At 63.1% G+C, this 115,343-nt stretch carries 89 protein-coding genes, 6 tRNA genes, 3 rRNA genes and 3 pseudogenes (2 of these 101 running past the window's edge); 43 read left to right on the forward strand and 58 right to left on the reverse strand.

The window, feature by feature from the left end; translation table 11 throughout:
• On the forward strand, positions 1-1,648 hold the 3' portion of the coding sequence (locus FLM21_RS18025) for a peptidase domain-containing ABC transporter (RefSeq protein WP_148716907.1). Its footprint begins 509 nt before the window's first position; the window shows 1,648 of its 2,157 coding nt (coding positions 510-2,157); its start codon lies off the left edge, out of view; its stop codon occupies positions 1,646-1,648.
• Positions 1,649-1,687: 39 nt separating this feature from the next.
• On the opposite strand, the gene FLM21_RS18030 is transcribed toward FLM21_RS18025, so the two are convergent.
• The 4 genes from FLM21_RS18030 to FLM21_RS18040 all read right to left on the reverse strand — a co-directional run bounded on the left by FLM21_RS18030 (position 1,688) and on the right by FLM21_RS18040 (position 5,764).
• A complete protein-coding gene (locus FLM21_RS18030) occupies positions 1,688-2,968 on the reverse strand; it encodes an erythromycin esterase family protein (protein ID WP_187359978.1) in 1,281 nt (426 codons plus the stop codon).
• Positions 2,969-3,005: 37 nt separating this feature from the next.
• Positions 3,006-4,982, reverse strand: a complete 1,977-nt coding sequence (locus tag FLM21_RS20975; RefSeq protein ID WP_187359979.1) for a hypothetical protein — start codon at positions 4,980-4,982, stop codon at positions 3,006-3,008.
• 1 nt (position 4,983) lies between these two features.
• The gene (locus FLM21_RS18035; protein WP_148716909.1) at positions 4,984-5,433 is read right to left on the reverse strand and encodes a toxin-activating lysine-acyltransferase; all 450 of its coding nucleotides are present in this window, start codon (positions 5,431-5,433) and stop codon (positions 4,984-4,986) included.
• Positions 5,434-5,572: 139 nt separating this feature from the next.
• Positions 5,573-5,764, reverse strand: a complete 192-nt coding sequence (locus tag FLM21_RS18040) for a hypothetical protein (RefSeq protein WP_148716910.1) — start codon at positions 5,762-5,764, stop codon at positions 5,573-5,575.
• 510 nt (positions 5,765-6,274) lie between these two features.
• Here FLM21_RS18040 and FLM21_RS18045 point away from each other — a divergent pair.
• Positions 6,275-7,669 (forward strand): RtcB family protein, encoded by a 1,395-nt coding sequence (locus FLM21_RS18045; protein ID WP_148716911.1) that lies wholly within the window; start codon positions 6,275-6,277, stop codon positions 7,667-7,669.
• Between the two features lie 122 nt (positions 7,670-7,791).
• Here the strand turns inward: FLM21_RS18045 and ssb are convergent, their stop codons facing one another.
• Both ssb and FLM21_RS18055 read right to left on the reverse strand, forming a co-directional pair.
• Positions 7,792-8,292 (reverse strand): single-stranded DNA-binding protein, encoded by a 501-nt coding sequence (ssb, locus tag FLM21_RS18050; protein ID WP_148716912.1) that lies wholly within the window; start codon positions 8,290-8,292, stop codon positions 7,792-7,794.
• The gene (locus FLM21_RS18055) at positions 8,292-9,671 is read right to left on the reverse strand and encodes an MFS transporter (RefSeq protein ID WP_187359980.1); all 1,380 of its coding nucleotides are present in this window, start codon (positions 9,669-9,671) and stop codon (positions 8,292-8,294) included. The genes ssb and FLM21_RS18055 overlap by 1 nt, the downstream gene beginning before the upstream one ends.
• A gap of 206 nt (positions 9,672-9,877) precedes the next feature.
• Between FLM21_RS18055 and uvrA the strand changes: the two genes are divergently transcribed.
• The gene (gene uvrA / locus FLM21_RS18060; RefSeq protein WP_148716913.1) at positions 9,878-12,724 is read left to right on the forward strand and encodes an excinuclease ABC subunit UvrA; all 2,847 of its coding nucleotides are present in this window, start codon (positions 9,878-9,880) and stop codon (positions 12,722-12,724) included.
• Between the two features lie 314 nt (positions 12,725-13,038).
• The gene (locus FLM21_RS18065; protein ID WP_148716914.1) at positions 13,039-13,437 is read left to right on the forward strand and encodes a hypothetical protein; all 399 of its coding nucleotides are present in this window, start codon (positions 13,039-13,041) and stop codon (positions 13,435-13,437) included.
• 128 nt (positions 13,438-13,565) lie between these two features.
• On the opposite strand, the gene nth is transcribed toward FLM21_RS18065, so the two are convergent.
• The 11 genes from nth to folD form a co-directional block, all read right to left on the reverse strand.
• On the reverse strand, positions 13,566-14,216 hold the full coding sequence (nth, locus tag FLM21_RS18070; protein WP_148716915.1) for an endonuclease III: 651 nt from the start codon (positions 14,214-14,216) through the stop codon (positions 13,566-13,568).
• Positions 14,213-14,905: an electron transport complex subunit E gene (locus FLM21_RS18075; protein ID WP_148716916.1), complete on the reverse strand. Its 693-nt coding sequence runs from the start codon at positions 14,903-14,905 to the stop codon at positions 14,213-14,215. Before FLM21_RS18075 ends, nth begins: the two co-directional genes overlap by 4 nt.
• Positions 14,902-15,537 carry an electron transport complex subunit RsxG gene (gene rsxG / locus FLM21_RS18080; protein WP_148716917.1) on the reverse strand — a complete coding sequence of 212 codons (636 nt, stop codon included), beginning with the start codon at positions 15,535-15,537 and terminating at the stop codon, positions 14,902-14,904. The genes FLM21_RS18075 and rsxG overlap by 4 nt, the downstream gene beginning before the upstream one ends.
• The gene (locus tag FLM21_RS18085; RefSeq protein WP_148716918.1) at positions 15,534-16,556 is read right to left on the reverse strand and encodes an RnfABCDGE type electron transport complex subunit D; all 1,023 of its coding nucleotides are present in this window, start codon (positions 16,554-16,556) and stop codon (positions 15,534-15,536) included. The genes rsxG and FLM21_RS18085 overlap by 4 nt, the downstream gene beginning before the upstream one ends.
• Complete coding sequence (locus FLM21_RS18090) at positions 16,553-17,056, reverse strand: HAD domain-containing protein (protein ID WP_148716919.1); 504 nt, start codon at positions 17,054-17,056, stop codon at positions 16,553-16,555. The genes FLM21_RS18085 and FLM21_RS18090 overlap by 4 nt, the downstream gene beginning before the upstream one ends.
• Positions 17,049-17,576, reverse strand: coding sequence for an RBBP9/YdeN family alpha/beta hydrolase (locus FLM21_RS18095; RefSeq protein ID WP_148716920.1), 528 nt, complete (start codon positions 17,574-17,576; stop codon positions 17,049-17,051). Before FLM21_RS18095 ends, FLM21_RS18090 begins: the two co-directional genes overlap by 8 nt.
• Positions 17,573-19,561, reverse strand: a complete 1,989-nt coding sequence (rsxC, locus tag FLM21_RS18100) for an electron transport complex subunit RsxC (RefSeq protein ID WP_148716921.1) — start codon at positions 19,559-19,561, stop codon at positions 17,573-17,575. The genes FLM21_RS18095 and rsxC overlap by 4 nt, the downstream gene beginning before the upstream one ends.
• Complete coding sequence (gene rsxB, locus FLM21_RS18105; RefSeq protein WP_148716922.1) at positions 19,558-20,112, reverse strand: electron transport complex subunit RsxB; 555 nt, start codon at positions 20,110-20,112, stop codon at positions 19,558-19,560. The genes rsxC and rsxB overlap by 4 nt, the downstream gene beginning before the upstream one ends.
• Entirely contained in the window at positions 20,109-20,690 is a 582-nt protein-coding gene (gene rsxA, locus FLM21_RS18110; protein WP_222846722.1) for an electron transport complex subunit RsxA, read from the reverse strand. The genes rsxB and rsxA overlap by 4 nt, the downstream gene beginning before the upstream one ends.
• Before the next feature lie 91 nt (positions 20,691-20,781).
• Positions 20,782-21,807: a quinone-dependent dihydroorotate dehydrogenase gene (locus FLM21_RS18115; protein ID WP_148717600.1), complete on the reverse strand. Its 1,026-nt coding sequence runs from the start codon at positions 21,805-21,807 to the stop codon at positions 20,782-20,784.
• Positions 21,807-22,664 (reverse strand): bifunctional methylenetetrahydrofolate dehydrogenase/methenyltetrahydrofolate cyclohydrolase FolD, encoded by an 858-nt coding sequence (folD, locus tag FLM21_RS18120; protein ID WP_148716923.1) that lies wholly within the window; start codon positions 22,662-22,664, stop codon positions 21,807-21,809. The genes FLM21_RS18115 and folD overlap by 1 nt, the downstream gene beginning before the upstream one ends.
• Before the next feature lie 224 nt (positions 22,665-22,888).
• Between folD and FLM21_RS18125 the strand changes: the two genes are divergently transcribed.
• The 7 genes and pseudogenes from FLM21_RS18125 (at position 22,889) to FLM21_RS18150 (ending at position 25,654) form a co-directional block, all read left to right on the forward strand.
• Positions 22,889-22,965: transfer RNA gene (locus tag FLM21_RS18125), tRNA-Pro, on the forward strand.
• Between the two features lie 33 nt (positions 22,966-22,998).
• Positions 22,999-23,075, forward strand: a tRNA-Arg gene (locus FLM21_RS18130).
• Positions 23,076-23,134: 59 nt separating this feature from the next.
• Positions 23,135-23,210, forward strand: a tRNA-His gene (locus FLM21_RS18135).
• A 324-nt stretch (positions 23,211-23,534) separates the two neighbouring features.
• A pseudogene (gene istA / locus FLM21_RS18140) lies at positions 23,535-25,007 on the forward strand (IS21 family transposase).
• Positions 25,004-25,183 (forward strand): hypothetical protein, encoded by a 180-nt coding sequence (locus FLM21_RS18145; protein WP_148716924.1) that lies wholly within the window; start codon positions 25,004-25,006, stop codon positions 25,181-25,183. Before istA ends, FLM21_RS18145 begins: the two are co-directional and overlap by 4 nt.
• Positions 25,180-25,236: pseudogene (locus FLM21_RS21570) on the forward strand (hypothetical protein); the annotation flags it as partial. The gene FLM21_RS18145 and the pseudogene FLM21_RS21570, both read left to right, overlap by 4 nt.
• A gap of 70 nt (positions 25,237-25,306) precedes the next feature.
• On the forward strand, positions 25,307-25,654 hold the full coding sequence (locus tag FLM21_RS18150; protein ID WP_187359981.1) for an ATP-binding protein: 348 nt from the start codon (positions 25,307-25,309) through the stop codon (positions 25,652-25,654).
• Positions 25,655-25,667: 13 nt separating this feature from the next.
• Here the strand turns inward: FLM21_RS18150 and FLM21_RS18155 are convergent, their stop codons facing one another.
• From FLM21_RS18155 to FLM21_RS18195, 10 genes and pseudogenes are all read right to left on the reverse strand, one after another.
• Positions 25,668-26,699 (reverse strand): IS3 family transposase, encoded by a 1,032-nt coding sequence (locus FLM21_RS18155; RefSeq protein WP_246120753.1) that lies wholly within the window; start codon positions 26,697-26,699, stop codon positions 25,668-25,670.
• Positions 26,627-26,776, reverse strand: a pseudogene (locus FLM21_RS21430) (transposase); the annotation flags it as partial. The gene FLM21_RS18155 and the pseudogene FLM21_RS21430, both read right to left, overlap by 73 nt.
• A gap of 167 nt (positions 26,777-26,943) precedes the next feature.
• Positions 26,944-27,056: ribosomal RNA gene (gene rrf / locus FLM21_RS18160) — 5S ribosomal RNA — on the reverse strand.
• A 172-nt stretch (positions 27,057-27,228) separates the two neighbouring features.
• A 23S ribosomal RNA gene (locus FLM21_RS18165) occupies positions 27,229-30,118 on the reverse strand.
• A gap of 239 nt (positions 30,119-30,357) precedes the next feature.
• Positions 30,358-30,433: transfer RNA gene (locus tag FLM21_RS18170), tRNA-Ala, on the reverse strand.
• Positions 30,434-30,471: 38 nt separating this feature from the next.
• Positions 30,472-30,548: transfer RNA gene (locus FLM21_RS18175), tRNA-Ile, on the reverse strand.
• 173 nt (positions 30,549-30,721) lie between these two features.
• Positions 30,722-32,255, reverse strand: a 16S ribosomal RNA gene (locus FLM21_RS18180).
• Together the 16S, 23S and 5S rRNA genes with 2 tRNA genes alongside form the textbook arrangement of a ribosomal RNA operon.
• A 427-nt stretch (positions 32,256-32,682) precedes the next feature.
• Entirely contained in the window at positions 32,683-34,398 is a 1,716-nt protein-coding gene (locus tag FLM21_RS18185) for a PHA/PHB synthase family protein (RefSeq protein ID WP_148716926.1), read from the reverse strand.
• An 82-nt stretch (positions 34,399-34,480) separates the two neighbouring features.
• Positions 34,481-35,167, reverse strand: a complete 687-nt coding sequence (gene murU / locus FLM21_RS18190; protein ID WP_148716927.1) for an N-acetylmuramate alpha-1-phosphate uridylyltransferase MurU — start codon at positions 35,165-35,167, stop codon at positions 34,481-34,483.
• Positions 35,168-35,174: 7 nt separating this feature from the next.
• Entirely contained in the window at positions 35,175-36,206 is a 1,032-nt protein-coding gene (locus FLM21_RS18195; RefSeq protein WP_148716928.1) for an aminoglycoside phosphotransferase family protein, read from the reverse strand.
• Positions 36,207-36,259: 53 nt separating this feature from the next.
• Between FLM21_RS18195 and FLM21_RS18200 the strand changes: the two genes are divergently transcribed.
• The 9 genes from FLM21_RS18200 (at position 36,260) to FLM21_RS18240 (ending at position 45,660) form a co-directional block, all read left to right on the forward strand.
• A complete protein-coding gene (locus FLM21_RS18200; protein WP_148716929.1) occupies positions 36,260-38,407 on the forward strand; it encodes an LPS-assembly protein LptD in 2,148 nt (715 codons plus the stop codon).
• A 6-nt stretch (positions 38,408-38,413) separates the two neighbouring features.
• Positions 38,414-39,703, forward strand: coding sequence for a peptidylprolyl isomerase (locus FLM21_RS18205; protein WP_148716930.1), 1,290 nt, complete (start codon positions 38,414-38,416; stop codon positions 39,701-39,703).
• Positions 39,703-40,686 carry a 4-hydroxythreonine-4-phosphate dehydrogenase PdxA gene (gene pdxA, locus FLM21_RS18210; protein ID WP_148716931.1) on the forward strand — a complete coding sequence of 328 codons (984 nt, stop codon included), beginning with the start codon at positions 39,703-39,705 and terminating at the stop codon, positions 40,684-40,686. Before FLM21_RS18205 ends, pdxA begins: the two co-directional genes overlap by 1 nt.
• Positions 40,687-40,723: 37 nt before the next feature.
• Complete coding sequence (gene rsmA / locus FLM21_RS18215; protein WP_148716932.1) at positions 40,724-41,509, forward strand: 16S rRNA (adenine(1518)-N(6)/adenine(1519)-N(6))-dimethyltransferase RsmA; 786 nt, start codon at positions 40,724-40,726, stop codon at positions 41,507-41,509.
• Positions 41,510-41,588: 79 nt separating this feature from the next.
• Complete coding sequence (locus tag FLM21_RS18220; RefSeq protein WP_148716933.1) at positions 41,589-42,329, forward strand: amino acid ABC transporter ATP-binding protein; 741 nt, start codon at positions 41,589-41,591, stop codon at positions 42,327-42,329.
• 179 nt (positions 42,330-42,508) lie between these two features.
• Positions 42,509-43,405, forward strand: a complete 897-nt coding sequence (locus tag FLM21_RS18225; RefSeq protein WP_148716934.1) for a glutamate/aspartate ABC transporter substrate-binding protein — start codon at positions 42,509-42,511, stop codon at positions 43,403-43,405.
• A 118-nt stretch (positions 43,406-43,523) separates the two neighbouring features.
• Positions 43,524-44,270, forward strand: a complete 747-nt coding sequence (locus tag FLM21_RS18230) for an amino acid ABC transporter permease (RefSeq protein ID WP_148716935.1) — start codon at positions 43,524-43,526, stop codon at positions 44,268-44,270.
• Entirely contained in the window at positions 44,270-44,935 is a 666-nt protein-coding gene (locus FLM21_RS18235; RefSeq protein WP_148716936.1) for an amino acid ABC transporter permease, read from the forward strand. Before FLM21_RS18230 ends, FLM21_RS18235 begins: the two co-directional genes overlap by 1 nt.
• Positions 44,932-45,660: an amino acid ABC transporter ATP-binding protein gene (locus FLM21_RS18240; RefSeq protein ID WP_148716937.1), complete on the forward strand. Its 729-nt coding sequence runs from the start codon at positions 44,932-44,934 to the stop codon at positions 45,658-45,660. The genes FLM21_RS18235 and FLM21_RS18240 overlap by 4 nt, the downstream gene beginning before the upstream one ends.
• A 61-nt stretch (positions 45,661-45,721) precedes the next feature.
• On the opposite strand, the gene FLM21_RS18245 is transcribed toward FLM21_RS18240, so the two are convergent.
• The 5 genes from FLM21_RS18245 to FLM21_RS18265 all read right to left on the reverse strand — a co-directional run bounded on the left by FLM21_RS18245 (position 45,722) and on the right by FLM21_RS18265 (position 53,554).
• On the reverse strand, positions 45,722-48,334 hold the full coding sequence (locus FLM21_RS18245; protein WP_148716938.1) for a sensor domain-containing phosphodiesterase: 2,613 nt from the start codon (positions 48,332-48,334) through the stop codon (positions 45,722-45,724).
• A gap of 180 nt (positions 48,335-48,514) precedes the next feature.
• Positions 48,515-50,803: a type I DNA topoisomerase gene (topA, locus tag FLM21_RS18250; protein ID WP_148716939.1), complete on the reverse strand. Its 2,289-nt coding sequence runs from the start codon at positions 50,801-50,803 to the stop codon at positions 48,515-48,517.
• Positions 50,804-50,893: 90 nt separating this feature from the next.
• A complete protein-coding gene (locus FLM21_RS18255) occupies positions 50,894-51,349 on the reverse strand; it encodes a DUF494 family protein (RefSeq protein WP_187359982.1) in 456 nt (151 codons plus the stop codon).
• A gap of 49 nt (positions 51,350-51,398) precedes the next feature.
• Positions 51,399-52,496, reverse strand: coding sequence for a DNA-processing protein DprA (gene dprA, locus FLM21_RS18260; protein WP_148716941.1), 1,098 nt, complete (start codon positions 52,494-52,496; stop codon positions 51,399-51,401).
• Positions 52,493-53,554 carry a LysM peptidoglycan-binding domain-containing protein gene (locus tag FLM21_RS18265; RefSeq protein ID WP_148716942.1) on the reverse strand — a complete coding sequence of 354 codons (1,062 nt, stop codon included), beginning with the start codon at positions 53,552-53,554 and terminating at the stop codon, positions 52,493-52,495. The genes dprA and FLM21_RS18265 overlap by 4 nt, the downstream gene beginning before the upstream one ends.
• A gap of 150 nt (positions 53,555-53,704) precedes the next feature.
• Here FLM21_RS18265 and def point away from each other — a divergent pair, with 150 nt between their 5' ends.
• The 8 genes from def to FLM21_RS18305 are packed head-to-tail and all read left to right on the forward strand — an operon-like array spanning position 53,705 to position 63,456.
• Entirely contained in the window at positions 53,705-54,208 is a 504-nt protein-coding gene (gene def / locus FLM21_RS18270) for a peptide deformylase (RefSeq protein WP_148716943.1), read from the forward strand.
• Between the two features lie 44 nt (positions 54,209-54,252).
• Positions 54,253-55,176, forward strand: a complete 924-nt coding sequence (gene fmt / locus FLM21_RS18275) for a methionyl-tRNA formyltransferase (protein ID WP_148716944.1) — start codon at positions 54,253-54,255, stop codon at positions 55,174-55,176.
• A 60-nt stretch (positions 55,177-55,236) separates the two neighbouring features.
• Entirely contained in the window at positions 55,237-56,523 is a 1,287-nt protein-coding gene (gene rsmB / locus FLM21_RS18280) for a 16S rRNA (cytosine(967)-C(5))-methyltransferase RsmB (RefSeq protein ID WP_148716945.1), read from the forward strand.
• Positions 56,471-57,136, forward strand: coding sequence for a DUF4390 domain-containing protein (locus FLM21_RS18285; RefSeq protein ID WP_187359983.1), 666 nt, complete (start codon positions 56,471-56,473; stop codon positions 57,134-57,136). Before rsmB ends, FLM21_RS18285 begins: the two co-directional genes overlap by 53 nt.
• Positions 57,133-59,268 carry a sensor histidine kinase gene (locus FLM21_RS18290; protein WP_148716947.1) on the forward strand — a complete coding sequence of 712 codons (2,136 nt, stop codon included), beginning with the start codon at positions 57,133-57,135 and terminating at the stop codon, positions 59,266-59,268. The genes FLM21_RS18285 and FLM21_RS18290 overlap by 4 nt, the downstream gene beginning before the upstream one ends.
• Entirely contained in the window at positions 59,261-60,568 is a 1,308-nt protein-coding gene (locus FLM21_RS18295; protein WP_148717601.1) for a sigma-54-dependent transcriptional regulator, read from the forward strand. Before FLM21_RS18290 ends, FLM21_RS18295 begins: the two co-directional genes overlap by 8 nt.
• 12 nt (positions 60,569-60,580) lie before the next feature.
• The gene (gene trkA / locus FLM21_RS18300) at positions 60,581-61,957 is read left to right on the forward strand and encodes a Trk system potassium transporter TrkA (protein ID WP_148716948.1); all 1,377 of its coding nucleotides are present in this window, start codon (positions 60,581-60,583) and stop codon (positions 61,955-61,957) included.
• Positions 61,957-63,456 (forward strand): TrkH family potassium uptake protein, encoded by a 1,500-nt coding sequence (locus FLM21_RS18305; protein ID WP_187359984.1) that lies wholly within the window; start codon positions 61,957-61,959, stop codon positions 63,454-63,456. The genes trkA and FLM21_RS18305 overlap by 1 nt, the downstream gene beginning before the upstream one ends.
• Before the next feature lie 72 nt (positions 63,457-63,528).
• Here the strand turns inward: FLM21_RS18305 and FLM21_RS18310 are convergent, their stop codons facing one another.
• Complete coding sequence (locus FLM21_RS18310; protein WP_148716949.1) at positions 63,529-64,503, reverse strand: GGDEF domain-containing protein; 975 nt, start codon at positions 64,501-64,503, stop codon at positions 63,529-63,531.
• Positions 64,504-64,619: 116 nt separating this feature from the next.
• Here FLM21_RS18310 and mpl point away from each other — a divergent pair, with 116 nt between their 5' ends.
• A complete protein-coding gene (gene mpl, locus FLM21_RS18315) occupies positions 64,620-66,002 on the forward strand; it encodes a UDP-N-acetylmuramate:L-alanyl-gamma-D-glutamyl-meso-diaminopimelate ligase (RefSeq protein WP_222846873.1) in 1,383 nt (460 codons plus the stop codon).
• Between the two features lie 156 nt (positions 66,003-66,158).
• A complete protein-coding gene (locus FLM21_RS18320; protein WP_148716951.1) occupies positions 66,159-67,043 on the forward strand; it encodes a DUF2167 domain-containing protein in 885 nt (294 codons plus the stop codon).
• Between the two features lie 29 nt (positions 67,044-67,072).
• Here the strand turns inward: FLM21_RS18320 and murB are convergent, their stop codons facing one another.
• The 7 genes from murB to FLM21_RS18360 all read right to left on the reverse strand — a co-directional run bounded on the left by murB (position 67,073) and on the right by FLM21_RS18360 (position 81,092).
• Entirely contained in the window at positions 67,073-68,089 is a 1,017-nt protein-coding gene (gene murB / locus FLM21_RS18325; RefSeq protein ID WP_148716952.1) for a UDP-N-acetylmuramate dehydrogenase, read from the reverse strand.
• Between the two features lie 113 nt (positions 68,090-68,202).
• A complete protein-coding gene (locus FLM21_RS18330; protein ID WP_148716953.1) occupies positions 68,203-69,813 on the reverse strand; it encodes a chitinase in 1,611 nt (536 codons plus the stop codon).
• A 298-nt stretch (positions 69,814-70,111) separates the two neighbouring features.
• Positions 70,112-71,623, reverse strand: a complete 1,512-nt coding sequence (locus FLM21_RS18335) for a carbohydrate-binding protein (RefSeq protein ID WP_148716954.1) — start codon at positions 71,621-71,623, stop codon at positions 70,112-70,114.
• A 652-nt stretch (positions 71,624-72,275) separates the two neighbouring features.
• Positions 72,276-74,660 carry a carbohydrate-binding protein gene (locus tag FLM21_RS21610; RefSeq protein ID WP_308418774.1) on the reverse strand — a complete coding sequence of 795 codons (2,385 nt, stop codon included), beginning with the start codon at positions 74,658-74,660 and terminating at the stop codon, positions 72,276-72,278.
• Positions 74,661-74,778: 118 nt separating this feature from the next.
• Positions 74,779-76,428 carry a chitinase gene (locus tag FLM21_RS18350; RefSeq protein ID WP_148716955.1) on the reverse strand — a complete coding sequence of 550 codons (1,650 nt, stop codon included), beginning with the start codon at positions 76,426-76,428 and terminating at the stop codon, positions 74,779-74,781.
• Positions 76,429-76,523: 95 nt separating this feature from the next.
• Positions 76,524-79,031: a glycosyl hydrolase family 18 protein gene (locus FLM21_RS18355; protein WP_148716956.1), complete on the reverse strand. Its 2,508-nt coding sequence runs from the start codon at positions 79,029-79,031 to the stop codon at positions 76,524-76,526.
• Between the two features lie 177 nt (positions 79,032-79,208).
• The gene (locus FLM21_RS18360; RefSeq protein WP_148716957.1) at positions 79,209-81,092 is read right to left on the reverse strand and encodes a glycosyl hydrolase family 18 protein; all 1,884 of its coding nucleotides are present in this window, start codon (positions 81,090-81,092) and stop codon (positions 79,209-79,211) included.
• On the opposite strand from FLM21_RS18360, the gene FLM21_RS18365 reads away from it, so the two are divergent.
• Positions 81,075-81,554 (forward strand): hypothetical protein, encoded by a 480-nt coding sequence (locus tag FLM21_RS18365; RefSeq protein ID WP_148716958.1) that lies wholly within the window; start codon positions 81,075-81,077, stop codon positions 81,552-81,554. The genes FLM21_RS18360 and FLM21_RS18365 overlap by 18 nt on opposite strands.
• A 386-nt stretch (positions 81,555-81,940) precedes the next feature.
• On the opposite strand, the gene FLM21_RS18370 is transcribed toward FLM21_RS18365, so the two are convergent.
• The 3 genes from FLM21_RS18370 to ppc all read right to left on the reverse strand — a co-directional run bounded on the left by FLM21_RS18370 (position 81,941) and on the right by ppc (position 87,903).
• Positions 81,941-83,917, reverse strand: a complete 1,977-nt coding sequence (locus FLM21_RS18370) for a glycosyl hydrolase family 18 protein (protein WP_148716959.1) — start codon at positions 83,915-83,917, stop codon at positions 81,941-81,943.
• A 664-nt stretch (positions 83,918-84,581) separates the two neighbouring features.
• Positions 84,582-85,049, reverse strand: a complete 468-nt coding sequence (locus FLM21_RS18375) for a hypothetical protein (RefSeq protein ID WP_148716960.1) — start codon at positions 85,047-85,049, stop codon at positions 84,582-84,584.
• Positions 85,050-85,146: 97 nt separating this feature from the next.
• Positions 85,147-87,903, reverse strand: coding sequence for a phosphoenolpyruvate carboxylase (gene ppc / locus FLM21_RS18380; RefSeq protein ID WP_148716961.1), 2,757 nt, complete (start codon positions 87,901-87,903; stop codon positions 85,147-85,149).
• A gap of 99 nt (positions 87,904-88,002) precedes the next feature.
• Between ppc and FLM21_RS18385 the strand changes: the two genes are divergently transcribed.
• The gene (locus FLM21_RS18385; protein ID WP_187359985.1) at positions 88,003-88,845 is read left to right on the forward strand and encodes a PhzF family phenazine biosynthesis protein; all 843 of its coding nucleotides are present in this window, start codon (positions 88,003-88,005) and stop codon (positions 88,843-88,845) included.
• A 9-nt stretch (positions 88,846-88,854) separates the two neighbouring features.
• Here FLM21_RS18385 and FLM21_RS18390 read toward each other — a convergent pair whose 3' ends face one another.
• Genes FLM21_RS18390 through FLM21_RS18410 form a run of 5 tightly spaced genes read right to left on the reverse strand, consistent with a single transcriptional unit; the run spans position 88,855 to position 92,601 of the window.
• Entirely contained in the window at positions 88,855-89,388 is a 534-nt protein-coding gene (locus FLM21_RS18390) for a hypothetical protein (RefSeq protein ID WP_148716963.1), read from the reverse strand.
• Between the two features lie 4 nt (positions 89,389-89,392).
• Complete coding sequence (gene ubiB / locus FLM21_RS18395; protein ID WP_148716964.1) at positions 89,393-90,907, reverse strand: ubiquinone biosynthesis regulatory protein kinase UbiB; 1,515 nt, start codon at positions 90,905-90,907, stop codon at positions 89,393-89,395.
• Complete coding sequence (locus FLM21_RS18400; RefSeq protein ID WP_148716965.1) at positions 90,907-91,464, reverse strand: ubiquinone biosynthesis accessory factor UbiJ; 558 nt, start codon at positions 91,462-91,464, stop codon at positions 90,907-90,909. The genes ubiB and FLM21_RS18400 overlap by 1 nt, the downstream gene beginning before the upstream one ends.
• Positions 91,464-92,201, reverse strand: coding sequence for a bifunctional demethylmenaquinone methyltransferase/2-methoxy-6-polyprenyl-1,4-benzoquinol methylase UbiE (ubiE, locus tag FLM21_RS18405; protein ID WP_148716966.1), 738 nt, complete (start codon positions 92,199-92,201; stop codon positions 91,464-91,466). The genes FLM21_RS18400 and ubiE overlap by 1 nt, the downstream gene beginning before the upstream one ends.
• A 22-nt stretch (positions 92,202-92,223) precedes the next feature.
• Positions 92,224-92,601, reverse strand: a complete 378-nt coding sequence (locus FLM21_RS18410; protein ID WP_148716967.1) for a gamma-butyrobetaine hydroxylase family protein — start codon at positions 92,599-92,601, stop codon at positions 92,224-92,226.
• Between the two features lie 258 nt (positions 92,602-92,859).
• Here FLM21_RS18410 and phoB point away from each other — a divergent pair, with 258 nt between their 5' ends.
• From phoB to tal, 4 genes are all read left to right on the forward strand, one after another.
• Positions 92,860-93,546 (forward strand): phosphate regulon transcriptional regulator PhoB, encoded by a 687-nt coding sequence (gene phoB / locus FLM21_RS18415; protein ID WP_148716968.1) that lies wholly within the window; start codon positions 92,860-92,862, stop codon positions 93,544-93,546.
• A gap of 85 nt (positions 93,547-93,631) precedes the next feature.
• Positions 93,632-94,921, forward strand: a complete 1,290-nt coding sequence (phoR, locus tag FLM21_RS18420; protein ID WP_148716969.1) for a phosphate regulon sensor histidine kinase PhoR — start codon at positions 93,632-93,634, stop codon at positions 94,919-94,921.
• A gap of 94 nt (positions 94,922-95,015) precedes the next feature.
• Complete coding sequence (locus FLM21_RS18425; RefSeq protein ID WP_148716970.1) at positions 95,016-96,197, forward strand: hypothetical protein; 1,182 nt, start codon at positions 95,016-95,018, stop codon at positions 96,195-96,197.
• Between the two features lie 154 nt (positions 96,198-96,351).
• A complete protein-coding gene (gene tal / locus FLM21_RS18430) occupies positions 96,352-97,434 on the forward strand; it encodes a transaldolase (RefSeq protein ID WP_148716971.1) in 1,083 nt (360 codons plus the stop codon).
• Positions 97,435-97,509: 75 nt separating this feature from the next.
• Here the strand turns inward: tal and FLM21_RS18435 are convergent, their stop codons facing one another.
• From FLM21_RS18435 to FLM21_RS18445, 3 genes are all read right to left on the reverse strand, one after another.
• Entirely contained in the window at positions 97,510-99,993 is a 2,484-nt protein-coding gene (locus FLM21_RS18435; RefSeq protein ID WP_187359986.1) for a DUF1631 family protein, read from the reverse strand.
• A gap of 215 nt (positions 99,994-100,208) precedes the next feature.
• Entirely contained in the window at positions 100,209-102,248 is a 2,040-nt protein-coding gene (locus FLM21_RS18440) for a glycosyl hydrolase family 18 protein (RefSeq protein WP_148716973.1), read from the reverse strand.
• Between the two features lie 367 nt (positions 102,249-102,615).
• On the reverse strand, positions 102,616-103,785 hold the full coding sequence (locus FLM21_RS18445) for an AI-2E family transporter (protein ID WP_187359987.1): 1,170 nt from the start codon (positions 103,783-103,785) through the stop codon (positions 102,616-102,618).
• A gap of 201 nt (positions 103,786-103,986) precedes the next feature.
• Here FLM21_RS18445 and FLM21_RS18450 point away from each other — a divergent pair.
• Positions 103,987-104,062 (forward strand) — tRNA-Phe (locus FLM21_RS18450).
• 54 nt (positions 104,063-104,116) lie between these two features.
• Here FLM21_RS18450 and FLM21_RS18455 read toward each other — a convergent pair.
• Together FLM21_RS18455 and ilvD are read right to left on the reverse strand one after the other, a co-directional pair.
• Complete coding sequence (locus FLM21_RS18455) at positions 104,117-104,416, reverse strand: MGMT family protein (RefSeq protein ID WP_148716975.1); 300 nt, start codon at positions 104,414-104,416, stop codon at positions 104,117-104,119.
• Positions 104,417-104,516: 100 nt separating this feature from the next.
• On the reverse strand, positions 104,517-106,376 hold the full coding sequence (gene ilvD, locus FLM21_RS18460; protein ID WP_148716976.1) for a dihydroxy-acid dehydratase: 1,860 nt from the start codon (positions 106,374-106,376) through the stop codon (positions 104,517-104,519).
• Positions 106,377-106,463: 87 nt separating this feature from the next.
• On the opposite strand from ilvD, the gene lgt reads away from it, so the two are divergent.
• The 4 genes from lgt to FLM21_RS18480 all read left to right on the forward strand — a co-directional run bounded on the left by lgt (position 106,464) and on the right by FLM21_RS18480 (position 108,882).
• Positions 106,464-107,312 carry a prolipoprotein diacylglyceryl transferase gene (lgt, locus tag FLM21_RS18465; RefSeq protein ID WP_148716977.1) on the forward strand — a complete coding sequence of 283 codons (849 nt, stop codon included), beginning with the start codon at positions 106,464-106,466 and terminating at the stop codon, positions 107,310-107,312.
• Positions 107,313-107,363: 51 nt separating this feature from the next.
• Positions 107,364-108,125, forward strand: a complete 762-nt coding sequence (locus tag FLM21_RS18470) for a 3',5'-cyclic-nucleotide phosphodiesterase (RefSeq protein WP_148716978.1) — start codon at positions 107,364-107,366, stop codon at positions 108,123-108,125.
• Entirely contained in the window at positions 108,122-108,619 is a 498-nt protein-coding gene (locus FLM21_RS18475; RefSeq protein WP_148716979.1) for a DUF456 domain-containing protein, read from the forward strand. The genes FLM21_RS18470 and FLM21_RS18475 overlap by 4 nt, the downstream gene beginning before the upstream one ends.
• A gap of 68 nt (positions 108,620-108,687) precedes the next feature.
• On the forward strand, positions 108,688-108,882 hold the full coding sequence (locus tag FLM21_RS18480) for a hypothetical protein (protein ID WP_148716980.1): 195 nt from the start codon (positions 108,688-108,690) through the stop codon (positions 108,880-108,882).
• On the opposite strand, the gene corA is transcribed toward FLM21_RS18480, so the two are convergent.
• The 5 genes from corA to FLM21_RS18505 all read right to left on the reverse strand — a co-directional run bounded on the left by corA (position 108,841) and on the right by FLM21_RS18505 (position 113,734).
• Entirely contained in the window at positions 108,841-109,854 is a 1,014-nt protein-coding gene (gene corA / locus FLM21_RS18485; RefSeq protein ID WP_148716981.1) for a magnesium/cobalt transporter CorA, read from the reverse strand. The genes FLM21_RS18480 and corA overlap by 42 nt on opposite strands.
• Before the next feature lie 44 nt (positions 109,855-109,898).
• Entirely contained in the window at positions 109,899-111,371 is a 1,473-nt protein-coding gene (ppx, locus tag FLM21_RS18490) for an exopolyphosphatase (RefSeq protein WP_187359988.1), read from the reverse strand.
• 96 nt (positions 111,372-111,467) lie between these two features.
• On the reverse strand, positions 111,468-112,181 hold the full coding sequence (gene phoU / locus FLM21_RS18495; RefSeq protein WP_148716982.1) for a phosphate signaling complex protein PhoU: 714 nt from the start codon (positions 112,179-112,181) through the stop codon (positions 111,468-111,470).
• A 215-nt stretch (positions 112,182-112,396) separates the two neighbouring features.
• On the reverse strand, positions 112,397-113,053 hold the full coding sequence (rpiA, locus tag FLM21_RS18500) for a ribose-5-phosphate isomerase RpiA (protein ID WP_148716983.1): 657 nt from the start codon (positions 113,051-113,053) through the stop codon (positions 112,397-112,399).
• 75 nt (positions 113,054-113,128) lie between these two features.
• The gene (locus tag FLM21_RS18505; protein ID WP_148716984.1) at positions 113,129-113,734 is read right to left on the reverse strand and encodes a MarC family protein; all 606 of its coding nucleotides are present in this window, start codon (positions 113,732-113,734) and stop codon (positions 113,129-113,131) included.
• Between the two features lie 137 nt (positions 113,735-113,871).
• Here FLM21_RS18505 and FLM21_RS18510 point away from each other — a divergent pair, with 137 nt between their 5' ends.
• Both FLM21_RS18510 and FLM21_RS18515 read left to right on the forward strand, forming a co-directional pair.
• Positions 113,872-114,918 carry a tetratricopeptide repeat protein gene (locus FLM21_RS18510; protein WP_148716985.1) on the forward strand — a complete coding sequence of 349 codons (1,047 nt, stop codon included), beginning with the start codon at positions 113,872-113,874 and terminating at the stop codon, positions 114,916-114,918.
• 93 nt (positions 114,919-115,011) lie between these two features.
• Positions 115,012-115,343: the beginning of a tetratricopeptide repeat protein gene (locus FLM21_RS18515; protein ID WP_187359989.1), read on the forward strand. Its footprint extends 745 nt past the window's final position; 332 of the gene's 1,077 nt are visible here — the first part of the coding sequence; its start codon is at positions 115,012-115,014; its stop codon lies off the right edge, out of view.

The raw sequence follows: 115,343 nt of genomic DNA on the forward strand, positions 1-115,343 counted from the left end.
GCGCACCATCGTCAAGCTCTTGACGCTGGCCTTCGCACTGGAAGTGCTCAGCCTCGCCCTGCCCTTTCTCACGCAGTGGATCATCGATGGCGTGCTGTCCACCGGCGATTTGTCGCTGCTGACGCTGATCGGCATCGGCGGCATTGCCATCATCGCGCTGCAGCAATTGCTCAGTCTGGCCCGGGCCTGGTTTCTCATCTACATCAAGACCACCGTCAACCTGCAGTGGGTATCCAATGTGTTCACGCACATGGTGCGGCTGCCGGTCGAGTACTTCGAGCGCCGCCACTTGGGCGACATCGTTTCCCGCTTCGGCGCCATCCACCAGATTCAGGAAACGCTGAGCAGCAGCTTCATCGTCACCGTGCTCGATGGCGTGATGTCGTTCGCGCTGCTGGCCATGATGCTGCTCTACAGCCCCTTGCTGACCGCGCTGACCGTGGGGCTGGTGCTGGTCTACACGGTGCTGCGGCTGCTGTGGTATCGCCCGCTGCGCGAAGCCAGCGAAAAGATGGTGGTGAGCGCTGCCAAGCAGGACAGCCACTTTCTGGAAACGGTACGTGGCGTACGCTCGATCAAGCTGTTCACCCGCGAGAACGAACGCCGGGCCAACTGGCTCAATCTCTCGGTCGAGCAGATCAACTCCCTCGTTCATGTCAGCAAGCTCAACCTCGCCTTCGAGGCCATCAACGGCAGCCTGAACGGCCTGCACATGATCGCCATCCTGTGGGTCGGTGCCAGTCTGGCGCTGGATGGATACCTTTCCGCCGGCATGCTGGTCGCCTATGTCGCCTACAGCAACCAGTTCAGCGCGCACATCACCAGCCTTGTCAACAAGATGATCGAACTGAAGATGCTGGGCCTGCAGTGCGAGCGGCTGTCCGACATCGTGCTGACCGAACGCGAGGACATCGGCAACCCGGCCGATATCGATCTGGAACGGGTCAGCGCCGACATCGAGCTCGTCGATGTGAGCTATCGCTACGCCAGCACCGAGCGCGACATCCTGCAGCATTGCAGCCTGAAGCTGCGCGCCGGCGAATCGGTGGCGCTGACGGGGCCTTCCGGTTGTGGCAAGACCACGCTGCTGAAACTGGTGCTGGGCATCCTGCAGCCGCGCGAAGGCGAGATTCGCGTTGGCGGCACTCCCATCCACACGCTGGGCCTGACCAACCTGCGCAAGCTCGTCGCCACCGTGATGCAGGACGACCAGCTGTTCTCCGGCTCCATCGCCGAGAACATCGCCTTCTTCAGCAAGCAGGTCGACTGGGACTGGATCCACGAGTGCGCCCGCCGCGCCGGCATCCACGACCAGATCCTGCAGATGCCGATGGGCTACTACACGCTGGTCGGCGACATGGGCACCACGCTGTCGGGCGGGCAGAAGCAGCGCATCCTGCTGGCGCGCGCGCTCTACAAGAAGCCGCGCATCATCCTGCTGGACGAGGCTACCAGCCATCTCGACACCGAGAGCGAATACGTGGTCAATCAGGCCATTCGCGAGCTCAACATCACACGGCTCATCATCGCCCACCGCCCGGAAACCATCCGCATGGCCGAGCGGGTGGTCGAAATGCGCGAGGGGCGCATCGTTGCGCCCACCGAGCCCTCCCAGACCGCCGCAGCGGAAGAAGCGGTGACCGGCTGATCACGGCCCGCGATCGGGCCCGCTCCGCGCCGCGGCGCCTCACTCCGAGCGCAAGCGTACCGGTTCGATCTCGTCGAGGAAGAACACGCCGTCGACCCTCGGCGCATCGCCAGCGGCACGGCCCAGCATGTCTTCGCCGTAGGCACGATCATCGGCATAGTTGGCGGCGCGGATCGACAAGCGATTGCGCAGTTTCTCGTCGGCGCCGGGCTCACGCGCGATATTGCGCAAATCGAAGAAGCCGGCACGCGGGCCATGGGCGTGCCATACCGCCTCCCAGCTTCGCGTTGGTGGCGTGTGCAGCGGATAGGCCTGCCGGCTGTCGTAGTTCAGTGCCGCGCCGCCGTGCCCGGTCACCCAGGCGATGTAGACATCGTCGCCGTAGACCTGCTTGAGCAGGTCGCCCATGCTGTACTGGCGCATCGGCACGCAGCGCATGCTGTGCGCCCAGATCACGATGCGGCGACCAGGGTAGGCATGCTCGGCCAGCCAGAGCAGGTTCTCGGCCATTTGCCCATCCCGGCTGCACTGGCCCACCAGCTCCTGCTGGGCAGTGCGCAGGCTGCGCAGTTGCTGCAGCCAGAAACCATCCTGCAGGGTGGCGCCGGCCTCCAACGAGAGCCGCGCCAGCAGCTCGGCGTAGATCGCCTCGAACGCCGACAGTGCCGGTTGCAACGCCGCATCGAGCGGCTGCATCCGGATTGTGGCATCGGCCACGTGGAGGAAATCCGGCCAAGCTGCATGCGCCAGCAGCTCCGGCCAGCCGCGTTCCGCCAGGTAGGCCGCCAGCTCGGACAGCAGTGTGTCCTTGGCATGGCACCCCGCTTGCGGTACGTCGAAGGCGCCCAGTGCCAGAGGCCGTTCGGTATCGCGCGTGGCATCCACGTAGTCGAACAAGGCCTGGGTCTGCTCCGCCTGCGCGTAGATGTAGAACAACGCGCCGTCTACAGCCTGGGCCGCCGGCTCGCCCGCGGCGATGCACTGGCCAACCTTGCTGCCGTCGTACATGCCACTGCCCATCAGCAGCACATCGAAGCCATGCTCGCGATGCAGGTAGCGCACGAGGCGGCTCTTGAGCGCATAGGCATTGCCTTCGCCATGTGTCTGCGAGCCCAGCATCACGATGCGGGCATCGCCGACCGAGCGGCCGAATGCGGCCAGATCAGCGTCATCGGCTTGCATGTCCGTGCCGTGCAGTGCCGTCATCCTCGCTTGCAGCCATGGGCCGAATCCGGCGAGATCGAAATCGTCGCCGGCCTGCGCGATCTCGGGCAGCGCGGTTGGCAACGGCGGAGTCAATGTGGGGGCAAGCTGCGACATGGTGCGTTCTCGGGCAGTGGTAAGCGCAAACGAATAATCAGAGTTCAAGCGCAAAGGACGGCTGCGGCAGGCTGTCGTCGCCGGTATCGAGCTGGACCGCCACGACGCTGGCCGGATGGTGCGCCAATGGCAGCCACAGGCGGATCGCCTGGCCGGTGGTCGACGGCAGGGCCTCGGCATGCACGCCGACACCATCCAGCCGACAATCCGCCGCTGCGAGCCGGCTACCCGGCGCTGCGTCATGGACATCGACAAAGCAGCGCTCGGCACGGGCATCGTAGCCGCGCAGCACGGTGATGCGGCCGCCTGCCCATTGCCAATAGGCCACGATGGCACGCTCCAGATGCTCGGCGAAGAACCGACGCCCCTGCGACAGCAAGGCATCGACGTGCTCGCGCAGCATGGCCACGCCAGCAGGGCCGGCCTGGCGCGCGGCGCGTAGGGCCTCTTCCGATTGCTTCATCATCCGATCCCGGAACAGCACGGTCGGCGCCTTGTTGCGCAAGTCCGCGTTGAGCGCCACCAGCCGGCGGAATCGGTCGGGAGCCAAGCCGAGCGTGCCGGCCACCAGCGTGGCCAGATGCCGGTATTCGAGATAGACCCGCTTGAAGCGTTGCCGCAGCTGCGCATCGGGCAGCACCGACGCCATCTCTTCCCATTCATCATTCGCCGCCAGGCGCAGTACCGCGGGCAGATCGCAATCGCCCATCCGCTCCGGCACCGTATGCAGCGGCTGCCGCTTCATCGCGCCGGCGCGGGCGAGCTCGTATGCCACCTGGGCCAGGTGGTAAGTCGGCTCGAAATCCTGGATCGCTTCGATCACCGGCAGTGGAAAACCAGCCATGTGCAGCATGTATTTCTGCATATAGCCATCGAACTGCTCGGTGAAGGGCTGCTGCAAGCGGCCCTCGTCCACCTCCAGAATCCAGCCGGTGCTGCCCGCCACATACTTGCGGCCGTGGAACAGCATGCCATTCAACACATGCTGGTATTGCCAGTGGTCTTCCCAGAACGAAGGCAGACCACGGGCCACCAGGTAATTGCCGTAGCCGGAGAACGCGGTCATGGTGCCGAAATCAATATACTTGCCGGTGATCTCGATATTCGAGCTGGTGATGGCGCCATGCACCAGCCGGCGCGCCCGGGCTGCCGCATGCTGCCTGGCGTAGCGATGCGCCAACCGGGTCAGTACCGGCACCAGGCTCGCCTGGGTCAACGGGCCTTCCTCTCCGCCGGGCACGGCCAAATGGAGGCGCTCGTAAGCGCCGCGGACGCGTTCGACATCGTGCGGTAGCTCGAGACCATCCTGCGGCTTGTAGAACGGCACCCGCTCGTAATGGGCGGGGCGCAGATTCGGTTCGCGCACGATGATCGCCCCTTCCGGCGCGTCGCCGCTTTGGTTGCCGACGAGCCCGAAGTCGTACTTGGTCGACTTGCCGGTGGCAATGACCGCCAGGATGCGGACCCCGCCCAGTGGTAGTTCGGCGTGGGTGATCTCGCCCCAGATGGCTTCGCGTATCCCTTCCTCGACCGATGCACCACCGTGGGTGTGCCACTCGTCGCCATGCTTGGCAGCCAGCGGATTACGGCCGATGCCCTTGAGCTGGAAGTAGCCATTCAACCCGCAACGCACGCCGCCGCCATTGGCGCAGATGCGCCCATTGGTGCCATAGCGCTCGCCGACGAATTCGCGCTCCTCGTCGAGGAAATCCTCCGGCGCATCCATGCTGGAAGGCACCATGAAGCCGAAAGCATCCAGCAACTGCCGGTGCAGCTCGGCTTCGCTGCGTGGTGCGTCGATGCTCAGGTCGTGGATCAAGGCATGGTTGACCCACACCACGCGCGGCTTCGCCAGACGACGCGCCTTGAACCGCACGAATGCGGCAGTGGGCAGTTCCCGGTCGTAATAGATCGTGTTGTCCGCAGACACCACGTCATAAGTCTTGATTTGAGGGGCAATCGGCATGGTGGAGGCACCCTGATAGAGGACGGAAGCTGGCGTGGTGGCGTTCATGTCATGCCTCGCTACGGCGCCGACTACGCACCACTTTGCTCACTTGGCCTTCTGCCGTGTAGCGTATCCAGTTGATGCCTTCAGCTTGGGGCAGGCGCTGCCGCAGCTCGCGCCGGATGCGATGCATCTGCCCATCGAGCACCACGCAATCGAGCACCCAGGCAGTGCGGCTCTCGTTCCATTCCATCTCGTGTAGCCAGTGCTTGTTGTGCACGGCAAGCCGCTGCTCGACATCCGGCGCCAGCCAGGCCCAGATCACGTAGGCGCAGGGCCAGCCCCCTGGGCCGATGAAGACTTCGCACTGCTCGTGGTGCAGTGCGACGTCGAGAAATTCGGGAATCGCGTCCACCAGGGGGCGCGCTACGGCGCCGGCGCGGGTACGCAGAAAAGTGACATACCCCAGCGTCTGGCAGAAACGCGTTGCGTAATCGTTCAGTTTGGAATCGTCCATGCGGCGCTACACCTGAACCGGATCAGCCGGTATTGAAACGACAAGGCCGGCAGCCACGAGGGCCACCGGCACAGGTATCCTCACAAGCCCCCACGGCAAACGCCGGATCGGGGCAACGTGGGATCAGACGCTTACGAGCTTAGCGCTCGTAGTACCACGGCGGCTCGCTGCCCGGAGGCCACGGATAAGTCGGCGTCGGAGTAGGCGTCGGGGTCGGTGTAGGCGTCGGGGTAGGCGTCGGCGCGCCCGGATAGCCCGGGTATTCGCCGTACGGCGGCTCGTAGCCAGCACCAGCAACCTGGTTCAGCTCATTGAATTGCAACAAACGCATGGGACTTCCTTCCTTGTATGTAGTTAAGGTTGGACAACGCCTGCCAAGCTTCTCAACAGCCAAAGCAAAAACAGGCGTCAGCATCCTCACCCACCTACGTCAAAAATGACAACGATAAACTGCATGATGGCGCTGTCAAATTACGTCAACAACTAGGAACAATCTGACCTAGCCCGAGCATTTTTCCGTGCATTTTCAAGCACAAATCCTTGAGTCGAATTGGCTTTCCTGGCCCCAACACCCTGTCAGCCGAGCAGTATTTACAGGCCAGGATATGTTGCTGAAAAGAAACACGGGCAAGCACGCCGCAACACTTGCCTGCCTAGCCTTGCCGCTCATCGCCAGATTTCAGCCACGCCCACTGGTGCAAAAGCGATGCGACCAACGCTGCCGCATTGACGACGGCAGCGGCCATTGGTTAGGCTGCACATCCTCTCTGATGCTGCTGCAGATGAAGGCGCTCCTCCCGCCAAGTCGGGAGGCCACTCCGCGTCCATCGGAACAGCAGCAATGTCGCACCTCCCCCGTTTGCAAAAAGCCCTGAAAAAACAGGGCATCGCCGTCTCGTATCAGGACGGCATCTATCAACTGCGTAACCCACATGCCGAAGTCACGGTGCTGCTGCCCGCAAGCCTGCCGCTCGAGGAAAAGGCCGTCAGGCAGTTGCTCGAGTTCGCCGCGGTCAGGGTGCCGGGGCATGAAGGCCACGTCTGCAAAGCCTGCGCCACGCCGGATTTCCATCCTGGCAGCATCGCCCCGGTAGGCAGCATCGTCGCCACCTCGCCGGACATGGTCATTCCCGCCGCCATCGGCACCGACATCAACTGCGCGGTACGGCTGGTCCGCACCGGCCTCACCCTCGCCCAGCTCGAATCACGCAAGGCGGGTGTGACACGCAGGCTGACTCGGGCGCTGCTGGAAGACGGCCGCAACATCCCGGTGAAATCCGCAGCGTTCGCGGCCCTGTTCGACGTCGGCCCGCACGCCTGGATCGACCTGCTGCATCGGGATGGACTATGGGCAGAGGCCGACAAGGATCGCCTGCTGGCCGAGACCGCCCAGGCCATCGGCCTCGCCGCATTCGGCGGCCATTCGCGCTACGCGCCCGAAGCCTTGGTTGGCCACCGCGAAGTGATTCGCGATCCCGGCCTCGGCACCGTGGGCGCGGGCAATCATTTCGTCGAACTGCAGGTGGTGGAGGCTGTACTGGATCGCCATGCCGGCTATCAAGCGGGCCTGGCAGCAGGCGAAGTGGTGGTGATGATCCACAGCGGCTCGCGCGATGTGGGGTTTTATGTTGGCCAGCGCTGGATGGACAAGGCCCGGGCGGCCTGGCCTGCCGGGATCAAACACCCCGAGTCCGGCCTCTACGGCCTCGTCGGTGAACTCGCTGGCGAATACCTCGACGCCATGGGTGTCGCGGCGCGCTATGCCTGGGCCAACCGCGTCGTACTCGCCGAAATGGTTCGGTCCTGCCTGCGCGAGGAATTCCAGGAGGATCGATCCGCGCTGGTGGTCGATGTGCCGCACAACGTGGTGCTGCGCGAGGGCGGGCTCAACGTGCACCGCAAGGGCGCAACGCCCGCACACCATGGCGAACTCGCATTGATTCCCGGTTCGATGGGCGACTACTCCTATGTGGTCAGTGGGCTGGGCAACACCGAGTGGCTGTCCTCCTGCTCGCACGGCGCTGGCCGGGCCATCCGCCGGCAGGCACTGCGTGCGACCCGGCAAGGGCTGGGCCATGAATTGCCGTGGCATTGCGTCACACTGCGGGAGGAGCGGCGCGTCGAGGAGGCGCCGGTGGCCTACAAGCGCATCGGCCCGGTGATCGAGGCGCAGGAAGAAGCCGGGTTGATCACGCCAGTAGCACGTTTGAAGCCCTGGATGACCTTCAAGGCTTGAGCCCGGCACCACGGTGGCGATGATTTGAGTTTGCCGTTGGAGGCGCAGCCGTGCTCACACCACCAATAAAAAAGCGAAGCCTGGGGGGCTTCGCTTGTTTTGCCGGCCTGACAGCGGACCGCTCAGAACGGGATATCGTCCTCGAAATCGTCGAAGTTCTTCGGCGCGGCCGGACGAGGCGCCGGCGCGGCTTGCGGGCGGGCCGCCGGAGCCGGCGCGGGGCTGCTGTATTCCTGGTTGAAGTCGTCGCCGCCGCCGTAGCCACCGCCCTGCTGGCCACCACCGCCGCCACGACCGGACAGCATCTGCATCTGGTCAGCGACGATCTCGGTGGTGTAGCGGTCAGCGCCGGTCTGCTTGTCCTGCCACTTGCGGGTCTGGATACGGCCCTCGATATACACCGAGCTGCCCTTCTTCAGGTACTCACCGGCGATCTCGGCCAGGCGGTTGTACATGACGATGTTGTGCCACTCGGTCTTTTCCTGCTGCTGGCCCTGCTTGTCCTTGAAGCGCTCGGTGGTGGCGATGCTGAAGTTGCATACGGCACCGCCCGAGGGCAGGAAGCGGGTTTCCGGGTCGCGCCCGAGGTTGCCGATCAGCAGCACCTTGTTCAAAGAAGCCATCAGTGGGTCTCCGCAATCAGTTGTTGCGCGGCGGCTTCGTCCCAACCGGATTGCAGGACCTTGAGCAACGCCACGCGTTCGTCTATCAGTACGACGGCTTCTTTCACGCCGTCAATCTGCCCGAGTTTAGCAGACAGCACCCCCGGCTCGCCGGCCCAGTGTTCACCAATCGGAAACATCTGCGTGCGCACCGGCAGCGGCGGCTGCATGCCCAGCGACACCACCAGCCAGATCGCCATCAACCCGGCACACAGCAGGAACACCGGGGTGGCGCCGGCATGCTGGTACAGCCAGCCCGCCATGGCGGAGCCGGCGAACATGCTGGCCGATTGGCAGGTGTTGTACACCCCCATGGCGGTGCCGCGCGCAGCGACCGGCGCGATCTTGCTGATCAGGCTGGGCTGGGTGGCCTCGAGGATGTTGAAGGCGACGAAATAGAGCGCCAGCCAGCCAACGATGGCCGAGAGGCTGGGCAACCACAGCGCCATGCCGAGCTGGGCCACGCACATCAGCGCAATCGCCAGCACGAACACCTGCTTGAGCTTGTGCCGCTTTTCGCCAATGATCACCGCCGGCACCATCAGCACGAAGCCGACCAGCACCACCGGCAGATAGATCCACCAGTGGCGCGACAGCACCACGCCGCCGATTTGCGTCAACAGCAGCGGCATCACGGTGAACATCGCCATCTGCGCCGCATGCAGCGCAAATACGCCGTAGTTGAGTCGCAGCAGCTGCGGGTGGCGCAGCACCTGCGGCAGCCGGCCGGTATCGGCCTCGGCATCCGAATGATGACGCGACAGCGCCGGGGTGGGGATCACCCGCCACACGCCGATGATGGCGGCAACCGCCAGCACAGCCGTCAGCGCGAAGATGCCGGGCAAGCCGATCCATTCGGCGAGCGTGGGCGCCGCAACCAGCGAGACGGCGAAGGTAGTGGCGATGCTGCCGCCGATCATCGCCATCGCCTTGGTACGGTGCTCCTCGCGGGTCAGGTCCGCCAGCAGAGCGGTGATGGCCGCCGAGATCGCGCCGGCACCCTGCACCGCGCGGCCGACGATCATCCACACGATATGATCGGCCACCGCGCAGATGATGCTGCCAAGCGCAAACAACGCCAGGCCGATGTAGATCACCTTCTTGCGCCCGACCTTGTCGCTCCACATGCCCAACGGCAGTTGCAGCAGCGCCTGGGTCAGACCGTAGGCGCCGAATGCCAATCCGACCAGTACATGGCTCTCGCCGCCGGGCAGATGGCCGGCATACACGGCGAACACCGGCAGGATCAGGAACATGCCGAGCATGCGCAACGCGTAAAGACCGGCAAGGCCGGTGGCGGCGCGCAGCTCGACCGCGCTCAGGCGGGGCGTGGCAGACATGGGAAGGCGTATCTAAACAGCGAAAGCGCGATGTTACCGCAGCGCGCCGACCCACGCTCGCGCGATCCGGCGCGCAACCGGGCAAGCCGGGCCTGCAATAGAGCGGAACGGACGATGCGCCAGCCCCGACGAGTCCGGTATATTCAGGGGTTTGTTTTCCACCGCGCCGGCCCCATTTAGGGCCTATTGAGACGCCCCAGGCCGCCATGAGCTATCGCCAAATATCCACCGATACCCCCCTGATCCGCATCCGCGGCGCACGTACGCACAACCTCAAGAACGTGAGCCTCGACCTGCCCCGCGGCCAGTTGGTGGTCATCACCGGGTTGTCGGGCTCGGGCAAGAGCTCGCTGGCGTTCGATACGCTGTATGCCGAGGGCCAGCGCCGCTACGTGGAATCGTTGTCGGCCTATGCCCGGCAGTTCCTGCAACTGATGGAAAAGCCGGATGTCGACCTAATTGAGGGTCTGTCCCCGGCGATCTCGATCGAGCAGAAGGCCACCAGCCACAACCCGCGCTCCACCGTTGGCACCGTCACCGAGATTCACGACTACCTGCGGCTGCTGTTCGCCCGGGTCGGCCTGCCGTACTGCCCGGACCATGACCAACCGCTGGAAACGCAGACCGTCAGCCAGATGGTCGACCATGTACTGGCGCTGCCGGAAGAAACACGGCTGATGGTGCTGGCGCCGGTGGTGGTCGGCAAGAAGGGCGAAAACCTCGATCTCTTCGACGAGCTGCGCGCCCAGGGCTTCGTGCGGGTACGCATCGACGGCGAAGTGCATGAGATGGACGCGCTGCCCAAGCTCGACAAGAACAAGAAGCACACCATCGAGGTGGTGATCGACCGGCTGAAGACCCGGCCGGACCTGAAGCAGCGGCTGGCCGAATCGTTCGAGACCGCGCTGCGCCACGCCGATGGTCGCGCCATCGCGGTGGAAATGGATAGCGGCCAGGAACACTGGTTCTCGGCCAAGTTCGCCTGCCCAGTGTGCAGCTACAGCCTGCCTGAACTCGAGCCGCGCCTGTTTTCGTTCAACAACCCGATGGGTGCCTGCCCCAGCTGCGATGGCTTGGGCCAGATCACCTTCTTCGATCCGAAGCGTGTCGTTGCGCATCCGGCGCTGAGCCTCGCTGCCGGCGCGATCAAGGGCTGGGACAAGCGCAACCAGTTCTACTTCCAGATGCTGACGAGCCTGGCCGACCACTACGGCTTCGACGTGAACGCGCCGTGGGAAGAGCTGCCGGAGAAGATCCAGCAGATCGTGCTCTATGGCTCGGGCAAGGAAGACATCCGCTTCAACTACATGAGCGAGCGCGGCACCCGCTTCGAGCGCGCACATCCGTTCGAAGGCATCATCCCCAATCTGGAACGCCGCTACCGCGAAACCGATTCGGTGACGGTGCGCGAGGAGCTCGCCAAGTTCCAGAACAACCGCGCCTGCCCGTCCTGCGGCGGCTCGCGGCTGCGGCGCGAGGCGCGCCATGTGAAGGTGGGCGACGCCAACCTGCACACCATCAGCCAGATGGCATTGCGCGATACCGCGGCTTTCTTCGGCGCGCTGCAACTGGAAGGCGCACGTGCGCAGATCGCCGAAAAGATCGTCAAGGAAATCCGCGAACGGCTGGGCTTCCTGGTCAATGTCGGCCTCGACTACCTGAGCCTGGAGCGCAGTGCCGATACGTTGTCGGGGGGCGAGGCCCAGCGCATCCGGCTGGCAAGCCAGATCGGTTCCGGCCTCACCGGCGTAATGTATGTGCTCGACGAGCCCTCGATCGGCCTGCACCAGCGCGACAACGACCGGCTGATCGCCACGCTGATGCGGCTGCGTGATCTCGACAACACGGTGATCGTGGTCGAGCACGATGAGGACGCCATCCGTGCCGCGGACTGGCTGGTGGACATGGGCCCCGGGGCCGGCGTGCACGGTGGCGAAGTGATCGCTGCCGGCAAGCCGGAGGATGTGTTCAAGGAACCGCGCTCGATCACCGGCCAGTTCATGTCCGGCGCCCGCAAGATCGAAATCCCCGCACAGCGCCGCGTGCCGCAGCCGGACAAATGGTTCACGCTCAAGGGCGCGCACGGCAACAACCTCAAGTTCGTCGATCTGGCGCTGCCAGTGGGGCTGTTCGTCTGCGTGACCGGCGTTTCGGGCTCGGGCAAATCCACGCTGATCAACGACACGCTCTACGCCATTGCCGCGCGCGATCTGAACGGCGCCTCGGCAGAGCCCGCGCCGTTCCACGAGATGCATGGCCTCGATCACTTCGACAAGGTGATCAACGTCGACCAGAGCCCCATTGGCCGCACGCCGCGCTCCAATCCGGCCACCTACACCGGCCTCTTCACGCCGATTCGCGAGCTCTACGCCGGCGTGCCCACCAGCCGCGAACGCGGCTACGGCCCCGGGCGTTTCTCCTTCAACGTGAAGGGGGGCCGCTGCGAAGCCTGCCAGGGCGACGGCGTGATCAAGGTGGAGATGCACTTCCTGCCCGATGTCTACGTGCCGTGCGATGTCTGCCACGGCAAGCGCTACAACCGCGAAACGCTGGAAGTGCAGTACAAGGGCAAGAACATCACCGAAGTGCTGGAGATGACGATCGAGGACGCGCTGGAATTCTTCGGTGCTGTGCCGACCGTGGCGCGCAAGCTCAAGACGCTGATGGACGTCGGCCTCGGCTATATCCGTCTCGGCCAGAGCGCCACCACGCTATCGGGTGGCGAAGCACAACGGGTGAAGCTGGCACTGGAGCTGTCCAAGCGCGATACCGGCCGCACGCTCTACATCCTGGACGAGCCCACCACCGGCCTGCACTTCCACGATATCGATCTGCTGCTCACCGTGCTCAAGCGCTTGTCCGATCACGGCAATACCGTGGTGGTGATCGAGCACAACCTTGATGTGATCAAGACGGCCGACTGGATCGTCGACCTCGGCCCCGAGGGCGGCGCCGGCGGTGGCCAAATCGTGGCCACCGGCACGCCTGAAGCGGTGGCTGCCAATCCAGCCAGCCATACCGGGCATTATCTGGCGCGGATGTTGGGAAGCTGATCCGTCAACCAGATTTACCATGAGACGAAGGCCGCTATCACAGCGGCCTTTTTCTTACTAATTTTTTGATCAAACTTACTTTAAAAATCAAGAGTTCAGCAAATAACTGACAAGCACGTGGATCAAGGAATTTGCCATTTCCCCAGTAAATACAAGCATCTTCCTTCAATCATCAATTTAGAATTTGCTAATTAATCTTACTCTAATTGAAAAGAAAAACCTTTCAATCCGCTGGCGGCCTTGCTATTCTCCCCCGCGGAGGATGAGCACCACGACGCGCGCACGACGAGCCGGGTGCAGACAAAAACGCCATCATGACTTTGCTTCGATTGTTTGCCGCAGGGATCTTCCTGTTGATCACCCTGGCCTGGGCGGCCATGCCAAACGGCCCACAGGAACGCGCGCACGGCGCCTACCAACTGGTGGACCGCCTTGAGCAGCAGCTGGACAACGTGGTTGCCGCCAAGGATGGCGATCATTTCCTGCAGGAAACCTGGCTGCCGGCACAGCAATCGATCGAGCGCGAGCTGCAAGCCAGCAACCCCGCCGCCCCGCTCGCCTACCCCGGTTGCTACGGCGCACTCGTCGCCTTCCAGCACTACGCCGATGATCGTTTCAGCAACACGCTGCGCGACATCACTGCCCAGCCCAGCAGCCGTCAGGCCTATCTGCGGGCCAAGCAGGATTGCAAACGGGAAATCACCCGGGCCTGAGTGGCTGATTCAGTCCGGCCGTTACCCATCGCACTACCAATCGGCCCGCGGCGCCCTGCTTGGGCAGGCGCCGATCCGACCGGCCAATCCACCGTAGCACCGTCCCTTCCCCGACTCGGGCTCCGAACTCATCGCCCCTTGGGCGGCGTGAGTTCCTTCTGCTTGTAATCACACACATCGTTCACCACGCAGCGCCAGCATTCCGGCCGTCGTGCCTTGCACACGTAGCGGCCATGCAGGATCAGCCAGTGATGCGCATTGAGCCGGAATTCCGGCGGGGTAACCTTGAGCAGCTTCTGCTCGACCGCGTTCACGTCCTTGCCGGGCGCAAGGCCGGTGCGGTTGCCAACGCGGAAGATGTGGGTATCCACCGCGATGGTCGGCTCACCGAAGGCGGTGTTGAGGATCACGTTGGCCGTCTTGCGCCCCACGCCGGGCAGCGCTTCCAGCGATTCACGATCGCGTGGCACCTCGCCGCCATGCTGTTCAAGCAGGATGCGGCAAGTCTGCAGCAGGTGCTTGGCCTTGCTGCGATAAAGACCAATGGTAGCGATATAGGACTCCAGCCCCTCCTGTCCCAGTGCCAGGATGGCAGCGGGTGTATTGGCCACCGGATACAGCCGGCGCGTCGCCTTGTTCACCCCAACGTCAGTGGCCTGCGCCGACAGCAGTACGGCGGTCAGCAGCTCGAACGGCGTCGTGTACTCCAGTTCGGTGGTCGGGTTGGGGTCGAGCTCGGCAAGGCGCTGGTAGAAGGTGTAGCGGGTGGCTTTGTTCATGCCTCACCGGATTGCAGGACGATGGAAGGAGTCGCTGCGCGACGTGCAGTGCGACGATCGAGCAGGTTCTTGCCGGCAATCAGCAGCGCCAGCCCGAGAAAGGCACCGGGTGGCAGGCTGGCCAGCAGGAACTGATAGCCGGATTCGGCGGGGATCAGGTGCAGCGTCCAGGTTTTGGCCACCGGGCCGAACACCAGATCGAGGCCGGACAACAACGTGCCATGTGCCACGAGCTCCCGCAGCGCACCGAGCACCGCCAGCACACCGGTCAGCCCCAGGCCCATGGTGAAGCCATCCCAGCCAGAGGCCAGTACCGGCTGGCGCGACGCAAAGGCTTCTGCGCGCGCCAGCACGATGCAGTTGGTGGTGATCAGCGGGATGAAGATGCCGAGCACCAGGTAGAGGCCGTGGGCATAGGCATTGAACAGCAGGTCAACCACGGTGACGAGGCTGGCGATGATCAGCATGAAGATCGGCGTGCGCAGCGTGTTGGGGACAAGATCGCGCACCGCCGCCACCGCCATGCCGGACAAGGCCATCACGCCGCTGGTGGCCAGCCCCAGTGAGACCGCGTTGACCACGCTGCTGGAGATCACCAGCACCGGGCACAACCCCAACAGCTGCACCAGCCCCGCGTTCTGCCGCCACAGCGCGTTGTCCGCAATCGCCTGCGCCTCGCTCCGGTTCATCCCTGCTCCTTGCCAAACAACCAAGCGTGATGGGCCTCGACCGCCTGCAAGGCCCGCTTCACCGCCTTGACCACCGCCCGCGGCGTCACCGTGGCACCCGCCACGGCGTCGAACGCGCCGCCATCCCGTTGTACCGCCCACGCGGCTTCAGTCGGCTGGCCGAGCGAAGCGCCAGCAAACTGGCGGGCCCAGTCGGACTTGGCCGCATCGATATAGTCGCCCAGGCCAGGGGTTTCCTTGTGATCGACCACGCGCAGCGCCAGTACCCGACCGTCGCGGCCGATGCCGAGCAGCAGGCGGATCGGCCCCGCGTAGCCATCGGGCGCGGTAACCTCCAGCGCCACGGCCTGCACCACGTCCTCCCGCTGTGCACGGTACACCGTCGCGCCGTGCGGCTGGCCGAGCGCCATAGCGAGTTGCGGCGGCGTCGCTGCCGCGTCGCGCAACAGATCGTTGTCGTAGCGCACACCGGGCAGCACCTCGGCCAGGCGCGCCACGTGCACTTCGGCCTCGTTGGCGGCAACGCGATCACGCGTCAGCAGCCAAGTGCCAGACATCAATGCCGTACACACCACCGCGAACACCAGGAGCGTCAGCGCGCCACGCAGGCTGCTTCTTGCCGCCGTGCTCATGCCCGCTTCCTGCCGAATACCGCTGGCTGTGTGTACTGATCGATAAAGGGCGCCGCCTGATTCATGATCAGCACGGCGAAGGCCACGCCGTCCGGATAGCTGCCGAAGCAGCGGATCAGCCAGGTCAGCAGCCCGGCCAGCGCCGCAAAGATCAGCCGGCCACGCGGCGTGGTTGGGGCCGTGACCGGGTCGGTGACGATGAAGAACGCCGCCAGCATCACCGCGCCGGTACTCAGGTGAAACATCGGCGAGGCGAACTGCGCTGGCGCGAGCCAGTGCGACACCCCGGACAACAGCACGATGCTGCCGAGAAAAGCCGCCGGCAGGGTCCAGGCGATCAAGCGTTGCTGCCACAGCAACAATCCGCCGAGCAGCCAGCCGCCAGTGATCCATTCGCTGCCCGCCCCGCCCCAGATGCCGAACAACGGCGCGTCCAGCACCGTCGGCAAGGCCTGCCCCTGATGCAGCGCCGTGCGCACCGCATCGAGCGGTGTTGCCGCAACGAGCGCATCGAATGCCAAGCCGGGCGGTATCGCGCCGCCGAAAATCAACCGGACCAGGTCCCAGCCGGCGAGATCGACCACCGCCAGCGGCAACGGCGCGCTCCAGCGTGCCATCTGCGCGGGAAACGAAACGATCAGTACGGCAAAGCCCACCATGGCCGGGTTGAAAGTGTTCTGCCCCAGTCCGCCATAGGCATGCTTGGCCAGAGCGATCGCCACTGCCGTACCCAGCACCACCAGCCACCACGCGGCCAACGGCGGCATGCACAGCGCCAGCAACCAGGCGGTGACCACCGCCGAACCGTCGGACAGCGCCGGCCCCAACGGCCGACCGCGCAGATACAGGCAGGCCGCCTCGGTAAGCAGCGCCGTGGCACTGGCCAGCACAAGCTGCACCAGTAGCCCGATACCGTAAATGCCGACATGCAGCACGATGCCGGGCAGCAAGGCCATAGCCACGGTGAACATCACGCGCTGCAGCGGCGTCGGCTCGATCAGGAAGGGGGAGGTTTTCATGCGTGCCCCCTGATCGCGAAGCGACCGAAAGACAGCATATGCAGCGGATCGAAACGCCCGGAACGACTTGCCCAGCGCCGCACGAAGCGCAGGTCATCCCCGGTCAGGCCGGTTTCCGGGTTGATCAGGAATACCCCTGCCGCAGCCGGCCGGAACTGGCTTTCGTCGTCGTCGAGCACCAGCCGCTCCTGCACCGCGAAGAAGCGGCAAAACCAGTCGATTTCCTCCTCGCGTGCGCGGCCCGGAAATTCCGGCGTACACCCGATGACTCTGGCACCGAGTAGGCCCAGCAGCGATTGCAGTTCCACGATCGTGCGATTGCAGCGCCAGTTGGAAGAAACCACCACATCGACGTGGGGATAGCCGCGCAACGCCCGCTCCAGCCGCGGCAGATGTTCCAGCGTTTCGACGAACCCGGGATGCAGCACGCCATCGATGTCGAGAAACAACACCGCCTCACCCGGCTGCCGCACGACCAGTTGTGCATCTGCGCTATGCATCGCTGCTCCAGCGCTCCAGCAAGGCCCACCCTTCCGGCCAGGCAGCAAGGCCGGAAGCGGCATTCAGGTGACCGCGCGCACCGGCATCGACCAGCTCGGCGCCCCACACGCGGGCCGCCCGCTCGCTGAATGCGAAGTCGGCATAGGGATCGTCGCGGCTGGCAACCATCAGCGCGGGAAACGGCAGCGCCTGCTGCGGCAGTGTGAACTCCGCGGCCTCGGTAGGGAAAGCCGGGGCAGCCGGATCGGGCACCGCCACCAGCAGCGCGCCGCGAATTGGTTGCGGATAGCCGGCTGCCCAATGGGCAACCAGTAGGCAGCCCAGACTATGGGCCACAAGCACGCAGTCGGGCCCGGCGTTTGCCACCGCGGCATCGAGCCGGGACAGCCAGTCCGCCAGCCACGGCTTGCCCCAATCGGCCTGTTCGACGCGATGGGTATCGGCATGCAGCGCTTCCCAGCGGCTTTGCCAATGCTCGGGACCAGAGCCACCGATGCCGGGCACGGTCAGCACGATCACGACTGGTCCTCCTCATCACCCGGCGCGGACGTTTCCTGCCCCTGGCGCTGCGCGGCTACGCGGGCCATCGCAGCAGCGATCTTGGCCTTCTTTTCCGCTGCCAGCGCAGCACGCTCATCCTCGCTCATCGCGGCAAGGCGCGCGGCCTCGGCATCGCGCTTCTGCTGCTTCAGGTCCACCGGTGGCGATGCCAGCGTACCTTCGCGGCGTGCTTTGGCGGTCGCCATGGCTTGGCGGATCCGCTCGGCGCGTAGCGCGGCGGCATCGTCAGCGGGACTGGGCGGAGCAGCCGCGGCTTCGGCGCTGGTCGGCGGGTCGGCGGCAGGAGGTGGCGGCGCTGCAGGCTCCGGCGCCGTTGTGGCATCGGCTGCCGCCCGGCGCGCGGCAGCGCGGGCCATGGCGGCGGCGATCTTGGCTTGCTTGTCGTCCATGGTGGACGCTCCTTTCGGTGCAGCGACCGTGTCGATTGTGGATGCCACGGCCGGTGCTGTCGCCGGGACCACCGCCGGAGCAGTCGTCACGGTCTTGGCAGCATCGTCGTTTCCCGCCGTCTGTTGTCTTGCTGCGACAGCGCGGGCAGCCAGACGCTCGGCCTTTTCCTGCTTGTCGCGCTCCAGCCGGAACTGGCGGAAGGTATGGCGTTCGCGGGCGAGATCGGCCGCCTGCTTGTCGCGCTCGGCTGCCCAGATCTCGGACTTAGCGTAGCGATAATAATCGACCAATCGGATATGACTGGGGCAGACGTAGGCACAGGCGCCACACTCGATGCAGTCGAACAGGTTGCGTTCCTGGGCACGGCCGAACTGCTTGCTGCGGGCGAACCAGTAGAGATCCATCGGCTGCAGCTCGGCCGGGCAAGCCTCGGCACAGGCGCCGCAGCGAATGCAGGGCATTTCGGACGGCGCGCGCGGCAGGATGGCCTGGCTCTTGGCAAGCAGGCAGTTGCCCGCTTTGGTCAGCCCAGCCGCGAGCGTGGGCAGCGCAAAGCCCATCATCGGCCCGCCGTAGATGCACGCCTCCATCTCGTCGCCGGCTCCAGCGTGATGCAACAGGAAATCGAGCGGCGTGCCGAGCAGCGCCTCGACGTTGCCGGGCTTGGCCACTGCGCCTGTCAGCGTGACGATGCGGCTGATCAGCGGCTCGCCGTACTCCAGAGCACGGTAAGCCGCGTATACGGTGCCGACGTTGAAGCACTGCACGCCCAGCTCGGTACTGCGCACGCCGGCCGCCACTTCCTTGCCGGTAAGGATGCGGATCAGCTGCTTGGCGCCCCCCGATGGGTAGATCGTCGGCACGGCTACGATGTCGATCGTGGTGCCACCGGCGGCCAACTGCATGGCCTCGATTGCCTCGGGCTTGTTGTCCTCGATGCCGACCAGCACTTCGCGGGCACCCGTGAGCTCCGCCAAAATGGCGATGCCGGCGACGATTTCGCTGGCACGTTCGCGCATCAGCCTGTCGTCGCAGGTGATGTAGGGCTCGCACTCGGCGCCGTTGATCACCAGCGTCTCTACACCACCGAGCTTCAGATGCGAGGGGAAGGTGGCGCCACCGAGACCGACCACGCCCAGATCGCGCAAGGCCTCGCGGATGTCCGTGGTGTTGCCTGCTGCCAGCCAATCGCGCCATGGCACGGCTTGCCACTCCACCCACTCCTCCGTGCCATCGGTATCGATCACGATGCAGGGCGCGACCAGGCCCGACGGATGAGCGACCGGCCTGGGCTCGATCGCAACCACGGTGCCGGAACTCGACGCATGCACTGCCGCGGACAACCTGCCGCTCGCCTGCGCGATCATCTGGCCCTTCTTCACCCGCTCGCCCACGGCCACCAATGGTTCGGCGGCATTGCCAATGTGCTGCGACAGCGGAATGATCAATTGTGGCGGCAATGGTGCCGGCTCGATCCGGCTGCCGTTCGATTCCAGCTTGTGCTCAGGCGGGTGCACGCCACCATGAAAACGAAACAGCTTGCGCGCGCTCATGCCACCACCTTGAGCGGGATGGTCGGGTAGCGCCAGGTGGGGATGGTCACGCCCACCGGCAGCATGGCGATGCAATCGACCGGACACGGCGCGATGCATAGCTCACACCCGGTGCACTCGCTGGCGATCACCGTATGCATGTGCTTGGCCGCGCCGACAATGGCATCCACCGGACAGGCCTGGATGCACAAGGTACAGCCGATGCAGCGCGCCTCGTCGATCACCGCCAATGCCTTGGGCTTGGGCGCGCCGTGCTCTACATTCAACGGCTTGGCATCGCGCCCCAGCAATTCGGCCAGCTTGCGCACGCCATCGTCGCCACCCGGCGGGCACTGGTTGATGTCGGCCTCGTCGCTGGCGATGGCCTCGGCATAGGGCTTGCAGCCCGGGTAGCCGCATTGACCGCATTGTGTCTGCGGCAGGATGGCATCGATCTGCATGGCGATGGGATCGCCTTCGACGCGGAAGCGCACGGCAGCAAAACCGAGCACGGCACCGAGCAGCAACGCCAATCCGGCCATCAGCGCGAGCGACAAGGCGAACGCGCTCATCGCACCATCCCCGCAAAGCCCATGAACGCCAGGCTCATCAGCCCGGCGGTAATCAGCGCGATGGGCGTGCCGCGCAAGGCCTCTGGCACATCGGCGCCCTCCAGCCGCTCGCGGATCGCGGCGAACAGGATCAGCACCAGCGAAAAACCGATGGAAGATCCAAAGCCGAACAGCAGCGATTCGGTGAAGCCATGCCGGGCCTGTGCATTGATCAGCGGCACACCGAGCACCGCGCAGTTGGTGGTGATCAGCGGCAGGTAGATGCCTAGCACCTGGTAAAGCGCCGGGCTGGTCTTGTGGATGAACATCTCGGTGAACTGCACGATGGCCGCGATCATCACGATGAACGACAGCGTGCGCAGGTATTCCAGCTGCCAAGCCACCAGCAGCTGATCGATGCACCAGCTGACGCCGGAGCCCAGCGTCAGCACGAAGGCGGTGGCCAGACCCATGCCGACCGAGGCCTCCAGCTTCCTGGAAACCCCCATGAACGGGCACAGACCGAGGATGCGCGTCAGCACCACGTTGTTGACGAACACCGCGCCGACCAGCACCAGCAGGTAGTGATTCAGTTCCATCGTCGTGCTTGCATCACCAGCGCATGGGGGGCGCGCCGCCGTCAATGCAAAGCGGGGCCTTCGCCCCGCCTTGCTCGTTTCAGATCCTGGCTCAGAACCGGGTGCGGGCAATCGCATCCGCGCAATCGGCCACCAGCGCCGGGCCGTGGTAGATCAGACCACTATAGAGCTGCACCAGGCTCGCTCCGGCGTGGATCTTCTCCACCGCGTCGTCGCCAGACAGAATGCCGCCGACACCGATGATCGGCACCTCTCCCTGCAGCAGCTCGGCGAGCTCGCGGATCACGTGGGTAGACTTGGCCCGCACCGGCGCACCGGACAAACCGCCCGCTTCGTTGCCATGGTGCACATGCTCGACACCAACCCGCGACAGCGTGGTGTTGGTGGCAATCACCGCATCGATCTTGCTGGCCACCAGCCGCTCGGCAATATCTTCGATCTGGTTGGCTTCCAGATCCGGCGCAATCTTCAGGGCTACTGGCACATAGCGGCCATGCTTGTCCGCCAATGCCGTCTGCTTTTCCTTCAGCCGCGTCAGCAACTGGCCCAGTTCGTCGGCCTGCTGCAGCTGGCGCAGGTTCTTGGTGTTGGGGCTGGAGATGTTGACCGTGACGTAGCTGGCGTATTCGTACACCTTCTCCAGGCCGATCAGGTAGTCGTCAGTGGCATTCTCGATCGGCGTGTCGAAATTCTTGCCGATATTGATGCCGAGAATGCCCTTGTATTGGGACTCGCGCACATTGGCAATCAGTGCATCGACGCCTTCGTTGTTGAAGCCCATGCGGTTGATGATGGCCTCGGCCAGCGGCAGGCGGAACAGCCGTGGCTTGGGATTGCCCGGCTGTGGCCGCGGCGTGACGGTGCCCACCTCGATGAAGCCGAAGCCGAAATCGGCCAGTGCATCGATGTGCTCGCCATTCTTGTCGAGCCCGGCCGCCAGGCCAACCGGATTGGGAAAGGTCAGCCCCATCACCTGCACCGGATCGGATTCGACGCTGGAGGTGAAGGCACGCAGGAAGCCGAACGAATGCAGCGCATCCGCAGCCTTCAAGGTAACGTGGTGCGCACGCTCGGCATCAAGCATGAACACCAATGGACGAAGCAGGCCGTAAGCCATCATGCCCCCGTGCGGTTGACGCAAGCGTCGAGGGTGTTCTGCATCAGCGTGGCCACCGTCATCAGGCCGACGCCACCCGGCACCGGGGTGATCCAGCTGGCGCGCTCGGCAGCCGCGGCGAACTCCACGTCGCCCACCAGCTTACCGCTCTCCAGCCGGTTGATGCCGACGTCGATCACGATGGCACCGGGCTTGATCCACTCCCCCTTCACGAATTCGGGAATGCCGACCCCCGCCACCACCACATCCGCCCCGGCCACCTTGGCGGCGAGGTCACGCGTCTTGCTATGGCAAACGGTCACCGTGGCACGCGCCAACAACAGCTCCAGCGCCTGCGGCCGACCAACGATGTTGGAGGCACCGACGATCACCGCATCCTTGCCAACGAGGTCGATACCGGTGCGCTCCAGCAGCGTCATCACACCGCGCGGCGTGCATGGCCGCAGCAGCGGCATCTTCAGTGCCAAACGACCGATGTTGTACGGATGGAAACCATCGACATCCTTCTTGGGATCGATCAGCTCGATGATCTTGTCCGCATCCAGATGCTTGGGTAGCGGCAATTGCACCAGGATGCCATCGACGTTGTCGTCCTCATTCAGTTGCCGTACCAGCGCCAGCAGATCTTCCTCACGGGTATCTGCCGGCAGATCATGGGCAATGGACGTGATGCCTGCGTTTTCGCACTGGCGCTTCTTGTTGCCGACATAGACCTGGCTCGCCGGATCGCTGCCGACCAGCACCACGGCCAAGGCCGGCGCACGACGACCACTGGCAACGCGTGCGTCTACGCGAGCGCGCACGTCGCGTATGATTTCCTGCGAAATGACCTTGCCGTCGAGAATCTGTGCAGACATCAGGTAAAACTCCGTGAAAACCGGCTTCGTGTGCCGATCGAATCAATGGAAAAGCGGGGAATGGGTTCGGCGCGTATTGTCTCATCCCAGCCGGGAGCGACAAACCCCGACAAGCCGATGGAATTGTTGCAGCATGCAACATATCGGAGTGATAGCTGGGGCCAAGTAGATTGCGCACCTTGCTTGACCCTACCGCCGAATCCCGCTATAGTCGCGCCTCTGTTCGGGGCGTAGCGCAGCCTGGTAGCGCATCTGCTTTGGGAGCAGAGGGTCGTGAGTTCGAATCCCACCGCCCCGACCAGACTTTGAGATAGGCATAAGAACGTTGCACCGGGCGCTCGTAGCTCAACCGGATAGAGCAACGGCCTTCTAAGCCGTAGGTTACAGGTTCGATTCCTGTCGGGCGCGCCAGATCTCGCAAAACCAGTTTTAAATCAGACGGCTAAAATCGGATGATGCACCGCTCAGCGGTGGCTGTAGCTCAGTTGGTAGAGTCCAGGATTGTGATTCCTGTTGTCGTGGGTTCGAGCCCCATCAGCCACCCCAGATCAAACCCCTTGAGAAATCAAGGGGTTTTTTCTTTTCTACTTTGGGTTTGAGCTGAGCTCTCGATCCTTCGGCCCGCCCTGTCATCGAACGCCCCCTCCCCCTGAAGGCATAGCTGTAGCAAGCCAAGTGAACTAACGGCAATCATCAAGACATCGCTTAACATCCCGGTTGAGTTCTTCCAGCAGATATTTGCAGATTGTGCTCTGGGTGTTGACGATCATCCAGAACTGACCCACTTCTAGCCCTCGCGATCACCTAAAACTGACCCACCTGTCGACACTGTCCTGCTCAAGCGATGAGCAGGGAGCAGGAGTGATAGACGTGGGCATGTTGGCCAAGATCAGACGAATGCACCTGCGCGATGGCCTCTCCATCCGCGAGATCAGCCGCCGGACCGGACTGAGCTGGAACACCGTGCGGCAATGGTTGCGCCAAGACTGCGTGACCGAGCCGAAGTATCCCAAACGCACCACAACCAGCATGCTGGATGCCTGGATCGAACCACTGGCTGCAGCCCTCAGGGCGGATGCGCATCGACCTAGCCGGGAGGGACGGACTGCCAAGGCGCTGGGTTATCCCGGCAGCTATCCGCGGGTGGTGGTGTGGGTGCGTCGTTGGCGCGAAGCACAAGCCAACGCGCCAAGGCACGCGGCCTTTGTGCCGCTGAGTTTCGAGCCTGGCGATGCCTTCCAGTTCGACTGGAGCTGCGAGTACGCCTTTGTTGGTGGCTTGCGGCGGCGGGCCGAGGTCGCCCATACCAAGCTGGCGCACTCGCGGGCGTTCTGGCTGAGCGCTTATCCCATGCAAAGCCACGAGATGCTGTTCGATGCCCATGCGCAGGCCTTTGCGGCGTTTGACGGGGTGCCACGTCGTGGCCTCTACGACAACATGAAGACCGCCGTGGACAAGGTCGGCCTGGGCAAGGCCCGCAGCATCAACCTGCGCTTTGCCGCCATGTGCTCGCACTATCTGTTCGAACCCGTGTTCTGCAATCCGGCGGCGGGCTGGGAGAAGGGCCTAGTCGAGAAGAATGTGCAGGACCGCCGACGCCAAGTTTGGCGTGAAGCACTGGAACGACGCTGGACCGACTTCGCCACGCTCAATGCCTAGTTGGCTGCGCGTTGTCGGCAATATTGGGAGGAGCAGTCTCATCCCGAGTGGCCCGCCCTGACCATCGCCGAGGTATGGCAGGCAGAGCAACCCCGGCGGATGCCATGCCCGAAGCCCTTCGACGGCTATGTCGAGCACCTGGTCCGTGTCTCCGCCACCAGCCCGATCCACTGCCAGCGCAACCGCTACAGTGTGCCGACCCGCTACGTGAATGCACTGCTGAGCGTGCGGATTTACCCCACCCAGCTGGTGCTGATGGCAGAAGACCAAAAAGTGACTCGACATACCCGCTGTTTCGAGCGTGATCAGACCCGCTACGACTGGCAGCACTACATTGCCCTAGCGCAGACCAAGCCGGGTGCCTTGCGCGATGGCGCCCCCTTCAAGACCATGCCGACGCCACTACAGCTGCTGCAACGTCATCTGTTGCGCCACGCGGGCGGTGATCGCGTCATGACACAGGTGTTGGCCGCGGTGCCGATCCATGGCCTGGAGGTCTTGCTGGCGGCCGTGGAGCAAGCCCTGGCATCCGGTCGCCCCAGTGCCGATCATGTGCTCAACGTGCTGGCGCGGCTCAAGCCAGCCACGCCCATCGCGCCCATCGACACACTGCTGCCCTGCCTGCATGAAGTCCCTCAGGCGGATGTGCAGCGCTACGACCGGCTGCGGGAGGGGCGAGCATGAGCACCGAGATCATTGCGCGGCTCAAGGCACTCAAGCTGTATGGCATGGCGGCCAATTGGCCGGAGGTACTGGCGCGTAGCCGCCATGCCGCGTTCGAGCCGGAAACGCTGCTCGGCCAACTCTGCTGGATGCAGAGCATGCCAAGCGACAGGTGCGCGCCATTGGCTACCAGATGAAGGCGGCACGCTTCCCTTCCCACCGGGACCTGGCCGGCTTCGACTTCAGCCAGGCTAAGGTGGATGAAGCGCTGGTCCGTGACTTGCATGCCACCGCCTTCACCGCCCAGGCACAGAACGGTCGTGTTCATCGGTGGGCCGGGCACCGGCAAGACGCATCTGGCCACGGCGCTTGGGGGTGGCGGCGGTGCTGCAGTACGGCAAACGGGTGCGCTTCCACTCGACCGTGGAGCTGGTCAACCTGCTAGAAGCGAGAAAGCCCAAGGCAAGGCAGGGCAACTGGCCCATCGGCTACTGTATGTGGACCTGCTGATCCTCGATGAGCTGGGTTACCTGCCCTTCAGTCAGGCCGGCGGTGCCTTGCTGTTCCACCTGCTCTCCAAGTTGTACGAGCATACCAGCGTGATCATCACGATCAACCTGAGCTTCAGCGAATGGGGCAGCGTGTTCGGCGACGTCACCCCCTCATGAATAGCATTTCGCTTTAGAGTCCGGCCCCCGATATTACCGGTTTCTTCCTCGCTAGCTGCCGGGCATAGGCCGATGGCGTCAGCCCGCCCAACGCCTTCTTCGGCCGCTCCTCGTTGTATTCCCGTCGCCAGGCTTCGATCACCACCCGCGCATGCGCCAAGCTGGTGAACCAGTGCTCGTTCAGACATTCGTCCCGCAGCCGGCCATTGAATGATTCGATGTAAGCGTTCTGGTTCGGTTTGCCCGGTTCAATCTGCCGCAGCGTGATGCCGCGCCGGTACGCCCAGTGCAGCATCGCTCGACCGCAGAACTCCTTGCCGTTGTCAGTGCGAATCACCTGCGGCAAGCCGCGTGAGACCGCTAATCGATCCAGTTGCCGCGTCAGAATTTCGCCACTGATGGCTCGCTCCGGGATCACCGCAATGGCTTCATGCGTGGCATCGTCGACAACGGTCAGGCATTTGATCACTCGTCCTTCGGCCGTGCGATCAAACACGAAGTCCATCGACCAGACCGCATTGGCGACCTGCGGCCGGATCAGCGGCTGCCGCTCCGATGGCGGCACCTTCTTGCGCTTGCGTCGCCGCACTTGCAGCCCGGCCAGTGCATATAGCCGTTCTACCCGCTTGTGGTTCACTGCCCAGCCGCTCTGGCGCAGCTTCAGATAGATCATCCCTGCACCGTAGCGACGATGGCGCTGCGCCAGTTCGACGATCCGCTGCCGTAACATGCCGTTCCGATCCGGCTTGGGCCGGTAGCGCAAGGCGCTCGGACTCATTCGGGCGATGCGCAACGCCCAGCGCTCACTCAGACCCCGTCCGGCGAGGAACCGCACCAGCTCGCGTCGCGTTGGTGCGGTCACCACTTTTTTTGCAGTGCTTCCTTGATGACCTCGTTTTCGAGCATCGAATTGGCCAGCATGCGCTTGAGCCGAGCATTCTCGGCCTCGAGTTCCTTGAGCCGCTTGGCGTCGGAGACGCTCATGCAGCCGAACTTGCTGCGCCAGAGATAGTAACTGGCTTCGGAGAAACCGTGCCGGCGGCACAGTTCCTTGATGGGCAAGCCCGCTTCGGCCTCGCGCAGGAAGCCGATGATTTGTTCTTCGGAAAAGCGTTTCTTCACGTCCAGTCTCCTTGATGGAAGGGATTGGACTCTAAAGCTGCGTGCTACTCAAACTTGGGGGGACGTCGGGTTCACTCCGTGGGGGAAGGTCAGTCGCGTCCTCCAAAACTCAGCCCCACTCCAAACAAAAACCCCCTGATGCGCGGCATCAGGGGGTTCGATGGGGAGTCTGGCGATGACCTACTTTCACACGGGAATCCGCACTATCATCGGCGCTAAGTCGTTTCACGGTCCTGTTCGGGATGGGAAGGCGTGGGGCCAACTCGCTATGGTCGCCAGACGTAACTGGTTGCGTTACGACTGTTATCGTTTCGCTGAATTCGATAGAAGAAGCACTACTTCATGGCCTGGCTTGTGTCCGCATTCGCGTCCCTCACCACACCACACTCAAATTTGTTCAGGGTTTGTATCGAGTCTCGTCACAACACCCGAACCATCGCGGCTCAGGTTATAGGATCAAGCCTCACGGGCAATTAGTATCAGTTAGCTTAACGCATTACTGCGCTTCCACACCTGACCTATCAACGTCCTGGTCTCGAACGACCCTTCAGGGGAATCAAGTTCCCAGGGAAGTCTCATCTTGGGGCAAGTTTCGCGCTTAGATGCTTTCAGCGCTTATCTCTTCCGCACTTAGCTACCCGGCGATACCACTGGCGTGATAACCGGTACACCAGAGGTGCGTCCACTCCGGTCCTCTCGTACTAGGAGCAGCCCCCCTCAAACTTCCAACGCCCACTGCAGATAGGGACCAAACTGTCTCACGACGTTTTGAACCCAGCTCACGTACCACTTTAAATGGCGAACAGCCATACCCTTGGGACCGGCTACAGCCCCAGGATGTGATGAGCCGACATCGAGGTGCCAAACTCCGCCGTCGATGTGAACTCTTGGGCGGAATCAGCCTGTTATCCCCGGAGTACCTTTTATCCGTTGAGCGATGGCCCTTCCATACAGAACCACCGGATCACTATGTCCTGCTTTCGCACCTGCTCGACTTGTCGGTCTCGCAGTCAAGCCACCTTGTGCCATTACACTATCAGTACGATGTCCGACCGTACCTAGGTGACCTTCGAGCTCCTCCGTTACACTTTGGGAGGAGACCGCCCCAGTCAAACTGCCTACCATGCACGGTCCCCGATCCAGATGATGGACCTAGGTTAGAACCTCAAACGCACCAGGGTGGTATTTCAAGGACGGCTCCATGGCAACTAGCGTCACCACTTCAAAGCCTCCCACCTATCCTACACAAGTCCGTTCAAAGTCCAATGCAAAGCTACAGTAAAGGTTCACGGGGTCTTTCCGTCTAGCAGCGGGGAGATTGCATCTTCACAAACATTTCAACTTCGCTGAGTCTCAGGAGGAGACAGTGTGGCCATCGTTACGCCATTCGTGCGGGTCGGAACTTACCCGACAAGGAATTTCGCTACCTTAGGACCGTTATAGTTACGGCCGCCGTTTACCGGGGCTTCGATCAAGAGCTTGCACCCCATCACTTAACCTTCCGGCACCGGGCAGGCGTCACACCCTATACGTCCACTTTCGTGTTAGCAGAGTGCTGTGTTTTTGATAAACAGTCGCAGCCACCTTTTCACTGCAACCACTTCGAGCTCCACGAGCAAGTCGCTTCACCCTACAGTGGCACACCTTCTCCCGAAGTTACGGTGTCAATTTGCCGAGTTCCTTCTCCTGAGTTCTCTCAAGCGCCTTAGAATTCTCATCCTGCCCACCAGTGTCGGTTTGCGGTACGGTCAATTCTGAGCTGAAGCTTAGTGGCTTTTCCTGGAAGCATAGGATCAATCACTTCGGTCTCAATGAGACCTCGTCATCACGCCTCAGTGTTAACAGGGATCCGGATTTGCCTAAATCCCCCACCTACACGCTTAAACCGGGACATCCAACACCCGGCTGACCTACCTTTCTCCGTCCCCACATCGCACTCAGAATCGGTACAGGAATATTAACCTGTTTCCCATCGACTACGCTTTTCAGCCTCGCCTTAGGGGCCGACTCACCCTACGCCGATTAACGTTGCGTAGGAAACCTTGGGCTTTCGGCGAACGGGCTTTTCACCCGTTTTAACGCTACTCATGTCAGCATTCGCACTTCCGATACCTCCAGCAGCCTTTACAAGCCACCTTCACAGGCCTACGGAACGCTCCCCTACCATGTATCAAAGATACATCCGCGTCTTCGGTTCTAGATTTGAGCCCCGTTACATCTTCCGCGCAGGACGACTCGACCAGTGAGCTATTACGCTTTCTTTAAATGATGGCTGCTTCTAAGCCAACATCCTGGCTGTCTATGCCTTCCCACCTCGTTTTCCACTTAATCTAGCATTTGGGACCTTAGACGGCGGTCTGGGTTGTTTCCCTCTTGACACCGGACGTTAGCACCCGATGTCTGTCTCCCAAGCTCGCACTTAACGGTATTCAGAGTTTGCCATGGTTTGGTAAGTCGCGATGACCCCCTAGCCATAACAGTGCTTTACCCCCGTTAGTGATACTTGAGGCACTACCTAAATAGTTTTCGGGGAGAACCAGCTATTTCCAGGTTTGTTTAGCCTTTCACCCCTATCCACAGCTCATCCCCTAGTTTTGCAACACTAGTGGGTTCGGACCTCCAGTGCGTGTTACCGCACCTTCATCCTGGCCATGGATAGATCACCTGGTTTCGGGTCTACGCCCAGCAACTAAACGCCCTATTCGGACTCGGTTTCCCTACGCCTCCCCTATTCGGTTAAGCTCGCTACTGAACGTAAGTCGCTGACCCATTATACAAAAGGTACGCAGTCACCCCACGAGGGGGCTCCCACTGTTTGTATGCATCCGGTTTCAGGTTCTATTTCACTCCCCTCCCGGGGTTCTTTTCGCCTTTCCCTCACGGTACTGGTTCACTATCGGTCGATCACGAGTATTTAGCCTTGGAGGATGGTCCCCCCATCTTCGGACAGGATTTCGCGTGTCCCGCCTTACTTGTCGTATGCTCAGTACCACCATTGTCTTTTCGTGTACGGGGCTATCACCCACTATCGCTGGCCTTTCCATACCATTCCACTAAAACAATGACTATCACATACAGGCTCTTCCCATTTCGCTCGCCACTACTTTGGGAATCTCGGTTGATTTCTTTTCCTCAGGGTACTTAGATGTTTCAGTTCCCCTGGTTCGCTTCACATGACCTATGTATTCAGTCATGGATACCTCAAAAGAGGTGGGTTTCCCCATTCGGACATCTGCGGATCAAAGCTCGTTTGCCAGCTCCCCGCAGCTTTTCGCAGGCTGCCGCGTCCTTCATCGCCTGTGATCGCCAAGGCATCCACCAGATGCACTTATTCGCTTGATCCTATAACCTCAAACACGATGTGTTCTTGATTACAGTGTTTGCGACGTCTGAATCCTTCGACTTGTCGAATTCAGAACTCGATACAATCAAACCCAATTAAAACAAATTTGAGTCTTGCTTCTTCTATCTTGTTAAAGATCAGATACAGAGTTTAATACTCGTCCAACTGAAGCAGTCAGAAGCAAACCCACTGCATCTTGCAATGACTTTGCTTCTGAATCCTTCCAGACATTCGGTGTTGGTGGAGGCAGACGGGATCGAACCGACGACCCCCTGCTTGCAAAGCAGGTGCTCTCCCAACTGAGCTATGCCCCCATCGGATCAAACTGTCTTCCCATCCACCAAGCGGTAAATGGTGGGTCAGATAGGAATCGAACCTATGACCCCCGCCTTATCAAGACGGTGCTCTAACCGACTGAGCTACTGACCCAGTTTTCTTCCACCAGACCATTCACGCCACCCGCGCCATCATCATTTAGATAATCTACGCCGGCTGAGCGACTGACCCAGTTTCTTCCCCGGGTCATCTACATGACCCAGTTCTCCGTATCTTCAACTTACAGCCGATGAGTGTGAGTACTTGGCAAGAGAACCTTGCTCTTGAAAGGAGGTGATCCAGCCGCAGGTTCCCCTACGGCTACCTTGTTACGACTTCACCCCAGTCATGAATCCTACCGTGGTAACCGGCCTCCTTGCGGTTAGCCTAGCTACTTCTGGTAGAACCCACTCCCATGGTGTGACGGGCGGTGTGTACAAGGCCCGGGAACGTATTCACCGCGACATGCTGATCCGCGATTACTAGCGATTCCGACTTCATGCACTCGAGTTGCAGAGTGCAATCCGGACTACGATCGGTTTTATGAGATTGGCTCCCCCTCGCGGGTTGGCGACCCTCTGTACCGACCATTGTATGACGTGTGAAGCCCTGGTCATAAGGGCCATGAGGACTTGACGTCATCCCCACCTTCCTCCGGTTTGTCACCGGCAGTCTCCTTAAAGTGCTCAACTGAATGGTAGCAACTAAGGACAAGGGTTGCGCTCGTTGCGGGACTTAACCCAACATCTCACGACACGAGCTGACGACAGCCATGCAGCACCTGTGTTACGGCTCCCGAAGGCACCCCTCTATCTCTAAAGGGTTCCGTACATGTCAAGACCAGGTAAGGTTTTTCGCGTTGCATCGAATTAATCCACATCATCCACCGCTTGTGCGGGCCCCCGTCAATTCCTTTGAGTTTTAATCTTGCGACCGTACTCCCCAGGCGGTCTACTTCACGCGTTAGCTGCGTTACTAAGGATCGAAATCCCCAACAACTAGTAGACATCGTTTAGGGCGTGGACTACCAGGGTATCTAATCCTGTTTGCTCCCCACGCTTTCGTGCATGAGTGTCAGTGTCAGCCCAGGGGGTTGCCTTCGCCATCGGTGTTCCTCCACATCTCTACGCATTTCACTGCTACACGTGGAATTCCACCCCCCTCTGCCGCACTCTAGCGAGCCAGTCAGCAATGCAGTTCCCAGGTTGAGCCCGGGGATTTCACATCGCTCTTAACAAGCCACCTGCGCACGCTTTACGCCCAGTAATTCCGATTAACGCTTGGACCCTACGTATTACCGCGGCTGCTGGCACGTAGTTAGCCGGTCCTTATTCTTCAGGTACTCTCATCCCCGGGAGATATTAGCTCCAAGGATTTGCTCCCTGACAAAAGGGCTTTACAACCCGAAGGCCTTCTTCACCCACGCGGCATTGCTGGATCAGGCTTGCGCCCATTGTCCAAGATTCCCCACTGCTGCCTCCCGTAGGAGTCTGGGCCGTGTCTCAGTCCCAGTGTGGCGGGTCGTCCTCTCAGACCCGCTACTGATCGTCGCCTTGGTAGGCCTTTACCCTACCAACTAGCTAATCAGCCATCGGCCGCTCTAATAGCGTGAGGTCTTGCGATCCCCCACTTTCCCCCTCAGGGCGTATGCGGTATTAATCCGGCTTTCGCCGGGCTATCCCCCACTAATAGGCACGTTCCGATGTATTACTCACCCGTTCGCCACTCGTCAGCGGACCGAAGTCCCTGTTACCGTTCGACTTGCATGTGTAAAGCATGCCGCCAGCGTTCAATCTGAGCCAGGATCAAACTCTTTTGTTTAATCACTTAGCTTTAGTACTTTGGCTCGTACTTAACTCAAGGAATCATCCGAAGATGATTTTCTTTCGTCTCGTGCGAGCACTTGTTGGTTTCCCACCAAGCACTCACACGCATCGGCTGTATTTTGTTAAAGATCAGAACCGCTGCACCGCCGAAACCTGCTAAACTCTTCGTTTCGCTTGTTTCGTTGCTGTGTCAGCAGCGAAGAAGCCGAACTATACGGCCCTCCCACACACCCGTCAACACCTCCCCGCAAAATTCTTCCGCCCAATCCGCTAAACCCCTGAACCGCAACGGAACATGGCAATAGCATCGGCGCGTATACAGGCAAAGATGTGTTTGAGGGCAGGCGAAACTCCATACGGAACGACTCAAAACATAAGCTGCCGCCCGAGGGCGGCAGCTTATGTTTTGCCGCAAACGACATCTATTCCAGCACATACCACCCCGGCGCATCGTCAAGCTTGGCATGCTTGCGGGTGGCAACCTTGGGCTTGACCTGCTCGCCCGAACGCCCCGACAACCATGAAGTCCAACTCGGCCACCACGAACCCGCCTGTTTTTGCTGACCCGCCTTCCATACATCCGGTGATTGCCCCGCCTCTGCACCACCCTGCCAATAAGCGCGCTTCGAATCCGGACGCGGCGGGTTGACGATACCGAGGATGTGGCCCGACGTGGAGAGCGTAAAGGCGATGTTGCTCTTGGCGCGCTCGATCAGCTTCCAGGTCTGCTTCCATGGCGCAATATGATCCTCTTCGGTACTGACCATGAAGAGCGGCGTCTCGATACGCCCTATATCGATGGCTTCGCCAGCGATGGTCAATGCGTCGGGTTGGATCAGCTTATTGTTGAAATAGAACTCGCGCAGGTAATAGCAGTGCATGCGCTCGGGCATGCGGGTGGTGTCCATGTTCCAGTAGAGCACGTCGAACGCCATCGGTGTTTCGCCCAGTAGGTAATTACCCACCCAGTAATTCCAGACCAGGCTGTTGGCGCGCAGCATGCGAAAGCTCGCTGCCATCTCCTTGCCATCGAGGTAGCCTTTGCGGCGAATGGTGTTTTCGACGAAGGCAAGGCCTTCTTCATCGAGAAAGACCTCGATATCACCCGGCATCGAAAAATCGGTCAGCGACGTCAGCAAGGTCGCACTGGCAATACGCGCCGCATCACCACGCTTGGCCAACCATGCGAGATAGGTCGCGACCAGCGTACCGCCGATGCAATAGCCGGCAAGGTTCACCGCGTCGCTACCGCTGACTTCGCGCGCCACTTCGACGATGCGATCAATACCCTCGGTGATGTAGTCGTCGAATGCCAGCTCGCGCTCGTCCGGCCCCGGGTTCTTCCAGCTGGTAATGAATACCGAATAGCCCTGCTCGACCAAGTAGCGCACTAGGCTTTTCTTCGGATCGAGATCGAGCACGTAATACTTGTTGATCCACGGCGACACGATCACCAGCGGCACCTTGTGCACGGTGGGCGTGGTCGCCTCGTAGTGGATCACTTCCAGCAGGTGGCCACGGTAGACCACCGCGCCTGGCGTGGTAGCCAGGTTCTCACCAACCTTGAACGCGGACATGTCGGTCATGGCAATGTCACCCGCCGCCTGATCGCGCGCGAAGTTCTGCCAGCCCTGCACGACACTGTCACCACGGGTCGCCAGCGCCTTGGCCATGGCCACCGGATTGAGGAAAAAGTAATTGGTCGGCGCAACGGCGTTCAGCACCTGCCGCAGCCAGAAGGCGGCACGCGAACAGCCGTTCTCGCACAGGCCCGGCGTAGCGTAGAGCGCATCCTGCAGCCAGCGGGTATTGAACAGATACCACTCCTTGATGCCATCCCAGAACGGCGAGTCGCGCCAGATCGGATCGGCGAAGCGGGTATCGTCCGGGTGCGGCGGGAACAGGTCGGTGTCGGGCTCACCCCAGAAACGGCGAGCGGTAAAGGTGACCCAGTGCACATAATCCGCGCCCCAGCCCCCCAGCGTTTCCGCCAGCTTGTCCGGATGGCTCAACCAGGCCCGCTGGGCATCGAAGGTGGTCTGGACCAAGCCGAACGGATCGAAGGCTTGGCGTAGGCTGTGCTGCAGCGTGTCGAACCGCTCTTGCTGCTGGGCGAAGAAATCGGAAGGCAACGACATGGGCTACTCCGTGGACGGACCTCGTTGCCCAGCTTACGCTGCAGCGCAGCATGCCTCAAGGCCGTCATCGCCGGCCGACCGCTCAAAGGCCGCTGGCTGCGGCCCTCGCCTCGGCAAGATCAACCGGAGTGCCGACATTGATCCAGACGCCGCTGAAGTATTCGCCAGTCACGCGCCCGGCGCGCGCCGCATCCGCCAGCAACGGACCGAGCTTGGCCACCTCACCAGCGGCGACCCCATCGATAATAGACGGGCTGCAGACGGCGATATTGGCGTAACACAGGCGAGGCACCGCATCGGGCGCGATCAAACCATCAACCAGGGCAAAATCGCCATGGGGGTGATAGAGCGGATTGTCGACCATCACCAAGTGGGCCAGTCGCTGCGGATCAGCGCGCATGGCAGCCGCGACTGGCAGTAGCCGGGTCAGGTCGTACTCACTGTAGACATCACCGCTCAACAGCAGGAATGGCGCTTCGCCGAGCAATTCGCGCGCCTGGGCGATGCCACCGGCAGTCTCCAGCGCTTCGGCCTCGCGCGAGTAATTAATGCGTACCCCCCATTCTGCACCATTACCCAAGCGCGCCTCGATTTGCTCACCCAGCCAGGCATGGTTGATCACCACCTCGGTGATGCCAACTCGAGCCAGTCGGCGCAAATGCCAGCCCAGCAATGGTTCGCCACCCACATCGAGCAGCGGCTTGGGGCAGGTGTCAGTCAGCGGGCGCATGCGCTCGCCGCGCCCGGCAGCCAGGATCATCGCTTTCATGCTTGCCTCAGAAGGTGAAGCCGACTTCGATCTTCTCGCCACGCGCATCGAGCAGCAGGCGTCCAAGCGGCGTGAGTTCGCTGTAACGCTGACAGACGCTGCGCACGTAATCGAACACCCGCGGGATGTCGGCGAGATAGCGCGACTTGCCGTCGCGATGGTTGAGCCGGGCGAACAGGCCCAGCACCTTGAGGTGGCGTTGCAACCCCTGCCATTCGAACGCAGCATAGAATTCGCTGAAATCCTCCGGCACCGGCACGCCAGCCGCGCGGGCCTGCTCCCAATAGCGGATGGCCAGATCGAGCACGAAACCTTCGTCCCAACTGATATACGCATCACGCAGCAGCGAAACCAGGTCATAGCTGACCGGACCACTGACCGCGTCCTGGAAGTCGAGCAAGGCCAGCTCGCCGTCGACCACCATCAAATTGCGCGAGTGGTAATCGCGATGCATGAAGACATGGGTCTGCGTCACATTACGCGCCACGATCAGCGCCACGCTACGCTCCCACACGGCCAGTTGCTTGTCGTCGAACGTTTGCGCCAAATGGACACCCAGATACCATTCGCGGCAGATTTCAATCTCCCGACGCTGGAAAGCGGCGTCGAACTGCGGCAACTGCACATGCGTCAGTCGCGACTGGATCGCGACCAGATTGGCAATCGCCTTCAGATACCACGCCTTGGCAGTCGCCGCATCGTCCAGCAGCGGCGTCAGCTCCTGGCTGCCGAGGTCCTCAAGCAACGTCAGGCCCAAGGTCGCATCGTGGGCGAAGACCGTCGGCACCCGGATGGCCGCGGCGGCCAGCTCGGCTTGCCGCGCCAGAAACGGGGCCGCATCGAACTGGGTCGGCTCGGCATCCATCACGATCACGCTATCCGTCGTATAACGCGCACGCCAGTAATGGCGCACACTGGCATCCGAGCCACCGACTTCGAGTGACTGAGGGGCATTACCTCGCATTTGGCGCAACCAGTCGATAATGACGGCCCGGCGATCAAGGTGGGGAACTGGCGGATTCACGGCGGTTTGCTGCATGGCGGACGACAGGATGCGGTAGAATCCGCGGATTCTATCTCAACCCCGGCCGCATGATCGCCCTACCGCCGCTCCGCCTCTCGGCATTGACGCTCGCCCTGCTCGCAGCCCACCTCCATGCCGAGGAAGCGACCGAGTCGCCAGTCCAGGTGGAAGCCGACGAGGTGAAAGGCCATACCCAGCAAGGAGCCGAAGCCCGCGGCAACGTGATCATCACGCGCGACACCACCGAAGTGCGCGCCGACTGGGCCACATACGACGTACCGACCGATCACGTCACCGCCGGCGATCACGTGGAAATGCGCCGCGATGGGGATCTGCTGACCGGGCGTGAGCTTGACTACTACTTGGAGCAACGCCGCGGCTCGCTGACCGATCCCGACTACAAGATCGCGCAAGGGTTGGCACGTGGCGATGCTGTCAAACTGCTGTTCGAAGGGCCAGACCAATATCGTTTGGAGCGCGCGCGCTTCACCACCTGTCCGGTCAACAATGACGATTGGTACATCCATGCTCGGGACCTGTCATTGGATTACATGACCAACACCGGGATCGCCCGCAATGGCTGGGTCGAGTTCTACGGCGTGCCCATCCTGTACTCGCCATGGATGAATTTCCCGCTGTCGGGCAATCGCCAGACCGGCTTTCTGGCCCCTACCATCAGCCTAGACAGCCGAAACGGCTTCGATCTGACCACGCCGTTCTACTGGAATATCGCCCCCAACTACGACGCAACTTTCTACCCCCGGTACCTCGCCAAGCGTGGCATGATGGCCGGCGGCGAGTTTCGTTATCTGCAGCCAAGCTATGCCGGCATGATTCGTGGCGACTATCTGAACGACAGCGAAACCGAAGATAGTCGCTACAGCCTGCTGTTCCAGCACCGCCATCAGATCACTGATCGCCTGTCCCTGGCAGTGAATGCGCAGAAAGTATCGGACAACGACTACTTCAACGATTTCGGCAATCAAGCCGAAATTGCCGCAATTGATAATCTGCCACGCGAAGCCACGTTCAACTACAGCGGTGATGGTTGGTACAGCTATTTGCGCTGGCAACGCTTCCAGACCATCCAGAACGCCGACAACTCGGTGGAAGTGCCGTACGCGCGCTTGCCGCAGCTGTATTTCGGTGCCACGCCACAATGGATTCCGGGGGCGCGTATTGGCGTCAATGCCGAGTATGCCGATTTCCGGCACCCGACCAAAACAGAGGGCGAGCGGGCCTGGGTCTATCCAACCGTCGCCTATCCGATTCAGAACGCCTATAGCTTCGTCACACCCAAGATCGGCCTGCATGCTACGCAATACCGGTTGCATGAAACCGACGGCGAAGAGAGCGAATCCCGTGTCGTGCCATTGTTTAGCCTGGATTCCGGGCTGGTGTTCGAGCGAGAGGATGAGTTCCGCAGCTTGACTTATACGCAAACACTGGAACCGCGGGCCTATTACGTCTACGTACCGTATCGCGACCAGTCCATGTTGCCCAATTTCGATTCGGGGCAGACCGACTTCTCGCTGGCGCAGATCTTCACCGAGAACCAATTCTCCGGGAATGACCGGATCAATGATGCCAACCAGCTCACGCTGGCCGTGACCAGCCGCTTCTACGAAACGGATAGCGGACTGGAGCGGCTGTACGCCACGTTGGCACAGCGCTTCTACTTCTCCGATCAACGTGTCACGCTCGATGCGCCAGGCCGGCCGGCCAGTCAAAACGAGTCGGACATGCTGGTCTCCCTCGGTGGCCAGCTTTGGCGCAACCTTACCGCCAGCTACAGCCTGCAGTACAACTGGCAGGATGCCCGTACCGGGCGTGCCGAAGTCGGCCTGTCGTGGCAGCCGGGCGAAGCGCGCGTGCTCAACTTGCGCTACGTGATGAATCGGGTGACCGATGATACCGAGCAGATTGATGCCTCATTCCAGTGGCCATTGGGTCGCGGCTGGTACGGTGTGGGGCGGGTGAATTACTCGCTGAAGGACAATCTGGCCCTCGACAGCCTGTTCGGCGCCGAATACAACGCTGGTTGCTGGGGGCTGCGCTTGGCGGTCCAGCGCTACCTGACCAGTGGCGACCGTTACAACACCACCTACTTCGCCATGTTGCAGTTGGGTGCCCTGGGCGGCTTGGGCAGCAACCCGCTCGGTACGCTGCGTAATATCATTCCGGGTTATACCGACCCCTATCCTCAAGAGCAGTGACCAACGATGAAAGTGTCCTCCCTGTTGCTTCCCTTCCTGCTCGCCGCCACGCTAGGCGGCACGATCGCCCACGCAGAAGTGCGGACCGTCGACCGTGTCGTTGCCGTGGTCAATCGCGGCGTCATCACCGAGGGTGAACTCGATGCACGCATCGCCTCGGTGAAAAAGAATCTGCAGGGCAAGGATGTAAAGCTTCCGCCCGAAGAAGTGCTGCGCCAACAGGTACTCGAACGCATCGTCTTGGAGCAGGTGCAACTGCAATATGCTGCGTCGGTCGGCATCCGGGTCGATGATGCCCAGCTGGAACGCGGTATCGCGCGCATCGCTGAACAGAACAAATTGTCACTGCCGGAATTCCGCGCCAAGTTGCAGGCATCCGGCCTGACCTGGAAGGCTTTCCGCGAAGACATCCGCAACGAAATTACCATGAGCCGCTTGCGCGAACGCGAGGTCGACAACAAGGTTCAGGTGACCGACGCCGAAGTTGATGACTATCTCAAGCTCAATGCCGGCAAGACCGATCAGCAATACCAGCTCTCGCAAATCCTTGTCGCAGTACCGGAAAACGCCAATCCGGACCAGATCCAGACACGCCGCGCGCGCATCGTCGCAGCCCGGCAGGAGCTTGCCGACGGCAAGGCCTTCGCCGGTGTCGCGGCACAATATTCCGATGCCAAGGAAGCCACCAGCGGCGGTTCGCTCGGCTGGCGCTCGGCTGGCAGCCTGCCACCTGCCTTCCTCGAGCTGTTGCAGGACATGAAGCCCGGTCAGCTCACCGACATCGTTCGCAGCCCGATGGGCTTTCATCTGTTCCGCCTTGACGATAAACGCACCGATGACAAACGCCAAGTGGTGCAACAGACCCATGCCCGCCACATCCTGATCAAGACCAACGAATTGGTGTCCGAGGCCGATGCCCGCCAGAAGCTCCAACAGCTGCGTGATCGAATCGTCGGCGGTGCCAAATTCGATGACATCGCCCGTGCATTCTCCGAAGACACCAGTGCCGCCAGTGGCGGTGATCTCGGCTGGATCAACCCGGGTGAGACCGTTCCCGAATTCGAGCAGGCAATCAACACCCTGAAGCCCGGCGAACTCAGCAATCTCGTCCGCTCGCCATTCGGTGTGCACCTGATCCAGGTGATTGCACGCCGGAACCAGGACGTGACCGAAGAACGCGAGCGCTTCCAGGCACGTATGGACATCAAGCAGCGCAAGGCCGAGGAAGCCTACGACGACTGGCTACGTCAGGCCCGCGACCGCGCCTACGTCGACGTCCGTCTCAAGGATGAGTGATGCGCCCGGTCCTCGCGCTGACCACCGGTGAATCGGCCGGGATCGGCCCGGAAATCGCCGCGCAAATTGCGGCAGCCGGCCATCCGGCGCGGGTGGTCCTGCTCGGAGACCAGGAACTGTTGCGCGAGCGCGCCGCAGCCATCGGCATCCACGCCGACTGGCCTGTATTCGATCCAGCGCGCGATGACGACATCGCGGTGCTGCATGTGCCGCTGGCCGCGCCGTCGCTGCCGGGCGTGCTGGCGACTGCCAATTCGGCTTATGTGCTACGGCTGCTCGACATCGCCGTCGACGGCTGCATCGATGGCCGTTTCGCCGCCATCGTCACCGCGCCGATCCACAAGGGCGTGATCAACGACGCGGGCGTTGCCAACGGCTTCTTCTTCGGCCACACCGAGTATCTCGCCGCACGTACCGACACCAAGCAGGTGGTAATGCTACTCACTGGCGGCGACATGCGCGTCGCGCTCGCCACCACCCATCTCCCCCTGGCCGACGTACCGGCGGCGATCACGCCCGAATCGTTGTCGCGCACGCTGCGCATCCTCGATGCCGACCTGAAGCAGAAGTTCGGCATCGCCGAACCGGCCATCCTGGTCGCCGGACTCAACCCGCATGCCGGCGAAGCCGGCCACCTCGGGCGCGAAGAGCTCGATGTTCTTATCCCGACGCTGGAGGCCCTGCGTGCCGAAGGCCTGCGCCTGATCGGCCCATTGCCGGCCGACACGCTGTTCAACCGCAAGCAGCTGGAACGTGGTGACGCCGTGCTGGCCATGTACCACGACCAGGGTCTGCCGGTACTGAAGTACGCCAGCTTCGGCCACGGCATCAATGTCACGCTGGGGCTGCCGCTGATCCGCACCTCGGTCGACCATGGCACCGCGCTTGATCTTGCCGGTACCGGCCGGGCCGATCCGGGCAGCCTGCGCGCCGCGCTCGATCTCGCCGCTGAGCTGGTTGCCCGCCAGCGCAGCGTCGTCTGATCGCCTAGCCTGTTATCTCTTACTCGCCTTTCAAACCATGTCGCATATCCCCCGCAAGCGTTTCGGCCAGAACTTCCTGCAGGACCAGGGCGTGATCGGTGCCATCGTCAGCGCCGTCTCACCGCAACCAGGTGACGTGCTGGTCGAGATCGGCCCAGGTCTCGCTGCGCTGACCGGCCCGCTGCTGGCCCAGACCGGTCGCCTGCACGCGGTGGAGATCGATCGCGATATCGTCGCGCATCTGGCAACCCGCTTCGGCGACGAACTCACCGTGCACAACGTCGACGCGATGAAGTTCGACTTCGGCCAGCTCGCCGACGACATCGCGCCGGGAGGGCAACTGCGCCTCGTCGGCAACCTGCCGTACAACATCTCGACACCGCTGCTGTTCCACCTCGCCAACTTCGCCGACCGCATTGCCGACATGCACTTCATGCTGCAAAAGGAAGTGGTCGACCGCATGGTGGCCGAGCCATCGACCACCGACTACGGCCGGCTTTCGGTGATGCTGCAGCTGCGCTTTCATATGGAGCGGGTACTCGACGTGCCGCCAGAGTCGTTCTACCCACCGCCCAAGGTCGATTCCAGCGTGGTACGCATGGTGCCGTGGCCCACGCCACGCTATCCGGTACTCGACCTGCCGCTGCTGGAAGACCTGGTGGTCAAGGCCTTCGGTCAGCGCCGCAAGACACTGCGCAACAACCTCAAGGGCATCGTCGACGACGCGCTGTTTGCCGAACTCGGCATCGACCCTGGCCTACGCCCGGAAAACCTTGAAGTGGCCCAGTTCGTCGCCATCGCCAACGCACTGGCCCGTCGCTGAGCGTGTTCAGGGTTTTCCCACCTTGCCGTGGCAAGCCGACGTCGACACAATCCGGGCAAATCCCAGGCAGAACAACACCATGATCCGCTTTACCAAGGTCAACAAGTGGTACGGCCGCGAGCACCATGTGCTCAAGAACATCGATCTCGAAGTGAAGACCGGCGAAGTCGTCGTTGTCTGCGGCCCCTCCGGCTCGGGCAAGTCCACACTGATCCGCACCATCAACCAGCTAGAACCGGTCGAGGAAGGCGAGATCTGGATCGGCGACGTGCAGGTGAACAATCCGCGCACCAACATCAATCGGGTGCGCGAGCACGTCGGCTTCGTATTCCAGCATTTCAATCTGTACCCGCACCTGTCAGTGTTGGACAACATCACGCTCGCCCCGATCCAGGTGAAGAAGCTGTCGCGTGCCGCCGCCGAGGAGCGCGCAATCGCGCTGTTGACCAAGGTAGGGCTCGCGCACAAGAAGGACGCCTATCCAGCCAACTTGTCCGGTGGCCAGCAACAGCGCGTCGCCATTGCCCGCGGCCTGGCGATGGAGCCCAAGGTGATGCTGTTCGACGAACCCACCAGCGCGCTCGACCCTGAAATGATCGGCGAAGTGCTGAAGGTGATGCAGGACCTCGCCGAATCGGGCATGACCATGATGGTGGTTACCCATGAGATGGGCTTTGCCCGCGAAGTAGCCGATCGGGTGCTGTTCCTCGACCACGGCGAAATCCTCGAGGACACCACGCCCGAAGCCTTCTTCAGCAACCCACGGCACGACCGGGCCCGGCAGTTCCTCAAGCAAGTGCTGGCGCCAATGCACGGATGAAGTGCCAAGCGTAGCAAATCACCCCAATGTGCAACAAAAGCCGCCAACAGGCGGCTTTTTCATTTGAACATCAGACAAAAACAGCGGACCCCGGGGATAAGCTAGGGATATCACTGAGAGCGTGTGATAGGCCGCCTGCCTATACTGCGTCCACGCAAAGTCCCCTATTGGAGTGTGTGATGAAAAAACTGCTGCAACTCAGCCTCGCCGTTTCCGCCCTCTTCGCTGCTGGCGCCCACGCCGAAGAACTGAGCGGTACGCTGAAGAAGATCAAGGACAGCGGCGTCATCGTCGTCGGCCATCGCGATTCCTCCATTCCCTTTTCCTATCTCGACAACCAGAAGCCCATCGGCTACTCGATGGACCTTGCCAACAAGATCGTCGAGAACGTGAAGAAAGAACTGAAGATGCCCAACCTGCAGGTGCGCTACAACCTGGTCACCTCGCAGACCCGCATCCCCTTGGTGCAGAACGGCACCGTGGACTTCGAGTGCGGCTCGACCACCAACAACCTGGAACGCCAAAAGCAGGTGTCGTTCTCAGTCGGCATCTTCGAGATCGGCACACGCCTGTTGACCAAGAAGACTTCCGGCGTGAAGGACTTCGCCGATCTTTCAGGCAAGAATGTCGTCACCACTGCCGGCACCACCTCGGAGCGCCTGATCAAGTCCATGAACGCCGAGAAGAAGCTGGACATGAACATCATCAGTGCCAAGGATCACGGCGAATCGTTCCTGATGCTGGAATCGGGCCGCGCCGTCGCCTTCATGATGGACGATGCGCTGCTGGCCGGCGAAATGGCCAAGGCCAAGAAGCCGGATGACTGGGCCATCGTCGGCAAGCCGCAATCGTATGAAATCTATGGCTGCAGCATGCGCAAGGACGATCCGCAGTTCAAGAAGGTGGTCGACGACGCACTCAAGACCGCGTTCAAGTCGTCCGAGATGAACGCCATCTACAAGCGCTGGTTCGAAAGCCCGATCCCACCCAAGGGCCTGAACATGAAGTTCCCGATGAGCCCGGAACTGAAGGAACTGCTGGCCAACCCGACCGACAAGTCGGCCGAGCAGATGTAACTAGGCAGTACCCAGAGAAATCGGCGCCGGGGCCATGCGCCCGGCGCCGATTTTTTCTAACCTAGCAACAGAAGGCGTTTGAAACGCCTCGCCTCGACCACACGGTGGGAGGAACATCATGAATTACAACTGGGACTGGAGCGTCTTCTTCAAGTCCACCGGCATCGGCGAGGAAATCTACCTCGACTGGTTCATCACCGGCCTAGGTTGGACCGTCGCGCTGGCACTGTCAGCGTGGGTGATCGCGCTCCTGCTCGGCAGCCTGCTCGGCGTGATGCGCACGCTACCTGGGCGATACGCCGCCCGTATCGCTGGTGCCTACGTCGAACTGTTCCGCAATGTGCCACTGCTGGTGCAACTGTTCGTCTGGTACTTCATCGTGCCGGACTGGCTGCCCGAACCGCTGGAAACGTGGTTCAAGCAGGATCTCAATCCATCCACCAGTGCCTTCATCAGCGTCACCATCTGTCTCGGCCTCTTTACCGCCGCGCGGGTGTGCGAGCAGGTGCGCACCGGCATCCAGGCGCTGCCGCGCGGTCAGGCCATGGCAGCCTATGCTCTGGGCCTGCGCCCGCCCCAGGTCTACCGCCAAGTGCTGCTGCCACAGGCCTTCCGCATCATCATCCCGCCGCTCACCAGCGAATTCCTCAATGTATTCAAGAACTCGTCGGTCGCATCGTTGATCGGCCTGATGGAGCTCCTGGCGCAGACCAAGCAAACAGCCGAGTTCACCGCCAACCTGTTCGAAGCCTTCACTCTTGCCACGCTGATCTACTTCACGCTCAACATGGGCTTGATGCTGTTCATGCGCTGGGTGGAGAAAAAGGTGCGCGTGCCGGGCCTGATCGCCCTGGGAGGTAAATAATGGACTTCTCCCCTATCGTTCCCGCCCTGCCTTCGCTGTGGGAGGGCATGCTGCTGACACTGAAGCTGCTGGTGTTGGCCGTGCTCGGTGGCGTGGCGCTCGGCACCTTGCTGGCGCTGGCGCGGCTGTCGCACAACAAGACGCTGAGTTTTCTTGCCGGCTTCTACGTCAACTACTTCCGCTCCATCCCGCTGCTGCTGGTCATCACCTGGTTCTATTTCGTGGTGCCCTTCATCATCGGCTGGGTCACCGGCACCAACCAGCCGATCGGCGCCTTCACGTCCTGCCTCGTCGCCTTCATGATGTTCGAGGCGGCCTACTACTGCGAGATCGTACGCGCCGGTATCCAGTCGATCTCGCGCGGCCAAGTCAATGCGGCCTACGCGCTTGGCATGACCTACAGCCAGACGATGCGCCTCGTGATCCTGCCGCAGGCGTTCCGCAAGATGACGCCGCTACTGCTGCAGCAATCCATCATCCTGTTCCAGGACACCTCGCTGGTCTATGCCGTGGGCCTGATGGACTTCCTCAACAGTGCCCGCTCGCAAGGCGACATCACCGGCAACCTGCATGAGTTCCTGTTGGTGGCCGGCCTCGTTTACTTCATCATCAGTTTCAGCGCCTCGACCCTGGTCAAGCGCCTGCAAAAGAGGTTGACCGTATGATCTCGATCGACAACGTCAGCAAGTGGTATGGCGATTTCCAGGTACTGACCGATTGCAGCACCACCGTGCAGAAGGGCGAAGTGGTCGTGGTCTGCGGGCCGTCGGGCTCGGGCAAATCCACGCTGATCAAGTGCGTCAACGGGCTGGAGCCATTCCAAGCAGGCAAGATTCTGGTCGATGGCACCTCCGTCGGCGATACCAAGACCGACCTGCCCAAGCTGCGATCGCGCGTCGGCATGGTGTTCCAGCACTTCGAGCTGTTTCCACACCTCTCGATCACCGACAACCTGACGCTGGCACAGGTCAAGGTGCTGGGCCGCAAACCGGAAGAGGCAAAGAAGAAGGGCCTCGCGCTGCTCGACCGTGTCGGCCTCTCGGCTCAAGCAGCCAAGTTCCCCGGCCAGCTCTCGGGCGGACAACAGCAGCGCGTCGCGATTGCCCGTGCGCTGGCCATGGACCCGATCGCCATGCTGTTCGATGAACCGACCTCGGCACTCGATCCCGAGATGATCAACGAGGTGCTCGACGTGATGGTCGAGCTTGCCCAGGAAGGCATGACCATGATGGTGGTCACCCACGAGATGGGTTTCGCCCGCAAGGTGGCCGACCGGGTGATCTTCATGGACCGTGGCGCCATCGTCGAGGATGCGAAGAAGGACGAGTTCTTCGGTAGCCCCCGAAGCGAGCGCGCCCAGGCCTTCCTGTCGAAAATCCTGGCACACTGATCCCGCTCCGGCCCAAACAAAAACCCGCCGCTGGCGGGTTTTTGTTTGGTGAAGAAAGCACTCAGATCTTGCCCGATAGCCCCAACCGCATCCACAGCTCGGCCACGCCCGCTGGCACCGGCTCGCTGAAATGAAAACCCTGCAGATACTGCACACCCAGGCCCTGCAGAAAGCGTGCGGTCTCCAGGTTCTCCACACCCTCGACCACGATGTCGAGATCAAGCCCGTGCGACAACTGCACGATGGCCTGCATCACACGCCGGCCTTCGTCGGTATGCAGCCGCTGCGTGAACGACACGTCCACCTTCAGCAGCTGCGCCGGCATCTCGTGCAGCTGCGATAGCGACGAATAACCTGTGCCGAAATCATCGATCGCCAGCGCAAAACCGGCAGCGCCGAGCAGCTTCAAGTGCTTGAGCTGGCGCGAGTAATCGGTGAGCGCCACCGATTCGGTGATCTCGATAATGACATCGGACGGGCGCAGCTTGAACTCGCCGAGTCGGTCGACCAGGTTGGACACAAAACGCGGCGCAAACAGCTGGCTGCGTGACACATTGAGCATCAGCTTCTGCGCCAGGCCTGCGTCGCGCCATTCACGCAACTTGCAGAACGCCTGGTGGGTGACGACCTCGGAGAGCTCCTGGATCAGGCCAACCTTCTCCGCCATCGGGATGAAGAGTTCCGGGCTGATCCAGCCACTCTTGTCGTCCTGCCAACGTGCCAGCGCCTCAATGGCGTAGACATCGCCGCCCTTGGCCCGCACGATGGGCTGGTAGTACACCTGCAGCCCCCCAAGACGGATCGCGTCGGACAACCGCGACTGGATCGCCACGTGCTCGCGACCCAGCGCCTTCAGGTGCAGGATATCGCTGTAGAAGCAGGCGTTGTTCCGGCCCGCGTTCTTGGCGTGGTACATCGTGTGATCGGCCGCAGTCAGCAGCTCCTCGCCCGATTCGGCATTGTCCGGGAACACCGCAAAGCCCACGCTGATGGTCGGCTTGGCCTCCATGCCGTCGAGCACCACCCCTTGCCGCGCGGCTTGGCGCAAGCGCTCGGCGATGTCGGACAACCGTGCGGTATCGGTGAGGTCGGGCAGCAGCACCACGAATTCATCGCCGCCCCAACGCGCCAGCAGATCGTTGTCGCGCAACACCGTCTTGAGGCGAGCGGCCAGGTTGACCAGCAGCTCGTCGCCCATCTTGTGGCCGAACGCGTCGTTGATCTGCTTGAAGTGATCGAGGTCGATGAAGCCCAACGCGACCTTGGTGTTGTCGCGCCGCGCGCGGTCGACCGCATGCGCCAGCGCCTGGTCGAGCAACAGCCGGTTGGGCAGCTTGGTGAGGTTGTCGTAGTGTGCCAGCTGGGTGATGTGCTGTTCGTTCAGGTGAGCCACCGTCACGTCGCGCATCACGCCGCGCACGCCATGGCAGCTGCCATCCGGGCCACGCAGCGCGATCAGGCGCGCCTCAACCCACAGGAACTCGCCCTTTTCCTGCATCAGCCGCACCCGCAGGCTGCTCGCCTCGTTGCTGGCCAGCAAGCGGCCCAGCACGTCGGCCATGGACGGCTGGTCCTCTGGATGCACCCAGGTCGACAGCGCCTTGCCCATGTCCTGCGGCAGATTGCGCGCTTCCAGTCCGCGCAGGCCCGCCCAGGCCGGCGTTGCCTCGATCAGCTCGCCGGCCGGTGTCATGTCAACGATCGCCTCTTCCAGCAGGTTGAGCGTGTCGAGCATGGTCTTCTTGCGCGCGGCATCCTGCGCCAACTCGGTCACGTCGTGCACCAGCACCACCACGCGCGGCTCGCCGACCGTCACCGGTTGCAGCCTCAAGTGCAGCCACACGCCGCGCTGCGGCAGCGCGCACTGCACGGTGACGCTGTGCTTGGCCGCCAGCGCCTCGGGAATGGCTGGCGCAAGCACCTGCACGATCTCGGGCGGCAACACCAGCGCAATCGGCCGCCCGGTGATGACCTCCGCACTGGGCAGTGCCGGATGGCCGGACCAGACCTGGCGCACCACGCCCTCGGGGCTCAGTTCGAACACCATGTCCTCGGTGGCACCGACAAGGGCGCGCAGCCGCTGCTGGTTGGCCAGCAGATCATCCTCGACATGCAACCGGATCAGCGCTTGCGCCACGTGGTTACCCAGCATGGACAACAGCTTGAGCTCAGTGGAGCTGCGCTCGCGGCGCTCGTCGTCGTCGAGGAAGGAAAGGAAGCCGAACAGCTCACCGCGGTTCAGCAAGGGAATGCAAAGGATGCGCCGTGCGCCGATTTGCGCCAGCAACATCTGCTCGGCGAGCGGCAGCTCCAGCAGCGACTTGTTGAGCACCATGCCAACCGCCAGCGTGTCGGACAGCATCGGGTAGTTGGCGTATTCGAACAACTTGAGCGGCGCCGGCGTCACAGCGGCAAGCCGGGTGGCCGGATCGCGCCAAGCGGCGACCATGCGGGCGACCGAGCCGTCGGGCACGTTCAGGTAGAGGCTGACGACGCTGGCGCGGGTGACATCGGCCAGCGCAGCCATGGCATCGGCCACGCCCGATGCGCCGTCTCGCGCCAACAGGCGGGCGACAACGCTGTCAAAGGCGTCGAAATAAGCATGGTAAAGGCCCAGCTCCCGCTGCGCGACGAACTGTGAGTCATCGCTCGCCATCCATTCCGGCTTGGCCATCTTTCCCCCTGGGCCGGCGCGTGATCAACGCACCGGCAGAAACACGAACCCCGCGCAGGCATTTGCCAGCTCGGGGTTGTAAGTTTCTGTCGGAAGCGGGGCCGGGTCAACCCTCGTCCAGCGGCCAACTGACGCAGCAACGACGCGCGCAGCCGGACGGAAGGGTCAAATGACGAGCGGTTACTCCTTGCCCGCTGGCGGCTCGATCACCTCGGACCAGCCACATTCCTTCTGTGGGCACTTCTTTTCCACACCGCGGCGCTTGGTGGTCTTGATGGTCAGCACCGGCCACTTGCACTGCGGGCAGGCCTCGGCAATGGGCGGATCCCAGGTGGCATAGTTGCACTTGGGATAGGTGCTGCACGAGTAGAACAGTTTGCCGTAGCGGCTTTTCTTCTCGCGCAGCGTGCCTTTCTGGCACTGCGGGCATTCAACGCCGGTATCCTTGGGCGGCTCCAGCGGTTCGATATGCTTGCACTTCGGGTAGGCCGAGCAACCAATGAACTTGCCGTAGCGCCCCTGCTTGATATGCAGCACCGAGCCGCATTCGGGGCAGCTGCGGCCCTCAACCACCTCAGGTTCGACCGGGGCAGTGGCAGCGTCCTCGTTCAGGTTGCGCGTGTAATCGCATTCCGGATAGGTGGTACAGCCGATGAAGCGACCGCGCTTGCCAAGGCGAATGGCGAGCTTGTTGCCGCACTTGGGGCAATCCTCGTCGAGCTCTTCCTGCGTCACTTCCTTGCGCGACAACCCCTGCTTCTCCACCACCGTGTCGTGGAAGCGTTTCCAAAACTCGTCAAGCACCGGCACCCACTCGCGCGAGCCATTGGAAATCTCGTCGAGCCGGTCTTCCATCTTCGCAGTGAAGTTGTAATCGACGTATTGCGTGAAGTGCTCGGTGAGGAACTTGTTCACCACCTCGCCGGTGTCGGTGGGAATGAAGCGCTTCTTGTCGAGGTCGACGTATTCGCGATCCTTCAGCGTCTTGATGATGGAGGCGTAGGTCGACGGCCGGCCGATGCCGAACTCTTCCAGCGCCTTCACCAGGCTGGCTTCGGAATAGCGTGGTGGCGGCTGGGTGTAGTGCTGCTCGCCGAACACCTTGTCGACCGGCAGGGCCTCGCCCTCTTCCAGCGTCGGCAGCCGCGCTTCGTCCTCGTCATCCGGCTCGACGTCGTCCGCGTCTTCCTGGTAGACCGCAATGAAGCCGGGGAACACCAGCGTCTGGCCACTGGCGCGGAATACGCCCTCGCCCACGGTGATGTCGACGCTGACGGTATCGAACTTGGCCGGCGCCATCTGGCAGGCCAGCGTACGCTTCCAGATCATCTGGTAAAGCTTGAACTGATCCGGGCTGAGATAAGCCTTGATCGATTCAGGCGTGCGGCCGATGGCGGTGGGACGCACCGCCTCGTGCGCTTCCTGCGCGTTTTTCGATTTGTTCTTGTAGACCACCGGTGCGTTCGGCAGGTAGTCCTTATCGAAGTTGCTGCCGATGTACTCGCGGATATCGGCAAGCGCCTCGTTCGACAGCGCCACCGCATCGGTACGCATATAAGTGATCAGGCCGACGGTCTCGCCGCCGACGTTGATGCCCTCGTACAACTGCTGCGCCGTACGCATCACGCGATCAGTGGTCATGCCAAGCTTGCGCACACCCTCCTGCTGCAGCGTGGACGTGGTGAACGGGGCTGCCGGGCTGCGCGATTTCTTCTTTTTCTCGACGCGGGTGACGCGCGCGTCCTGACCGGCCAGGCCCTTGACGATATCGGCTTGCGTCGCTTCGTTCGGGATGTCGAACTGCTCGAGCTTCTTGCCTTGCCATTCGGTCAGCTTCGCGCCGAACTTCTGCCGGCCCTTGTGGCTGTCGAGATGGACAGTCCAGTACTCCTGGGTCTGGAATGCGCGGATCTCGATCTCGCGCTCGCAGATCAGGCGTAGCGCCGGGCTCTGCACCCGGCCGGCTGAAAGACCGGAGCGCACCTTGCGCCACAGCAGCGGCGACAGATTGAAACCCACCAGGTAGTCCAGCGCACTGCGCGCCTGCTGCGCATTGACGAGGTTGCTGTCGATGTCACGCGGATTGGCCACCGCCTGTTTGACCGCCGACTCGGTGATCTCGTGGAACACTACGCGCTTGAAGGTCTTCTCCGGCACCAGGAGCTTCTTGCCCTTGAGGATTTCCAGGATGTGCCAGGAAATCGCCTCGCCCTCGCGGTCCGGATCGGAAGCGAGGTAGACGTGATCGGCCTGCTTCACCGCGTCACAAATGGCATCGACATGCTTCTTGTTCTTGTCGATCACCTGATACTTCATCTTGAAGTCATGCTCGGTATCGACCGAGCCATCCTTGCGCACCAGCCCGCGCACATGGCCGTAGGAGGCAAGAATCTGGAAATCCTTGCCCAGGTACTTTTGCAGGGTCTTGGCCTTGGATGGCGACTCAACGATGAGGAGATTGGCAGGCATGGGCGAGTTCGCGAGTGGTGGCGCTTTATTAATTAGTGGTGGAACCGTGGCTGTGCAAGAGGCGGGCTCGGCACGCGGGATAAATTTGACTCAGTGCAAGGTGGCGCCGTCGCGGCCGAACAGGATGTCCTCGATCAGCAGCACCGCGCCATCCTGACGCTTGTGCCATGCCACCATCAACACCCAGTGTTTCAGTTGTTCGATGCCGGTGATGGCAGGCGCCGCCGAACGGACGCGATCGAGCACCAGCTCGGTCTGGGCCGCATCGAGCGCACCGGCATGCGCCAGGCCGTACCAATAACGCAGGGCCTCGGGGCTCAGCGCGGCGATTTCCTGTGGGTGCAGCTGGCGTTCCAGGTGGCGTCCCGCCAGCGCGGCATAGGGACCGTCATCCAGCCGAGCCAGATCGCCCAGCCAAGCCATGGCTTCGCCGATCTCGTCCTCCTCAAAGCCCGCATCGGCCAGTTCGCTGGCGAGCTTGGGCACGTCGGGCAAGCCGTCGGCGTGAAAAAAGGCTTGAAACAGATAAGCGAGTACGTCCAGCATCGTGATTTCGTAGGATGACACCAAAGCAAAAAACCATCCCGCAGGATGGTCAAACCTGTCGCTGATAGCGACCTCCTGGCAAGGTGGTGACGGCCCCTGCCAATTCCAAGCCCAGCAGAATTGCGCAGAGCGCATCCGTCGTCAAGCCGGTACGACCGATGAGTGCGTCGAAATCGACCGGATCATAACCGGCTGCATCGAGCACAGCCCGTTCGTTATCGCCCAACAGGGCCACCGGTCCGGCCTCCCGTCGCGGACTGGCGCCCCCCGACCAGCCGAGCTCGGACAGGATGTCCTCGGCTGACTCGACGAGCTTGGCGCCATCCTTGATCAATCGATGGCAGCCACGCGCGACCGGCGAATGGATGGAGCCTGGAATGGCAAACACATCGCGTCCCAGATCGGCGGCCTGCCGGGCCGTGATCAACGAGCCACTGCCCAGCGCCGCCTCGACCACCAGCGTGCCGCGCGCCAAGGCTGCGATCAGCCGGTTGCGCCGCGGAAAATGCTCGGCCTTGGGCGGCGTGCCCAGCACGAATTCGGAAACGATCAGCCCCCGCTCAGCGATGTCATGCGCCAACACCTTGTTGGCAGCGGGGTAGACCCGGTCCAAACCGGTACCAACCACCGCCACAGTCGACCCAGCCCCCAGCAATGCGCCACGATGGGCCGCAGCATCAATGCCCGCCGCAAGGCCGCTCACGACCGTGAGGCTGCCTGCGCTCATGCTTTCGGCAAAGGCAGCAGCGTGCTCCAAACCCTGTGGCGTGGCATTGCGGCTGCCGACAATGGCGACTGCCGTCGCGGCCAACAACTCGATACGCCCCTTGCAGAACAACACGGTCGGCGCGTCGGGCAAATCGAGCAGGGTTCGCGGGTAATCCCCATCCGCCAGGGTGACGAGACCGTTGCCTGGTTCGCCCAGCCAGGCAAGATGACGCTCGACCTCGTCGTCACGCGCGCCTTCGGCCACCTGCTTGAATGCCGGAATCAGTCCCGCATCGAGATGAGGCGCAAGCGCAGCCGCAGAAGCAAAAAGCGCAGCTTCGGGACTACCGAAACCGCGCAGCAAGGCCAGCTGGCGCCGGGCGCCGACACCGGGCACCAGCGCAAAGCGCAGCCAGTGCCTCAGGTCGGCATCACTCATTCGGGCGATCTCACCTCGTCCGTAACGTTGATCGGCATGGTGCTGTTCATCACCAGACCATAGGAAATGGTCGGGAACACGCGGTAGATGAAGACGTTGCCGCTCTTTTCCGCCGGGGTGAAACGGTCCGGCTCATCCTTGCTTTCCTTCTTGATCAAGCGTGGTGCCTTGAACGACTCCAGCACGCTGCCGACATCCAGGCCATCGCTGGCACCGCGATTGATCACGATGGTGGTGAATTGCCCGGCCTCGGCCACGCCGCCGTAAGCGGAAACGACCTTGCCCAGCACGGACTGCGCCGGTGCATGCGGCACGAAGTTCATGAACGGCAGGTCTTCAGCTTGCAGCAGACGGCTACCGACGGCCACTTCCTCGCGGTTGCCGACGATGTGCATGGTGGTCACGTCGCCGGGGATGTCGAGCACCGCATCGCCCAGATAATCGACCTCGTTGCCGATCACGCGCTTGCCTTCCGGATCATCCGGATCGATCAGTGCACGGCCCGGGCGGAATACATGCCAAGTACTGCCGACTTCGCCGGCCAGCCCGACTGCATAGACCTTGTCACCGGCGGTGAAGTAGACCCGGTCATCCGGGCCGGCCGCGATGCGCGGAGCGGCCTGCATCTCGGCAGGATCGATCACCAACGGCCGATTGAGGAAGGGCTTGATCGCGCGGAACGGGATACTGGGAGCGGCATCGCCAACCAACGATTCGACGCGGGTGCGTGGGCCCAGTTTGAGCACGCCGTTGGTGCGGCCAGTGTTCTTGCTGTCACGCAGCAGCCGCAGCCGCGGCTGGTCGCCGGAACGGTCGAGCACGATCACGTCGCCAGGGTAGATCCAGTGCGGGTTCTTGATCTCTTCCTTGTTGAGCTGCCAGATTTCCGGCCAGCGCCATGGTTTTTTCAGGAACTTGCCCGATATATCCCACAGGGTGTCGCCCTTGACGACGACGTAGCGATCCGGCGCGTTTTCCTGCAGCGCCAAGGTGTCGGCGAAGACGGAACCAACGCAGCCGCTGAATACCAAAAGAAGGGATATAATCTTTTTTCGCATGGCGACGCTCTTGATTATTGTTGCCGGCAGGGCCGGTGGGCGGGGTGGACAAGGCAGGACGGTCTATCTAAATCGCCTTCAACCCATGCGGTAGCCCCGAAATACCGCCAATTTGATTCTGCATATATTCTTTTTTCGCCGCAAGCTAACATGGCCTTACTCAATATCCTGCAATATCCCGACGAACGCCTGCATACGGTCGCCAAGCCGGTCGCGACCTTCGACGACGCGCTGCAAAAGCTGATCGACGATATGGCCGAGACGATGTACGAGGCGCCAGGCATCGGTTTGGCGGCAACGCAGGTCAATCACCATATCCGGCTGATCGTCATCGACGTGTCGGAAGAACGCAACAATCTGCTGGTGCTGATCAATCCGCAGATCGTTGAAATGGACGGCAAGACCACTTACGAGGAAGGCTGCCTGTCGGTGCCGGGCATCTACGAGGAAGTGGAACGGGCTGACCACATCAAGGTGCAGGCGCTCGATCGCAACGGTCAGCCGTATGAGATCAGCACCGGTGGCCTCTTGGCTATCTGCATCCAGCACGAGATCGATCACCTCGACGGCAAGGTCTTCGTCGAGAAGCTGTCGCGACTGAAGCTGCAGCGCATCGTGCAGAAGCTGAAAAAGAACCAGCGCAAGACCATGTGAACAACCGCAAGGGGGCGCAACGCCCCCTTCTCCATTGCCCGCCCATGAAACTGATCTTCGCCGGAACACCCGATTTTGCCGCCGATGCGCTCGCCGCACTGATCGCTGCCGGGCACGACATCGCCCTGGTACTCACCCAGCCCGATCGTCCTGCCGGGCGTGGCATGAAGCTGTCGCCGTCGCCGGTCAAGGTGCTGGCCGAGCAGCATGGCCTGCCGGTCTACCAGCCGGAGAAGCTGCGCACCGCCGAGCAGCAGGCGCCGCTCGCCGGCATTGATGCCGATGCGATGATCGTCGCTGCCTATGGCCTGATCCTGCCGCAGGCAGTGCTGGCACTGCCGCGCCACGGCTGCCTCAACATCCACGCTTCGCTGCTGCCACGCTGGCGTGGGGCCGCGCCCATCCAGCGCGCCATTGCCGCTGGCGATGCCGAGACCGGCATCACCATCATGCAGATGGATGTGGGCCTCGACACCGGCGACATGCTGTCCGTCCACCGCACGGCCATCACCGGCGACGATACCGCGCAGACGCTGCACGACAAGCTCGCGGCCCAAGGCGCTGCGGCCATCGTGACTGCCCTAACCGATCTGCCGACGCTCCAGGCACACCGCACACCGCAACCCGCCGAGGGCGTCACCTACGCCGAGAAGCTGAAGAAAGAAGAGGCACAGATCGACTGGTCGCGCCCCGCTGTCGAGCTTGATCGCATGGTCCGTGCCTTCAACCCGTTTCCTTCGGCGCAGACCCTGCTCGACGGCACCCCGCTCAAGATCTGGGCGGCCACACCGGTCTCCGGGAACGGTGAAGCGGGAACGGTGCTTGCCACCGGCAAGGAAGGCCTGACCGTGGCCTGTGGTGAGGGTGCCTTGCACATCACCGAACTGCAGAAAGCCGGCGCCAAGCGGGTCGATGCTGCCGCCTTTCTGGCCGGCCACCCACTCGCCGTCGGCAACCAGCTCGGCTAGGTTAAATTTGTTCCATCGCTTCCTTGCGTGGGTCACGCCGCGCCAGCCAGAGGCCGCTCCATGTATCTGACACAAAAACTCGCCAGCTCGGCACTGGGCCAGGTATTGGCCGGGCGCACGCTCACCGATGCACTCACGGCCACCTGGCAGAACCAGCCGGATCTGCGACCGCAGCAACGCGGCGCCATCCAGGACCTGTGCTACGGCTCACTCCGCCACCTCGGCTTGCTGGAACACGTGTTGAGCCAGCTGCTGCGCAAGCCGCTGTTCGAAGAGGAACTGCGCACGCTGTTGCTGGTGTCGCTTTACCAGCTGCATTTCACCCGCGCCGCGCCCTACAGCGTGGTGGACCATGCAGTGAAGGTCGCCACCCATGTCGGCACTGGCGGTGGCAAGGGCCTCGTCAATGCCATCCTGCGCAACTTCCTGCGCAACAAGGATGCCCTGCTCGGCAATGCCAACCGCACCGAGCGTGGCCTGTGGTCCCACCCGGCATGGTGGATCAATGCGCTGCGTGAGGCGTACCCATCGCACTGGCAGGCCATTCTCTCCGCCAGCAACCTGCACCCACCGCTCACGCTGCGGGTAAACCGACGCCGCGGCAGCGTCGACGACTACCTGAAGCGGCTGGCAGAAGCGCATATCGCGGCCAGCCCGCTCGACGACACCGCCATCAACATCCACCGCCCGATCGGTGTCGACCAGTTGCCGGGCTTCATGGAAGGCGATGTCTCGGTACAGGACTGGGGCGCGCAATATGCGGCGCGACTGCTCGACGTTCAGGATGGCCAGCGGGTGCTGGATGCGTGCGCGGCGCCCGGCGGCAAAACCGGGCACATCCTCGAGCTCGCCGAAGTGGCGCTCACCGCAGTCGACAGCGACGCCAAGCGTCTGTCGCGGGTGCGGGACAACCTGAAGCGGCTCGAACTGCAGGCCGACTTGGTCGCCGGGGATGCTGGCGCGCCGGAGGGCTGGTGGGATGGCCAGCCTTTCGATCGCGTGCTGGCCGATGTGCCGTGCTCGGCCACCGGCGTGGTGCGCCGCAATCCGGACATCAAATGGTTGCGCCGCCCGGAAGACTTCGCGGGCTACGCCTGCCAGCAGGCAGAGATGCTCGACGCGCTGTGGCCGCTCGTGGCACCGGGGGGCAAACTCCTTTATGCTACGTGCTCCATCTTTCCGGCCGAGAATGCCGAGCAGGCGCGCGCCTTCGGGTCGCGTCATGCCAATGCGCAGCGTCTCGCCCTGCCCGGCGATGTGCCGGACGATGGCCAGCTTTTGCCCACGCCCGAGCATGATGGCTTTTTCTACGCCCTATTCGAAAAGACTGCCGAACCCGCTGCCTGATCACGCAGCGCGCGTGCTCGCCTGCCTGCTCGGCGTGCTGCTGGCCTTGCTGCTTGGCCTGCCCGCCGTGGCGCAGGAACCGGGCATTCGCGCCCGCGATGCCAGCTTCGAATATGCCGGTGATCATATCGAGCTTGCCGCCCGCTTCGACGTCACGCTCAAGCCGGGTCTGGAAGAAGCGCTCGCCAACGGCTTCTCGCTGCCGTTCAGCTATGAATTCCAGCTCACCCGGCCGCGGCTGTCCGCATGGTGGAACAGTGTCTCCAACTGGTTCGATCCCACCGCGCGCCTCAACTATCGCCTGTCCTACCACAACCTGTCGCGCCAATACCGCCTGCACCTCGGCAGCTTCTACCGCAGCTTCGCCACCTTGTCCGAAGCACTGACTGCGCTCGGCGTGGTGCGTAGCTGGGAAGTGCTGAACGGCAGCGACCTCGCACGCGACAAGGAACCGATTGCTGGCCGGGTACGGCTGCGGCTCGATGTGTCGCAGCTACCCAAGCCGCTGCAGCTGTCCGCACTGGGCAAGGACGATTGGGTGCTGTCCTCGCCGTGGGTCGACCTCAAGCGCACCGAGCCGGTGCCGCAGGCGGCCGAGGAGAGCGCGCCATGAGGCGGGCGCTGATCATCGTCGCCTCGCTCGGCACCATCGTGCTGTTCCTGCTCGCCACCGCGGCCGGCAAGACGTCGACCTTCGCCGAGTACTACGACGAGCTGCTGATCCTCAATGCCTTGCTGCTGGCTGGCCTGCTGTTCCTGGTCGGTGCCCGGCTGTGGGAGCTGGTGCGCAAGGTGCGCGCCAAGGTGTTCGGCTCGCGCCTCACGCTGCGCATGGTGCTGATGTTCGCGCTGGTCGCCGTGCTGCCGGGCACGCTGGTGTACACGCTGTCGGTGCAGTTCCTCAACAAATCGATCGAGAACTGGTTCGACGTACGCGTCGACAACGCGCTCGATCGCGGCCTCAATCTGGGCCACAACGCCATCGACTACCAGCTCGGCGATCTCGCCCGCAAGGCCCGCGTGGTCGCGCTCGACATCCACGACGACAGCGGTAGCGAACTGCTCAATCGCCTGACCCGCTATCGCGAGCAGCTTGGCGTGCAGGAAATCTCGGTGTTCGACGACAGCGGCACCACCATCGCTCACATCGGCAACGAGAACGCCGGGTTGTTCCCGGATCTGCCCGACCGCACCATCCTGCGCAACGCTGGCCGCGAGCCGGTAAAGCGCCTGGAAGCGCTGTCCGGCAGCGCGCTGACGATGCGCGTAATCGTGCCGATCGCCGGCGGGCGCTGGGGCAGCAAACAGCGGCTGCTGCAGATCATCCAGCCGGTGCCCGAGCAACTCGCCGCCGACGCCGAGCTGGTCGAGCAGGTACGCAGCGACTACAAACAGCTGTCGCAGTCGCGCAGCGGCCTCAAGCTGGTGTACACGCTGACGCTGACGCTGGCGCTCTTGATGGCCTTGCTCGGCGCACTGGCGCTGGCGATTTATCTATCCGACCGGCTGGCCGCACCGCTATCGATGCTGGCCCGGGCGACGCGCGCAGTGGCGTCGGGCGACTTCACCCAGCAACAGCCAGTGATCAGCCGTGACGAGCTCGGCATCCTCACCCAGTCGTTCAACCGCATGACACGCCAGCTGGCCGACGCCCGTGCCTCGCTGGAACAGCACCAGACCGAACAGGCCGCCGCCAACGCCTACCTGCAGGCCATCCTCGGCTCGCTGTCCGCCGGCGTGCTGTCGTTCGACGAGCATTGGCAGCTGGCATCCAGCAACCAGAGCGCGCAGCGCATCCTCGGCATCGATCCAGCTGCGCTCGTCGGCCAAGCGCTCGAGCAATGGCCAGAGCGCTACCCGGCGCTCGCCGGCTTCTGTGCCTCCATCACCGCTGGCTTCGCTCAGGACGACGAGCACTGGCAGCGCCAGGTGGAAATCGCCGATACCCGTGCGCTGAACGTGCGTGGCACGCCGTTGTGGGTGGAGGACATCGAGGCCAATCGCGGTTTCCTCGTGGTGTTCGACGACATCACCGAGCTGATCTCGGCGCAGCGAGATGCCGCCTGGGGCGAAGTGGCGCGCCGACTGGCACACGAGATCAAGAACCCGCTCACGCCGATCCAGCTTTCGGCCGAGCGGCTGGAATTCAAGCTCGCCGACAAACTCGACGAGGCCGGTGCCGAGCTGTTGTCACGCAATACCCAGAACATCGTCAAGCAGGTACAGGCACTCAAGCAGATGGTCGACGCCTTCCGCGATTACGCGCGCAAGCCGACCGGCAAGAAGAAGGCGCTCGACCTGCAGCAGCTGCTGTCCGACGTGCTAGTGCTATACGAAGCAGCGCCCGTCACGCGCATCGATCATGCGCGTGCGCCGCTCACCGTCGAGGGCGACGCAACCCATCTGCGGCAGGTGATCCACAACTTGTTGCAGAATGCGCAGGATGCCTTACAAGGCTGCGAGCCGAGGGACGGTAGCCTACAGATTTGCGTGCGCACCGAGAAAGCCGATAAATTTGCCCGGCTCACGGTGGAAGATAATGGGTGCGGCTTCCAAGCCGACATCCTGGCTCGGGCATTCGAGCCTTACGTCAGTACCAAGCAAAAGGGGACAGGGCTGGGGCTGGCGATCGTGAAAAAAATCATCGAAGAGCACCGGGGCCGCATTACGGCCGGCAACCGGGAAGAAGGCGGCGCCTACGTACGGATCGAACTGCCGCTCATGGAGGGATGTGAAGTTGCATAGTCAGGATATTTTGGTCGTCGACGACGAGATCGGCATTCGCGAATTATTGTCGGAGATCTTGCAGGACGAGGGTTACAGCGTGGCGCTGGCGGAAAACGCCGAGAAGGCGCGCCAGCTACGCAATCAGGCCCAGCCACGGCTGGTGCTGCTCGATATCTGGATGCCCGATACCGATGGCGTCACGCTGCTGAAGGAGTGGGCCCGCAATGGCCAGCTCACCATGCCGGTGGTGATGATGTCGGGCCATGCCACCATCGATACCGCAGTCGAGGCCACCCGCATCGGTGCGCTCGACTTCCTAGAAAAGCCGATTGGCCTGCAAAAGCTGCTGGCCGCGGTCAAGCGCGCACTGACCCAACCAACCAGCGACAGCCGCCCCAGTGCGCCGTCGTTGTCGCGGCTCGGCGAGGCCGAAGCAATCAAGGAGCTGGCCACGGCGCTCGACGCCGCAGCTGGGGCGCAAGGCGCGCCCATCCTGCTGCTCGGCTCGCCCGGCGTCGGTTTCGAGCATTGCGCACGCTACCTCACGCCCCCGGGCCGCCCCTTCGTCGCCCCGTTGTCCAACGAGGACTACGTGATCGCGCCACAGGAGCTTGCCACCAAGGCAGCCGGCGGTACGCTGTTCCTGCGCGACCTCGCCTATCTGGATCGCCGCGCCCAGGCCGGGCTGAAAAGCATTCTCGCCAAGCTCGAGCGCAACAAGGTGCGCCTCGTCTCGGCCTCGAGCCGGCCACTCGACATGCTGGCCGCCAGCGTCGACCCTGAGCTGCTGAAGGCGCTATCGCAATTAATCGTACCGGTGCCGTCACTCGCCGAGCATCGCGAGGATATCCCGCGCATCGCCGAGGCGCTGCTGGTCGAGGCGGTCACCGCCAACAAACTGGGTCCGCGCCGTTTCAGCAATGCCGCACTGCAGCTCCTAGCGCGCCAGGAATGGCCGGGCAACCTCGACGAGCTCGCCAATGTGGTCAAGAGCCTGGCGCTGACCGGGCGCGACGGCGAGATCGACCTTGCGCCGGTGTCGCGCATCCTGTCGCAGTTCACGCCAAGCGGGGTGGCCCCCGTGCTGCCGCCATCCAGCGACAGTGGCGCGCCTGCCAGCGTGGACATGGACCTGCCGCTGCGCGAAGCACGCGACCAGTTCGAGAAATACTATCTGGAACGCCAGATCGAGCTCTCCGGCGGCAACATGAGCCGGGTCGCCGAGCGCATCGGCCTGGAGCGCACCCACCTCTATCGCAAGCTCAAGCAGCTCGGCATCACCATGCCGAAGAAGCAGCGGCCCGTCGAAGAGAGCTAAGGCGGGCGCGCCGTGGCCAACATCCTCATCCTCGGCGCCGGGCGGGTAGGCAGCTCGGTCGCCGAACAACTGGTCCACGAGCGCTATAACGTCACGCTGGTCGACGACAATCCGGCCAACCTCAAGCCATTGCAGGACAAGCTGGACCTGCGCACCGTGGTCGGCCACGCCACCAGTCCGGTCACGCTGGAGGCAGCCGGCGTGCGCGACGCCGACCTGCTGCTCGCAGTCACGCCCAGCGACGAGCTCAACCTCGTCGCCTGCAAGATCGCCCAGCAGCTCTACAACGTGCCGACCCGGCTCGCCCGCATCCGCAACCAGGATCTGCTCACGCACGACTCCCTGCTCGGTGAAGGCGGCTTCGGTGTCGATCATGTGATCACGCCGGCACAGATCGTCACCGACTACCTCGCCGCGCTGGTGCGCACGCCCGAAGCACTGCAGGTGCTCGACTTCGCCGACGGCAAGGCACAGCTGGTGGTGGTGCGCGTCGATCCCGGCGCGCCCATGGCCGGCAAGGCGCTGGCCCGACTGGACGAAGTCCTGCCGGACAAGGATCGACGCATCGTCGGCATCTACCGGCGCAACCGCTACATCTATCCGGATGGCGAAACCGTGCTCGAGGTCGGCGACGAGGTGTTCGCCCTTGCCGCCCGCCAGCACATCCGCGCCGTGATCGGCGCGCTGCATGGCGAGGAGAAGCGCGCCCGCCGCATCACCATCGCCGGTGGCGGCAATGTCGGCTACCGGCTCGCCGCCGAGCTCGCCGGCGAGGTGCAAGTCAAGCTGATCGAGAACAATCGGGCGCGCGCCACCTGGCTGGCCGAGGCACTGCCGGACGTGCTGGTGCTGGCCGGCGAAGCCACCGACGAGGCCTTGCTCGAAGCCGAGCAGATCGAGCGCGCCGACCTCTATCTCGCGCTGACCAGCGACGACGAGGACAACATCATGTCCGGGCTGTTGGCCAAGCAGATGGGTGCGAAGAAGGTGATCTCCATCATCAACCGCTCGCGCTATGTCGGGCTGCTGCAAGGCAGCCGCATCGATGTGGCCATCTCGCCGGCGCAGGCCACCATCGGCTCGCTGCTTGCCTTCGTGCGCCAGGGTGACATCGTCGCCGCCCACAGCCTGCGCCGTGGGACCGCCGAGGCGCTGGAGATCGTCGCGCATGGCAGCCGCACCACCTCGCGCATCGTCGGCCGGCGCGTGGCCGAGCTGCACCTCCCGGCTGGCATCTACTTCGCCGCGGTGGTGCGTGGCGACGAAGTGCTGATCCTGCATCACGATACGGTGATCGAGGCGGAGGACCACGTCATCGTGTTCGTCGACAACAAGCGGCGCATCCGCGAAGTCGAGCAGATGTTCGCCGTCAAGCTCGGCTTCTTTTGATGGCCCGGCGCGACGGAGGCGCTCCGCTGCGTGGCGTGCCACTCCGGGTGTTGCCGGTGGTGAACGTGCTGGCGTGGGTATCGGCGATCTTCTCGCTGACCATGCTTGCGCCCATCGTCCTCGCCTGGTGGGGCAACGATGCCGGCTTGCTGCCGCTGCTCGACTCGCTCGGCGGCCTGCTGCTGGCCAGCCTGGCGCTGATCGCGGCCACCCAGCGCTATCAGCGCGAACTGGGCACGCGCGACGGCTTCGTACTGGTGGTGGGGCTCTGGACCATCCTGCCCGCGGTCGCCGCGGTGCCGCTGCTGCTCTACCAGCCCTCGCTCGGCTATACCTACGCCTATTTCGAAGCGATGTCCGGCCTCACCACCACCGGTGCCACCGCGCTGAGCGGCCTCGACCAGTTGCCGGCCTCGATCAACCTGTGGCGCCACCTGCTGAGCTGGCTCGGCGGCATGGGTATCCTGGTGCTGGCCGTGGCGATCCTGCCGCTGCTGGGCGTCGGCGGCATGCAACTGTTCAAGGCCGAGACGCCGGGGCCAATCAAGGATGCCAAGCTGACGCCGCGCATCCGCGAAACGGCGCGCAACCTATGGCTGATCTACACCGCGCTCACTGCGGTCTGCGGGCTGTTGCTCTACTACCTTGGCGGCATGAGCGCGTTCGACGCGGTCTGCCACGCCATGTCGACGCTGAGCCTCGGCGGCTTTTCCACGCGCGATGCCAGCGTAGGCCACTTCGATTCGCCGCTGATCGAGATCATCCTGATCGTGTTCATGCTGATCGCGGCAACCAACTTCGCCACCCACTACCTGGCGTTGACCGGTCGGCGGCTCTCGGTGTATTGGCGCGATTCCGAGTTCAAGGCCATGCTGCTGCTGGTGACAGCCAGCACGCTGGCGCTGGCGGCGGTGCTTTACGTGCACGCGATCTACCCGGACTACGGTACCGCGCTGCGCCATGTCGCGTTCAATCTCGTCTCGGTCGCCACCGACTCGGGCTTTGCCAGCGTCGACTTCGGCCAGTGGCCGATCGTGGTTCCGCTCGCCATGTTGCTGCTGTCGAGCGTGACCGCGTGCGCCGGCTCGACCGGGGGCGGCATCAAGATGATCCGCACGCTGGTGCTGATCCGCGAAGCCGGCCGCCAGTTCACCACGCTGCTGCATCCCAATGCCGTCCGGCCATTGAAGGTGAACGGCCTGTCGCTGCCCGGGCAGGTAGTGTTCGCGGTGCTCGGCTTCATCTTCCTGTACTTCATGAGCATCACCGTGCTCACCTTTGTGCTGTTGCTGTCGGGGCTGGATTTCGTCTCCAGCTTCAGCGCCATCGTGGCCTGCATCAACAATGCCGGGCCTGGGCTCGGCGTGGTCGGCCCCGCGTCCAACTATGGTGTACTGAGCGAATTCCAGGTATGGGTCTGCTCGTTTGCCATGCTGCTGGGCCGGCTGGAAGTGTTCTCGGTACTGGTACTGCTGACACCCGCGTTCTGGCGCAACTAGCCACTGCATCCGCCACCCCCCAATGAAAAAAGCCGCCTGGATGAGGCGGCTTTTTTCGGCTTTGCGCAGCGGCTAGTCGGCCATCTCGACCCGACCGCGACCCGAATGCTTGGCGCGATAGAGCGCCTCGTCCGCCCGCAACACCAGTGCGCGACCGTTCTCCTCGGCGCCGAGCATGGCCACGCCGGAAGAAAAACTGACGTCGATGCGCTGGGCGTGATGCATGAACGGCGTCTTGCCAGCCACGAGCCGCATCCGGTCGACCACGAAGCGGGCGCCGTTGATATCGGTTTCCGGCAGCAGCAGCAGGAATTCCTCACCGCCATAGCGCACCAGCATGTCGCTTTCCCGCAGTACCGCACGGGCCAGATTGGCGACATGCACTAGCACCTGGTCGCCGACCAGATGGCCGAAACGGTCGTTGATCTGCTTGAAGTCGTCGAGGTCGAACAGCACCACCGACAACTTGCTGCCAGCGCGATGCGCGCGCTTCACTTCACGCGCCAGCAGATGATCAAGCCCTTGGCGGTTCAGCGTGCCGGTCAGTGGATCCTGCTCCAGCAGCTTGCGGTTGAACGCGAGGTCTTCCTCGATGCGCTTGACCGAATCGCGAATGGTGGAAATGTCTTCGTGCGATGCGGATACCGTGGCGTGCAGCGTATGCGTCGAGCTGATGATGTCCTCGAGTAGGCCAGCCACGGTGGCGCTGGTCTCGCCCATTTCCGCGGTGGGCTCGAAACCGGTCCGCCGCGCATACTGCAATTGCCCCAGGCTCGTCGCCATGCTCTGGCCGCTCTCGGACAACGATTCGAGCAGGCTGGCCGTGGTATCGGCTGCCTCGGCGAGCGCATCGTCCAGCCGGCACAGCACCTGCCAGGCATGCTGGAGCTCGTCGCTGTTCTTGGTTTCCGGCGACTTGATGGTGACGATGGCGTTATAGAATTGCGCGTAATTTTCCGGCGTCGGCGCAAGGCCGCGTTCGGCCAGGCGCTTGAGCGCGATACGTGCGATCTCCACCGGATTAACCGACGGCGTGGGTGAGGTCATGAAGGGCGAGGTTGTGATGTAATGGGCACGGATTAAGCAAACGATTCTACGCAAGCCCCCGGGCCACGCCAAGCCGTTCCTTGTAAGAATTCCTTTCGTTACAAACAGATAAAGCCATTATGCATATCCACATCCTCGGAATCTGCGGCACCTTCATGGGCGGCATCGCCGCGCTCGCCCGTGCCGCCGGCCACACCGTCACCGGCTGCGATGCCGGGGTCTACCCGCCGATGTCCACCCAGCTCGAGGCGCTCGGCATCGAGCTGATCGAAGGCTGGGGCGTGGAGCAGCTCACGCTGCAGCCTGACCTCTTCGTCATCGGCAACGTGGTACGGCGTGGCAACCCGCTGATGGAGGAAATCCTCAACCGCGGCCTGCCCTACACCAGTGGCCCGGAGTGGCTGCGCGACCATATCCTGGTCGGGCGCTGGGTGCTCGCTGTTGCCGGCACCCATGGCAAGACCACCACCACGTCGATGCTCGCCTGGATCCTGGAAGATGCTGGCCTCGCGCCGGGCTTCCTCGTCGGTGGCGTGCCGGAGAACTTCGGCATCAGCGCCCGTCTGCCGGGCACGCCGCGCCAGGATGCGGCCAGCACCTCGCCATTCTTCGTGATCGAGGCCGACGAATACGACACCGCCTTCTTCGACAAGCGCAGCAAATTCGTCCATTACCGGCCACGCACCACCATCCTCAACAACCTGGAATACGATCACGCCGACATCTTCCCTGACCTTGGCGCGATCGAAACCCAGTTCCATCACCTGGTGCGTACCGTGCCGGGCAACGGCCGGCTGATCGCCAACGGCCGCGAAGAGAGCCTGACCCGCGTGCTGGAACGCGGTTGCTGGAGCGACGTGGAGCGCTTCGGCGGCACCTCCGGCTGGCAACTGGGTATGCAACATGACGATGGCTTCGATGTGCTGCTGGATGGCGAACAACAAGGCCGCGTGCGCTGGTCGCTGCTTGGCGAGCACAACGCTCTCAACGCCATCGCCGCCATCGCCGCTGCCCGCCATGTCGGCGTCACGCCTGAAGTCGCCATCGATGCGTTGTCGCGTTTCGAGAATGTGAAGCGCCGCATGGAGCTGAAGGGCGTGGCCGGCGGCATCACCGTCTACGACGATTTCGCCCACCATCCCACCGCCATTGCCACCACCGTGGCCGGCCTGCGCCGCAAGGTCGGCAACGCCCGCATCCTGGCCGTGCTGGAGCCGCGCTCCAATACCATGAAACTTGGCACGATGAAGGACGCATTGGCGGCCTCGCTGGCCGATGCCGACCTGGTGTTCTGCTACAACGGCAACCTCGGCTGGAACCCGGCCGAATCGCTTGCACCGCTGGGGGACCGCGCCCAGACCCACGACGATCTGGATGTGCTGGTCGAAGCCATCGTTGCCGCAACCCATGCCGGCGATCATGTGCTGGTGATGAGCAACGGCGGTTTCGGTGGCATCCACGGCAAATTGCTGACAGCCCTCACCCATCAAACCGCGTAAAGCCGTCGTGCCGACGCCCGCCGAGCGGTGGGTGCTTACCAAGCAAACGACAAAAAGTTTCAACACCAGAAAGTTTTTTTGACACCCGGCTTGGACCCCCGAACAATCGATGACAAATCATCGAGGCGCCGTCGCGCCCATACTCAGGGGGAAACCATGAAATCAACGCTGCTCCGATTCACCCTGGCCGCTCTGGCAAGCGTGTTCTGTCTTGCGCAGCCGGCACGAGCCGCCGAGCAATCGGCGCTCGACGATGCCTATACCGCGGCAGCGAAGGTGGCGCAGCATGGCCCGGCACATGTGGTACTGGCCGACCAGGCCGTGCTCGACCTGCCCAAGGGCTATGCCTTCGTGCCCAAGGCCGAAGCCGCACGCATGCTCGATGCGATGGGCAATGTGCCGGGTGACGATCTGCTCGGGCTGGTGTTGCCCGAGTCAGACCAGGCGAACTGGTTCATCGACGTCAGCTTCGAGCGCGCCGGTTACATCAAGGATGACGATGCCAAGGACTGGGATGCCAGCGAGCTGCTGACCAGCCTCAAGGACGGCACCGAGGAAGGCAACAAGCAGCGACGCGAGCGCGGCATTGCGGAGTTCGAGGTGATCGGCTGGGTGGAGAAACCGGCGTACAACGCCGCCAGCCATCAGCTGGTCTGGGCCGCCAATATCCGCAACAAGGATGGGAAGGCCAGTGATGAGCAGGGCGTGAACTACAACACCTACGCGCTGGGTCGTGAAGGCTACATCAGCATGAACCTGGTGACGGGCATGAACAGCGTGGAAGCTGAAAAACCGGAAGCACAACAGCTGTTGGCCGCCCTAGCCTTCAACGACGGCAAACGCTACCAGGATTTCAACGCCGACACCGATCAGGTGGCCGAGTACGGCCTCGCCGCCCTCGTCGCCGGTGTCGGCGCCAAGAAGCTCGGCCTGTTCGCGCTGCTGGGCGCCTTCTTCGCCAAGTCGGCCAAGCTGATCGCGCTGGGTGCCGTTGGCCTGTTCGCCGCGGCCAAGCGCTTCTTCGGCAACAAGGACGCATAAACGCAGGGCGCGGGCTCACCCACGCCGCATCACCACCAGACGGGCTCGGGCTCCAGCGGCACGCCAAAGCGTGCCATCACATCAGCCTGCACCGCCTGCGTGAGCGCTGCGACGTCGGCCCGTGCGGCCCCACCGTGGTTCACCAGTACCAGCGCCTGCTGCTGATACATGCCGACCGGGCCGAGTCGCCGGCCCTTCCAGCCCGCCTGTTCGATCAACCAGCCGGCAGCCAGCTTGCAGCACCCCTCGCCCGCCGGGTAGGACACCAGCGCCGGATGCTCGGCCAGCAGTGCGTCGCGCTGGGCCATCGGAATGATGGGATTCTTGAAGAAGCTGCCGGCGTTGCCGATCACTGCCGGGTCCGGCAGCTTGCGACGGCGCACGTTGATCACCGCTTGTGCCACGCCCTGCGGCGTGCGCGGCAAGGCAGCAGCAGTCAATTCCTGCTCGATATCGCCATAGCCGGTGTGCAGCGTCACCACCTTGGGCAGGCGGAACACCACCTCGCCGATCAGCCAGCGATCGGCTTCGCCGTGCTTGAACACACTGTCGCGGTAACCAAAACGGCAATCAGCATTGCGAAACACGCGTGATCCGCCGTCGTGCAGCGAATGGGCCGTCAGCTCGAACAGCGTGTCCTTGACCTCGACACCATAGGCGCCGATGTTCTGGATCGGCGCGGCCCCCACGGTGCCTGGGATCAGCGACAGGTTCTCCAGCCCTGCCAAGCCCTGCGCCAGCGTCCATTGCACAAAGTCGTGCCAGGTTTCCCCACCGCCCGCAGCCACGTAGACCGCGTGTTCGTCCTCGCCGACGATGCGCCGCCCCGGCAGTGCCACGCGCAGCGCCAGCCCGGTCACCACCTCGGGCAGCACCAGGTTGCTGCCACCACCGAGCACCCGCCATGACATTGCACCAAGCGCCGAATCCGCGCGTAAAGCCACCACATCGCTGGCCACCGTGATCTCCGCATAGTGCGCGGCGCGCGCAGCCAGCCCCAGTGTGTTGCGCGAGGTCAGATCGATATCGGTGAGGACTTGCGGCATGGAACGCTCCGGCGAAAGCGCGATTATCAGCGATCCGCCGTCTGGGCGCACCGGGCAATAAAAAACCGGCACGGTGACCCGTGCCGGTTTCGTCGCTACTGCAACGCCTGGACTTACGGCAACGCGTTCAGCGCAGCCTTGGTCGGCTTCGAGAAGTTAAAGCCGTCCGTGCGATCCCAGTTGATCGACCACGTCATCACACCACGGTATGTCGGGTACGCCTGCTTCGGCTTCACCGTGCCGCAGTTCTGCAACTTGGTCAGGCAGTTCAGCGCGCTCGACACCGTCGCCGAGGTCACGAAGCCGGTGTTGGCCGACCGCGAGCCGCTCGGTACGCCGAATGCCACCTGATCCGGACGCAGGCCCTTGAACTCCCAGCCCGTGCCGCCCACCGTCTTGAAGCCTTCGATCAGCATCAGCGAACCACCCACCAGCGCATCCACGGTGCCTTCGTTCAGTGCGCCGTTGGCGTACGGGCTGTAGAGGCCGCCGTTGTTGTAGTACTGCACGTGGATCATGTTCAGGTCGTCACGCAGACCGTCGATGATCGGCAGGTAGGCGCCCCAGATGCCCGAGTAGGCGACGTAGCCACCCTGCACGTACGGGTGTTCCGGTGCCATCGACAGGTAGAACGTCGGGCCGACCTTGGCCTTCAGTTCCTTCATCGCGGTGATCAGGTTGTTGATGATCGGGGTGCCGAGCACCACGCCTGCGCCGCTTTCCAGGTCGAGGTCGATGCCATCCAGGCCGTACTTGTTGATGATGCCGTGCAGGCTGTTGACGAAGTTGGTCACGTTCTCGCGGGTGTTCAGCGTCATCCGGCCTTCCTGGCCACCCAGCGACAGCACGACCTTCTTGCCCTTGGCGCGCTTGGCGGCGATGTCGGCGATGAACTCGGCCTCGGTGCCGCCGTTCGGGTCCAGCGTGAAGGTCACTGCACCGTTGCCACCGTCTTCACCGAACGACAGCATGATCACGTCCCAGTCGTCCGACACGTCGCGGATGCGGATGGTCGGGCCCGACGGGTTGGTGAAGTTGTGCCAGTAGCCAATCAGTGCGTGCTTCGGCAGACCGTCGGCACCAGGGATCGGGGTCGGCGTGACCGGCGTCGGGGTAACCGGCGACGGCGTCACGGTCGGGGTCACCGGAGTCGGGGTGCTGACAACCGGCGTCGGCGTCGGGGTGGCCGGCTTCGGCGTCGGCGTAGCCGGGGTGCCGCTACCGCAGTTGCCGAGGTTCTTCCACACGCCCCACTCGTCGGTCGGGTTCGGGGTGTTGTTCTGGCTCCACCAGCGCGCCTCGTAGTTCACGCCGTTGTAGGTGACGCGCTGGCCACCGGTATAGACCGCGGTGCTCGACCAGGTGGCGTAGCAGCTGGTCGGGGCCGGCGTCGGGGTGCTGACCACCGGGGTCGGCGTGGCGACAACGGGGGTCGGCGTGGCCGGGCGCGGTGTCGGGGTGGCAGGCGACGGGGTCGGCGTGGCCGAGCTGGTGCCGGTTTCCTTCCACAGCGTCGGGGTCGAAGCCGGGTTCCAGTTGGTGCCGACGTAGGCGGTGTGGGTGACGAGGGCTTGGTAGTCCTTGCCGTTATAAGTCACCACAGTGCCAGCAGTGTAGGTGGTGCCTTCCTGCCAGGCCGGAGCGGCGTGGGCAGCGAAGATACCGCAGCTGACGACGAGCGCGGCCAAGAGCCGGCTCACGCGGGGCGTGAAACGTACTTTCATTGCACATCCTCCATCCATGATTTGGACTGTTATGAACTGAAGACACGCCAGCTTCGACGCATCTGTGTAGTGCCTGTTTACGCCGGCTTGTAAGCTCTGTCAATCGACTACAAAACGATTGTGTATAAGAAAAAACAATGCGGTTTGTGCCCCCTCCGATCATCCGGAAAAAGCAGCCGCTCACCAGAGAAAACCTGGCCCGGATTGCGCTGGACCAGGTCCGTGCAGGTCGGCATGTAAGGCCACTGCTTTCAACGCACCGACGAGCGCCGCTCAGCGCGGCGCCCGTCGCGACTCATCAGAATGCGTTGAAGATCTTGCTGAAGTCCCACTGGGCTTGTGCGATGCCGCTGCACTGCCAGTTGGCGGTGGAGTTGCCGGCGCAGTTGCCGTTGTCACGGCCCAGCGACCAGAACGCCATCATCGCCATGCCCTGCTGCTTGCCGAAGTCACGTACCTGACGCGCATCGGCCAGCGTGAACACCTCGGCCGGGGTGTCGTTCTGACCGATCATCGCGGTGGCGCTCATCATGCCCCAGTACTGGGCATCGGTCTTGCCAGGCCACAGTGCCTTGATCTGGGCATGTACCCCTTGCAGCGCCTGGATCGAGCGTGCGCCCATCTGGTTGCCGGAAACGCCATCGTAGTAATCCATGATCATCGGATTGACGATGCCCACTTCCACGCCGGCCGCCTTGGCCGATTGCAGCACGTAGAGGTTTTCGGCGTTGAAGCCACCATTGGGGTTGACCGCCAGCGTGTAGGAGATCACGGCGTTCTTGCCCTTGGCCTTGAAGCGATCCTGCAGGATCTTGATCGCGGCATTGCGGCGATCGACCAGGGCGACTTCCAGGTTGTTATTGCCCGGGGCGTTTTCCGGATCAAGGTCGAGGCGGTTGGTGCCGAAGCGTTCCAGCACGTTCTCGTACACGGTGGCAATCGCCGCCGGGTCGGCGCAGCTGCGCACGATATCGCTGGCGTTCCAGCCACCCGAAGCGACGATCACGTTGCCGCCGAAGTTCTTCAGTGCGTTGGCCTGGCTCAGCACCGTGCCTTCGCCGGCCGGCCAGCCACCGTTGCACCCGCCAGCCGAGTTGTAGAACGCCAGCGTGACATAACGGCCACCGGTGGCTTGCGCCCAGGCAGACAGGTCCATTGCGCCGCTGACATCGATGTACGGCGCGAAGCGGTATGCGCCGGACGGCGTCGGCGTCACCGGCGTGACCGGGGTCGGGCTCACCGGCGTCGGAGTCGGGCTGACCGGGCTCGGCGTCACCGGGGTCGGCGTGCCGCCGCCACAGTTGCCGACATTCTTCCAGACGCCCCAGTCACCCGATTGCGCCGGGTTGTCGCCCTGCGTCCACCACTTGGCCTCGTAGTTCACCCCGTTGTGGGTGACGCGCTGGCCGCCGGTGTAGACATTGCCTGCAGCCCAGGCGGCGTAGCAGGTGGTCGGTGCCGGGGTCGGCGTGGCCACGACCGGTGTCGGGGTGGCGCCCACCGGGGTGGGCGTGGCCACGACAGGCGTCGGCGTCGGGGTGGCCGGCACCGGAGTCGGGGTCGGATTGGTGCCGGTGGTGGTGCCCAGATCCTTCCACAGCGTCGGGGTCGCTGCCGGGTTCCAGTTGGTGCCGACGTAGGCGGTATGGGTGACCAGGGCCTGGTAATCGTGGCCGTTGTAGCTCACCACGGTACCCGCGGTGTAGGTGGTGCCTTCCTGCCATGCCGGCGCGGCATGAGCAGCCATCACGCCGCTGGCGAATACAACGGCGGCCAGCAGGCGCATCAGGCGCGTGGGTTGGTGTTGCATTGCTTCTTCCTCCATCTCATGGTCTCAGACGAAATCCCGGCCGAGGCAACGCTCGGCACCAGGATGCGGTCGCGCCATGGCCGATCCAATGCAGGATTCATGCCACAGCCCGATTGCTCGGGAGCGCCGGAACGATGCCCGGCTACTTTGTCGATTGCGTTCTTGGGGAGCCGCCGGACAAGCCAGCAGGCACGGGCCGCCACGCCAGCTGGAACGGCATCGTTGCCAGCGGCCATGCAGCGGAAAACCACCGTGCGATTACGCTTGTTCATCGCGTCGGCAAGCCCAGATTTGGGCTCATGCAATGCGGGCTGCCCCAGATTGGGGAGTCGTGCCGATACGCCTCGCGCGCAGCGGCGCTTGCACGAAACGGGGATGAAGCAGCGACGGGTGCCGTGTGGCGAAGCTGCCCGCAAGATGCGGGCCGGCGCACAGTCGGCACGGCGCGGCTGAATGGCGGCACGGTTGCCGGAAACGAGCCGGCAGCGTGCACCGGCGCCATCGCCTGGGTATGCGTCATCATCGATCACTCTCCATGCTTTACCCCTGGCGGGGGCGGCCCCGGTTTGCCAGGTGCCGCATCTAACCTGACCCGATCTGTGCCGGGTGGGTCAGGCCCGGCAACCGCCGGGCCTGGGTACTGCTCACTTCATTACGGCAACGCGTTCAGCGCAGCCTTGGTCGGCTTCGAGAAGTTAAAGCCGTCCGTGCGATCCCAGTTGATCGACCACGTCATCACACCACGGTATGTCGGGTACGCCTGCTTCGGCTTCACCGTGCCGCAGTTCTGCAACTTGGTCAGGCAGTTCAGCGCGCTCGACACCGTCGCCGAGGTCACGAAGCCGGTGTTGGCCGACCGCGAGCCGCTCGGTACGCCGAATGCCACCTGATCCGGACGCAGGCCCTTGAACTCCCAGCCCGTGCCGCCCACCGTCTTGAAGCCTTCGATCAGCATCAGCGAACCACCCACCAGCGCATCCACGGTGCCTTCGTTCAGTGCGCCGTTGGCGTACGGGCTGTAGAGGCCGCCGTTGTTGTAGTACTGCACGTGGATCATGTTCAGGTCGTCACGCAGACCGTCGATGATCGGCAGGTAGGCGCCCCAGATGCCCGAGTAGGCGACGTAGCCACCCTGCACGTACGGGTGTTCCGGTGCCATCGACAGGTAGAACGTCGGGCCGACCTTGGCCTTCAGTTCCTTCATCGCGGTGATCAGGTTGTTGATGATCGGGGTGCCGAGCACCACGCCTGCGCCGCTTTCCAGGTCGAGGTCGATGCCATCCAGGCCGTACTTGTTGATGATGCCGTGCAGGCTGTTGACGAAGTTGGTCACGTTCTCGCGGGTGTTCAGCGTCATCCGGCCTTCCTGGCCACCCAGCGACAGCACGACCTTCTTGCCCTTGGCGCGCTTGGCGGCGATGTCGGCGATGAACTCGGCCTCGGTGCCGCCGTTCGGGTCCAGCGTGAAGGTCACTGCACCGTTGCCACCGTCTTCACCGAACGACAGCATGATCACGTCCCAGTCGTCCGACACGTCGCGGATGCGGATGGTCGGGCCCGACGGGTTGGTGAAGTTGTGCCAGTAGCCAATCAGTGCGTGCTTCGGCAGACCATCACCGGTGACCGGAGTGGGCGTGGGGGTCGGCGTTACTGGCAATGTCACCGGGGTGATCGGCGAGCTCACTACGCAATTGCTATAGCCCGCAGCGCAGACCTGGATCACGAAGCTGGGCGCCCAGTTGCCAGTGACCTTGCTGCTGACATAGGACGCGCCATCGGCCGTGATCGCGTCGCCAAGTGCATAACCGTCGTTGAAGAACAACCGCCATGTGCTCGGCACATTGCTGCTGCCACCGGCGAAGGTTGCGCCGTTCAAGCGCCAGTTGGTGACAAAGCGGCCAACACCTTCTGCCATGACGCCGTCGATGGCCACTTGGGCCTGCTCGAACTCGACGTTCCGGCCAACCGGATTCCAGCGCCACTTGCAATCACCAATGCGCTCGGCGGTAGCACCGGGAATGCCAGTAGGAATCGGGCACGGTGTGGTGGTCGGCGTCGGGCTCACCGTCGGTGTCGGCGTGACCGTACCGGTGACCGTCACGTTCTGCACCGGACCGTTGCCGCACTTGGAGAAGTCGGCCGAGCAGACCTTCACGTAGTAGGAATAGGTGCCGTTCTGCAGGTTGTTGATCGCACCGAAACCGCCATAGGCAGCACGGTTGTTGACGAAGTCATCGGCAACGTAGATCGACGTGCTTTCCAGTGCCGGATGGCTGTTGGTATAGCCGGCGAGCACGTACCAACGTGCCGGGGTAAAGCCAAGCGCGCTCGCATCGACTCGCCAGCTCACCGAGACCGTGCGCGCAGTTGTTTCGCTGAAGGTCGTGGTCATGCTGACCGGCGTACCCGCGGGCAGCTGCTGCGGAATCTGGGTCACGCCGGTAGGCGTGGGAGTGGACGTCGGAGTAGGCGTTGCCGTTGGCGTCGGCGATACGCCGCCGCAGTTGCCCAGCGACTTCCACACGCCCCAGTCGCCAGACTGGGACGGGTTGTCGCCCTGGGTCCACCACTTGGCTTCGTAGTTCACGCCAGCGTAGCTGACCTGGTTGCCACCGGTGTAGACATTGCCACTGACCCAGGCGGCCTTGCAGCCGCCAGTGACCGGGGTCACCGGGGTAATCGGCGGCGTGACGACCGGCGTGACCGGCGTCAGCGATGGACGGGGCGTGTCGTTGCAGGTGGGGCACGGCGTCGGCGGCGGCGTGATCGGCGTGACCGTCACATAGGGCGTCGGCGTCGCGTTGTTGGGGCCGAGGTCCTGCCATAGCGTCGGCGTGCTCGCCGGGTTCCAGTTGGCACCGACATAGGCGGTGTGTGTCACCGTCGCCTGATAGTCGCGGCCGTTGTAGGTCACCACGGTGCCTGCGGTATAGGTATTGCCTTCCTGCCACGCGGGGGCGGCATGGGCGGCGAGCATGGTGGCGGCCAACAACAACCCCGCCAGCATGCGCATCGGGCGCTTGCTTGGTTGTGTCATTTCAGTCTCCATCTTCTGTGGGATGGGGCTCCCGTTGCCGGGAGCCCGCTTCTTCTTGCTTTATTTTTAATTGCGGCCCGGCTCAAGGCCGGGCCGGGTACTGCCCCTGCTCTATGGCTTACTGCAGCGCGTTGAAGTACGCACGATGCTGGGTCGAGAATTCAAAGTTGTTGAACTTGTCCCAGTTGATCGACCACGTCATCAGGCCGCGCATGTTCGGGTACGAAGCCGACGGCTTGTAGCTGCCGCAGTTGGTACCCTTGATCAGGCAATCGAGCGCCTTGTGCACTTCCGCAACACTGGTGAAGCCACCGCCGGCATTGCCGTTGGCCGGCAGACCGAACGCCACCTGCTCCTGGCGCAGCGCCGGGAACTGGAAGTTGGTGCCTGCAACCTTGAAGCCCTTCAGCAACATGTCGGTCATCGCCACGTGGAAATCGGCGTTGCCCATGGTGTGGTACTGGCCGTCGAGACCGGTGATCGGGCCCGAGTTGTAGTCCTGCACGTGGAGCAGCGTCAGATCGTTGCGCATCGCGTAGATCACCGGCAGGTAGGCACCGGCGCGACGATCGCAACCAAGGCAGTTGCCGCCGTAGAAGCTGTAGCCCAGCTGCACGAAGAAGGTCTCGGGGGCCATGGTCAGCACGAACTTGCTGCCGTACTTGGCCTTGAGCTGCTTCAGCGCGCTGATCAGGTTGACGATCACCGGCGAAGTCGGGTTGGCGACATCGTTGTCATTGGCGTTGAGCTCGAGCGAGTGGCCTTCGAAGTCGACATCCAGACCGTCCAAACCGTACTTGTCGATGATGCTCGACACCGAATTGACGAAGGCGGTCGCGGCAGATGGGCTTTCCAGACGCACTTGGCCGTTGGCGCCGCCGATCGAGATCAGTACCTTCTTGCCCTTGGCCTGCTTGGCCTTGATTGCCGCCATGAACTCGGCTTCCGATTCCACGTTCGGGCATTCGGTGGCCGGGCACAGCTTGAAGGCAACTTGGCCGGACGTGGCCGAAGTCGGCTCGGCAAACGACAGGTTGATGATGTCCCAGGCATCCGAAATGTCGTTCATACGGATGTAACCCGAGCCGTTGGCAAAGCTGGTGTGCATATAGCCAACCAGCACGCGCTTGGGCAGACCATCGCTACCCGGCGTCGGCGTCGGGCCCACTGGGGTCGGCGACGGGGTCGGACCGACCGGGGTCGGGGTGGCCGTCGGGCCTACCGGGGTCGGCGTCGGGGTGGCCGGCTTCGGCGTCGGTGTCGGGGTGGGCGAGCCACCACCACAGTTGCCGATGTTCTTCCATACACCCCAGTCACCCGATTGCGCCGGGTTGTCGCCCTGCGTCCACCACTTGGCTTCATAGTTCACGCCGTTGTAGGTGACACGCTGGCCACCGGTGTAGACAGTGCTGCTACCCCACGCGGTGTAGCAGGTGGTCGGTGCCGGGGTCGGTGTGGCAACGGCCGGCGTCGGCGTGGCCACCACCGGGGTGGGGGTCGCACCGATCGGGGTCGGCGTCGGGGTGGCCGGCGACGGGGTCGGCGTGCCACCGGTGGTCGCGCCCAGGTCCTTCCACAGCGTGGGGGTGCCAGCCGGGTTCCAGTTGGCGCCGACGTAGGCGGTATGCGTCACCAGCGACTGGTAGTCGCGACCGTTGTAGGTCACCACGGTACCGGCGGCATAGGTGTTGCCTTCCTGCCATGCCGGTGCGGCATGGGCGGCCATCACGCCACCGGCCAGCACGGCTGCCGCGATCAGGCGAGTCATCAGTTTGTTCGTGAAAAGCACTCTCCATCTCCTTCTTGTTGCACTACAAAAACCCGTGCCCCGTCCGACTGGACGGGGCTTGGGCACTTACATCATTACTTGATGCTCTTGATCAGGTCCTGGCACTGGGCCACCGTCACGTTCTCGCCGCACGTGGCGATCTGGTCACGCGGCTTGCCATCGGCCACATCGCTCACTAGGCTATTCCCCAGCACGTGGTTCACGGCGTTGGTGTTGTAGCCGTTGTCCTGCTCCACCTGCCAGAAGAACACGCCCGCGAGCTTCTTGTCCTTGGCGTACTGCGCCTTGAGGCCGGCGGTGCGCGGCGTTTCGATCGAGATGTACGACCAGCCAGCAGTACCGATCGGGTTCACCAGGAAATCGGCGTTGGACAACACGTCGGTATACAGGTGGTAGCCATTGCGCGGCTTGATGTCCTTGTCCAGATAGTTCTGGTAAAGGTCATAGCCTTCGACCACGCCGGCTTCCCACGAACCTACGCCGGCGATGCCGGTGATGAAGGCGGCACCGGTCCAGTTCGGGTCACCGAAGGTGGAATTCCCCTTCAGGCCGTTGGTGTACTCGGTGATGTCGCCCGGCAGGATGGCCTTGGCACGATGGTAGTTGGCCACGCCGATCATCATCTTGTTGAACGGCACGCCATACTTGCTGTTCAGGTACTCGATCGCCCAGCTGGCCGAAGTACCGGTGGACGAACCGTCGGCGTTCGGGTTGTTGTAGAGCGGGGTGTGATGGCTGATGTTGCGCTCCCATGCCCCGGTCAGGTCATAGGTCATCACGTAGAGACGATCGAGGTACTTGCTGACTTCCACCCAGTCGATCTTGTCGAGCTTGCCCTGGGTTGCCGGAATGGCCGAGGACAGGCGATAGGTCTTGCCGGTCTTCTTGCCGAGCCAATCCATCGCGGCGCGCAGGTCCTTCACCAGCTGCAGGTAGGTCTGCGGATCATCCGGGCGGGCCATGCCGGGAACTGCACCGTCGCTGGCCGGGTATTCCCAGTCGATGTCGATGCCGTCGAAGTCATAGCGCTCGAGGAAGGCGACGATGGAATCGACGAACACCTTGCGACGCGTCGGATCCGAGGCCATCCACGGGAAGCCCTCGGACAGCGTCCAGCCGCCGACCGACAAATCCAGCTTCAGGTGCGGATTGGCCTTCCTGAGGTTGTACAGCACGCCGAACACGCCACCGACGTCATCCTTGCCGATCTCGTACATGCCCTCGATGCCCGAGATCTTGGCGGTCTGGCCGCCCGGCTGGTTGCGCAGGAACGCGGCTTCGTAATCGGCCATCGCCATCGCGCCATCCGGCAGCTTGGTGGTGCCCAGGCCGCAGGTGCGGTTGACGGCAGCCGGCGCGGTGGTCGGGAAGCCCGGGTCCTGGGTGTTCTTGGCGGCCGGGAAGCAGATGCCGGCAAAGCCATAGACCAGACGGTTGAGGTTCTTCACCGGCAGCTTGGAGAAGTCGTAGCGACGGCCATAGATCGCCCAGTCGCCGAGGTAGGCCACGGTTTCGGTGCCGACTTCCTGGGTGTAGGCGTTGTGCTGCATCGCCAGCGTGCCGGGCGGCAGCTTGGCGACACGGCCGCCGGTATCGGCGTCAAAGCCGGGATGGTTGCCGCCCGGATCGGTGGCCGGGTTGATGCCGCCACGGGTACCGGACGGTGCAGTCGATGCGGAGTTCGAGATGCGCGCAGCCGAGATTGCAGCCGAGGCGCGCACGTTGCCGGCCTTGGCATTGCCGCCGACCGGCTGGGCGACACCGTAGTTGATGTTGTTCGGCACGGTCACCGGGCACAGATCACCGTTGGGCACGCCCACCAGCCTCCACTGGTTGGTGTAGACGGTGCTGTCCGGCGGGATGGCATAGGTGTCGACCAGCGCCTCATACGCAGCGCCCTTGTAGCCGACAACCTTGCCCTTCGGGTAAATCTTGGTCGCTACCCATTCCGGCGCGCAGAACGGCGTGGTCGGTAGCGGCGCCGGGGTCGGACCGCCGGGGATCGGAGTGGGCGAGCTGCCGCCGCAGGCGGTGTCGGGCTGCCACAGCGACGGTACGCTGGCCGGCTCCCAGCCGGTCTGCGCGGTATGGGTGACGAGGGCCTTGTAGCTCTTGCCCAGGTACAGCACCGACTTGCCAGCGGCCACGGAAAGGCCGGCCGCCCAGACCGGGCAGCTGCCGGTGACCGGGGTCGGCGTGACAGGCGACGGCACCAAGGTGGGCGTCGGGGTCACGGGGGTGGGGCTGACCACCGGCGTCGGGTTGGTCGGGGTCGGCGAAACCGGCGTGGGGGTCACGGGTTTAGGCGTCGGTGTTACCGGGGTCGGGCTGGGCGTGGCCGGCGTCGGGGTCGGTGCGCTTACTTCCTTCCACAGCGTCGGGGTGGCGGCAGGGTTCCAGCCCGCGCCGGCGTAGGCGGTGTGCGTCACCAACGCCTGATAGCTCTTGCCGTTGTACTCGACTACCGTACCCGCGGCATAGGTACTGCCTTCGGCCCACGGTGCGGCATACAGCCCCACGCTGGCCAACAGCACGACGAGGCCCATGGCCAACGCACGGCTGGTTCGGTGCTTCATTTCCATTGCTCACTCCATCGAGGTTGAGTCGCACCTACGCACCCGGTGTACGCCGGCCGCGGCCCCACACTCGGCCGGCCCTGGCCGTCGCCCTGGATGGCGGGCAACTTTGGTAACCGGCGCCTGTACCGACGCCTGGATTGAAAAAGCCCCTTCCCGGGCGGGAAGGGGCTTGGGTACTGCTTAGCGTACGCCGGACATCACACCGGTCAGTTCGCCGTTCAGATCGCCGTCGAGCGACCAGCTGAACAGACCACCCAGACCACGGGCCTTCACGTAGTCGATCTTGGTCTGGATCACGGCCGGGGTGTCGTACGACCACCAGTTCGAGCCATCGAACTTGTACGACTGCTTGGTCACCGGGTGGACATGCACGGTGCCGGCTGCATTCTTCAGCACCTTGTAGTCCTCGATACCTGCTTCGTAGGTGCCGCGAGCCGGGCCGGTAGCCGACTGGTACAGACCGTTGTTGACGTTGGCCACGCCAGTCCAGCCACGACCGTAGTACGGGATACCGACGATCAGCTTGTTGGCCGGGGCACCTGCGGCGAGCAGCGCGTTGATCGCGTCGTCGGTGTTGTAGGTGCGTGCCACGCCAACGGTCGGATCAGCCGGATCCGGGTACAGGTGCGACTGGAAGTTGGTCGGGCCTTGTGCGTCCCAGCCACCGTGATAGTCGTAGGTCATCACGTTGATCCAGTCGAGGTACTGGCTGTACTTGGCCGGCTCGGTCTGATCGATCTTGTCCTTGCCTGCGCCGATCGCCACGGTCAGGTACTTGTGGCTGCCACCCAGTGCGTCGAGCTGCTTGCGGAACTCAGCCAGCAACAGCGTGAAGTTCTGCTTGTCTTCCGGCGCCACGGTGTTGTACGGCTGGCCGATCACGGCCGGGAATTCCCAGTCGATATCGATACCGTCGAACACCCCGGCTGCAGTGCCAGGACCGCCACGACCGCTGTAGCTGGCGATGTTGCCCTTGATGAAGTTGTCGATGCACGAGCTCACCAGTTGCTTGCGCAGCGCATCGGTCTTGGCCGCAGCCGAGAACCACTTGGACCAGGTCCAGCCGCCCAGCGAGATGAACACCTTGAGCTGAGGGTACTTGGCCTTCAGCGCCTTCAATTCACCGAAGTTACCGGCGATCGGTGAATCCCAGGTGTACGGCTTGCTCGGATCGACCAGGCGAGTCGGAGTACGACCGTAGTCGGCCCAGGCGTCGCCACCGGTACCGGCATCCGGTGCGCTCGGGTTGGTTGCACCTGCTTCCAGCTTGTCGATGCCGGTCGCGCACTCGTAGCCGCCGTTCTTCTGGTAGAGGTTACCGAAGGCGTAGTTGATGAAGGTCAGCTTGGCAGCGGCGCCGGAGCTGGCGATGTCGGCCACTTCGTAGCCACGGCCGTACACGCCCCACTGGGCGAAGTAGGCACCGGCTTGACGGGCACCTGCCGGAACCGGGGTCACCGGACCGGGAGTCACAGGCACAGGGGTAACCGGTACCGGGGTCACGGGCACCGGAGTGACCGGAACCGGCGTCACAGGCACCGGGGTCACCGGCACGGGGGTCGGGCCGCCCACGCAGTTACCGAGGTTCTTCCACACGCCCCACTCGCCGGATTGGGCCGGGTTGTCGCCCTGGGTCCACCACTTGGCTTCGTAGTTCACGTTGTTGTAGGTGACGCGTTGGCCACCGGTGTACACGCCGCCGCTGGTCCAGGTCGGATAGCAGGCGGTCGGAGCCGGAGTGACCGGTACCGGCGTCACGGGGGCTGGGGTGACAGGAACCGGGGTGACCGGTGCAGGCGTCACAGGGGTCGGCGTAGCCGGCGACGGTGTCACCGAACCACCGGCTTCCTTCCACAGCGTCGGGGTCGACGCCGGGTTCCAGTTGGTGCCGGCATAGGCGGTATGGGTGACCAGGGCCTGGTAGTTCTTGCCTTGGTATTGCACGACGGTACCGGCGGTGTAGGTGTTGCCTTCCGCCCATTCAGCGGCGTAGGCGTTGACGGCCAGTGCCATCAGCGACGCCAGCAGGGCATTGCGAACTTGCCCGTGAGCCTTGCTAAACATAGGTCTTCATCCTTCCTCTACGCGATCGCACGCGCCGTTGGGCGCTGGACCGCAGTTCTGGTCTACCCCGCGCACCGCACGGGGGCGTTCATGCAGGCCAATCGACTGGCTTGCCGTGATACGGCGCCCACAGGCACCGACTTCCAGATTGCCGCGCCACACTCTCTCCGCGTTACGGCAAAAACCTTTGCGACGGGACGCACTTTCAATGCCCCAAACTTATATTGCATCGCAACATTTTCGGCGGGAATCCCTGATTTTTCTTTTTCCCGCCGCCACCGAATCCTGCTGCACCACAACAAAGCGCCCCAGACCCGATATTTTTATCATTTCTATTTTCACACCCAGCGATATTCCGCCAACAAAACATCAATTAACCTGACCAAATTGACTCAATACGAACAGCACATCAACATGAAAACGACAATCAATAAATTATTTACAAATCAACAACTTAAATAATTTTATTATTTAATCATTTCCATCTCATCCCGCTGCAAAATCTGCTCAAACAGTGCGGTCTGCTTTTTGCAGGATTAAGGGAATCATCAAACTTCGGGAAGGCAAAATCAACAATCGTTTCCTTATTCGTTCCCCCGCCAATCACGCAAAAACGACCTTTCGTCGCACCCCCATCCGGCCAGCATAGCGCCCGACCCAAGCGGTCGAAAAACACGGACAAATGCAGTGATTACGCCAATCGCCTCGCCATTTCAACGACGATGCATTGCACCTCATTTGCCCGCAAAACAGCCTAAACCATTGTTCAAGTACAAAACGAACGGCAATAAAAAACCCCCCCGCGAGCGGGAGGGTTAATCAAGTACTGCTGTTATTGTTGCTTGGTATTACTTGTTCATGTTGCCCATGACGTTCATCAGTTCACCGTTGGTGGTATCACCATCCAGTTCCCAGCTGAACACACCACCCAGACCCTTGGCCTTGGCGTAATCCACCTTGGTCTGGATCACGGCCGGGGTGTCATACGACCACCAGTTGGTGCCGTCATACTTGTAGGACTGCTTGGTCACCGGGTGGACGTACACGGTACCGGCTGCGTTCTTCAGCACCTTGTAGTCCTCGATGCCAGCCTCGTAGGTGCCGCGAGCGGCGCCAGTCGGCTTCTGGTACAGACCGTTGTTGACGTTCGGCACGCCAGTCCAGCCACGACCGTAGAACGGCAGACCCAGTACCAGCTTGTTCGCCGGTGCGCCTTGCGCCAGCAGTTGAGCAACGCCATCGTCCGTGTTGTAGTACGACACCAGGCTGCGGCCGTTGTAGCAAGTACCGGTACCGCTGCACGCGTCGTTCGGCGACGCCGGATCACGATACAGGTGCGACTGGAAGTTGGTCTGCTCAAGGCTCCAGCCACCGTTGTAGTCGTACGTCATCATGTTGATCCAATCCAGCTTCGCAGCCAGGGCGCCGGCATTGATCTGATCGATCTTGTCCTTGCCCATACCGATGGCGATGGTCAGCGGATAGTGCTTGCCAGTGGTGGCACCCAGCTCGTCCAGCTGCTTGCGGAACTCGGCCAGCAGCAGTTCGTAGTTCTTGCCATCCGCTGCGTCCACGGTGTTGTAGCCGAAGCCCTGCACGCCCGGGAATTCCCAGTCGATGTCGATACCGTCGAACACGCCGGCTGCAGCACCTGCGCCACCGCGACCATCGACCACCGGCAGGTTGCCCTTGATGTAAATGTCGATGCAGCTCTTCACCAGTTGCTTGCGCAGTGCGTCGGTCTTGGCCGCGTTGGAGAACCACTTGGACCAAGTCCAGCCGCCCAGCGAGATGAACATCTTGATGTTCGGGTGCTTGGCCTTCAGCGCCTTGAATTCGCGGAAGTTACCGGCCAGCTTGTCGTCCCACTTGATGGTATCAGCCGGGTCGACACGGCGCTTCGGCGTCATGCCGAAGTCGGCCCATGCATCGCCGCCATCGCCATTGCCGGCTTCGGTACGGGTCAGGATGTCGCACTCGTAGCCGCCGTTCTTCTGGTAGACGTTACCGAAGGCGTAGTTGATGAAGGTCAGCTTGGGAGCCGAGCCGCTGGTGATGATGTCGGCCACTTGGTAGTCACGGCCATACACACCCCACTGGGCGAAGTACGAACCGACTTGCTTGGTGCCTGCGCTCGGGGTAACCGGGGTCGGGGTCGGACCAACCGGGGTCGGCGTTGCAGCGACCGGCGTCGGAGTAGCAACAACCGGGGTCGGTGTGGCGGGCTTCGGCGTCGGGGTAGCCACGACCGGGGTCGGCGTTGCGACAACCGGGGTCGGCGTTGCAGCGACCGGCGTCGGAGTAGCGGTAACCGGGTTGCCGCCGACTACGCGCCATACACCCCACGAGCCGCTCTGGGCCGGATTGTCACCCTGGGTCCACCACTGGGCTTCGTACACCACGCCTTGATAAACAACGCGGTTGCCTTGGGTGTAAACACCGCTGGCGCTCCAAGCCGGATATTGGCCAGCCGGGGTCGGCGTGGCAGTAGCAGGCGTCGGGGTTGCGGGCTTCGGTGTCGGGGTGGCGACGACCGGGGTGGGGGTAGCCGAAACCGGTGTCGGGGTGGCAGCAACCGGCGTCGGGGTCGGGTTGGTCGAAGTGCCAACTTCCTTCCACAGCGTCGGGGTGGCGGCCGGATTCCAGTTCGCGCCTACATAAGCGGTGTGCGTGACCTGAGCCTGGTAGTCCTTGCCGTTGTAGCTCACGAAGGTACCGGCGGCATAGGTATTGCCTTCCTGCCATACCGGGTACGCTGCGAAAGCATGAGCTGCGATCAGCGCAGCCGGGAGTGCAGCAATTGCGAAGCGATTGATTTGCGACATCTAAGGGTCTCCATCCTCTTTTATTTGGCGTTATTCACGCGCATCCACTGGTCTTTACCCTAACGCAGATACGTCAGCATATAGAAAGGCTCAACTGTCATCTGGGCGGGTACCGAACTGGCTGGGCGGCCACTCGGCGTCGACACGCTTGCATTACCGCCCATGCCCCAACTGGTGTCAACCCTGACGCCGCCCATCGCAACAGGCGGCCTTTTATCCTTTTTGCTTACAAGAAAGAAAGACTACGCACTGCACCGACAACATGCATGCCGCACCGCAATATGCCCAGCCCAGCACCGGCAAGAACCTAGGAAAATTGCGAAAAACGCACCATTTTGCACCGCAACATTATCAACGTCTGATGTAGAAAATCAGCGCCGAAATATGTAGTTTCTTCGTAGTGCACTACGTGAATTTTCCGCCTGTCGCCGACGAACTGCAGTGTAAGTGGTATGTCCGCAAATTGGTCTTAGCCAAATTTACTTACACAAACCCAACGCAGCAAAACTGCATTAGAAATCAGTAATTCTTGGAGCGGTGGAGAATATGCAGCGAGCGTTCAGCTCTGAGCTGACAAAAAAGCAGTGCTCACTGGTATTAGCGGGCACACAACAGCAGCACCCATGCACGGCAACAAGGTAGGCAACGGGTACTGACGGGCAGTTCAGGGGCGATTGCCCAGATGCCAACGGGCGCAATACCACTTGGTGTGGTCATTGGAGAGGCCGACGAGGACACTGCCGAACCGGGTGAGGTAGCGCGGATAGGGGCCGGGCACCGGCTCGAACGTGATGGAAAGCCGCTGCTCGATATTGCGCTTCACCACGTCGACCTTGCTGGTGAACAGGGCGCCCACCATCAGCGCACCGCTACTGGCCACGTTGACGAACACTTCCTTGCTGCTGTTGCCCCCGAGCTGCGCCCCTTGCGAGTCGAACCATTCAGCCTCGCCCCAGGTTCGCAGCGGCGTGCCGAGGTGTTGCTTGAAGTAATCCTGCCAGTAGAGCGGCGAGAACTCCGAGCGGCAGGTGAGCGCTGCCTCCATCTGGTCGCCAAAATGCGCGGGCACGCCCTTGGCGGGCACGGCAAGCGGCAGCGCGAGCAGGCTGATGAAGGCAATCAGACGAGGCATCCGCCGATGATACGTTGCAGCTGCGCCCGCGCCTACGGCCCAAAGCAAAAGGCCCACCATGCAGGCGGGCCTTTTGCGAACCACGGAAACCGGCAGCTCAACCGCTGTTGCGCAAGCCAGCGGCAATGCCGTTGATGGTGAGGTGCACTGCGTGGCGCAGTTCTTCGCTTTCGTCACCACCGCGCAGGCGTTTGAGCAGCTCCACCTGCAGATGGTTGAGCGGATCAAGATACGGCAGGCGGTTGTCCAGGCTGCGCGCCAGCATCGGGTTGTCACCCAGCAGTTCGTCGTGGCCGGTGATTGCGCGTACCGCGTCGACCGAACGCTGCCATTCGTCCTTGATTCGGCCAAAGATGCGCCGTGCGATGTCCTGGTCGTTCACCAGCTCGGCGTAGCGGGCGGCGATGTTGATGTCCGATTTGGCCAGCACCATTTCCATATTGGAGATGGTGACCTGGAAGAATGGCCAGCTCTGATAGAGCTCGCGCAGCACTTCCACGCCCTCTTCGCCCTTGTCCTTCAGATATTCGGCGATGGCGGTGCCGAAACCGTACCAGCCCGGCAGCATCAGGCGGCACTGGCTCCACGAGAACACCCACGGGATCGCACGCAGATCGGCGATCGAATTGGTGTTGCGGCGGGCGGCGGGGCGCGAACCGATGTTGAGATTGGGGATCTCGTTGATCAGCGTTGCTTCGCGGAAATAAGTGATGAAATCCGGCGTGGCAAATACGAGGTCGCGATAGGCCTGGTAGGCGCGCAGGCTCAGCCCTTCCATCAGGCGGCGACGCTCCTCCGGATCGAAGTTCTCCGGCCAGGTGTCGTAGCTCGCTTCCAGCGTAGCGGCAATCAGGATTTCCAGGTTGCGGCGACCGACTTCGCGGTCGGCATACTTGGCGGCGATCACCTCACCCTGCTCGGTGATGCGGATCTGGCCATTGACCGAACCCGGCGGCTGGGCGCGTACCGCGTCGTAGGCCGGACCACCACCGCGGCCGACGGTGCCGCCGCGGCCATGGAACAGCCGCATCTTGAAGCCGGCATCCTCGAACACCTTCACCAGGTTCAGCTCAGCCTTGTACAGCTCCCAGTTGGACGTGAGATAGCCGCCGTCCTTGTTGGAATCCGAGTAGCCCAGCATCACTTCCTGCACCAGGTCACGGGCACCGAGCAGCTGGCGCCACTGCGGAATGGCGAACAGCTCGGCCATGATCTGGTTGCAGCCGCGCAGGTCGCCGATCATCTCGAACAGCGGGATGATATTGATCTTGCAACGGACGGTCGGCGCCAGCTGGACGATGCCAACCTCGTTCATCAGTACCGCGACTTCCAGGATGTCGGACACCGATTCGCAGTTGGAGATGATGTAGTTCGGCAGCACAGCCTCGCCGTACTTGGACTGCATCGCTTCGGCGGCATGCAGGATGTCGATTTCCTTCTGCGTTTCCGCGGTGTAGTCGACATACGGGCAGATCAGCGGGCGCGGGCTGGCCAGCTCGCGCAGCAGCACCTTGCGGCGGCTGTGCTCATCGAGCGCCAGGTAATCCTCGAGGCCAGCCTTGTCGAACAGCTCGGCCATCACCCGGTCGTGGATGCCCGAGTTCTGGCGCATGTCGATCGGCGCCAGATGGAAGCCGAACACCGACACGCAACGCAGCAGGCGGCGCAGGCGGCCGCCGGCCAGCTTGGTGGCACCGTGCGAGCGCAACGAGTTGTATACGGTATCGAGATCGGTCTCGAGATCACTGGCGTTCTGGTACACCGGCGCGCGTGCCACGTCGTGCAGCGCATGGTGGAAGGTGCCGATCTGGGTAGCGGTAGCAAACACGCGGGCGCGGATGTAGGACACGGCCAGGCGGTACGGCTCTTCGCCCTTGCGGTTGCCCTCATGATCGGCCTGGGCGGCCAGATCCTGCAGCTTCTGATCGACCTGCACCAGGCGCACCGACATCGACAGCTCGTTTTCGAGCTTGGTCAGCTGCTGGTAGTAATGATCGAGCGCGATGCCCGACTGGCGCGATACCGCGTAGCGCAGCACCTCGCCGGTAACAAACGGATTGCCGTCGCGGTCACCGCCGATCCAGCTGCCGATATGGATGAAGTTGGGCAGCGTCACCGCTTCGCCAGTCAGCTCGGCCAGCCGGTCTTCCAGATCCAGATAGAGCCGCGGCACTTCATGCAGGAAGGTATTGCGGAAATAAGTCGAGCCGTTCTCGATCTCGTCCTGCACCGTCAGCTTGAAGGTGCGGATCTCGCGGGTCTGCCACAGCGTCAGCAGCACGCGCTCCAGCGCGGCCTGGTTGCGCTCTTCCTCTTCTGGCGTCATCGCATAGCGATCACGCTCGGACAACAGCTCGGCCACCGCGCGGTGGCAGTCGAGAATGGTCTTGCGCTTGACCTCGGTCGGATGCGCGGTCAGCACCGGCGCGATCAGGGTTTCACCCAGTAGCCCGAGGATGTCCTGCGGCTTCACATTACGCTCCACCAGCGCCTCGATGGCGGCGGAGATGCTGCCGCGCTGCGGTGCCGAGCCCTGCATGCGGTGGGCACGGCGGCGGCGGTTGTGGTGCAGGTCTTCCGCTATATTCGACAGATGCGAGAAGTAGCTGAAGGCGCGGACCAGGGCCACGGTGCTGTCCAGATCCAGCGACGACAGCGAGCGTGCCAGCGCACGGCCGGCCTCCGGATCGTCGCCCTGCACGTAGCGGAATGCCAGTTCGCGGATCGCGTCGATACGCTCTGCGGTCGCCGCACCAGTCTGTTCACGGATGGTGTCGGCCAGTACCTTGGCCAACAGATCGAGGTCGCGCGTGAGCGGCAGGTCTTTCTCAGCAATCGGTTCTAGTACGGGCATGGCGATGACGAATCTGCGGGAAATTTTTAGAAAAATGCCCGGCATTGTAGCAACAAAGCCGCCGCTCGGTCGCATCGATTGCACCTCGGGGCGACCATCGTGACCCGCTACCGCTTCCATCAATTCAATGTCTTCGGCGAGCGGCGCGGCAGCGGCAGCGCCGTGGTGGTCTGCGAAACACCCGACTTCCCCGATCCGCGCACCATGCAGGCATTGGCCCATCAGTTCCACGTACCGCGTACGGTCTTCCTCGATCCCAAGCGCCGGCGGCTGCGCATCTACACGCCGCAGTATGAGCAGCCCTACTCTGCCCAGGCGGTCCTGGCCGCCGCCGCGACCTGCGCCGGACTGAGCGGCGAAGCCGGTACCCAGGCCTTCTATGCCCCGCATGGCGAAGCACGTGCCTGGAACGCAGACGATCAGTGGTGGCTGGACGCGCACGCCGGCGCAGTCCGGCCTGCTGCTGCGCCACGCGGCGAACTGGCTGCGAGCCTGGGCTTGGCCGAATCCGATCTCGCCAGCGAGCCGTGCTTCGTCGACGCCGGGCTCGACATCCTGCTGTTGGAAGCACGCAGCCGCCAGGCGGTGCTGCAAGCCACGCCCGATGCGCGCGCCCTGGCCAACCAAGCGCAGGTGGCCGGCCAGGTACCGGTGGCGGCAATCTGGTGCCGCGACGGCGAGCTCGCCACGCTACGCGTGTTCAGCTCGGATCAGTTCAATCTATACGAGGAATTCGGCTCAGGCAGCGCCGCCGCCGCCATCGGCGCCTGGCTGCTGAGCCGCGGCAACCGCCCGCCGGTAACGCTGAAATTGGAGCAGGGCCACACCATCCACCGGCTGGTGACCCGGCTGTCGGTCGTCCACCTGCGCATCGACGACGCCCGCCGAGTGCAGGTCGGCGGCAAGGTCTGGCGGATCGGCGGTGGGGAGATCGAGTGGTAGGTTCCAACATCACTGTGTGGGAAGGATGCGCAAGGCGCGCCGGCTATGTGGCAGATGCTCGACGATTACCGCACGACCGGGAAAATACTCCGTGGAAAACCAGTCGAAATCTGACTGCATCACCGGTTTGTAGTAACAAGTGCCGTCCACCCAGAATTTGCGCTCGACGGCCACTTCCGGACCGTAACCGCTCCGAACGTAGCCCGTTTTGATGCTGCGTTGCAATATGGATTGGAAGACATATTTGTGCCCAGCCAGCAGGTCCCGCACCAAGCCGATCGGTCGGATTGCCTGAACATTGATGGCAATCCATGCCGCAATGCATGCCAGTGCCAATACGGCAAACAACACGGCACCAAGCAGCGGCATCCGCATTTTAAACAACAGCAACAACATCGTTCCGGCCAGTAATCCGAACGTTATTGCCATCAACGTTTGCGTCAACAACAAATTCCACACAATGCGCCGACGCTCTGCACGCGTCAGTGGCACAAAGCGACCCGTGTCCACATTTCGCTCCCATTCATCATCGGGGCGACCCAAGCACTCAACCCCACCACAGCGTTGCCAGCAATCCAGCCAGCAGCAGCGCGATTGCGCCCAGCAGCCAGTTGCGCTTCTTTTGCTCCCACATCAGCCCTTGGTAGCCGGTGACCATCAGCTCGATATGGTCGTGCCGGGCCAGCTCATTCAGCCGGCGCGGCAGGCCGGGCAGCATGGTCGCCCATTGCGGCGCCTCGCGCTTGAGGTTGGCGAGCAGGCCACGCCAGCCAATCTGCTCATTCATCCAGCGCTGCAGAAACGGCTTGGCGGTATCCCACAGATCAAGGTCTGGATCGAGCTGGCGACCCAGACCTTCGATATTGAGCAGCGTCTTCTGCAACAGCACCAGCTGCGGCTGGATTTCCACGTTGAAGCGGCGGCTGGTCTCAAAGAGCCGCAGCAGTACCTGGCCGAACGAGATCTGCGAAATCGGCTTGTTGAAGATCGGCTCGCACACGGTGCGCACCGCCGCCTCCAGCTCCTCGACCCGCGTCTCCTTGGGCACCCAGCCCGATTCGATGTGAGCGGTGGCGACGCGGCGGTAATCGCGGTTGAAGAAGGCGAGGAAGTTGATCGCGAGGTACTGCTTGTCCTCGTCCGACAGCGTGCCGACGATGCCGAAATCGAGTGCGATATAGCGGTTGTCGCTTGCCACGAAGATGTTGCCCGGATGCATGTCGGCATGGAAGAAGCCGTGGCGGAACACCTGGGTGAAAAAGATCTCCACGCCAAAGCGCGACAGCTTCTTCAGGTCCATGCCTGCCGCGCGCAGCTCGGCGATACGGCCAACCGGAATGCCGTCCATCCACTCCAGCGTCAGCACCTCTCGCGCGGTCCAGTCGTAGAACACCTCCGGCACGATCAGTTGGTCCGATCCGGCGAAGTTGCGCCGCAGCTGTGCCGCATTGCCGGCCTCGATCATCAGGTCGAGCTCGTCGTGCAGGTATTTGTCGAACTCGGCGACCACCTCGCGCGGGCGCAGCCGCTTGCCGTCGACGAACAGCCGCTCCACCAGCCCGGCCATCACCCGCATCAGCGCGAGATCCGATTCGATCACCGGCAGGATGCCGGGCCGCAGCACCTTAATCGCGACCCTGCGCCCGTCCGGCAGCCGCGCCCGGTGTACCTGGGCGATCGACGCAGACGCCACCGGTTCGCGCTCGAATTCGGCGTACAGCGTATCGACCGGCGCGCCGAGCGCCGCCTCGATCACCGCGACGGCGATATCGCCGCCGAACGGCGGCACCTTGTCCTGCAGCAGCGCCAGCTCGTCGGCGATATCGGGCGGCAACAGATCGCGCCGAGTGGACAGCACCTGGCCGAACTTCACGAAAATGGGCCCCAACGCCTCGAGCGCCAACCGCAGCCGCACCGCGCGCGGCGCATCGAGCCGACGCCAGAAGCACAGCACGCCGATCAGCTTCTTCAGCCCATGCACGCGCTCGTGGCCGAGCAGAAATTCATCGAGCCCGTAGCCGATCACGACCCGGGCGATCTTGATAAGGCGGAAGAGGCGCATCAGTCCTTCTTGGTCAACAGGTCGATACGCTTGGCCAGTCGCGCCACGTCGTCGCGCAGCACATCGACCTCGCCGCAATAGCGCGCGACGTCCATCTTGTTGGCGAGCAGTGGTGCCTCGTCACGCCAGTATTCGACCAAGTGGCTGAACATGCGCGCGCCAATGGCACCGGGGATGCCGCCGAAGCGCCCGGCCAGCTTGATGATGCGCTGCGCGGCGATGTCGCCAACGAAGGATGACAGCTCCTCGGCCACATCCCAGCGCAACTCGCCCAGTACCCGGCCAACGGCCATGGCCAGCTCGGCATCACCGGACAGATGCAGCTGGCGCTGGGCCGAGGCGTGGTCGAACACGAAGGCAATGAAGAAGGCCAGTGGCAGCGACAGCGTCGCCTCCGACTCGGCAGTGGATTTCTCGAAGCGACCATCGGCGGTGATGGCCAGTGTGCCGGCAATCACCGGGAATTCCAGCCGCAGCACCCGCCCAGCGTGGCGGGCGAGCTCGGCGCCGGCGGCCGCATCATGCGCCAGCAGGCGGTTGACGAGGCCGGCCAGCATCAGAATTTGTATCCCTTGTGCAGCGCCACGATGCCGGCGCTCATGTTGTGATACTCGACGCGGCCGAAGCCCACATCCTGCATCATGGTCTTCAGCGTTTCCTGATCAGGATGCATGCGGATCGATTCGGCCAGGTACTGGTAGGAATCGGCGTCACCCGCGACGAACTTGCCCATGAAGGGCAAAAGCTTGAACGAATAGAGATCGTAGGCCGGCTTAAGCGGCGCCCACACCTTGGAGAACTCCAGCACCAGAAGGCGCCCGCCGGGCTTGAGCACGCGGAACATTTCGGCGAGCGCCGCATCCTTGTGCGTCATATTTCTGAGGCCAAACGCCACGGTGACCACGTCGAAATAATTGCTTGGAAACGGCAGCTTCTCGGCATCGCATTGTGCCGTCGGCACGGCAAAGCCGGCATCGAGCAGTCGATCGCGGCCCACGCCCAGCATCGAGCTGTTGATGTCGGTGAGCCACACCTGGCCTGTCTTGCCGACCTTCTTGCAGAAAGCCTTCGAGAGGTCACCCGTGCCGCCGGCGATGTCGAGGACGCGGTCGCCGGCCTTCGCACCACTGGTCTCGATGGTGAAGAACTTCCAGGCGCGGTGCAGGCCGGCGCTCATCAGGTCGTTCATCACATCGTATTTCTGCGCCACCGAGTGGAACACCTCGGCAACCTTCTGGGCCTTTTCCGATTCCTTGACCGTCTTGAAACCGAAATGGGTGCTGGAGTCCGTCATCGTTACGCTCTTGATAAGAATGTCATTGCCGATCGCGGCTGGCGCCGGCGGCGGCCAGCTCGTCGAGATAGCCCTGCCACAGCCGCGCCTGATCGCGACCGAGCTGATAGAGATAATCCCAGGAGTAGAGGCCGGAATCGTGGCCGTCGTCGAAGGTCAGCTTCACCGCGTAATGGCCAACCGCCTCGACGTTGGCGAGCCTCACCGCGCGCTTGCCGACCTGCAGCACGCCCTGCCCTGCGCCATGGCCCCGCACCTCGGCCGACGGGCTCAGCACGCGCAGGAATTCAGCTGGCAGCACGAAGCGCGCGCCGTCGTCGAACGTCACTTCCAGCGTGGCACTGGCGCGATGCAGATGGATTTCTATGGGATTGGGCGTGGAAGGCTGCAGTCCGGCCATGCGGGACTCTCCGGGATACCGGTCGCCATGATACCGCTAACCGCCCGGCCTTGGCCGTTGTTCATGGCACGCGGTAAGCGGTGCGCTGCAGCCACACCGCATTGGCACATGCCGAAGCACGCACGCTTACGGTTATTTCCAACACGGGGATTACAGTGAAAAACCGACTACGACAGCAAATTAACACTTGTAATATTTGCTTCATGTTAGAGCCTTAATCTCGCAACATTCAAAAACCGCGCACCGCTTGAGGACGCCATGCCCGCCAACATCCTGCTCGTTGAAGACGAACCGGCCATCCAGGAACTGATCGCATTCAACCTCACCCAGGCCGGGCATCACGTGATGCGGGCCGACTCGGTGGAAGGCGCGCAGACCATCGTGCGCAATGCCCTGCCCGACCTGATTTTGCTTGACTGGATGCTGCCCGGCATGTCCGGCATCGATTTCGCCAAGAAGCTGCGCGGCGAAGAGCGCACAAAGCAGATCCCGCTGATCATGCTGACCGCGCGCTCGGATGAACAGGACAAGATCGTTGGCCTCGAGACCGGCGCCGACGACTACATCACCAAGCCGTTCAGCCCGCGCGAGCTGCAGGCACGGATCAAGGCCGTGTTGCGCCGCCGTGCGCCGCAGGTGACCGACGATACCGTCGAGATCCAGGGCCTGCGCCTCGATCCGGCCACGCACCGCGTCACCGGCAATGGCGAGGCGATCGACCTCGGCCCCACCGAGTTCCGCCTGCTGCACTTCTTCATGACCCACCCCGAGCGCGTGCACTCGCGCGCCCAGCTGCTCGACCATGTCTGGGGTGACCATGTGTTCGTCGAGGAACGCACTGTCGACGTGCATATCCGCCGGCTGCGCTCGGCGCTGGAAGCTTCCGGCTACGATAAGCTGATCCAGACCGTGCGCGGCACCGGCTACCGCCTCTCCGCCCAATAACTGACGCCCTGCCGTAATAGAATTACGCCATGCTGGGCATGCCGTAGTACGGCATGCCCTTCCCACTCTACGCGCGGAACTCCGTATGCTTTGGCTGCGCTCCATCATCTATTACTTGGCGATCACGCTGATCTCGCTGTTCGTTGGCGGCATTGCCGGCGCTGAATCCGGGCTGACCCTTGCCTGCGTGCTGCTCGGCCTGTCGGTGTGCTTCCACCTCTACAACCTGGGCCGGCTGTACCGCTGGATGCAGCATCCGCGGGTGGACAACGTGCCGACCAGCTTCCTGCTGTGGCAGGACGTGTTCGACAAGCTGTACGAGCAGGTGCGCAACCAGCGCAAGAACCAGGACAAGCTGGCCAACACGCTGGAGCGTTTCACCAGTGCCGGCGAAGCACTGCCTGACGGCGTGATCATCCTCGACGAATTCGACCGCATCGAATGGTGCAACCAGGCCGCCACCCAGCACCTGGCGATCGATCGCAACTCGGACGTGTGGCAGGTGGTAACCAATATCGTGCGCCAGCCCAGCCTGCGAGAGTATCTGCGTACGCAGGATTTCGCCCACCCGCTGCTGCTACGCACCACCCGGCCTTCCGAGCAGGTGTTGTCGGTGCAGCTGGTGCCGTTCGATTCGACGCGCAAGCTGCTGCTCAGCCGCGACATCACCCAGCTCGACCGGGTGCAGATGGTGCACCGCGACTTCATTGCCAACGTGTCGCACGAGCTGCGTACGCCACTCACCGTGGTCGGCGGCTTCGCCGAAACGATGATGGACATGCCCGAGATGGAGGCGTCCACCCGTACCCAGCAGCTGCAGCTGATGGTAGAGCAGACCCAGCGCATGCAGCGGCTGGTCGACGACCTGCTGACGCTGTCGCGGCTTGAAAATGGCCAGCAGCTGAAGGAAGAGGAAGTGGACGTGCCGCAACTGGTGCGCCTGCTACAAGCCGAGGCCGAAGGGTTGTCGCAGGGCCGCCATACCATCAAGGTGGCCGAGATCGCCTCGGCGCGGCTGATCGGCAACCACGACGAGCTGCACTCGGCGCTGGGCAATCTGGTCTCCAACGCCATCCGCTATACGCCGGCCGGTGGTGAGATCACGTTGGCCTGGCGACTGGAGCACGACGTGCCGGTGTTTGCGGTGCAGGATAGCGGCATCGGCGTTTCGCCCGAGCACATCCCGCGGCTGACCGAGCGCTTCTACCGGGTGGACCGCGGTCGCTCGCGCGCCACCGGCGGCACTGGGCTGGGCCTTGCCATCGTCAAGCACATCCTGCAGCGCCATCAAGGCCAGCTCGCCGTGAAGTCCAAGCTCGGCGAAGGCAGCGAATTCGCCGCACGCTTCCCCAACCACCGCGCACTGGTCGATTAACCGGACGTCGCGGCGAATCCCGCGCCGGACGGCTGCCGGCAGCCACGGCCCCGTGATCGGTATGCTGCCGGTATCTCATGCCGAGCACACCGCCATGCACTTGCATCAGCCCACCCTGCCCCGCCTCGTTCCGCTGTTTGTCGGCCTGATCTTGACCGCCTGTGGTGGAGGAAACGGCGGTGGCGACGAGAGCGACCCGCCTGCCGCCTCGTCGCCGTCTCGCGCCACCCCCACGCCCGCGCCCACACCTGCCCTGATGCGCCATGGCGACGTCGTTTCACTGGCCGGCGCCTTCGGCACCAACGACGTCACCAAGACCATGCTGGGTGGCAGCGGCGGCGCCATCGAATCCCAGGCCATCGGGGCCACCGTCCCGAATGGCGGTGGGTGGACTTTCAACAACCTGGGTGGCCCGACCTCGGTGCGCAGCGACAGCCAGCGCGGCAAGGTGCTGTTCACGCCCGAAGACGCCACGCACTACAACGCGGTACGGCGCTACGACCCCGGTTTCGCCATCGCCGAGCAGCGCTATGTCTACAAGGCACATTACGTACGCAACGTGCTGCTGCTCGACGGCGCCCCCTACACCAAGAGCTACCAGTGGAAGCACGAGCGCATCCACTGGCAGGATTCGGTGACCGACAGCGATGTCGAGATCAAGGTCCACAACTGGCCCACCAGCCAGGGGCCGATCACCCTGGTAAACCGTTCGGCCAGCGACAAGAGTACCTACTGGGGCGGCGCGGCCGCGGACAGCAACGGCGGCTGGGCGCTGATGGAAATCCTGCTCTACACCGGCACCCTGGGCGGCAACGATGGCAAGCTGATCACCCGTGTGCACAAGAACGGCCGCACCACCATCAGCCAGAACCGCCAGGCCGAACGCATCTATGCCGACCCGAACCTGCGGCTGCGCTACTTCGTCGAGCAGAACTACTTCGGCAACTTCGGCCAGATCGAGGACGGTGTCGACAACACCGCGCCCAAGCCACAGGTGCGCGAGCTGTGGTCCGACGACAGCCAGGTCATCGTCGGCAATAACGCCAGCGCCCGCTGGAAACGGGTTGAACTGCGCGACAAGCCAGACCTTGCAAATGCCACCGTGCGCGAGCTGCAGGACTGGAGCCGCTGGAACGGCGGCATCCTGCTGCGGCTCAACGCCGGTGGGCTGGCGCGCGGCACCCACAACCTGTTCCTGGTGGTGATCGATGGTGTCGACGCCAACGGCTGGGATGTGGTGGCGTACAGCCAGCCGGTGCGGGTTCAGGTGGATTGAGCCACGACACGGCCAAGGCAGGCTTTTTTCCGCCGAACGCGGCAGTTTTGCGCGCGGGCAAATGTCAAACGGCGCGACATCAAGGATAATGCGCACCGACGTCGCCACGGGCGACCCCGTTCCGCCCCATCATTCCGACCTAGCAGAGGAAACCATGAGCCGCATCGCCGCCATCAAACCCCTGGGCCAACGCATTTGGCTCGACAACCTGTCCCGTGGCCTCATCCAGGCCGGCACCCTGCAACAACTCCTGACCGACGACGCCATCGCCGGCGTCACCTCCAATCCCGCCATCTTCTACAAGGCCATCTCGTCCGATCCGCTCTACGCCGATGACCTCGCCAAGCTCAAGGCCGATGCCAGCCTCACCGCCGAGCAACGCTACGAAGCCCTGGTGGTGCCGGATGTGCAGGCCACTTGCGACCTGAACCTGCCGCAGTACCAATCCAGCGAAGGCCTCGATGGCTATGTGTCGCTGGAAGTGTCGCCGTTCCTGGCCAACGACTACGCCGGCACTGTGGCTGCTGCGCATCGCCTGTGGGCTGCGGTGAACCGCCCGAACGCGATGATCAAGGTGCCCGCTACGCAAGCCGGTATCCTGGCGTTCGAACAGCTGATCGCCGATGGCATCAACGTGAACATCACGCTGATGTTCAGCCTGAAGCACACCGATGATGTGCTGACCGCCTACATCCGCGGCCTGGAAGCGCGCAAGGCTGCTGGCCTGCCGCTGGATCATGTCCGCGCCGTGGCGTCGGTATTCCTGTCGCGCGTCGATGTGCTGCTGGACAAGAAGCTGGAAGAGATCGGTTCGCCGGAAGCGCTGGCACTGCGTGGCAAGAGCGCGATCGCCTTCGTCAAGGTGGCCTACGAGCACTACAAGAAGCTGTTCTACGGCACCCGTTTCGCCGAGCTGAAGGCGGCTGGCGCCCATCCGCAGCGCCTGCTGTGGGCCTCGACCGGCACCAAGAACCCGGCCTACCGCGACACCATGTACGTGGAAGAGCTGATCGGTGCCGACACCGTGAACACCGTGCCCGATGCCACCCTCGATGCATTCCGTGACCATGGCGAGGCTGCTGCCCGCCTGGAAACCGGTACTGCCGATGCCGTCGCCACCCTGGTGACGCTGCGCAAGCTGGGCTTCGACTTCAACATCGTTGGCGAGCAGCTGCAGAGCGAAGGCCTCAAGCTGTTCGATGAGGCGTTCGAGAAGCTGCTGCAGCTGACGGCCTAAGCGGGTTGCAGGCCGGCACGCCGGCCATGCGAAACGGCGCCCATCCGGGCGCCGTTTTGTTTGGATGAATGTGGTTCAGGCCGGCATTGCGTCGAGCCGGTCGGCCGAATCGACCAGTTGCTCGACTGCCCGCTCGAACAGCTCCTGCTGCTCGGCAAACCGGGCGCGGCCGGTGTTCAGCAGGCGGCGGAACAAACGCATCGTCAGGATGGACGGCGGGCGCTCCTCGCCAAAGCTCAGCACCAGTCGCCCGCCGGCCAGATCCGGCCAGCTCAGGATGGCCTGTGTCGGTGCGCCGTCCAGATTGATCTCGATCCCGACGCCGCAACGCAGGCGCGCCAGCGTCTCGTCGAAATCGTCGCTCTCCTCCGCATCCATCTCCGCCTCGACCGTTTCCAGCGCCGCCGCTTCCTCGACTTCATCGTCGAACCATTGGTCGACAAGGTCGAGCCGGGTTTCCAGCTCGCGGATGGCCTCGGCCAGCAGCTGGCTATCGAGGCGGGAATTGCGCTGGGCGTATTTCTCCGGGGGCACGAAGGTCTCGTTTTCGACAAAGGCTTCGAAACGCTCGCGGAAATAGACGAGCGGCGGGATGATGACGTCGCTGCTGCTGCCACGCAAGGCCAGCTTGTGGGCATCGAGCAGCCAGTGGAACAGGGGGCCCTGATCGTCCTGGCGGCTGGCCTCGGCCAGACCGTCGCGCAGCGTGGACACCATGCCCATCAGCAGCGTGCGCAGCACCAGCCGCTCCTCCTCGTTGAGCTTGGGAGCAATGCTCCACACCAGCTCCGGCACCACCCGCCAGTAACGCAAGGCCTGCTGGGTATCGCCACGGCTGGCCTGCTCGATCACCCGAGCCCAGCTGTTGCGCAGGAACTGGTCGAGGAAATCATCCAGCCGGATCTCGACCAACGCTTCCGAGATCATTGCGACGATGCGGGCGAACTGCAGCGTGCGCACCTCGGCGCGCTCCACCGCCTCCAGCGCTGGCGTGACCTGCGCCTCGCTGCTGCGCAATTCGCGCGCGATAAAGGCGTCCAGCTCGTCGAGCATGCGTGAGAACAGCGCCGCGCTTTCCACTTCCTCGGCCAGCAAGGTTTCCACGATGCGGCAGATTTCCGTGGCAACGCGCTCGCCCTGCGGATCGATCTGCTTGAGCGCCAGCGAAATCGAGCCGATGCGGTTCACCAGCACCCGCGCCGGGTGATTACGCTCGGTCAGCAGCGTCGGATCCTGCAGCGCCAACTTGAGCACCTGGAACTGCAATCGCCCAAGTTGGGCGCGGACTTCGGCCGGTACGTTGGTATCGCGCAGAATGAATTCGAACAGCATGGCGACAATATCGATCGTCATCTGTTCGCGGTTGTCGCGGCTTTCCTCGACCAGCGTATTGCGATGCTCGAGCAGCAGGTTGCGCGGTTCGCCGTCGTCGCCCAGCACCGCCTGTGTCGCCACCAGCGTGGACTGCAGTTGCGCCAGTTGGGCCGCCAGCAGGCTGTTCAGCGACAGCCCACCGGTGAGCACCTGACCATTGCCCACACCATTGCCGGACCACGGCAGCACGCCGCTGAACAGGTTGCGCAGCATGGTGCCGGCACGTTGCGTACCCGCCAGCCAACCGCCGCGGCCGATACTGGCAGCCGGAGCCGGCGTGGGCGCCGACCAACCGGGTTGTGGTGCTGCGCCACTGGTGGCAGCCTGGAAGGCATGGACCATGTCGAGCAGGCGCTGCTCGCGTGAGGGTGCCGCCATGCCGGGCTCGCCCATGCCGGCTTGCACTTGCTGACCCATGCCGGTCTGGCCGAAACCAGTCGCGCCAAAACCGCCGAGCCCTTCGGTGGCAGGGCCGAAGCCGGTATCGGGAAAGGCAGCGGGGTCGCCGCCCGGCGCCGCTGGCCGACGCAGAGAGGGGGCCGGCTTGATCTTGATCTGCAGCTGCGCCGCCAGCCCATGCCGGGCCAGCAAGGCGTTCAGCGCCTCATAGATGTCGCACACCTTGCCGGCGAAGCCTTCGCACAGTTGCTCCACCAGCATGCCGGCGGCATCGCGCTCCAGATGCAATGCATCCACCGCGTTGGAGACGCAGCGTGACAACAGGTAGGGGCGGAACGGGTTTTCGCGCTCCTTCACCACTTCCTGGCCGAACAGCAGCGCAATGCGGATATTCAGGTCGCGCAACTGGTCGTCTGCCTCGTTGCGCAGGTATTTGGTGATGGCGTCGATCCGCAGCTCGTCCTCGAACGCGTTCTGGTTCACCAGCGACAGTTCGACGGTGGACAACGCATTGGCAAACGAGGGCCGCTCACTGCTGTAGGCGGTCTTGAAGCTGCGGTTGAGCAGCTGCGACATCTCGGACTGCAGCTGGCGCCGCAATACCGCGCCCTGGCCCAGCACTGCGGAGCGGGCATCCCACAGCAGGTTGCTCTCCTTGCCCGACAGCGCGCGCTCGGCCTTGAGAAACAGCTGCTGGCCGGCCTGGCCGATCACGTCGTCCAGTGCCGCGTTGAACAACCGCAGGAATTCAGCCCGCGTGGCGGCGAGCAGATCGTTGTGGTCCATCCCCATACACCCCGAGCAGTCCGGCACCTTTCGGCACCGGTCCAAGCAGCAGTCCTCAGAATAGGACCAACTGCTTGATATTGTTATGGGTCCGAGTTTACCACGGCCCATCTGTCATTTTCTGACCCGAACGGACAGTAACAATCTTACGGAATGCAGTAGACAAAAAAACGGGCCCGAGGGCCCGTTCAAAAGAACCGAAACGTTGGAGACGTTTACTGCTGGACCTCGCTCATCGTGCGGGTCAGGGTGGCATTGGCATCGTCCGCATCCAGCGACCAGCTGAACAAGCCGCCGAGGCCCTTGTTCTTCAGATACTGGATCTTGGTGCGGATGGTGGTGGCGTCGTCGTAACTCCACCAGTTGCTGCCATCGTACTGGTACAGCTGCTTGGTGACCGGGTGATAGCGCTTGGTCCCCGGTGCGGTGACGAGCGCCTTGTAGTCGCCATAGCCGGCTTCGGTGCTGGTACCGACCTTGCCCGGCGCGCCGGTGGCCGCCTGATAGAGCCCATCGCCGGCAGGACCCGCCTTCACGCCACCCCAGCCACGCCCGTAGTACGGGATGCCCAGCACCAGCTTCTTGGCCGGCATGCCGGCTTCGATCAGCTTGGTGACGGCCGTATCGATGTTGTACGACGCGGCGGTGGTACCGGCGTATGGATCGGCCGGATCCGGATACAGGTGCGAGTGGAAGTTGGTCGGACCCGTGCCTTCCCAGCCACCGTGGAAGTCATAGGTCATTACGTTCACCCAGTTCAGGTACTTGCTGTACTCGGCAGGATCGGTGTTGACGATCTTGTCGACGCCCGCACCGATGGCTACGGTCAGCAGGTACTGCTTGCTGCTGCTGGCGCCCAGCGCATCGAGCTGCGTGCGGAATTCCTTCAGCAACAGCGAGAAGTTCTGGCGATCAGCCGCGGAACTGGTGTTGTACGGCTGGCCGCCACCACCCGGGTATTCCCAGTCGATATCGATGCCGTCGAAGATGCCGGCAGCCGCGCCGGTCCCACCGGCCGGATCGCCATCGGACTTCTTGAGGTTGCCCTTGATGTAGACATCGATGCACGAGCTCACCAGCTTCTGGCGCAGCTCCGGTGTAGCGGCAGCAGCGGAGAACCACTTGGACCAGGTCCAGCCACCCAGCGAGATCAGCACCTTCAGGTTGGCGTACTTCTTCTTCAGCTTCTTCAGCTGGCTGAAGTTGCCCTTCAGGGTGTTTTCCCACTCGTCGCCGACGCCGTCGACCGAATCGGCCGCCTTGTAATCCATCTGGTAGTCGGCCCAGGCATCACCACCGGTGCCGGCTTGCGGATCGCTCTCGTTGGTCGAGCCCGGTTCCAGCTTGTTGATGCCGCTGGAACACTGGTAGCTGCCGTCGGCCTGCTTATAGACATTGCCGAAGGCGTAGTTGATGAAGGTGAGCTTGCCGGCGGCGCCACTGGTATCAACATGCTTCACGAAGAAGGCGCTGTCGTACACGCCCCATTGGGTGAAGTAGGAGCCGACTTGCGGCGTGGCCGGCGAAGGCACGCCGGTACCGGGGCTCGGCGTCACCGGAACCGGGGTGACAGGCACGGGCGTGACGGGTGCCGGGGTAACCGGAGCAGGCGTCACGGGAGCTGGGGTCACCGGGGCGGGAGTGACCGGTGCCGGTGTCACGGGCTTCGGCGTCGGGGTCAAGGTCGGCGTCACGGTCGGGGTGGGCGACGGCGTGGCGCCGCAGGCACCCAGCGACTTCCAGACGCCCCAGTCACCGGATTGCGCCGGATTGTCGCCCTGGGTCCACCACTTGGCTTCGTAGTTCACGCCCTGGTAGGTCACGCGCTGGCCGCCGGTATAGACCGAAGCAGCAGCCCAAGCCGGGTAGCAGGCGCTCGGCGCCGGGGTCACCGGCGTGGTGACGACCGGCGTCGGCGAAACCGGAACCGCGGTCGGGGTGTCGTTGCGCGTGGGGATCGGCGTCGGGATGGGAGTCGGGACCGGCGTTGCAGCCACCGGGGTCGGCGTGGCCGAGCTGGTCACGCCAAGGTCCTGCCACAGCGTAGGGGTCGACTGCGGATTCCAGTTGGCGCCGGCATAGGCGGTATGGGTGACCAGCGACTTGTAGTCATGGCCGTTGTAGCTGACCACGCTGCCGGCGGTATAGGTATTGCCCTCTTGCCAAGCCGGTGCGGCAAACACGCCAGCTGACAGGCAAAGGCCGACGACGAGGGCGGCGAGACCCTGTCGACGAGCGAACTGCATCGATTTCATTCTGATCCTCCAGATGTGTGGATACGCCGACCGGTCAACTGGTATTAAAGTTAACGTCCTATCAGACCAGTTCGGCCTCGCGATCGTACGCCCGCCCATCCAGGGGATTGTTAATCATCGTTAATGTTGGTCCGCCAGCGGCATGAGCGGGCGAAAGCAGGGAACAAGCGTAGCCGAAGCACCGAGCAACGCTATGACCACCATAGGGACAAGTGATTGGATATATCGAGAACCATTCTCAATAATTCGCTTGAGCCCCACGGAGTATCCGCCATGCACGCAAACAAAACGGGCCGTCATCCGGCCCGTTCAATACAAAAGATCATTGGCTATGCCATTCTCGTCGCCGGCTGGGGCGGCTGGCTGATCAGCCTTTGAGCGCATCCGCTGGGCGCACCTCCAGTACTTCGCTGGCGCCGGCCAATTCGGCAGGCTCGTCGTCCTCCACTTCGTCCGGCACCACCAGCGTCGCGACCGGCGCGGACGTTTCCGCAATCCGCGTACTGGCCCAGCTGCGCAGCAGCGTGTAGCTGACCGCCAACAGCGTGGGGCCAAGGAACACCCCCAGCATCCCCCATGCCAACGCTCCCCCCAACACCCCGAGCAGGATCAGCGCGAACGGCAGGTTGCTCTCCTTGCCGATCACCAAGGGCTTGACCACGTTGTCCGCCGACGCCACCACCGCCACCATCCAGATCGCCAGGAAGATCGCCCAGCCGGTCTGGCCATGCATATGCAGCCACAGCGCTACCGGCAGCCCCAGCAGGCTGGGCCCACCCGGCACCAGCGACAGGAAGGCGCACACCAACCCGAATGCCGCTGCATTCGGCACACCGGCCAACCAGAACGCAAACCAGGCCAGCGCCGCCTGGACCAAGGCCGTGCCAATGAAGCCATAAACCACACCGCGTACGGTGCCGCCGGCCAGCTTCATCAGATCCTGCGCCCGCTCGCCGCCGATGCGGTGCAATGCGCGCATCAGCCACTGCACGATCTCGTGCCCGCTCACGTAAAGGAAGAACGACAGGAACAGGCTGAGGATCAGCAGCAGCAGCCCGCTGCCAATGGCCTTGCCGAACACCAGCAGGAAGGCGCCCAGCGGCTTCAACCACTCGCGGATCTGGTTCAGCGTCTGCGGATCGCCAGCAGACAGCTCGGCCCAGAAGGTGGCGAGCTTGACCCCGACCCACGGCAAACGGGTCAGCCAAACCGGTAACGGCGGCAACCCGGCGGCGATATGTTCATGCAGCCACAGCGAAATCTCGTCGACATTGGTCGCCAGCTCCACCCCGGCGAATACCAACGGCACCAGGATCAGCGAGGCGAACAGCCCCAACAACACGACGGCGGCCAGCGTGCGACTGCCCCATAACCAGCCCGCCAAGCGCAGGAACGGTTGCCAGGTGGCAAACACCAGGATACCGGCCCAGGCCAGCGCCGCGATAAACGGCGCCATCACCTGATACGACAACGCCAGCAACGCTACGACCACACCCGCAGCAATCGCTGGCTCTATCCAGCGCGTATAGCTATTCATCTCGCCCTTCCCCCAAACTTTCATGATGTGTCGCAGCATTCTAATGCGCGTGTCTGGCAAAAGCATGGCAGCGCGATGGCGGGGCTCAATGCGGGCTCCACATGCCCTTCCACCCAGCCTCTCTCAACCGATCCTCGGAGAAAATGCAGCGCAAGGGTTGACAGCCTCGAAGCGCTACGGTTTAATGCGCCTCTCTTCAGCGGCCAGTTAGCTCAGTTGGTAGAGCAGCGGATTGAAAATCCGCGTGTCCGTGGTTCGATTCCGCGACTGGCCACCAAGAATACCGCAAGAAAAAAGCCGGCTTCACGCCGGCTTTTTTCTTGCCTGCAGATCAAGGCTGATACCAAGGCGCCTTGCTCGGCGACTCCAGCACCACCCCCTCCTGCTCCAGCAGCATCCGCTGCAATTCATCCTGCCCATCCAGGCCGCGTGAGCTGACCTTGCCCTGGGCGTTGATCACCCGATACCACGGCAGACTGGCGTCGAGCACGCGGCCTACCATGCGGGCGTGGCGCGGGTAGCCGGCTGCGCGCGCCACGTCACCGTAGCTCATCACGTGGCCATAGGGAATCTGGGCCACCACGGCGCGAATGGCTTCGCGGATGGTGGCGCTGTCGGTCGGTTTCTTCATTGGCGATTGAAACTGCTGGGGATGATTGAGTGTAATGGCAGGCAACGGCCAACAAAAACGGGATGGCTGAGCCATCCCGTTTTCATGCGCCAGCTATCGCTTACTGGTGCTCGACCTGGCTCACGTCGCGCACGGCGCCAGTATCGGCGCTGGTGGTCATTGCTGCGTAGGCGCGCAATGCCGGGCTAACGTAGCGCTCGCGGTTCACCGGCTTCCACGCCAGCGCCTTGCCCTTCGCTTCCATCTTGCCGCGGCGGTGGGCCAGCTCTTCCATGGTAACGGCAAGCTCGATGATGCGATTCGGGATGTCGATGACGATGGTGTCGCCCTCTTCCACCAAACCAATGGCGCCGCCTTCGGCAGCCTCCGGCGAGCAGTGGCCGATCGACAGGCCCGATGTGCCACCAGAGAAGCGGCCATCGGTCAGCAAGGCACACGCCTTGCCCAGACCCTTGGACTTGAGGTACGAGGTCGGATAGAGCATTTCCTGCATGCCCGGACCGCCCTTCGGGCCTTCGTAGCGGATCACCACGATATCGCCGGCGACGATCTGGTCGGCCAGGATGCCGGCCACCGCATCATCCTGCGACTCGAAGATACGGGCGCGACCGGTGAACTTGAGGATGCTGTCGTCAACGCCGGCGGTCTTCACGATACAGCCACGCTCGGCGATGTTGCCGTAGAGCACGGCAAGGCCACCGTCCTGGCTGTAGGCGTGTTCGCGCGAACGGATACAGCCTTCGGCGCGGTCGATGTCCAGATCCGGGTAGCGCATGCTCTGGCTGAAGGCGATGGTGGTCGGGATACCACCCGGAGCGGCACGGTAGAAATGGTGCGCCACGCTGTCGTCCGGATTTTGCATCACGTCCCACTTGGCAAGCGCTTCGCCCAGCGTGGCGGTGTGTACAGTCGGCACATCACGGTTGATCAAGCCGGCGCGGTCGAGCTCAGCCAGGATGCCGACCACGCCACCAGCGCGGTGCACATCTTCCATGTGGTACTTCTGCGTGGCGGGCGCTACCTTGGCGAGGCAAGGCACGCGGCGGCTGATGCGGTCGATGTCGGCCATCTTGAAGTCAACACCGGCCTCGTAGGCAGCGGCCAGCAAGTGCAGCACGGTATTGGTCGAGCCGCCCATGGCCACGTCGAGACTCATGGCGTTCTCGAAGGCGGCGAAGGTTGCGATATTGCGCGGCAACACGCTGGCGTCGTCCTGCTCGTAGTAACGGCGCGCCAGCTCGACGATGGTGCGGCCAGCCTGCAGGAACAGTTGCTTGCGATCGGCGTGGGTGGCCAGCAGCGAGCCGTTGCCCGGCAGCGACAGGCCCAGTGCCTCGGTCAGGCAGTTCATCGAATTGGCGGTGAACATGCCCGAGCACGAGCCACAGGTGGGGCAGGCACTGCGCTCGACGGCGGCCACCTCCTCATCGCTGACCTTGTCATTGGCCGCTTCGACCATGGCATCGACCAAGTCCAGCTTGCGGATCTCGCCGTGCCAGTCCACCTTGCCGGCCTCCATCGGGCCGCCGGAGACGAAGATCACCGGCACGTTCAGCCGCAGCGCAGCCATCAGCATGCCCGGGGTGATCTTGTCGCAATTGGAGATGCAGACAATGGCATCGGCGCAGTGCGCGTTCACCATGTATTCCACCGAATCGGCGATCAGGTCGCGGCTGGGCAGGCTGTACAGCATGCCGCCGTGACCCATGGCAATGCCGTCGTCGACGGCGATGGTGTTGAATTCCTTGGCAATGCCGCCGGCCTTTTCGATCTCGCGCGCCACCAGCTGGCCCAGGTTGTGCAGGTGCACGTGGCCCGGCACGAACTGGGTGAAGGAGTTGGCAATGGCGATGATGGGCTTGCCGAAATCGCCATCCTTCATGCCGGTGGCACGCCACAGGGCGCGCGCGCCGGCCATGTTGCGGCCGTGGGTGGAAGTGCGGGAACGATAGGCAGGCATGGCAGTAAATCCTTGAGAAACAGCGACTACGAAGCCGGTGAAAGGAAGCAGGTATAATGCGCCGATTTTATCGGAAAGCCCCCGCCCATGCTCATCCACCCGCAATTCGACCCGATCGCCTTCTCGGCCGGCCCGCTGTCGGTGCACTGGTACGGCCTGATGTACCTGATCGGCTTCATCCTGTTCTGGGCATTGGGGCGGATGCGGATTCGAAACGGCCTGCACCAGGGCTGGCGAGTCGAAGAGATCGACGATCTGCTGTTCTATGGCGTGCTCGGCGTCATTCTCGGCGGGCGACTCGGCTACGCCTTCTTCTACAAGCCCGAGTTCTACCTGTCGCACCCGTTCGAGATCATCAAGGTGTGGGAAGGCGGCATGGCCTTCCATGGCGGCTTCCTCGGCGTGCTGGCCGCCATGTGGTTGTACGGCAAGAAAACTGGCCGCACGTTCTTTCAGGTGACAGACGTGATCGCGCCGCTGGTGCCGCTGGGCCTGGCAGCCGGGCGCCTCGGCAATTTCATCAACGGTGAGCTGTGGGGCCGGGTCACCGAGCCGACCGCGTGGTGGGCCATAGGCTTCCCGCAGGCGCAAAGCGCCGACGCGCGCGAAGTGCTCAGCCATCCGCAATGGCACGACTGGCTGTACCAGTACGGCATGTTGCCGCGCCACCCGTCGCAGCTCTACCAGTTCGCGCTCGAAGGCGTGCTGTTGTTCCTCATCCTGTGGCTCTACTCCGGCAAGCCGCGCCGTACCGGTCAGGTGTCCGCCGTATTCCTGATCGGCTACGGGCTGTTCCGCTTCATCGCCGAATTTGCCCGCGAGCCCGACGATTTCCTCGGTCTGCTGGCCGGCAACCTGTCGATGGGTCAGTGGCTCAGCCTGCCGATGATCGCCTTCGGCCTGCTGTTGCTCGGGCTGAGCGCGCGCCGCCGCTGAGGCTGCGCCATCCTGCGCCACCGGCGTTAAGCTGAAGGCGAAGGAGGCGCGATGAAACTCGAAGTACTTGGTTGCAGCGGAGGCATTGCCGCCGATCTGCGCACCACATCCTTGCTGCTGGGTGAGCATGCCCTGATCGATTGCGGTACCGGGGTCGGAGATCTATCGCTCGCTGCGCTGCTCGATATCGATACCGTGCTGCTCACCCACAGCCACCTCGACCACACTGCGCTGTTGCCGATGCTGGCCGACGCCCGGCTGTCGCACGGCCGCGGCCCGGTCACTGTTCACTGCCTGGCGGAAACAGCCGCGGCGTTGGTCGACCATATGTTCAACGGCGCGCTCTGGCCGGACTACACCCGGCTGCCGACGCCCTCTGTCCCCGCGCTGCGGTTCGCCCCGCTCGCCATCGGGGATGTCGTGCCTCACCGCGGTATCTCGATCACCGCGCTGCCTGCCGCCCACAGCGTGCCGGCGCTCGGCTGGCTGCTGCGGGGCAAGAACGGCTGCATCGCCTTTTCCGGCGATACCGGGCCGTGCCCGGGCTTCTGGCAGGCTCTCGTCGCAACACCGAACCTGACCGACGTCATCGTCGAAACCACCTTCGCCAACGCACAAGCGAGCGCCGCCGAGCGTGCCGGTCATTTCACCGCCGCCACCCTGGCGCACTGCATCGCACAGCTGCCAGCCGATGCCGCGCTGTGGATCACCCACCAGGAACCCGGACACGAGGCGCGGCTGACCACGGAACTTAGCGCCAGCCTCGGCACTCCGTTCCAGCTATTGCATCGCGGGCAGACCTTCACCCTATGACCGACCTCGCCACACCCGAATCGCTTTACTACCTGATCGCCGCCCTGCTGGTACTGGGCGGCCTCGCCGGCACCATCCTGCCTCTACTGCCGGGCACGCCGCTGATGCTGGGCGGCATGCTGCTGGCGGCGTGGGCGGAGGGCTTCCAGCGGGTCGGTGCCATCACGCTGGTGATTCTCGGTGTGCTGGTGATTGCTTCGCTGGTGCTGGACTACGTCGCCGGTGCGCTGGGCGCCAAGAAGTACGGCGCCAGCAAGGAAGCACTATGGGGATCGGTGATCGGCTCGGTGCTGGGGCTGTTCGGCGGCTTGCCCGGGCTGCTGCTCGGGCCATTCGTCGGCGCCGCGCTCGGCGAATATTACGCCCGCCGTGACCTGGAGCGTGCCGGACAGATCGGCTTCGCCACGTGGCTGGGCCTGATCCTCGGCGCGGTTGCCAAGGTCGCCATCGCGCTGGCGATGCTGGGCATCTTTGCGTTCGCCTGGTTTTTCTGAACCAAATCAACAGCGAACCATCAAATTACGACTAAGGTTAGTTGCATCCGGCAGCAAGGAGCCGTGCAATGAACAAGTCAGCACTCGCCAGCCACGACCTCGACCTGATGTTGGCCCGGGGCCAGGACCGGCGCCGGCCACGCGCCCATGCCAGCTTTCCCATGATCACCGAGGAAGGCTTGGTGCTCACCGAGCGGCGCAGCGGCCACGACCGCCGCCACCTAGAACCAGCGGCGGATCCGGAAAAACCCAATCAGCATTAACGCCAGCGCCGCCATCGCCCCGAGCACGCCGTAATAGCCCCAGTGCCAGTGCAGCTCCGGCATGACATCGAAGTTCATGCCGTAGATACCGGCAATTAGCGACAGCGGCATGAAGATGGTGGTGATGGCCGTGAGCATGCGCATCTGCAGATTCATCCGGTGCGATTGCAGCGCCAAATGGGTGTCCTGCAAGCTGCCCAGTAGATCGCGCAGCGCCTCGGTGCTTTCGATCAACTGCACGCAGTGGTCGTACACATCGCGCAGATAGAGCTGGGTTTCCGCGTGAAACAGGTCCGGTTCGTCCCGCTGCAGCACATTCACCATCTCCCGCGTTGGCCACAAGCCGCGCTTGATCGACAGCAACGCCCGCCTTAGCGACTGGATGTCGTTCAGCTGCGCCGGCAACGGTCCTGCCGAGATGTCGTCGTCGAGCTGCTCGATACGCTCGCCCAGCGTTTCCAGCACGCCGAAATAGCGATCCACCAGCTTGTCGAGCAGGGAATACACCAGGTAATCCGCTCCCAGCGCGCGCACCTGCGACTGCGCACTCTTCAGCGCTCCGCGGATGCTCTCGAAGGTACCGGTGGGTTTTTCCTGGAAGGTGAGCACATAGCCACGGCCGAGCACGATGGCGATCTGCTCGCTGCCGATCAGCCCTTCAGGCTCCGAATGCACCAAGCGCGCAGTGATGAACAGATAGCCCGGATAGATCTCCACCTTGGGGCGCTGTTCGGTGTTGAGGATGTCCTCCATCACCAGCGGGTGCAGGTTGAAGCGCTTGCCGATGTACTTGAGCAGCTCGACGTTGCCTAACCCGTGCAGATTGAGCCAGAAGGTCTTGTAAGTCGGCTCGTAGCGCTTGCCCTCTTCCAGCGAGGTGAAGCAGGTTTCGAGGAACTCGCTTTCGCTCGGGCCAAACTCGATCAGCGTGGCCAGGGTGGCTTCGGCCTCACGCGGGCCGACATAGCGCATAGTGCCAGGTGGCGATCCCGCCTTGTCGGCACGCGGATGGTGTCTCAGTCGGGATTGACGGTCAGCGTTCGGCCGCTTTTTTGCCATGCACGGGCTTCCTCTTCCAGAGCGTAACGGGTCAGTGGATGGGCCTGCAGCCAGGCAGCCGGCAATGCCAGCGTGTGGACATCGCCGTCCGCAGACAACCGCAGCGGCGGCAAGGGCGTGTCGCGCCGGTTGCGGCAGAACAGCACGGCCAGCCGCAAGGCAAGCACCGCCGACCACTCGATGGCACTGAGGCCTTCGGCTTCAAGCTTGGCAAGCTTGCCCTGCTGCGCCAACACCAGCGCGGCCAGCCGCGCCTGCTCGCGGCGCGAGAAGCCGGGCATGTCAGCATGCCGCACGATATAGGCCGAATGCTTGTGAAAACTGGCGTGTGAGATCGAGCGGCCGATCTCGTGCAGCTGCGCAGCATCCTTCACGCCGCGTGCGACATCGCTGCGCGCCTGCGGCAATTGCTCGAACAACGCCGCCGCCAGCGCGGCCACCCGGTTGGATTGTGCAACGTCGGCCTGATGGCGGCGCACGAAGGCGGCAACCGTGGTATCGCGCACATCGGCCAGCGACTGGCGGCCCACCAGGTCGTACATCACGCCGTCACGCAGCGCGCCGTAGGTGATGGTCATGCGCTCGATATCGAAGGCGTCGAACGCTGCCGCCATGATGGCGAAGCCGCCAGCGAGCACCGGCCGGCGATCAGAACGCAGGCCGTCGAGTGCCACCGCGTCGACATGCCCGGCGCGCAGCAACAGCTCACGCAACTGCGCCAAGCCATCGGCGGTGATGCCGGAAGGCGACAGGTCGTTCAGCTCGAGGATGTCCGACAGCGAGCGCGCGGTGCCCGAGGTGCCGATGGCGCTCTGCCAGCCCGCCGCCGCCACCTCCGGCACCAGCGGTTGCAGCGCGGTGCGTGCGGCAAGCTCGGCCTGTTCCAGCCTCGCTGCATCGATCACGCCATCGGGAAAGAAGCGCATGCTCCAGGACACACAGCCCATCAGCGTGCTCTCGGTCAGCAAGGGCTTGAACTGGCGACCGACAATCAGCTCGGTCGAACCGCCGCCGATATCGACCACCAGCCGCTTCTCGCGCGTGGCCGGCAGGCTGTGCGCGGCACCGAGGTAGATCAGCCGCGCTTCCTCGCTGCCGCCGATCACGTCGATGGCAAAGCCCAGCGCCGCCTCGGCTTGGGGCACGAACTCGGCGGCGTTCTTGGCTACGCGAAAGGTATTGGTGGCCACCGCACGGACCTGGGATGGGTCCAACCCGCGCAGGCGCTCACCGAAGCGGGCCAACGCCGCCAGCGCCTCGGCCTGCGCGGCTGGTGTGAGATGACCACGGGCATCGAGCCCGGCGCCGAAACGCACCGTTTCCTTGAGGGTGTCGACGGGCAGCAGGCCGCCATCGACGATGCGCGCCACCTGCAGGCGAAAGCTGTTGGACCCGAGGTCGACCGCGGCGATCAGCGCGCTATCCGGCATGGTGATCCAGAAGGATGACAATGGGCGTCAACATACGCGGCAGCCGCAGAAACGACAAGGGCGGCCGCAGCCGCCCTTGCGCTGGAAACAGCAGCGTTACTCGGCCTTCGGGGCCAGCACCACGCGCTCCATTTCCTCCTGACCCTTGTGGCGTACATCCTGGCCTTTCACCAGATACACCACCTGCTCGGCAATGTTGACCGCCAGGTCGCCGATGCGCTCAATCGCCTTGGCGATCCACAGGATGTCCATGGTCAGCGAGATCGAACGCGGATCTTCCATCATCACCGTGATCAGCTGGCGCTGCAGTGCACGGTATTCGGTATCGATGATCTGATCGGCGCGCTTCACTTCGGTCGCCGGCACCGCGTCGAGGCGGGCAAAGGCATCCAGCGACTTGGCCAGCATGTCCAGCGCCTGCTGCGCGATGTGATTGAGCTCGGCAAAGCGCGGCACCTGCAGCTTGCCGGCATCGAAGATGTTCTTGGCGCGCTGACAGATGCGGGCGGCCTTGTCGCCGATGCGCTCAAGATCCTCCACCGACTTGATCACGCTCATCACCATGCGCAAGTCGCTGGCGGCCGGCTGGCGGCGCGCGATCATGTGGATGCACAGGTCGTCGAGCTGCACATGCATCTCATTGACGCGTTCTTCCTGCTCGATCACCTTCTCGATAATGGCCACGTCACCGGTTGCCAGCGATTGCATCGCGAGGCGGACCTGTTCTTCGACGAGGCCGGCCATGGCCAGCACGCTGGAGCGAATGGTCTCCAGTTCGGCATCAAACTGCTTGGAAATATGTTCGGACATGCGGCGTCTCTCTTGCGACTTATTCATGGCAAGTTAGCAGCTCCAGGTTACGGCAATGTTTCATACAGGTTGCAAGTCGCGAACCAGACCCACCGGCTGGCCACGCGAGGGCGGGCGCACCGGATTGCCCGATGGTAGCCAATCACGGCACAGCCTGCTGGAAAATGACGACGCCGGGCAACAGCCCGGCGACAAATGCAACAACGCCGATGAAATCAGCGATACGTCTTCACGCCATCGCGGGTACCGAGCAGCAGCACATCGGCGCGGCGGCGCGCGAACAGGCCGTTGGTGACCACGCCGACGATATGGTTGATCTCCGTTTCCAGCTTCGCAGGTTCTGCGATCTGCATGCCGTGCACGTCGAGAATCACGTTGCCGTTGTCGGTCACCACACCTTCGCGATACACCGGATGCCCGCCGAGCTTGACCAGCTGGCGCGCCACATACGAGCGTGCCATCGGGATCACCTCGACCGGCAGCGGGAAGCTGCCGAGCACGCGCACCTGCTTGCTTTCGTCGGCAATGCAGACGAACTGCTCGGCAACCGCAGCGACGATCTTCTCGCGCGTCAGAGCCGCGCCACCGCCCTTGATCATCTGCAGCTGGTGATTGATCTCGTCGGCGCCGTCGACATAGACCGGCAGCTGGTCGACCCCGTTGAGATCGAACACGGCGATGCCGTGGCCCTTGAGCCGGGCCACCGAAGCCTCGGACGACGACACGGCGCCAACGATGCGACCTTTCTGCTTGGCCAGCGCATCGATGAAGTAATTGGCGGTCGAACCGGTGCCGACGCCAACGATACTGTCGTCCGGCACAAAGGCCAGCGCAGCTTCGGCGGCGGTGCGTTTCATTTCGTCCTGGGTCATGGCGGCTCCTTGGCGATGGAAAGTGTCAGTGGCCCGAATTGTAGCGGCAAAGCGCGCCATCGCCCTTGCCCCTGATCACGTTGTCGTCAGGCTGCCCACGTAATGGCGGATGCCGTCGAGCAGCATCTGCACTGCGATGGCGGTGAGGATCAGCCCCATCAACCGTTCGAAGGCGATGGTCACGCGCTCGCCCAGCCACTGGCTGATCTTCTCCGAGAACGCCAGCGCCAGCCCGCACACCAGCATGGTCAAGGCCAGCGCGCCCACCCACTCCCACAACCGTGCCGGTTCACGCGACACCAGCAGCAGTACCGTTGCCAGGGCCGAAGGGCCGGCGATCAACGGGATCGCCAGCGGCACGACGAAGGGCTCCTCGGTCTCGACCTCAGCGGTGCTCGGTGGCGGCGGAAACACCATGCGTAGCGCAATCAGGAACAGGATCACCCCGCCGGCGATGCCGAGCGAGGTCTCGGACAGATGCATCACCTGCAAAAACTGGCGGCCGAACAGCATGAAGGCGAACAGCACGCAGAACGCTACCGAGATCTCGCGCAGCACCACGGTGCGGCGCCGCGCTGGCGGCACCCGCTTCATCAGCGAAACGAAGATCGGCAAGCTGCCGAAAGGATCGGTTACCAGGAGCAGCAGCACGAAGGCGGAGAGGAAGGTCGTCGTTTCCATGCAAGCATGCTAATCATCCCCTTGAATGGCCGAATCGGGGCTTACCCTAGCCAGCCGGGATCGCTGTCAGCCCAACGGCGGCAGCGGCGGGCGAAGCTCGGCGCTAGACTGGCAAGGTTACAACCCATGACGTCGCCATGCTGCTTCCCGCATTACGCACCGATCATGCCCGGCAACTGGCCGAGATCGAGTCCGCCATCTTCATCGAACCGACGCGCGCACGCCGCCTGTGCCTGCAATTGCTCGACAGCGCACGGCACAGCCACGATCCGGAAGCGCTGATTCGCGGCGCGCTGCAGCTGTCGCTGATCGAAGACCAGCTGGGCGAGGTACGCGAGGCACAGTTCGCCTTGCTGGAGGCGCTGGCGCACTGCGAAGAGTTCGGCTTCCTGGCACAGGAAGCGGCGGTGCTGGAGCAACTCGGGCGTTGCCACTACACGCTGGGCGACTACCAGCAGGCGCTGGCGCACTGGGAACAGTGCGTGCGGCTGTGCCAGGGCAAGCCGGACCTGCTGCGCGTCTCCACCCAGGCCCTGGTCGGGCTGGGGCAACTGTGCGATGCCTGCGGCGAGCATGGGCAGGCCGTCAGCATGCATGCCGCCGCCGACGCCCGCCTCACCGACATCAACGATGCATACCTCGCGGCGATGGTGAAGATCAACCTCGGGTACAACCACTTCCAGACCGGCGATCAGGATGGCGCGGAAGCAACACTGCAGCAGGCGATCGTGCTGTGCCGCAGCCACGGCTTCCCCCATCACGAAGCCGAAGCGCTCTACCGGCTGGCGGAAGTGCGCATCGCCCAGAGCCGCCTCGACGAAGCCGCCATGCTGGTCGCGGACGGCCTGATGCTGGTAGCCGACACGCCGTACCACTGGGGCGAGGTGAACCTGCTGGCGCTGCACGCGCAGCTACTGGCGCAGCACGACGAGCTGGACGCGGCGATGCAGGCCACGCTGCGCGCGCTCGACATCGCACGACAGGACGGCATGCGCCACCTGCAGGTACGGCTGCACATGCAACTGGCCGACTACGCGGGCCGCAGCGGCAAGCCAGCGCTGCACGATGAGCATTTACGCCACAGTCAGGAACTGCGTATCCATCTGGAAACAGTGAGCCCGGCGCGCACGCAACCGTCGCTGGGCCACCTCGGCCAGTTGCTCGTCACCGCCGGACGCAGCTAGCGCGAAGATGGCCGGGCTTGCCTGACCACCGGTCGGCATGGCCCCGACCGCCGGTCTGCACTTACAATGGGCGTAACAAGGTTCCCGGCCATCATGCTCACCACCACGCCCGAGCGAGCGTTCGCGCTTGCTGAAATCGATCGCATCACCTTCGACGATCCCATCACCGCGTCTCGACTATGCCAGCCCCTGCTGGCCGAGGCGCGCGCGGCGGGCGATATCGTCGGTATCATACGCGCAGCCACCCAGTTGTCCTTGATCGAGGATCAGCTCGGCATCCGCGAGGATGGTGGTCTCGCCATCGCCGAGGCGCTGGCGCTCTGCCGACAGCACGGGCTGACCGAGCTGGAGCCCGCGGCGCAGGAGCGGCTCGGCCGCCATAGCTATACCTCGGGCGACTACCTGACCGCCGCCGGCGCTTGGCT

The sequence above is a fragment of the Chitinolyticbacter meiyuanensis genome, assembly GCF_008033135.1.
Lineage (GTDB): Bacteria > Pseudomonadota > Gammaproteobacteria > Burkholderiales > Chitinibacteraceae > Chitinolyticbacter > Chitinolyticbacter meiyuanensis.

Excerpts from the sequence above, each read along its gene's own strand:
- FLM21_RS20975 (WP_187359979.1), bottom strand. The coding sequence starts at position 4,982 with ATGAACGCCACCACGCCAGCTTCCGTCCTCTATCAGGGTGCCTCCACC.
- FLM21_RS18240 (WP_148716937.1), top strand. The coding sequence starts at position 44,932 with ATGATCTCGATCGACAACGTCAGCAAGTGGTATGGCGATTTCCAGGTA.
- tal (WP_148716971.1), top strand. The coding sequence starts at position 96,352 with ATGAGCCGCATCGCCGCCATCAAACCCCTGGGCCAACGCATTTGGCTC.
- FLM21_RS18455 (WP_148716975.1), bottom strand. The coding sequence starts at position 104,416 with ATGAAGAAACCGACCGACAGCGCCACCATCCGCGAAGCCATTCGCGCC.
- rsmA (WP_148716932.1), top strand. The coding sequence starts at position 40,724 with ATGTCGCATATCCCCCGCAAGCGTTTCGGCCAGAACTTCCTGCAGGAC.
- rsxA (WP_222846722.1), bottom strand. The coding sequence starts at position 20,690 with ATGGAACTGAATCACTACCTGCTGGTGCTGGTCGGCGCGGTGTTCGTC.
- def (WP_148716943.1), top strand. The coding sequence starts at position 53,705 with ATGGCCTTACTCAATATCCTGCAATATCCCGACGAACGCCTGCATACG.
- ubiE (WP_148716966.1), bottom strand. The coding sequence starts at position 92,201 with ATGACGGACTCCAGCACCCATTTCGGTTTCAAGACGGTCAAGGAATCG.
- FLM21_RS18400 (WP_148716965.1), bottom strand. The coding sequence starts at position 91,464 with ATGCTGGCCGGCCTCGTCAACCGCCTGCTGGCGCATGATGCGGCCGCC.
- FLM21_RS18370 (WP_148716959.1), bottom strand. The coding sequence starts at position 83,917 with ATGTCGCAAATCAATCGCTTCGCAATTGCTGCACTCCCGGCTGCGCTG.
- FLM21_RS18470 (WP_148716978.1), top strand. The coding sequence starts at position 107,364 with ATGAAACTCGAAGTACTTGGTTGCAGCGGAGGCATTGCCGCCGATCTG.
- FLM21_RS18235 (WP_148716936.1), top strand. The coding sequence starts at position 44,270 with ATGGACTTCTCCCCTATCGTTCCCGCCCTGCCTTCGCTGTGGGAGGGC.
- FLM21_RS18035 (WP_148716909.1), bottom strand. The coding sequence starts at position 5,433 with ATGGACGATTCCAAACTGAACGATTACGCAACGCGTTTCTGCCAGACG.
- rpiA (WP_148716983.1), bottom strand. The coding sequence starts at position 113,053 with ATGACCCAGGACGAAATGAAACGCACCGCCGCCGAAGCTGCGCTGGCC.
- FLM21_RS18435 (WP_187359986.1), bottom strand. The coding sequence starts at position 99,993 with ATGGACCACAACGATCTGCTCGCCGCCACGCGGGCTGAATTCCTGCGG.
- FLM21_RS18320 (WP_148716951.1), top strand. The coding sequence starts at position 66,159 with ATGAAATCAACGCTGCTCCGATTCACCCTGGCCGCTCTGGCAAGCGTG.
- ssb (WP_148716912.1), bottom strand. The coding sequence starts at position 8,292 with ATGGCTTCTTTGAACAAGGTGCTGCTGATCGGCAACCTCGGGCGCGAC.
- pdxA (WP_148716931.1), top strand. The coding sequence starts at position 39,703 with ATGCGCCCGGTCCTCGCGCTGACCACCGGTGAATCGGCCGGGATCGGC.
- phoR (WP_148716969.1), top strand. The coding sequence starts at position 93,632 with ATGCTTTGGCTGCGCTCCATCATCTATTACTTGGCGATCACGCTGATC.
- FLM21_RS18330 (WP_148716953.1), bottom strand. The coding sequence starts at position 69,813 with ATGAAAGTACGTTTCACGCCCCGCGTGAGCCGGCTCTTGGCCGCGCTC.
- FLM21_RS18480 (WP_148716980.1), top strand. The coding sequence starts at position 108,688 with ATGAACAAGTCAGCACTCGCCAGCCACGACCTCGACCTGATGTTGGCC.
- ppc (WP_148716961.1), bottom strand. The coding sequence starts at position 87,903 with ATGCCCGTACTAGAACCGATTGCTGAGAAAGACCTGCCGCTCACGCGC.
- FLM21_RS18475 (WP_148716979.1), top strand. The coding sequence starts at position 108,122 with ATGACCGACCTCGCCACACCCGAATCGCTTTACTACCTGATCGCCGCC.
- FLM21_RS18245 (WP_148716938.1), bottom strand. The coding sequence starts at position 48,334 with ATGGCCAAGCCGGAATGGATGGCGAGCGATGACTCACAGTTCGTCGCG.
- murB (WP_148716952.1), bottom strand. The coding sequence starts at position 68,089 with ATGCCGCAAGTCCTCACCGATATCGATCTGACCTCGCGCAACACACTG.
- FLM21_RS18355 (WP_148716956.1), bottom strand. The coding sequence starts at position 79,031 with ATGGAAATGAAGCACCGAACCAGCCGTGCGTTGGCCATGGGCCTCGTC.
- FLM21_RS18185 (WP_148716926.1), bottom strand. The coding sequence starts at position 34,398 with ATGTCGTTGCCTTCCGATTTCTTCGCCCAGCAGCAAGAGCGGTTCGAC.
- rsmB (WP_148716945.1), top strand. The coding sequence starts at position 55,237 with ATGTATCTGACACAAAAACTCGCCAGCTCGGCACTGGGCCAGGTATTG.
- FLM21_RS18085 (WP_148716918.1), bottom strand. The coding sequence starts at position 16,556 with ATGAAAACCTCCCCCTTCCTGATCGAGCCGACGCCGCTGCAGCGCGTG.
- FLM21_RS18225 (WP_148716934.1), top strand. The coding sequence starts at position 42,509 with ATGAAAAAACTGCTGCAACTCAGCCTCGCCGTTTCCGCCCTCTTCGCT.
- FLM21_RS18265 (WP_148716942.1), bottom strand. The coding sequence starts at position 53,554 with ATGCGAAAAAAGATTATATCCCTTCTTTTGGTATTCAGCGGCTGCGTT.
- FLM21_RS18255 (WP_187359982.1), bottom strand. The coding sequence starts at position 51,349 with ATGCTGGACGTACTCGCTTATCTGTTTCAAGCCTTTTTTCACGCCGAC.
- FLM21_RS18410 (WP_148716967.1), bottom strand. The coding sequence starts at position 92,601 with ATGGCCGGACTGCAGCCTTCCACGCCCAATCCCATAGAAATCCATCTG.
- nth (WP_148716915.1), bottom strand. The coding sequence starts at position 14,216 with ATGAACAAAGCCACCCGCTACACCTTCTACCAGCGCCTTGCCGAGCTC.
- corA (WP_148716981.1), bottom strand. The coding sequence starts at position 109,854 with ATGCGCTATGTCGGCCCGCGTGAGGCCGAAGCCACCCTGGCCACGCTG.
- folD (WP_148716923.1), bottom strand. The coding sequence starts at position 22,664 with ATGTCTGCACAGATTCTCGACGGCAAGGTCATTTCGCAGGAAATCATA.
- ppx (WP_187359988.1), bottom strand. The coding sequence starts at position 111,371 with ATGCCGGATAGCGCGCTGATCGCCGCGGTCGACCTCGGGTCCAACAGC.
- FLM21_RS18205 (WP_148716930.1), top strand. The coding sequence starts at position 38,414 with ATGAAAGTGTCCTCCCTGTTGCTTCCCTTCCTGCTCGCCGCCACGCTA.
- FLM21_RS18030 (WP_187359978.1), bottom strand. The coding sequence starts at position 2,968 with ATGTCGCAGCTTGCCCCCACATTGACTCCGCCGTTGCCAACCGCGCTG.
- FLM21_RS18045 (WP_148716911.1), top strand. The coding sequence starts at position 6,275 with ATGTCGCACCTCCCCCGTTTGCAAAAAGCCCTGAAAAAACAGGGCATC.
- FLM21_RS18360 (WP_148716957.1), bottom strand. The coding sequence starts at position 81,092 with ATGTTTAGCAAGGCTCACGGGCAAGTTCGCAATGCCCTGCTGGCGTCG.
- ubiB (WP_148716964.1), bottom strand. The coding sequence starts at position 90,907 with ATGCGCCTCTTCCGCCTTATCAAGATCGCCCGGGTCGTGATCGGCTAC.
- topA (WP_148716939.1), bottom strand. The coding sequence starts at position 50,803 with ATGCCTGCCAATCTCCTCATCGTTGAGTCGCCATCCAAGGCCAAGACC.
- FLM21_RS18065 (WP_148716914.1), top strand. The coding sequence starts at position 13,039 with ATGACTTTGCTTCGATTGTTTGCCGCAGGGATCTTCCTGTTGATCACC.
- FLM21_RS18375 (WP_148716960.1), bottom strand. The coding sequence starts at position 85,049 with ATGCCTCGTCTGATTGCCTTCATCAGCCTGCTCGCGCTGCCGCTTGCC.
- FLM21_RS18230 (WP_148716935.1), top strand. The coding sequence starts at position 43,524 with ATGAATTACAACTGGGACTGGAGCGTCTTCTTCAAGTCCACCGGCATC.
- FLM21_RS18350 (WP_148716955.1), bottom strand. The coding sequence starts at position 76,428 with ATGACTCGCCTGATCGCGGCAGCCGTGCTGGCCGGTGGCGTGATGGCC.
- rsxG (WP_148716917.1), bottom strand. The coding sequence starts at position 15,537 with ATGAGCACGGCGGCAAGAAGCAGCCTGCGTGGCGCGCTGACGCTCCTG.
- FLM21_RS18440 (WP_148716973.1), bottom strand. The coding sequence starts at position 102,248 with ATGAAATCGATGCAGTTCGCTCGTCGACAGGGTCTCGCCGCCCTCGTC.
- ilvD (WP_148716976.1), bottom strand. The coding sequence starts at position 106,376 with ATGCCTGCCTATCGTTCCCGCACTTCCACCCACGGCCGCAACATGGCC.
- FLM21_RS18090 (WP_148716919.1), bottom strand. The coding sequence starts at position 17,056 with ATGCATAGCGCAGATGCACAACTGGTCGTGCGGCAGCCGGGTGAGGCG.
- FLM21_RS18335 (WP_148716954.1), bottom strand. The coding sequence starts at position 71,623 with ATGCAACACCAACCCACGCGCCTGATGCGCCTGCTGGCCGCCGTTGTA.
- dprA (WP_148716941.1), bottom strand. The coding sequence starts at position 52,496 with ATGAGTGATGCCGACCTGAGGCACTGGCTGCGCTTTGCGCTGGTGCCC.
- uvrA (WP_148716913.1), top strand. The coding sequence starts at position 9,878 with ATGAGCTATCGCCAAATATCCACCGATACCCCCCTGATCCGCATCCGC.
- FLM21_RS18290 (WP_148716947.1), top strand. The coding sequence starts at position 57,133 with ATGAGGCGGGCGCTGATCATCGTCGCCTCGCTCGGCACCATCGTGCTG.
- phoB (WP_148716968.1), top strand. The coding sequence starts at position 92,860 with ATGCCCGCCAACATCCTGCTCGTTGAAGACGAACCGGCCATCCAGGAA.
- FLM21_RS18075 (WP_148716916.1), bottom strand. The coding sequence starts at position 14,905 with ATGAACCGGAGCGAGGCGCAGGCGATTGCGGACAACGCGCTGTGGCGG.
- FLM21_RS21610 (WP_308418774.1), bottom strand. The coding sequence starts at position 74,660 with ATGACACAACCAAGCAAGCGCCCGATGCGCATGCTGGCGGGGTTGTTG.
- FLM21_RS18200 (WP_148716929.1), top strand. The coding sequence starts at position 36,260 with ATGATCGCCCTACCGCCGCTCCGCCTCTCGGCATTGACGCTCGCCCTG.
- FLM21_RS18055 (WP_187359980.1), bottom strand. The coding sequence starts at position 9,671 with ATGTCTGCCACGCCCCGCCTGAGCGCGGTCGAGCTGCGCGCCGCCACC.
- FLM21_RS18305 (WP_187359984.1), top strand. The coding sequence starts at position 61,957 with ATGGCCCGGCGCGACGGAGGCGCTCCGCTGCGTGGCGTGCCACTCCGG.
- FLM21_RS18505 (WP_148716984.1), bottom strand. The coding sequence starts at position 113,734 with ATGGAAACGACGACCTTCCTCTCCGCCTTCGTGCTGCTGCTCCTGGTA.
- rsxB (WP_148716922.1), bottom strand. The coding sequence starts at position 20,112 with ATGAGCGCGTTCGCCTTGTCGCTCGCGCTGATGGCCGGATTGGCGTTG.
- lgt (WP_148716977.1), top strand. The coding sequence starts at position 106,464 with ATGCTCATCCACCCGCAATTCGACCCGATCGCCTTCTCGGCCGGCCCG.
- FLM21_RS18220 (WP_148716933.1), top strand. The coding sequence starts at position 41,589 with ATGATCCGCTTTACCAAGGTCAACAAGTGGTACGGCCGCGAGCACCAT.
- FLM21_RS18310 (WP_148716949.1), bottom strand. The coding sequence starts at position 64,503 with ATGACCTCACCCACGCCGTCGGTTAATCCGGTGGAGATCGCACGTATC.
- rsxC (WP_148716921.1), bottom strand. The coding sequence starts at position 19,561 with ATGAGCGCGCGCAAGCTGTTTCGTTTTCATGGTGGCGTGCACCCGCCT.
- FLM21_RS18145 (WP_148716924.1), top strand. The coding sequence starts at position 25,004 with ATGAGCACCGAGATCATTGCGCGGCTCAAGGCACTCAAGCTGTATGGC.
- FLM21_RS18285 (WP_187359983.1), top strand. The coding sequence starts at position 56,471 with ATGATGGCTTTTTCTACGCCCTATTCGAAAAGACTGCCGAACCCGCTG.
- FLM21_RS18510 (WP_148716985.1), top strand. The coding sequence starts at position 113,872 with ATGCTGCTTCCCGCATTACGCACCGATCATGCCCGGCAACTGGCCGAG.
- FLM21_RS18115 (WP_148717600.1), bottom strand. The coding sequence starts at position 21,807 with ATGGCTTACGGCCTGCTTCGTCCATTGGTGTTCATGCTTGATGCCGAG.
- FLM21_RS18425 (WP_148716970.1), top strand. The coding sequence starts at position 95,016 with ATGCACTTGCATCAGCCCACCCTGCCCCGCCTCGTTCCGCTGTTTGTC.
- fmt (WP_148716944.1), top strand. The coding sequence starts at position 54,253 with ATGAAACTGATCTTCGCCGGAACACCCGATTTTGCCGCCGATGCGCTC.
- FLM21_RS18040 (WP_148716910.1), bottom strand. The coding sequence starts at position 5,764 with ATGCGTTTGTTGCAATTCAATGAGCTGAACCAGGTTGCTGGTGCTGGC.
- FLM21_RS18445 (WP_187359987.1), bottom strand. The coding sequence starts at position 103,785 with ATGAATAGCTATACGCGCTGGATAGAGCCAGCGATTGCTGCGGGTGTG.
- phoU (WP_148716982.1), bottom strand. The coding sequence starts at position 112,181 with ATGTCCGAACATATTTCCAAGCAGTTTGATGCCGAACTGGAGACCATT.
- FLM21_RS18195 (WP_148716928.1), bottom strand. The coding sequence starts at position 36,206 with ATGCAGCAAACCGCCGTGAATCCGCCAGTTCCCCACCTTGATCGCCGG.
- murU (WP_148716927.1), bottom strand. The coding sequence starts at position 35,167 with ATGAAAGCGATGATCCTGGCTGCCGGGCGCGGCGAGCGCATGCGCCCG.